Genomic DNA, 115,343 nt, shown 5'->3' on the forward strand with positions numbered 1-115,343 from the left:
TGGCCGCGTGAGCGGGGGTGGCCGCGGTGCCGACCTGGAGGGCGGCTCCCGTGACGAGCAGGGCGAACCCTGCCAGGGCGGTGGTGAGTCCATGGCGGGATCTGCTGGATCCAAGCATCCGGCGAACCTCCGTGAGGGGGTGGGGTAGAGGGGGGCGGCGCCAACTCTGCGCGCGTAGAATCTGCTTGAGATTTCTACACGCGTCGACTCATTGAAAGGTACATGGCATGTCCGGCCGGTGAACAGAAAGCCGCTGTAACAACCGGGTGGGACTGCCGCCGCATTGAGCGGGCAGATTGGACAGCAGCGGAGTACAGGCGAAGAGGGGCGGACATGGAGATCTCGGGCATCATCAGCGCCATCATCATCGGGCTCGTCATCGGCGTGCTGGGGCGCCTGGTCGTCCCCGGGCGCCAGCACGTCGGCGTCCTGTGGACCATCGTCGTCGGCATCGTCGCGGCGCTGCTGGGTTCGGCGATCGCGGCGGGCTTCGGAGTGGCCGACACCAAGGGGCCCGACTGGATCGAGTGGTTCATACAGATCGCTCTGGCGGCGATCGGGATCGCGGCACTGGACCGCAGCAGGGCACGCCGGTGACCGGAGCGCGCCTCACACGTGGCGGGACCGCGTCGCGCGGCGCGGCCCCGCCGCGCGGGCGTGCCCGGCGGCGCCCGGCCCGCCGACCGCCGGCCGATGCCGCCCGCGGCCGACTCGCCGGCACCGCCGGCCGCTTGCCGGTTACCGCGGAGAGAGATACGGCGTGGTGGTGCTCAGGGCCTGGAAGCCCAGTCGTTCGAGGATCGGCCGGCTCATGGGCGACGCGTCGACCTGGAGGTACCGGCAGCCGTGTGCAGCGGCGACACGGGCCCGGTGGGCGACGAGGGCACGGTACACACCACGCCCGCGCCACCCTCGCACCGTGCCGCCGCCCCACAGGCCGGCGAAGGCCGCCCCGGGCACCAGCTCGACACGGGCGGCACTGACCGGCTGGTCCCCGGCGAGCGCGACCATCGCGACCACGCTGTCCGGCTGCTCGGCGAGTCGTGACAGCAGCCGGTGCCGAAGAGGCGCACCGTCGGTGCCGAAGGCCTTCTCGTGCACGTCGACCACGAGCTCGATGCCCGCCCGGTCGGTGGCGGGCACCACGCGTACGCCGTCCGGCGGCCCGGCGTCTAGGCTCAGCCGGGCGGTCTCCGCGACCATCAGCGTCTCCTCGGGCTCCGGCACGAACCCGGCCGCGGTGAGCCGGTCACCCAGGTCCGACGGCAGGTCGTGGCCGTAGAGCTTCCACTCGAACTCCCGCCCGTGGGCGGCGAAGAAGGCCGTCTGCTCGGCGATCGCACGATCCGCGGTGGCCTCGTCCAGCCCTGACCAGACAACGCCGTTCCATCCCTCGGCGCCCGCCACCTGGCGCACCACCGCGCCCGCCCGCTCGACCCGGGCGCCGGGTCCGTCGGGCAGGGCGCCCTCGCGCATGTCACGGTCGTACAGAGCGAGCACTGTTCGGTGATCCATCCGGGCACTCCACCATCCGGGCACGGCGGTTGCAACGCAATTGACCGGTGGGTGCCGGGGGGCCGGGGCCCGCGGTCAGCCCAGTTCCAGCGTCGTGACTCCGAAGACCCGCTCGCCGGCGTGGTCGCGGACCGGACCCGTGTACATGCGGGCGGTCTCGAACGAAGGGGCGAGACCGGCCGCCTCGGCGAGGGCGACACCCGCCGTGCTGGTCTCGGGCACGTCGATGGCGACCTGGTCGCCCGCCGCCTCGGCGGTGAGGCCGGTGAACAGGGCGCGGGCGTCGTCCGCGGTGTCGGCGAAGAGGGGGCCGATGCGCAGGGTGTCGCGGCCGGGGCGGATCACGCCGTAACCGGTGAGGCGGTCGCCGTCGTGGCGGACGAGCGCCCTGTGCCCGGTGGTGGTCAGCCACGCGGCCACGAAGCGCGGCCGGTCGGCCGGGCAGCAGGCGCTGTCGTAGGCCGTGATGGCGGACAGGTCGGCGGGGCGGGCGGGCCGCACGCCGGCCGGGGGCTCGCCGGCGGGGGCCACACCGACGAACCGGGTGGTGCGGTGGGCGAGTTCGAAGCCGGAGCGGCGGTAGTTGTCCTGCTGGGCGACCACGCCGTCGAGGCCGACGGTGCGGTGGCCGGCATGGGCGAGCGCGGTCTTCCAGGTGGTGAGGCCGTGCCCCCGGCCGCGCAGGTCGGGGCGGACCAGGTACCAGCCCAGGAAGGCGTAGTCGGCGCCGAAGTTGACGACGGAGACGGCCGACACCGGCTCGCCGTCGACGCGGCCGACGAAGAACCCGTCAGGATCCTGGGCGAAGAAGGCGGTGGTGTCCGACAGTCCGGGATTCCAGCCCTCGTCCGCCGCCCAGCCGGCGATCACCGGCCAGTCGTCCGGCCTGGCCTGGGTGACGACGAGGTCCTGGGAGGCCGGAGAGGTCATCGCTGCGCTCCATTCCATGGCGGGGTCCGACCGCGCGGCGAGCGGCGCCGCGCGCCCGCAGCATCCTTCCCGATCACCGGGCACCGCGGCACGACGGGATCAAGCCGTTGACGTGCGCCACTGGCGCCGCGCACACACCGGCGGCCGGCACGGCAGCGGGGGCGGTCGCGGCGCAGGCCCCACCGGTTCGGGTCCGGTGGGGCCTGCGGACACACGGTGCGTCAGCCCGTCTTGGTATCACCTCAGGCGGTCAGCGTGTCCGGCCCGGAACGCAGGCGCTCAGCGTGTCCGACCCCGGCCGCAGGCGCTCAGCGTGTCCGGCCCGGGCCGAAGCGCCGGCGCAGGGCGGTCCCGGTGAGCAGCAGCGCCGCGCTGCCCGCCGCGGCGGCGCCGGTGAGGTCCGTGCCGGTGTGGGCGAGGCTGGCCTCGACGGGGTGGTGCGCCCTGGGCCCGGTGTGGGTCTTCGGCGGGGCCGGTGGCCGGGGAGCGGGCGGGGGCTCGGTCGGCGGCGGGGGGGTGGGTGCCGGCGGGGGGCTCGGGTGGTCGCCGGAGGTGTTGCCGATGGCCGGATTGCCGACGCCGACCACGTTCACGCTGTTGCCGCTGACGTTCACCGGGATGTCGGCCGGCAGCTGGATGTCGTTTCCGGAGATCACTCCGCGCGAGTCCTCCTCGGTGCCCCCCGCGGACGCGCCACCGGACGTGGCCGAGCCGCCGGGAACGTCCTGACCGGTGTCGCCACCGTCCTGGTTCGCGCAGGCGTTGCCTGCCGCCGGGTTCAAGAGCCCCACCACGTTCACGGTGTTCCCGCACCCGCTCACCGGGACGTGCACCGGCAACTGGATGTCGTTGCCGGAGATCACCCCGGGCGCACCGGCCGCGGTACCGGCCGCGCCCGAGTCGGCCCAGGCCGGGACCGCCACAGCCATCGCACCTGAGGCGGCGGCGATGGCGATCACCCCGTTTCGGGTAACCCGTTTCATAGGTTCCCTGCCTTCCAGACGTGATTACGGGCGCTCGCCCGCACTGGTTAAAACGCAGACGAACCATCTGAGTTATGGCTAATCGACCTTTCACCTCATCGAGTGATACTGAACTCGAACCAACAGTAAAAGTGTGCAAGGACCCTGAAACCGGGTGATCGCGCGGCGGACAGAGCCGCCTCCCGGCCGCCCCGCCCGCCGGGAGGCGGCCCCCGCGGAGCCCGCTTATGGTGAGCGCAAGCCCTTGTACCCGGTCCGTCGCGGAGCGTCCCTGGAGGCCCTAGATGCCTGCCGTGCCCCGTACCCGGCCCGCCCTGCGGCGCTGCGCGGACGCCGGAGCCGTCGCGCTGGCGCTGCTCGGCGCCGGCCTGCCCGCGGCCGTCTCGGACACGGGCGGCGGGCAGCCGGACCTGACCCGGTTCTACCGGCAGAAGGTCAGATGGACGGCGTGCAAGGACGTCGAGCTGCCCAAGGACATGCAGTGCGCCAGGGTCACCGTCCCCCTGGACTACGCGCAACCGGCCGCGGGCACCCTCGATCTGGCGCTGTCCCGCTACCGGGCGACCGGCAGGTCGCGGGGCTCGGTGCTGCTGAACTTCGGCGGCCCCGGCGGCTCGGGCGTCAGCGGGCTCGGCCAGCAGGGCAAGGACTTCCTGGGCCTGACCAACGGCTACGACGTGGTCGGCTTCGACCCGCGCGGGGTCGGCCGCTCCTCCCCCGTCAGCTGCGGTGCCCCCGAGGGGTCCCCGGACGCCGCGAGCGCCGGGGAGCCACCCGGCCTCGGCCGTCCGCCGGCCCTGATGAAGGCGCTGAAGCAGCTGACGCTGCGGTGCACCAGGAACTCCGGGCCGGTGCTGGCCCACATAGGCACCGTGAACGCCTCCCGGGACCTGGACGTCATCCGCCAGGCGCTCGGCGACAGCAAGCTCAACTACCTCGGCTTCTCCTACGGCACCAGGCTCGGCGCGGTGTACGCGGCGCAGTTCCCGCACAACGTGGGCCGGATGGCGCTGGACGGCGTGGACACGCTGACCGAGTCGCTGGCCGAGCAGGGGGTGGCCGGTGCCCGGGGGCAGCAGACGGCGCTGGACGACTTCCTGGACTGGTGCGTCACCGACCTGGGGTGCCCGTTCGGGCAGGACCGGCGCAAGGCCGGCGAGGCGGTCGTGAGGCTGGTGCGCTCCCTCGACAAGGACCCGGTGCCCTCCGACTTCGGCGGCTCGTTCTCCGGTCAGGACCTGGTGGCGGCCATCGGGCAGGGGCTGTACGGCAAGGAGCTGTGGCCGGCGCTGGAGCGGGCGCTGGCCACGCTGGTCGAGGACGGGGACACCCGGGCGGTGGAGAACCTCGCGTCCGGCGGCCACGCGCTGCCGCAGGGACACAGGCGAGGCGCCGGGCTCGTGGACGGCTCGGAGATCCCGGCGGACAACCTGTCGGCCGCGCTGATGGCGATCAACTGCGCCGACGATCCGGACCGGCCGAGCGCCGAGCGGCTCACCCGGGACGTCGCCCGGCTGGACGAGGAGTACCAGCGGGCCTCCCCGGTCTTCGGCCGGTTCCGGCTCACCCAGGTCCTGCTCTGCTACGGCCGGCCGCGTGGCACCGGCTTCATCCGCGAGGAGGTCAAGGACGTGCCCTCCGCGCGGATGCTGCTCGTGGGCACGCGCGGTGACCCGGCGACGCCGTACAGCTGGACCGTCGAGACGGCGAAGCGGCTCGGTCCGTCGGCGGTGGTGCTGGACAACAGGGGCGACGGCCACACCGGCTACACGTCGTCCACGTGTGTGCACGCCAAGGTCGACGACTTCCTCCTGTACGGCACGCTGCCGCCGGACGGCAGCTCCTGCCCGGCGGACGGTGACGGGGGCGCCGTCACCGACTCGCCGGACTGAGGCTCAGGAGAGGGTGAACTCCGGGTCGTAGAGGTCGATCCAGTGGGCCAGGTCGAGGGTGCGTTCCAGACCGCGCCGGCCGGCCTGGGTGCTCAGGTCGGTCCGGCGGGCCGCCCGGTCGGCCTTCTCGCGGTCGACGAGGTCGAAGACCCGGTGGCCCGGCCGGGCCAGCAGGTCCTTGACCTGGTCCTGGAGGGCGCGGCCGTACTCCGGGTCCTGGGTGGAGGGGTAGGGGCTCTTGACCCGGTCGTACACGGACTGCGGGAGGACGTCCCGGGTGGCCTCGCGGAGCAGGGTCTTCTCGCGGCCGTCGAAGGACTTGAGGGCCCAGGGCGCGTTGTAGACGTACTCGACGAGCCGGTGGTCGCAGAACGGCACCCGGACCTCCAGGCCGACGGCCATGCTCATCCGGTCCTTGCGGTCGAGCAGGATGCGGACGAAGCGGGTGAGGTGCAGATGGCTCATGCGCCGCATCCGGTACTCGAAGTCGCTCTCGCCGTCCAGCCGCTGGATGCCGGTGACGGCGGACCGGTAGGCGTCGGCGACGTAGTGGTCCAGGTCGAGGGACTTGGCGAGGTCCGCGCGCAGGACATCGGAGTCGTCGCCGAAGTGCCGGGCGAACTGGACGAGCCAGGGGAAGGTGTCGGCGGTGCGGGCTCCCTCGTCGAAGAACTGCAGGTAGCCGCCGAACACCTCGTCGGCGGACTCCCCGGACAGCGCGACGGTGGACTGGTCGCGGACGGCCCGGAACAGCAGCAGGAGCGAGGTGTCCATGTCCCCGAACCCGGCCGGCAGGTCACGGGCCCGGATCACCCGCTCGCGGACCGCGGGGTCGGCGAGGCTGGCCACGTCGAGGACGATGTCCTGGTGGTCGGTGCGGGCGAGGCGGGCCACGTCGTGCACGAAGGGCGTGTCGGGGGTGCCGCGCAGTTCGTCCGCGACGAAGTTGTCGGTCCGGCCGGCGAAGTCGACGGCGAAACTGCGCACCTTCTCGCCGTGCACGGCGAGTTGCCGGGCGGCGAGGGCGGTCATGGCGGAGGAGTCGAGGCCGCCGGAGAGCAGGGTGCAGCGGGGCACGTCGGCGACCAGCTGGCGGCGCACGATGTCGTCGAGGAGTTCACGGACGGTGGCGACGGTGGTGTCGCGGTCGTCGGTGTGCGGGCGGGTCTGCAGCCGCCAGTAGGCCCGGGTGCGCAGGCCGGCGCGGTCGACGGTGACGACGGTGCCGGGTTCCACCTCGCGCATGCCCTCCCACACGGCGTGCCCGGGGGTCTTGACCATGGTGAACAACTCACGCAGCCCGTCCAGGCCGACCCGGGGCCGCACCAGCGGGTTGGCCAGGATCGCCTTGGGTTCGGAGCCGAACACGACGCCGTCCGGGGTCGGGTACAGGTAGAAGGGCTTGATGCCCATGCGGTCGCGGATCATCACGAGCTTGTCGTGGCGACCGTCCCAGACGGCGAAGGCGTACATGCCGTTGAGCCGCTCGGCGACGGCGTCGCCCCACTCGACATAGCCGCGGAGCACGACCTCGGTGTCCGAGTCGGTGGTGAACTCGTGGCCCCGGCCGACCAGTTCGCGGCGCAGTTCGGTGAAGTTGTAGGCCTCGCCGGAGTAGACCATCGCGACGGTGCCGGCCGGGGTGCGGACGGTCATCGGCTGGCGGCCGCCGGGCAGGTCGATGATCGCGAGCCTGCGGTGGCCCAGGGCGGCGGGGCCCTCGCTCCAGGTACCCCGGTCGTCGGGACCGCGGCAGGCCATCGTCTGCGTCATCGCATCCAATGCGCGCGTCTCGGTGGTGAGGTCACGGTCGAAGGAGACCCAGCCGGTGATGCCACACATGCGTTACCTCCTGCTGCGGGTCAGCCGGGCCACGCGCGCCACCTGCGGTTCCGTGACGCAGGCGATTGCCCGAGCGAACCACTTGTATTCAGCACCTATATGACGAGCGTGCGCCCGCGGCCTCGGCCGGTCAACCTGGCCGTAACACGAACGGAGTACCCCGCCGTCACTTTCGGACGCGTTTTGCCCGCACCAGGCCCGCGGAGCCGCCGCACCCCGGGTCCGGTCCGCCCGGAACAGGCCAAGCGCAAAATGTTCCCCAAACGGGCCGGCGCCGCGGCTTTCGCCGGGCGCCGGCCACCTGGTGCCGCGGCGAGCCCGGGCTACGCGGCCGGCCCCAGGAACCGGTCCAGGACCGCCGTCAGTTCGGCCGGCCGCTCCACCGGGAGTTCGTGGCCGGCGTCGATGATCCGGACCTCCGCGTCCGGATAGGCCTTGGCCATCCGCAGCATCTGCCGCACCGGCAGCTGGATGTCGTGGTAGCCGTGCACCATCAGGGTCGGTGCGGTGATCTCGCCGGCCCGGTCGAGGACGTCGAAGGACCGCATGGCGCCGTACAGCGTCATGACGACCTCGCGCGGGGTGGCGGCGGACGCGCGGACGTACTCCCGGATCTCCTCGCGCGGATGGCCGGGGGCGAAGGCACGCTGGATGTTGGCGGCGACGAACACCTTGTACGGCACCAGGGTGGAGGCCGCCATCAGCAGCCCCCGGCCACGGCTGTACGTCATCCGGCCGATGGAGCCGACCAGGACCATCCGCTCGACCCGCTCCGGGTGGGCCAGCGCGAGCGTCTGGGAGATCATGCCGCCCATGGAGTGACCGACGGGGACGAAACGGTCCACCCCGAGATGGCCGAGGAGGGCCGTGACGTCCCGCGCCAGCTCGGCGACAGTCCTCACCCCGGCCCCGGTGCTCTCGCCGTGGCCGCGCAGGTCGAGCCGGATCACCCGGCGGCGTTCGGCGAAGTGCGCCATCTGGTGGTCCCAGCGGTGCCGGTTCGCGGTCCAGCCGTGGATGAACACCAGGGGCGCGGCGCCGCCGTCACGAGGGCCCTCGTCGTCGTACGCCAGCGCCGCTCCGTCGACTTCGAACCGCGGCATGGGGCCTCCTGGGGCGAGATCCGGTTACTGCCGGGTACGGTAACCGGCACTGCCGCCCTTCGTCACCGGGCCGCGGGCCTCAACACGGTTACGGCGCGGCCCGGATCGGGGGCCGCGGAACTACCCCAAATGCCGCAATGGCGAATCGGCCCTATGGTGCTGATATGGAGCACGCACTCAGTTCTTCGACCCTTGCCGAACTGCGCCGCCCGCGTCCCTATCCCGCCGTCTCGGTGCTGACGCCGACGCACCGCCGTGGGCCCGACAACGCCCAGGACCCCGTCCGGCTGCGCAATGTCGTGGCCGAGGCGAAGAAGCAACTGGAGGCCGACCCCGCGGTCACCCGGGACCGGCGCTCCGACGTCGCCAGGCAGCTCGACCAGGCCCTCGCCGAGGTCGACCTGGCGTACACCGAAGACGGCCTGGCGATCTTCGCCGCGCCGGGTGAGCACCAGGTGTGGTCGCTCGCCCGCAGCGTGCCCGAGCGTGTGGTGCTCTCGGACACCTTCCTGACCCGCAACCTGGTCTCGGCACACGCCGCCGAGCGGCCGTTCTGGGTGTTGTCCGTCTCCGCCGACCGGATCACGCTCTGGGACGGCGGTACCGACCGGGTCACCGAGAGCCGGTCCGGCGGTTTCCCGCTGCACCGCGGCCAGGAGAACTTCGACGCCGAGCGCCTGCAACGCATCGGCGACCAGCCCAGCACCTTCCGTGACGAGGGCACCAAGCACTTCCTGCGGGACGCGAACACCGCGATGGCCGCGCTGCTGCGCGACGACCCGCGGCCGCTCTACGTCACCGGCGAGCAGGCGGCCCTCTCCCTGTGGGAGGAACTCGGCAACGTCGCCAGGCACAGCGTCCCCGTGCAGCACGGCGGTCTCTCGCACGCCGGTCCGGAGGCCGTGTGGCAGGCGATCAGTCCGCTTCTCCAGGCGGAGTCCCGCCGGAGCGCCGCGTCGGTGGCCCGGGAACTCGAAGCCGCGCACGGTCACAAGACGTTCGCGGCCGGCGTCGACGAGGTCTGGCAGAACGCCCGCGAGGGCCGTGTCCGGCTGCTCGCCGTCGAGGAGAACTACCGCACCACGGTCCGCGACGACGGCGACCACCTGGTCCCGGCCGCGAGTGGTGACCTCGACGCCCGCGACGACATCGTGGACGAGATCGTCGAACAGTGCCTGGAGACCGGCGCCGAGGTGCGCTTCGTCCCGGACGGCACCCTGGGCGACGAGAACGGCATCGCCGGCGTGCTGCGCTACTGACTGACCCCTCGCTCGGCCGACGTAGGCTCATGAACGTGATCGTCGGCCGAGAGGGAGTGTGTGGGCGTGGCTGAGTTGCTGGGCGTCGCGGTTCTGGGTGCCGGACACATGGGGGCCGACCACATACGACGGCTGGACCAGGTGGTGAACGGTGCGAGGGTGGCGGCGGTCGCCGACCCCGACCTCGACCGTGCCGAGGATGCGGTGGCCGGTCTCGACGGCGTCACCGTCCACGCGGACCCGCTGGCCGCCCTGGCCGCGCCGGGTGTCGACGCCGTGCTCATCGCCTCCCCCGGCCCGGCGCACGAGGAACCACTGCTCGCGGCCTTGGAGCGCGGGCTCCCGGTGCTGTGCGAGAAGCCCATGGTGCCGGACTCCGCCGGTGCGCTGCGGGTGGTGGAGGCCGAAGCGGGGCTCGGGCGCAGGCTGGCGCAGATCGGGTTCATGCGCCGCTACGACGCCGAGTACCAGCGCCTGAAGTCGCTGCTGGACGGCGGCAGTCTGGGCCGGCCGCTGATGCTGCACTGCGTCCACCGCAACGTGTCCTCGCCGCCCGGCTTCACCAGCGCCATGCTGATCGACAGCTCGGTGTCGCACGAGATCGACGCGGCCCGCTGGCTGCTCGGCCAGGAGCTGACCGCGGTGACCGTGCTGCGGCCGCGGCCCTCCTCGGGCGCCCCCGAGGGGCTGCTCGACCCGCAGCTGGTCCTCTTCGAGACCGACGCGGGCGCGGTCGTCGACGTCGAGGTGTTCGTGAACTGCGGCTTCGGCTACCAGGTGCGCTGCGAGGCCGTGTGCGAGCGGGGCAGCGCCCGCATCGGCGAGGACCACACCATGCTGGTCACCTCGGTCGGCGGCGCCCGCGAAGAGGTGGCGCAGGACTATCTGGTGCGGTTCGCCGACGCCTACGACCGCGAGGTGCAGGCCTGGGTGGACGCCACCCGGCGGGGCCGGGTCACCGGACCGAGCGCCTGGGACGGCTACGCCTCCTCCGTGGTCGCCGAGGCCGGGGTCCGGGCGCTGGAGATCGGCGGCCGCACGACCGTCGGACTCGCCCCGCGCCCGGACCTGTACGCGGACCTCAGCCGCTGACGCCGGCGGCGCCCGTCTCCAGGCGGCCGGTGAACCGGCGCGACCAGGTCGCGTCGGAGTCCACCGTGAGCGTGAAGTCGTACCAGCCGCCCTGGTACGCGACGGCGTTGAAGTAGTCCTCGGCCGACGCGCCCGCGGCGACGGTGTACGTCCACGGGCCGTCGGTGCGGTAGTTGTTCGAGGTGATGGTGAACTTCACCGGCGACGAGCCGGAGTTGGTCATCTTGAACCAGATGGCGAGCTTGCCGGTGCCGGACTCGACGGCGTAACGGGTGCTCACCTCTGCCGACTTGCCGGCCTTGGTGGCGTCGCCCTGGAAACGGCGCAGGAAGCGGTTGGGGCCGACCATGGTCAGGTCGTACTTGCCGGCGCCGTACCCGGTGCCGATACTGAAGTAGTCGGAGGCGGTGGAGCCCGCGTCGACGGTGTACTGCCAGGGCGTGGTGTCACGGTAGGCGTTCGGGTGGATGGAGAAGTGGGCCGCCCGGGTCGCCGGGGTGCCCTGGTTGGCCATGGTGAACCAGGCGCGGATCGTGCCGCCCGTCCCGAACTCCAGGTGGTCCAGGTAGCCGTTCGGCTGGTAGGGCAGCGCGCGGGACGGGCGGGTGCCGGGCTCCTGGGCGGGCAGGGCGTTGGTGGTGGGGACCGGGTTGGGCAGCGGGCCGCAGGTGGAGTAGCCGATGACGCCGGTCGCGGGCAGGGAGACGGCTCCGTGGACGGGGTTGGCGAAGTCGAAGACGCCGGTCAGGTCGCCGCTGACCTTGCGCCGCCAGTCGCTGATGTTGGGGCAGGTGGCGGGCGTGCCCAGGGCCGCGGTCCAGGTCTCCAGGAAACGCAGCACCGAGGTGTGCTCGAAGACCTCGGAGGAGACCCAGCCGCCGCGGGTCCAGGGCGAGATGACGATCATCGGGACCCGGAAGCCGAAGCCGTACGGCACGCCGTTCAGGAACTCACCGGCCGTGCCGGTGGGCGGGGCCGGGGGCGGGACGTGGTCGAAGTAGCCGTCGTTCTCGTCGTAGTTGAGGAACAGGACGGTGGAGTTGAAGACGTCCGCGTCGGCGGCGAGGGCCTGGTAGACCAGGTTGACGAAGTGGGCGCCGTCGCCGGGCGGGGCGTAGGGGTGCTCGGAGGAGGCCTGGTCGGCGACCACCCAGGAGACCCGCGGGAGAGTGCCGGCGACGACGTCGGCCCTGATGGCGGCGGCGATGTCGTCGGGGGTGGAGCCGGTCACCGCCGGGACGGAGGCCATGCCCCGGTCGTACAGGGGGTTGCCCGCCTTGGCACCGGCGAAGTTCTTGAAGTAGCCGCAGCCGTTGTCCCCGTAGTTGTCCTGGGCGTTCTGGTAGACCTTCCAGGTCACTCCGGCGCTCTGCAGGGCCTCGGCGTAGTTCTGCCAGGTCAGGCCGGACTCGTCACCGCCGTCGTAACTGCTGGAGTCGACCTTGCCGCTCCACAGATAGGTGCGGTTGGGGCCGGTGGCGCTGAGGGTGGAGCAGAAGTAGGCGTCGCAGATCGTGTAGTTGTCGGCGAGGGCGTAGTGGAAGGGGAGGTCGGAACGGTCCAGATAGCCGAGGGACCGGACGCTGCCGACGCCCGCGACCCAGTTGTCGAGGCGGCCCTTGTTCCACGCGGAGTGCTGGGAGGACCACGAGTGCGGCAGGTCGCCGCTGCACTGGGCGAGGGTCTCGCCGTCCTTGCCGCCGGCGTCCGGGGTGGCGCTGAGCTTCCAGGGGTACTGGCGGCCGAGGCCGTTCGGCTGGTTGAAGACCGGGTAGCCGCCGCTCAGGGTGATGGCGCTGCGGTCCGCGAAGCCGCGGACGCCCTTGAGGCGTCCGAAGTAGTGGTCGAAGCTGCGGTTCTCCTGCATGAGGATCACCACGTGCCCGACGTCCGAGATCGTGCCGGTCGCCGTGCTCTGGGCCGCGGCCGCGGCCGCGGTCCGTGGGCCGGCGGCGCCCACCGCCATGCCCGCCGCCACGGAAGCACCCAGTCCCACGAAGCCTCTTCGGCTGATCGGTGTCATTCGCCTCGTCCTCGTCACCGGTGCGCCCGTGCGGCACACCGCGCGCAAGGGTGCACGAGGCGGTCGGCAGGCTCCAGCCAGGAACGGTGAGGCGGGAGTGAACAAGAGTCAAAAGTACGGTCGGTGGCCCCCGGGGCCTCACACGCCCCCGAACAGCGTGCTCAGACCCCGCTCCACCACCGCTTCGAGGTCCTCCTGTCCCGGGGCCACCACCTCGTGGGTGCGCTGCAGGAACCGGAACAGCGCCTGGGTGTCGAACTGGAGCAGGGCGAGCCCGTGCGGCGAGTGGAACTCCACGGCCGTACGCCCCGGGCCGCAGGGCCAGATGTGGACGTCCCCGCGCCCGGCCGGGGCGCCGAGTCCCTCGTCGAGGAGCGATCGGGCAAAGGTCCACGTGACCTCCTCGCCGCCGAGGGTGACCTCGGCGGGGAAGTCCACGAAGACGGCGAGCGGATCTCCGGAGGTGTACCGGAGCGTGGCGGGCACCGGGACCTCCGCGTCCTCCGCGGTGATCAGCCGGGCGCGGGCTGGTTGCTCGAAAGTGATGTCCATGCCATTAGGACTCCGCGAAGGCCCCTCGCATGACGCGAATTCCGGACAGAGTTGCCGGTGTTGGCCGAGACCGCGGCACTGTGAACACAGAGGCGTCGAACAATCGCCCGATCGCGACACGGAAATGCCGTGGAGTCCGCCAAGTCGCGTAGTCCGACTACGACGTGCGCACCCGATCGAGTACGCCTTTCATGGCGGTCGACCAGCCCGTGAAGACTCTGACATATGCCAGAAGCACCACCGTATCGTGTGTTGCCAAATCCCTTACAGGGCGTCGCAGGCTGTGCAACAGTCGTAACCGGTCCCACCGCTCGCCCTGGCCGTACAGTCCCGCATCGGAGTGCGTCATGCCGTCCCATGTCTCTGCGGACCGCCCCGCCGCCCAGCCGCCCGGACGCGGCTCGGTCGAGGCGTTGATATCGCAGACGCGGCGGCTCAAGGGCGACGTGGACGCGGTCCGGCGGGACGCCCAGAGCTCCGGTTCGGACCCCGAGGAGCGCTGGCAGCGGGCCCTGTACGACCTGGCCCTGCATCAACTCGACGACCTGGACGAGCACCTGGCCCAGCTGCGGGACGGACCGGCACCTCCGCCGGCCGGAGTGGAGACGGGGCCCGCCCGGCACGCCGCGCCCGCCTCCGGTTCGTTGCTCAGCCGGGTCGGCAGCGCGGAGTGGAACCTCCTGACGGACGAGGCCAGTTGGTCCGGTGAGCTCTACCGGATCCTCGGCCGTGACCCGGCCACGCCCGCGCTCACCCTCGACGAACTGCCCGCCCTCGTCCTGGACGACGACCGGCCCCGGCTGACCGCGATGGTCACCGCCTGCCTGGTCGACGCCAAGCCGATCGACGGCGAGTTCCGTGTCCTGCGGCCCGACGGGGACGTGCGGACCGTCCACATGATGGGCGAGCCCGTGCTCGACGGCGACGCCGGCACCGCCTCGATGTGGGCCGTGCTGCGGGACGTGAGCGAACTGCGGCGCAGCCAGCGGACGGTGCGCGAGACACGGGACACGCTGCAGCGGCACCACCGGCGGGCCGAGACCGAACAGCGGCTCGCCGTCGAGCTCCAGGAGGCCGTGCTGCCGCCGGGGCGCGGTGCCCTGCGGCTGCCGCGCCAGGGGCCCGGCACACTCGACGTCGCCGCGCGCCGCCTGCCGTCCGGGGCCCGCGGCCTGCTGGGCGGCGACTGGTACGACGCGCTGGAGCTGGCCGACGGTGACACCCTGCTGAGCGTCGGCGGCCTCACCGGGCACGGCGTCGCCGTCGCCTCGGGCATGACGATGCTGCTGGGCGCCGTACGCGGTATGGCGATGGCAGGCACCCGGCCTGGGCAGCTCATGTGCCTGCTCAACCAGTTACTCGACGCCACCGTGCAACCCGCCCTGGGCAGCGCCGTCTGCTGCCGCTACCGCCCCGCCACCCGCACCCTGACCTGGGCACAGGCAGGACACCCCGCCCCGCTGCTGTTCCGCGACGGGACGGGGTGTGCGCTCAGCGCGCCGCAGGGCGTGCTGCTCGGTGCCACCTCGAAAGCCGGTTACGGGCAGGCCGAAGTGACCCTGGAACCGGGCGATCTGCTGCTGCTGCACACCGACGGAGTGGTGCCCGGGCACAGCGGAGCGGACTCTCTGGACGCTCTCCTCCACCTGGCCCCCCGGTTCGGGGCGGCGCGCACCGCCCAGGACGCTGTCCGGGCCGTGGTCGAGGAGTTCGGCGAGAACGAACGCGAGGACGAGGCCTGTGTGCTCGTCGCCAAGGTGGGTGAGTAGGAGGTCGGCCGGCTCGTGTCGCGCGCGGGCCCCTATGCCTGTGCGCTGCTGCTGCTCCCCTTGCTCCGGGCCTTGGGCAGGGCCAGCTTGATCTCCTCCCGCAGCTCCTGGATCCTCGGGTAGCCGGCGTACTCGGCGGTGAGCCGGTACATCTGGCGCAGCCGGTCCCAGGTGCGGTGGGAGGAGTTCGATCCCATCGACATCAGGGCCAGCCGGGCGTAACGGTCCGCCTGCTCGGGGTCGTCCGCGATGAAGCAGGCGGAGGCCATGGACAGGAAGTCGAAGATCTTCGACCGCTGCCGGCCGTCGATCCTCAGGGCCAGGGCCTTCTCCGCGTAGTGCTGGGCGTGCACGGCCGCGGCCGGGTCGTGCTCGGCCAGCGTGCGGTAGGCGAGGGCCTGCATGCCGTACAGATCCTCTTCCTTGAACATCTGCATCCAGCTCGGCGGCGGCACGTCGCCCCGGTCGGAGACGAACAGGTCCTCCGCCTGGCCGAGGGTGCGGCGCATCGCCTGGCCCTTGCCCATCGACGCCTGCGCCCAGGCCTCGATGGTGCAGAGCATCGCCCGGGTGCGTGGCAGCACCTCGTCACCCGAGCCGGACTTGGCGAGCTTCATCAGGTCGAGCGCGTCGTCGGGCCGGCCGAGGTGCACCATCTGGCGAGCCGCTCGGGAGAGCGCCTCGCCGGCACGCGGCCGGTCGCCGCCCTCACGGGCCGCGTGGGCGGCGATGACGAAGTACTTCTGGGCCGTGGGCTCAAGGCCGACGTCGTGCGACATCCAGCCCGCGAGGACGGCGAGGTTGGCGGCGACGCCCCACAGGCGCCGCTGGAGATGCTCGGGGTGGCGGTAGGCGAGCATGCCGCCCACTTCGTTGAGCTGTCCCACCACGGCCTTGCGCTGCAGCCCGCCGCCGCGGGCGGCGTCCCAGGCGCGGAACACCTCGACGGAGCGCTCCAGTTCCTCGATCTCCTCGGATCCGATGGGGGCGGCCTCGTAGCGGTCGAACCCAGCGGGGTCGGCGTGCAGAGGATCGTCGAGGACGGGGGCGTCGGCCTTGAGTGTGGGGTCGGTGTGGAGCCACTCGTACATGGCGCTGCTGAGTACGGATCCCGCGGTGAGCGCGGCACCCGCGCCCACCAAGCCGCGTCGGTTGAGCATGAGGTCCATTCCCGTGAATTCGGTGAGGACCGCGGCGGTTCGTTCGGGCGCCCACGGCATGCCGTCGGGATGTTCCGCTCTCCCGTCGTCCGGCCGTTTTCCCGTACGCCCGTGCCGTACCAGACCGAGGTCCTCGATGGTCACGACACGGCCGAGACGCTCGGTGAACAGAGCCGCCAGCACCCGCGGCACGGGATCGCGCGGGATCTCTCCCATGTCGATCCACCGCCGCACCCGGGAGGTGTCGGTCGCCAGCTGGGGGTGGCCCATGGCCGCCGCCTGCCGGTTGACCAGCCTCGCGAGTTCGCCCTTGGACCAGCCGGCCAGGCCGAACAGGTCCGAGAGACGGGCGTTGGGTTCTCCGGTCACGTCAAGCCCCCAGGTTCTCGGCTGAGTTGACAGTAGCCCCGTGCCGGTTGCCGGGCGACTATTCGCCACGGTTCGCCAGGGTGCGCCAGATGGTGTGCCACTGGGCGACGGGTGTCGGGTAGGAACGCGCCACCCCGACCCGGTCACCACTCGACGGGCACACTCCCCAGGGTGTGCCCGGGCGGCCGGGACGGGTTGGACGCGAGAACCTCTCAAGGACTTCTCAGGCAGGCACCGCAGGTACACGAAGGGATCTGTATCGCCCATGTACGCAGCATCGTCCTCCGTGTCCGCTCCGCCCCGGTCGCTGCGCCCCCGCCCGGCGGGGAGCGAACCCTATCTCGACCCCGCGCGTCCAGGCGCCGCCGTACCGGTCGTGAGCCGGCAACGGCGCGCCGCGGGTCTCGGCACCCAGCCCCTCAGCGGAAGGCTCGACCTCTCCGGCCCCCAGGGCGCGCAGCTGCGCACCGCGATCGCGTCGGTGCACCGGATCTGCCCGGAGTTCGCTCCGGTGCAGGTGCTGCGCCGCTCCGGGCGGTCGGTGATCCTCGTCGGGACGACGGGGCGCAGCACGGCCGTGGCGAAGTGTCTACTGGACCACTCCCCCGCCTGGGCGGAGCGGTCCCGCCAGGAGATAGCCGCATACCGCTCGTTCGTCCGGCACCGGCCGCCGATCCGGGTGCCGAGGCTGATCGCGGCGGATCCGGACAACTGCACGCTGGTGATCGAGCGGATGCCCGGCCGGGTGGCGGCGGTGCAGCGCCACCCGGCGGAAGCCCCGCCCCGCGCGGACACCCGGGCGGCCCTGGGCGCGATCTGCCGGCTGAACGCGTGGCGGCCGCCGGCGGGCACCTTCGACGCCCCGGTGGACTATCCGGCCCGTATCGCCCGCTACCACGAGCTGGGGCTGCTCACCGACCGGGACATGGGTGACCTGCAGAAGCTGCTGCACGGCATCGCGGTCGCGGCGGGCCGCCAGGGAATGGGCCAGTTCTGCCACGGCGACGCCCTGCTCTCGAACATCCTGCTGTCCCCGGCCGGTCCAGTGCTGGTGGACTGGGAGCACGCGGGCTGGTATCTGCCGGGGTACGACTTGGCGACGCTCTGGTCGGTCCTCGGCGACGCGCCGGTGGCGCGCCGTCAGATCAGCCAGATCGCCCAGGCGGCGGGGCCCGCGTCCCGGGACGCCTTCCTGGTGAACCTGATGCTGGTCCTCACCCGGGAGATCCGGACGTACGAGACCGCCGTGCAGCGTTCGATGCACGACGCGCCCCCGGCGGCACCGGGGACGGCCCACGCAAGCGCCGCGCCGACCGGCGAGGAACAGCGGCTGCTGCTCCGGCGGCTGCACGACGACTGCCAGCTGGCCCGCCGGGCCGTACGCGCGGCGGTCGGCACTCGCTGACGGGGGCGAGGATCCGCGGTGCGCTCAGGGCAGCCGCGCACCGCGGATCCTCACGTGTCCGGCGGTGTCACAGACCCCCACTGGTGTACGCCACTGACGCCCCGCAGGCGGGTGGGCCGCCACCGCGAAACTCCCACGACCATCGGATGACATGGGAATTCCGCTCTTTCTGGGCATGATTGACGGATCGCCGGCAAGCCGGTACCACTGAGCCACGCTCAGCCCCGCACGCCCCGTCGCGCGCCATCGCCCCAGGAGGCAGCATTGCGAGGATCCGTCACCGAGCCCACTGCCCCGCACAGCGGCAGACGTACGCGCAGGACGGCCGGTGCCGTCGCCGCCGCGGCTCTGCTGCTGCCGCTGCTGGGCGCGGCTCCGCCCCCGGACACCGGCGAGTCGTCCGCCGGACTGCTCCAGCGGGCGTTCGCGTCCGCATCCGCCGAGTACCACGTGCCGCAGAGCGTGCTGCTGGCCGTCTCCTACCTCCAGTCGCGCTGGGACACGCACGGCGGCGCGCCCAGCGTGACCGGCGGCTACGGCCCGATGCACCTCACCGACGCCCACACCGCGCTGGCCACGGCCACCGAGCATTTCGCCGACGGCACCGAGGACGCCCGCGGCGACAGCGCCCGCCCCGCCCTGCGCCCCAGCGCGAAAATCCCGCGGAACTCCGCGCTCCCGGCCCGTCTGACGACGCTGCCGAAGGCCGCCGCGCTGACCGGGATCCCGGCCGAGGACCTGCGCACCGACGCGGCGGCCAACGTGGCCGGCGGCGCCGCTCTGCTCGCGGCCGCCCAGCGGGGCCTGCACCAGCCGCTCAGCGCCGGTCCGGCGAGCTGGTACGGCGCGATCGCCCGGTTCTCCGGCGCCGACGACACGGCGACCGCGGCGGCGTACGCCAACGACGTGTTCGACGTCCTCCGCACGGGCGAGGAGCGCACCACCGACGCGGGACAGTCCGTCGCCCTCGCCGCCCAGCCGGGCCTGCGGGCCGACACCGCGCAGCTGAAGCTGACCGGGCTGCGCACAGCGGCGGACGACGGCACGGAATGCCCGACAACGGTGTCATGCGAGTGGATCCCGGCGGCCTACGCGCAGTTCGGGGACAACGACTACGGCAACCACGACCTAGGTGACCGGCCGGCCTCCCAGAGCATCAAGTACATCGTCATCCATGACACGGAGGGCTCCTGGGACGGGACCATCAACCTGGTCCAGGACCCGACCTATGTGTCGTGGAACTACACCATCCGCTCCACCGACGGTCTGGTCGCCCAGCACGTCAAGGCGAAGGACGTGGCCTGGCACGCGGGCAACTGGTACATCAACGCCAAGTCGATCGGCATCGAGCACGAGGGGTTCCTCGCCTCGCCGGACGCCTGGTACACGGAGGCGATGTACCGCTCCTCGGCCCGGCTGGTGAAGTACCTCTCCGAGCGGTACGGCATCCCGCTGGACCGGCAGCACATCCTCGGCCACGACACCGTGCCCGGCCCGACCACGTCCACGATCCCCGGGATGCACACCGACCCGGGCCCCTACTGGGACTGGCGGCACTACTTCGAGCTGCTGGATCACCCCTTCAAGCACAAGGCGGGCAGGAAGCACCGGGTGGCGGCGGGCGGTGTGGTCACGATCCTGCCGGACTACGCCACGAACCAGCCGGCGTACACCGGCTGCGTCAGCAAGGGCCAGCCCTGCGCCGCGCACGGTTCCAGCGAGGTACGGCTGTACTCCGACCACGACGAGAACTCGGCCCTGATCAAGGACATCGGCCTCGGTACGGCACCGACGACCGACGTGAACGACCTCTCCTCCCGGGCCTCCACCGGCCAGCAGTACGCGGTGGCGGACACCTGGGGGGACTGGACGGCCATCTGGTACCTCGGACAGAAGGCCTGGTTCAGGAACCCGGCCGCGGCACCGACGGCGGTGCGGGCGGCCGGGCTGGTGATCACGCCGAAGGCGGGCCGGACCGGCATCCCGGTGTACGGCCGCGCCTACCCGGAGGCGTCCGCGTACCCCTCGGGGGTACCGGCCCAGTCGGTCTCCCCGCTGCCGTACACGATCCCCGCGGGCCAGGAGTACGTGGCCGGTGACGAGGTGCCGGGCGAGTACTACTACGCGGTCACCTTCAGCACCGACTCGCACAAGGTCGTGGTGGGCAACGACCTGTACTACGAGATCCAGTACGGCCACCGGGTCGAGTTCGTGCGGGCGGCCGACGTGGACGTGGTGCCGGCCGCGAAGGGCGGACGGCACCACGGGAAGTAGCCGACGGGGGGCGGCCGGCCTCAGCCCTGCTGGAAAAGCTCCGCCGGGAGCGGCTTCAGCAGGGCGTACAGGTCGTCGGTGATCGGGCGGTCCCACGCCGCGATGGTCACCAGGACGCCGTCGCTGCGGTCGAACTGGACGCAGGAGATCCGGCTCTCGGAGAGCTTGAGCCGGCGCACGATCAGCAGGTTGTCGCCCTGCAGGACCGGCATGTCCTCGGTACCGACGACGGTGACGTCCTCGTCGTTCTCCAGGGCGAGGAGGAGCTGGCCGACCTCGAAGGGGACCTCGTCCTCCGCCACCTCGCGGGCCGGGGAGCCCTCGGGGAGGTTGCCGATGATCATCGCGGGGCCGCGGCCGCCGAAGAGGTCGTAGCGCAGGAAGACGCCCTGGCAGGTGCCGTCGGGGGCGGGCAGCAGCCCGGCACCGAGGTTGCCGGGCCAGTCACCCGGGTCCATGGCCAGTACGTCGAATTCGGGACCGGCGGGAGTGGCGCTGCGGCGGCGGAGGAACGACATGCGGTCCATGGTACGGGGCCGGGGTTGTGGGATGCGGCTCAGTGCGGGTGCGGGTCGGCCGGCCGTCGTACGGGGGCCGGCGCCTCTGCGGGGGCCGGCACTTCTGGCGGTCGCTCGGCGAGTGCCGGCGCCGTCGTGGCCTGTCGCGCCCGCGCGGCGGAGCCGCACATCATCAGCCCCTCGGCCCCGGGGTACGTGGTCGTCGGCGCCCGCCGCGAAGCCGCCCCCGCCGTCCCCCGCGCCCGGGCACGACGTCGCCGACGTCGCTACAGAGCCGCCCTTTCCGTCGCCGCCAGCTCGGTTCGGGCCTTGGCCGCCAAGCCGTCCGCCCCGCACCGCTCGGCGGTTTCGAGTCCCCTGCGGAGGTGGGCTGCGTCGTGGAGTTCCGTGCCGAGCGTCACCAGGGCGCAGGCGAGCTCATAGGCGGCCGGGGAGCGCTCCAGGCAGGCCACCGACTCGCGCAGGTACGCCAGACGGGCCTCGCCCGACGAGACCTCCGCCGCCGTGCGCAGGGCCTGGCCGATCGCGGACGGGGCGCCGAAGCGGCGGGCGCGGGTCAGCGCGTCCAGGGCCGTGGTGAGGGCGCGGTCGGGGGCGTCGTCGCTCTGCGCACGGGCCAGGTGGAGCTGCCAGGGGCACCAGGAGGGGTTGCGGATGCCGCGGGGTTCCAGGCGCCGGCCTGCCGAGGCCAGCTGGGCGGCCGCTTCCTCGGTGCGGCCACGGGCGAGGAGCAGTTCGCCGTAGACCGTCTGGGCGTCGGGGAAGACCACGGCCGCAGGGAAGGGCTCCCGGAAGGCGTGGTCCTCGGCGAGGCGGGTGGCCTCGCCGGTGCGGCCGCGGGCGAGCAGGCTCTGGATCAGGGTGCCGAGGGCGTACCAGTGGGCCGGCGTGCCGGGGCCGACGCGTTCGGCGAGGCGCAGGCCGGAGCGGGCCAGGTCCTCGGCCTCGGCGAGCCGGCCGCGCCGGTAACGGACGTATCCGAGGAGGGTGTAGGCGAAGGAGAGGTGGCCGCCGCGCCAGCCCTGGCGTTCGTAGTCGGCGATCCCGGCGGCGAAGAGCTCCTCCGTGCGGTCGGGCCGGTCGGCGTACATGAAGGCGAGGGCGACGAGGACGGGAACCTCGAACCCGCGGTCGGCCTCCGCCCAGCCGAGTCCGCCGGCCAGGGCGCGCTCGGCGTGGTGGAGGGCGACGTCGGCGGGTTCGCCGCGCTGGATCGCGTCCCAGGTGCGCAGCCCGATGACGTACCGCTCGGTGAGGTCGCGGCCCCGGAGGCGGTCGGCGAGCCGGGCCAGGCGGCGGGAGCGGGAGGGGTGGTCGGGTTCGTCGGCGCGGAAGGCGTCCCACATGAACTGTTCGGAGAGCATGCGCAGCCGTACGCGGGCATCGCCGGTCACCGCGATCTCGCGGGCGAGGGTCTCGGACGCCTCGGCGAGGCGGTCGCTGTGGGCGAGGACCTGGGAGAGGCGGTAGACGATGTGGTGGCGCAGCGCGGGCTCGGCGATGGGCTCCTGGAGGGCCGCGCGCAGGTGGTTGACGGTGGTGGCGGGTTCGGTGAGCAGGGAGGCGCTGCCCAGTTCGTAGAGGACGGCGGCGCGCTCCTCGGCGGTCGGGGGTTCGCGCAGGGCGCGGGCGAGGTAGCCGCGGGCGGTGTCGGGGGCGCCGGCCCGGAGGGTCTCGCCTGCGGCGGCGCGCAGTTGCCACACGACCCAGGTGTCGCCTTCGGGATGGGTCTCCAGGAGGTGGCGGGCGGCGGCGGTGGCGCCCTGGCCGTCGTCGGTCACGCACCAGGCGGCCTGGCCGTGCAGGGCGACCCGGGTGGCGGGCGGGATGGCCCGGTAGACGGCGGTGGCGATCAGCGGGTGGACGAACTCCAGGGGCTCGGCGCCGGTGAGGACGCGGGCGCCGCGCAGGGCGTCGGCGGCGTCGGCGGCCTCCTCGTGGCCGAGTCCGGCGACGGCGGCGGCCAGCGCCGGATGGATCTCGGTGCCGAGGACGGCGCAGGCCCAGGCGAACCGGACGGCGGAGGGGCCGAGGCGTTCCAGGCGGGCGATCAGCCCGCTGCCCTTGACGGCGGCGGCCAGGTCGCGCAGCAGGGGTGCGCCGGCCTCGGTGGGGTCGAGGCCCCGGTCGTGGACCTTGGCGGTCAGCTCCACGGCCTCGAAGGGGTTGCCGGCGGTGACGGCCCAGCACTCGTGGCAGAAGGCGTCGTCGGCGTGGTCGCCGAGGCTCTCGCGGACCAGGCCTGCGACGGCGTCGGCGCTGAGCGGTTCCAGGCCGTGCGGGCGGCCGCCGGCCCGTCCGGGCAGGCCACGGAACGCGTCGGCGTGCTCGGGGAGTTCGTCGGGCCGGTAGGCGACGACGACGAGCAGCGGGAGCTGCTCGGCGCGGGGGGCGAACGCGGCCAGCCAGCCGAGGGATTCGGGGTCGGCCCAGTGGGCGTCGTCCAGGACGAGGACCATCGGGGCCCGGCGCACGGCGAGATGGGTGAGCACCCAGTCGAGTCCGTCGCGCAGGCCCTGCTGGTCGGGCGGGGCGCCCTCGGTCGGGGCGCACAGGCCGAGGGCGGGGCCGACGATGTCGTACCAGCTGCCCAGCGAGGCGCGGAGTTCGGCCTCCGACGCGCCGGCGAGCCGGGGGTGCAGGAGCTGGCGGGCGACGTGGAAGGCGACGCGCTGTTCCTGCTCGCCGCCGCGCGCGGAGAGCACGGTGCAGCCCTGGGCGGCGGCGCGGCGGCGGACCTCGGCGAGCAGGGTCGTCTTGCCGATGCCGGCCCGCCCGGCGAACGCGAGCAGCGCGCCGAGCGGCCGGTCGCCCGGTGCCGCGCCGTCCGTCCCGAGGCCGGTGAGTTCGGCCAGCGCCTCGTCGACGGCCGCGAGCTGGCTGTCACGCTCGTAGAGCGTCCGCCGGTTCCGCAGCACCCGCTGTCCCATGACCACCCCCCGCCACGGTGGTACGCGAGCGCGGGGAGCGGGCGCGCACCGTGGCTTGCAGGCAGCTCAGCGTACGCTTCACGGCGGTGATCCGCTCCCTACTGACGGTAACTGACCGAGGGGGCTTGACATCACTCCTGCGGTGGTGAAGGCGGGACCACGGCGATGGGGGCGGCCGCGTGCAGCAGCACGGCGTGGGTGACCGAGCCCATCATGCGGGCGGGGGCGAGCAGGCGCCGGCGGTGGCGGCCGACGGCGACCAGGACGGCGTCCTTCGAGGCGGCGACCAGCCGGCCGGCCGCGTCGCCGGGCAGCGCCAGGACGTCGGCCGCCACGTTCGGGTGGTCCTTGAGGTGCGGGTCGAGGAAGCCCTCGGCGAGGGTCCGGGTCTCCTGCTCGACCTCGTGCTGGTCGACGGCGGACAGGACGAGTCCCCCGGCGGCGGCCCAGCTCCGCACCGGCCACGGGTAGGCGGCGATCACCTGGAGCCGGGCGCCGCGCCGGGCGGCCTCCGCGAAGGCGAAAGCGAGGGTGGCGTCGTCGGGGCTGTCCACGTCCAGGCCGACGACGACCCGGGGACCGGGTTCCGTTCGCAGCTCTTCGCGGACCTCCCGCCCCGGCCGGGGCACGACGACCACCGGGCACGCGGCGTCACGGGCGGCGGCCATGCCGTTGGAGCCGAGCAGCAGGCCGGCGAAGCCACCGCGGCCGCGCGAGCCGAGCACCAGCAGCTGGGCGTCGGCGCCCAGTCCGGGCAGCAGCGCGCTCGGGGCGCCCTCCAGGGCGACGTACTCGACGGTCAGCCCGGCGGTGCCGCGCAGCCGGTCGCGGACCTCGTCGAGCACGGGGTCGCCCCCCTCGTCCGGTTCCCCGGCGACCAGGACGTCGGGCTGCCCCCAGGGGGCGTACTGGCGGACGTGCACCACCCGCAGCGGCGCGTCCCGCTGCCGGGCCGCCGCGACGGCCCAGTCCAGGGCGCGCAGACTGTCGTCGGAACCGTCCGCCGCGGCGATGACCGGCGCAGTGCTCATCGTTCCTCACCTCCGGAATACGACCTTCCCTTTCCGGGGCCAGCCTGGCTGAGGCGACGGCCCCGGGAGGGCGCTGCCGGTCACGTGTCCGGAAATCCTCGCGGAAAGCCCCCTGGTTCACCTCTCTGCCGCCGGAACGGGGGAAGGCGCTCAGGTCAGGTCGAACTCGCCCTCCCGGGCCCCCGACACGAAGGCTCCCCATTCGGCGGGGGTGAAGATCAGGGAAGGGCTCTGAGGGCGGCCGCTGTTGCGCATCGCGATGAATCCCTCGACAAAGGCGATCTGGACATCCCCCAGGCCTCGGCTGCTGGACTGCCAGTCGGCTCCGCTGAGGTCCAGCTCCGGCTTGTCCCAGCCCGCTGCCCGCTGCTGCTGGATGGTGCTCTCGGCCACGTCCGTGCTCCTCTTCGAATTCGTCGTCCGCGGCCAGCCTAGCTTTCGGTTCCGGCACTCAACAGGCCACGTGAACGGGTCCTTTCAGTTGTCGGGGGCCATGGCGCCGACGAGCCACATCGAGAAGAACTGGGAACCGCCGCCGTAGGCGTGCCCGAGCACCTTCCGGGCGCCGTCCACCTGGTGTTCTCCGGCCTGGCCGCGCACCTGGAGGGCGGCCTCGGCGAACCGGATCATCCCGGAGGCGCCGATCGGATTGGTGGACAGGACGCCGCCGGACATGTTGACGGGTAGGTCACCGTCGAGTTCGGTGACACCCGATTCGGTGAGTTTCCAGCCCTCGCCCTCCTCGGCGAAGCCCAGGTTCTCCAGCCACATGGGCTCGTACCAGGAGAACGGCACGTACATCTCGACGGCGTCGATGTCCCGGCGCGGGTCGGCGATCCCCGCCTGCCGGTAGACGTCGGCCGCGCAGTCCTTCCCGGCCTGCGGCGACACCGCGTCCTTGCCGGCGAACAGGGTGGGTTCGCTGCGCATGGCCCCGCCGAGCATCCAGGCCGGCGGCTTCGCCGAGCGGGCGGCTCCGGCACGGTCGCTGAGGACCATGGCACAGGCGCCGTCGGAGGAGGGGCAGGTCTCCGAGTAGCGGATGGGGTCCCACAGCATGGGGGACGCCTGGACCTTCTCCAGGGTGATGTCGTGCTCGTGGAGGTGGGCGTAGGGGTTCTTGAGCGCGTTGCGCCGGTCCTTGTAGGCGACCAGCGAGCCGACGGTGTCCGGGGCGCCGCTGCGCCGCATGTACGCCCGCACATGGGGCGCGAAGAAGCCGCCCGCGCCCGCCAGCAGCGGCTGCTGGAAGGGGATGGGCAGGGAGAGCCCCCACATGGCGTTGGACTCGGACTGCTTTTCGAAGGCGAGGGTCAGCACGGTGGAGTGGACCCGGGCGGCGACGAGGTTGGCCGCGACGAGCGCGGTCGAGCCGCCCACCGAACCCGCCGTGTGGACCCGCAGCAGGGGTTTGCCCACCGCGCCCAGCGCGTCCGCCAGGTACAGCTCGGGCATCATCACGCCCTCGAAGAAGTCGGGCGCCTTGCCGATGACGACGGCGTCGATGTCGGCCCAGCTCAGCTCGGCGTCCTCAAGGGCGCGTCGGGCCGCCTCGCGGACGAGTCCGGCGATCGACACGTCCCGCCGGGCCGCCACGTGCTTGGTCTGGCCGATCCCTATGACGGCCACGGGCTCCTTGCTCATCGCGGATCCCCTTCGAGTACGGCGACCAGGTTCTGCTGCAGACAGGGCCCGGAGGTGGCGTGGGCGAGGGCCCGGTCGGACTCGCCGCGGTGGATGCGGGTGGCGGCCTCGCCGATGCGGATCAGCCCCGCGGCCATGATCGGGTTGGCGGCGAGCGCCCCGCCGGACGGGTTCACGCGTACGTCGTCGCCGAGCCGCAGCGCCTTGCGCAGTACGACCTCCTGGGAGCTGAACGGCGCGTGCAGTTCGGCGGTGTCCACGGGCCGTTCGAAGGCACCGGCCTTCTCGGCGGCGAGCCGCGCGGACGGCGAGTCGGTCAGGTCACGCACGCCCAGAGCGTGCGCCTCGATGCGGTGGTCGATGCCCCGGATCCAGGCGGGCCGGGCGCACAGCTCCCGGGCCCGCTCCCCCGCCGCGAGGATCACGGCGGCGGCGCCGTCACCGATGGGCGGGCAGTCGCCGGTACGCAGCGGGCGTACGACGTAGTCGCCCTGCGGGACCGAACCCCTGAGCTGGGCATGGGAGTTGGTCCGCGCGTCCGTCCGGCTGCGGGCGCCGACGGCGGCCAGCGCGGGCTCGTCGGTCTCCCCCGCGTCGATGAGGGCCTGGGCCTGGAGGGCGGCGAGGGCGACGGAGTCCGGCCAGAGGGGGGCCACGTAGTAGGGGTCGAGCTGGCGGGTCAGCACGTCGCGCACGGAGCCGGGTGAGGACTTGCCGTACGAGTAGACGAGCGCGGTGTCCGCGTCCCCGGTGAGCAGTTTGGTCCAGGCCTCGTACAGGGCCCACGCGCCGTCCATCTCGACGTGCGACTCGGAGATGGGCGGCCAGGCGCCGACGCCGTCCAGGGCGAGGGTGAAGGAGAAGGCGCGGCCGGCCAGGTAGTCGCTGGAGCCGGAGCAGGTGAAGCCGATGTCGGCGGTCTTCAGGCCGGTCTGCCCGAGCACGTCGTGCAGCACCGGCATGAGCATCTCGACCTCGGAGAGCTCGTCGCTGGTGCGGCGGTGGTCGGTCTGCGCGAAGGCGACCAGTGCGATGTCACGCGTCACAGCAGCTCCTTGTACGTCTCGTAGTCCGCGTCGGGCTCGCCGGTCGGCCGGTAGTGGTCGGGGAAGCGGGCTCCCTCGGTCCACACCGGCTCGACCCTGAGCCCCATCCGCACCTGGTCGTAGGGGATTCCGCCGATCCGGCCGTGCAGGGCGAGGCCGGCGCCGTCGAGGGCGATGTGGGCGTAGACGTAGGGCACCTCGATGTCGAGGTTCTTCGCCTTGATGTTGACGATGCAGAAGGTGGTGACCGTGCCGCCGGGACCCACCTCGACCTGTTCCGTTGTGGCCACCCCACATGTGGGGCACGCACCCCTCGGCGGGACGTACACCTTCCGGCAGGAGGGGCAGCGCTCGCCGAAGGTCCGCCGGGACGACAGCGCGTTGATGTAGGCGGACTGGGCGCGGCCGGGCGAGTAGACGTAGTCGAGGCGGGCGTGGGCGACGATGCCGTGGACGGCGTCCTCGAAATCGCCGCTGTGCCCTGACACGTCGGCCGCCGCTCCGTCGTACGGCTCGAAGCAGGCGATGTCCGTGATGGCTCCCGACCGCTCCTCGGCCCACCGGACCCGGACCCGCATGCCGGTGTGCACGGCCTCGGGCCCCGGCGCGTCGAGGGCGTGCAGCAGGGCGGTGTCGGCGCCGTCGAGCTGGACCAGCACCCAGGCGAAGGGGGTACCCAGGGGCTGCCCGCGACGGGGTTCGTGGTTCCAGGCCCAGGTGGTGACCGTGCCGGTGGGGGCGACCTCGACGAGGTCCCGGATCTCCTCGGCGGTGACCGGGTCGTACTCGACGGGCGGCACGAGGGTGCGGCCGTCGGCCGTTCTCACACCGAGGACGACGCGCTCGCGCAGGCCGGTGAGGAAGGCGCTCTGGACGGGGCCGAGGGAACGGGTGAAGGGGAACTCGACGACGAGGGGGGCTTTGAGGACTTCGGGCATCGGGGCCTTGCCTCCTTGAGAAGGTCGATGACCGCGCCCGTTTCCTTCAGGGGCGCGGGGCGCGGACATGTGCGGCTTGCGCCGCGTGGGCGCGGCAAGCCCCGCCGGCCCGCGGCTTTCGGACCGGCCCAGGCCGGCGCTGCGCTACGCACGCTTGTAGACAGGCGGTCGCTTCTCCGCGAAGGCACGAGCGCCTTCCTTCGCATCGGCGGTGTCGAAGACCGGCCAGCCCCGCTTGAGTTCGGCGGCCAGCCCGTCCGCCTCCGTCAGCTCCGCCGTCTCGTACACGGACGCCTTGACCGCCTCGACCGCCAACGGTCCGCACGCGTTGATCTGTTCGGCGATCTCCAGGGCCTTGTCAAGGGCGCCGCCGTCCGGGACGACGTGGCCGACGAGCCCGATGTCCGCGGCCTCGCGGGCGGTGTAGGGCCGCCCGGTCAGCAGCATCTCCAGAGCGTGCGTCCGCGGAATCTGCCGCTGGAGCCGCACCGTGGAACCCCCGATGGGAAAGAGCCCCCGCCGGACCTCGAAGAGACCGAACGTCGCCGACTCGCCCGCCACCCGGATGTCGGTGCCCTGGAGAATCTCGGTACCCCCCGCGACGCAGTACCCCTCGACGGCGGCAATCACCGGTTTGCGCGGGCGATGATGGCGGAGCATCGCCTTCCAGTGCAGATCGGGGTCGGCCTTCAGCCGGTCGCGCAGGTCCTCCCCCGCCATGCCCTTGCCGGCCAGCGCCTTGAGGTCCATCCCGGCGCAGAAGGCACCCCCGGCCCCGGTGAGCACGATCGAGCGGACGCCGTCGTCCTCGTCGGCCTCGATCCAGCCGTCGTACAGGCCGACGAGCATGGAGATCGAGAGCGCGTTCTTCGCCTCGGGCCTGTTGAGCGTGAGCACGAGTGTGGCGCCCTCGCGCCGCACGGTGAGGTGTTCCGTCCCACCCATGGACCCTCTCCCCTCCGAAAGGGATCGTCTCCCCTCCACCAGAACGAGAACAGGTTGCAGTAGCCGGGGAGGCACTTCAAGGGTTTTCTGACAGACAGTCAGATTTCTTCGCGCGAACCCTTCCCACTTGCCGCGCCCTTTGCTCTGATGACCGGCGAACGGACAGGTGCGCCTTTCTTCGTCACGGTCGCCGGGGTCAGGAGGAGCGGTGGAGTACAACCTTGCCGATCTGTTCGAGTCGGTCGTAGACGTGGCCGCGGACCGCGAGGCGCTCGTCTACCTCGACCACCCCGGCACCGGCGCGGAACGCCGGCTGACCTACGCGGAACTGGACGCCGCCGCCAACCGCATCGGCCATCATCTGATCGACAGCGGCATCCGGCCGGGCGAGCATCTCGGCCTGCACCTCTACAACGGGGTCGAGTACCTCCAGACCGTGCTCGGCTGCCTGAAGGCGCGGGTCGTACCGGTCAACGTGAACTACCGCTACGTCGAAGAGGAGCTGGTGTACCTCTACCGGGACGCGGATCTCGTCGCGCTGGTCTTCGACGCGGAGTTCGACGACCGGGTGGCGGCGGCCCTGCCGCGGGCGCCGAAGCTGCGGCACCTGGTGCGGGTGGGTGAGCCGGTGGACGCGGGGCTCAAGGCCCTCGCCTTCACCGAGGCCGAGGCGGCCGGGTCGCCCGAGCGGGGGTTCCCCGCGCGTTCCGCGGACGACCAGTTCATCATCTACACCGGCGGCACGACCGGGATGCCCAAGGGTGTGATGTGGCGTCAGGAGGACCTGTTCTTCGCGGGGCTGGGTGGCGGAGCGCCCACCGGTGAGGCGGTGCAGCGGCCGGAGGAGCTGGCCGAGCGGGTGGCGGCGGGCGGCAGCGGGATCACCTTCTTCCCCACTCCCCCGCTGATGCACGGCACGTCCACGCTCACCTCCTTCATCGGTTTCAACTTCGGGCAACGAGTCGTGATCCACCGCAAGTTCGTGCCCGAGGAGGTGCTGCGGACGGTCGAGAAGGAGAAGGTCACCAGCATGTCGCTGGTCGGTGACGCGATGCTGCGCCCGCTGATCGACGCCCTGAGAGGGCCGATGAAGGGCACCGACTGCTCCTCCATGTTCAGCGTCTCCTCGTCGGGCGCGATCCTCTCCGAGACCGTGCGCCGCCAGTTCACCGAACTCGTCCCGCACGCCATGCTGCTGAACAACTTCGGGTCCTCCGAGTCCGGCTTCAACGGTACGGCGACCAACGACTCCGGGGCGGGCAGCGAGTTCCGGGTCCGTGTGAACTCCCGTACCCGGGTGGTCGATCCGGTCACCCACGAGCCGGTCGCGGCGGGCGAGATCGGCCGGGTCGCACAGAGCGGCCATGTACCGCTCGGCTACTACAACGACCCGCGGAAAACCGCTGAGACGTTCTTCGAGAAGGACGGCCGCCGCTGGGTGCTGCTCGGCGACATGGGGACGGTCGACGAGGACGGCGTCGTCACCGTCCTCGGCCGGGGTTCGCAGTGCATCAACACCGGGGGCGAGAAGGTGTACCCGGAGGAAGTCGAGCAGGCCCTCAAGTCGCATCCGGACGTGTACGACGCGCTGGTGGCCGGGGTGCCGGACGCGAAGTGGGGCAGCCATGTGGCCGCCGTGGTGCAGTTGCGCGAGGGGGCGCAGCAACTCTCCCTGGAGGACGTCCAGTCGTACTGCCGTACCCGTCTCGCCGGCTACAAGATCCCGCGCCAGCTGGTGATCGCGGAGGCGATACAGCGTTCGCCGAGCGGGAAGGCGGACTACCGGTGGGCGCGGGAGGTGGCGGTCGCGGCGGACCGCTGACTCCCGCCGGGCGGGCGGTTCGGTCTGCAGGGCTTCGGGGGCAGCGCCCGCCTGTGCGGGCAGGGGCGACAAGCCGGGCGTACTCTTTGCGCGCGGTTGACCCGGGCGGTTGAACGGGGGGTGACGCGAAGCCGTACGCGAGGTTGGCGGTCGTGGCCTGCAGGGTCCGGTCCGCCATGCCAGCACGGGGCTTCGCACGGAAGGACGTACGGGTGTCGCACCTCACGCCCCCTCGCCAGCGACTGGACACGGACGCGGACGCGTCCGGCCCGGACCAGCTGGAGGAGGCACCACCCGCACCGGCGGCAACCGGCTCCGGGCCGAGCGCCGAGACGGACACAGGCCGGACGGACGACGAACCGGAGGCCGGGCCCGGGACGGAGGCCGGGGGCGGGACGGCCGGTGACGGAGAGCCGTCCGAGGCGGCCGGTGACGGAGAGCCCTCCGGGGCGGCCCAGGAGTCCACCGACGACGAACCGGAGGCCGGGCCCGAGCCCGGACCCGGGACGGAGGCCGAGGCCGGGGCGACCGGTGGCGGAGAGCCGTCCGGGGCGGCCGAGGAGTCCGCCGGCCCGCCCGCCGTCGACGACCGCGCCGGGGCCGGGGCCGCCGGGTCCGCCCCGGCCGAGGAGGGCACCGGGACAGCCGTCCAGGGCGCCCCGGCCGCCGGCTCCGCCCGTACCGGCTGGTTCCGGCGGCGTCGGCTGCACCCCCGTGCCGCGGCCTTCGTGCGGGTGGGCACGACCGTCCTGGCCGCCGTGTTCGTGCACGTGGCGATCCTCGTGCCCGACCGCCTCGACCGGATCGCTCTCCAGAACCTCCTCCGCCTTCCCGTCGAGGCGCTCTTCCTGGCGATCTTCCTGCTCGTACTGCCGTCGAGGGCACGGCGGGTCGCGGCCGTCGTCTCGGGGTCGCTGATCGGTCTGTCCACCGTTCTGAAGTGCCTCGACGTGGGCTTCTACCAGACCCTGGCCCGGCCGTTCGACCTGGTCTTCGACTGGGTTCTGCTGACCGACGCGGCGGACTGGGTGAAGGACTCGTTCGGCCACGCGGGCGAGGTGCTCGCGGTGATCGGCGTGATCGTCCTGGTCGTCGCCGTGCTCGTGCTCAGCGCGCTCGCGATGGTGCGGCTGGCGAACGCGATGGCCCGGCACCGTGCGGTGGCGGTACGCACCACGCTCGTCCTGGGCGTCGTGTGGATCACCTGCTTCACGCTGAGCGTGCAGTTCGCCGGTCTCCCGTTCGCCACCCGGGGCTACAGCCAGTTCCTGGCGCACCGCGTGGAGTGGGTCCGCGAGGGGCTGGGGGACGCCGACGTCTTCAAGAAGCAGCTCGTTGTCGACGCCTACGCCAACACGCCGTCCGACCAGCTGCTGACCGGACTTCGGGGCAAGGACGTGCTGTTCACCTTCATCGAGAGCTACGGCCGGGTGGCGATCGACGATCCGGCGATGGCACCGGAGACGGACGCGACGCTCAAGGAGGGGAACGCCCGGCTGAAGGCGGCCGGGTTCGCGGCCCAGAGCGGCTGGCTCAGGTCGCCCGTCACGGGCGCCGGCAGCTGGCTCGCCCACTCGACGTTCCTGTCCGGTCTGTGGGTCAAGAACCAGGAGCGGTACCGGACCCTGACGACCAGTGACCGCGCGACCCTGACCAGCTACTTCCAGAAGACCGGCGCCTGGCGCACGGTGGGTATCGTGCCGGGCGTGCGCAAGGCCTGGCCCGAGGGCAAGTACTTCGGCCTCGACCACATCTACGACTCCACGCACCTCGGCTATCAGGGGCCGTACTTCAGCTGGACGCCGGTGCCGGACCAGTTCAGCCTGGAGGCCTTCCAGAAGCTGGAGCACGGGAAGAAGAACCGCGACCCGATCATGGCGGAGATCATCCTGGCCTCCAGTCACAACCCCTGGTCCCCCATCGCTCACATCATCGACTGGAAGGACCTCGGGAACGGCAGGATCTTCTACAAGATCAAGAAGGAGGGCACCAACCCCTCGGAGGTCTGGAAGAGCGCGCAGCGTGTGCGGACCGAGTACCGCAAGGCGATCCAGTACTCCGTGGACAGCCTGACCCAGTGGGTCCAGCGCTACGGCGACGACAACACGGTCCTCGTCTTCCTCGGCGACCACCAGCCCGTCCCGACGGTCACGGGCGGCGGCAACACCAGCAGGGACGTGCCGATCACCATCGTCGCCCGTGACCCGAAGGTCCTGGCACGGGTCTCCGGGTGGGGCTGGACGGACGGGCTGAAGCCCGCGGACAACGCACCGGAGTGGGCCATGAACCAGTTCCGGGACCGCTTCCTGAAGGCGTTCGGACCGCAGGGCTGAGTTCGCCCCGGGCGGCCGGCAGGTCAGATGTCCGCCCCGTGCCGCCCCGGCGGCACGCCGGGGCGGCACGGGCGGTTCGGGGTCGCACTCTGTGCGTACGATACGGCGTCGATCATGCACACGCTGTCATGACGGTCGCACGGAAGGACCTCCGGTGCCGCACCCCACGCCCACCCGGTTGCCGGACACCGGAGCCACGCCGACCGGTGCGGGTGGTGAGGGCGGCCGGCCGCGGAGGCATCCGCGCGTCGCCCGGACCGTCGCGGCCGGGACGACAGTCCTGGCCGCCGCCCTGCTCCTGGCCGCGCTGCTGCTGCCGAACCAGCTCGAGGAGCTCAGGCCCACGTCCTTCCTGCGGCTCCCGGCCGAGGGGATCCTGCTGGCGGCGGTACTGCTGGTGCTGCCCGGGCGGGCGCGGCGCGTCACGGCGGTGCTGACGGGTGCGGCGCTGGGCGCGCTGACCCTGGTGAAGTGCCTGGACATGGGCTTCTACCGGGTGCTGCAACGGCCGTTCGACCTGGTGCTCGACTGGAGCCTGCTGGACGACGCGGCGGACTACCTGCGGGAGTCCTTCGGCCGGACCAGTGAGGTGCTCGCGATCGCCGGGGCCCTGCTCCTGGCCGCGGCCGTGCCGGCCGTGACAGTCCTCGCGCTGGTGCGGCTCGCCGAGCGGATGGCGCGCCGGCGCCCCCGAGCCGGTCGTACGACGTTTGTCCTGGCCGTCACCTGGGTCACCTTCGCCACCTTCGGCCTCCGGGCGGGCGGCGCACCCGTCGCCGCCGCGCTCGACGCCCAGTTGGTGGACGAGCGGGTGCGGGCGGTCCGCGCCGGTCTTGCGGACGCGCGGGTCTTCGCCGCGGAGGCCGCCGTCGACGCCTTCCAGAACACTCCGCCGGACCGGCTGCTGACGGGGCTGCGCGGCAAGGACGTGCTGTTCACGTTCGTCGAGAGCTACGGCCGTACGGCGATCGAGGACCGGGCGATGGCAGGACCGGTCGGCGCGGTCCTCACCGAGGGCGCCGCCTCCCTCAAGGCGGCCGGTTTCGAGGCGCGCAGCGGCTGGCTGCGCTCCCCGGTGCTGGGGGCGGGCAGCTGGATGTGCCATGCCACGCTGCTGTCCGGGCTGTGGATCGACAACCAGCGGCGGTACCGCAACCTGGTCTCCGGCGACCGGACGACCCTCACCGCGTACTTCCGCAGGACGGGCGCGTGGCGCACGGTCGGCGTCGTCCCGGGCGTCCGCAAGGCCTGGCCGGAGGCCCGGTTCTTCGGTCTCGACCGCTCCTACGACTCCACCCGTCTCGGCTACCACGGCCCGTACTTCAGCTGGACGCCCGTCCCCGACCAGTTCACGCTGGAGGCCTTCGACCGTCTGGAGTACGGCAGGAAGAACCGGCGCCCGATGATGGCGGAGATCATCCTGGCCTCCAGCCACCAGCCCTGGGCGCCCCTGCCCCGCATGATCGGCTGGAAGGACCTCGGCGACGGCTCGGTCTTCGGGCCCATCCAGCGGGCGGGCAAGGACCCGGCGGAGGTCTGGAAGGACACGGGGCGCGTGCGCGCCGAGTACCGGGCCTCGATCGAGTACTCGCTGCACAGCCTGTTCGGGTTCATGCGGCGCCACGCCCACCGGAACACCGTCCTGGTCTTCCTCGGTGACCACCAGCCCCGCCCGGAGGTCCTCGCGGGCAGCCCGCGCCGGGACGTCCCCGTCACGATCGTCGCCCGGGACCCGGCGGTCCTGGACCGGGTCGCCGGCTGGGGCTGGACGCCGGGCCTCAGGCCCGCCGCCGACGCGCCGGTCTGGGCGATGAACCAGTTCCGCGACCGCTTCCTGACGGCGTTCGGACCGCAGGACCCGACTGCGGCTCAGCCGTCCAGGAAGCCGACGGTACGGCGGACGAACCACTCGGGGTCGTCGAACCAGGGGTAGTGACCGGCGCCGCGCTGTACGGCGACCTCGGCGTGGGGGAAGGCCTCCGCGGTCCGCCGGGCCAGGGCGGGGCTGGGTCCGCCGTCGAGTTCTCCGGCGTACACGAGGACCGGCGCGGCGAGGGCGCGCAGGGCGGCCCGGGTGGTGTCCGGGGTGAAGGCGCCCTCGGCGAAGTACCGGTCGGCGGCCTCGTCGTTGGTCTGCTCGCCGGTGGCCGCGACATGGGCTCGGGCGGCGGCGTCCCAGCGGCCGTGGAAGAAGGGCAGGAACACCTCGTCGAAGTCCCCGGAGCCGGTCAGCCATGCCTCCAGCGCGGGGAACGCTCCCTCGAACCAGGGTTCCGCGGCCCGCAGCCGGGCCGCCGCCAGCCGCTCCTCGGGGGTGGCGCGCAGGCCCAGAGCCGAGGGGTTGCCGGTGATCAGGGCGAGCCGCCGCACCCGGTCGGGATGCGCCGCCGCGTACAGGATCGCCAGACTCGCGCCCGCCGAGTGCGCCAGTACGTCCATGTGGTCGAGCCCCATGTGGGCCCGCAACATCTCCACGTCGTCGACCAGTCGGTCGCAGCGGTACGACGCCGGGTCGGCGGGCGTAGCGGAGTCGCCGGTCCCCCTCAGGTCGAGCAGGATCAGCCGGCGGCGGGCGGTGAGACCGCCGAGGTCGCCGAGGTAGGCGGAGGCGCGCATGGGGCCGCCCGGCAGTACGACGAGCGGTTCGCCCTCGCCTCGGACGTGACAGGCGAGGCGGGTGCCGTCCGCCGCGGTGAAGGTGGGCATGGCGCCGATCTTCGGGGACGGCGGCGCGGTGCCGCAACGGATTTGGCCAAGCCGGCCCCGGTCTCAGGGACTCGCCTGCGGCTTGCTCACCCGGAACGCGAACTGCCCGCAGAACGTGAGCTTGCGGAGGTTCACCAGGGCCGTGCCCCGCTTGCCCTTGCGGGCCCAGGCGTCGATCTCCGTGTTGAGCGGCGACTCCTTGCGCCAGAACCGACCGTACTCCTGCCGCCGCGAGCCGTGGTAGGTGCGCATGATCAGGGTCACGCCGTCGAGGGAGGGCCGGATCTCCTCCAGGGCGAGCCCGGCCTCCTCGACCAGGGTCCGGAAGCCGTAGGGCGTGTAGTTCCAGAGACTGAAGGAGTGGTAGGGCTCGAACTGGGAGGTGCTGCCGATGAACAGCCCGCCCGGGCGCAGCACCCTGCCCACCTCCGCGAGCAGTTCCCTGGGCCGGGCGACGTGTTCGAAGACCTGGTGGGAGTAGACGAGCGGCACGGCGTCGGAGCGGAACGGCAGGTTGACTCCGTCGAAGTACACCACGCTGTCGTCGCCGGGCCCGCGCTGGGCGGCCTCCGGTGAATCGCGGATGTCGACCCCCACCCACCGGACGCCGGAGTGGTGCCTGCGGAAGAGTTCGGCCGAGGTGCCGCGCCCGCAGCCGAGGTCGACCACCCGGTCCGGTCGGCGCGGCGAGCTCATGGCTTCGTCGAGGTAGTAGCGGGAGGTGACCTGGCGGGCGTGGTCGTCGGGGATGCAGTCGCGCATGAGTTCCCACAGGGTCGACATGGCACCAAGTTACGGAGGCCCCCTTCTTCAGGCCACCTCCGGGCGGGCGTTCGGGACGGCCGTCATCCCTTGGGGCGAACGGGTGCGCCGTCGGCGGGACCGGCCGGCCGGGGCCGGACAGGTCACGGGCGGCCGGCAGGTGGCCGGAGCGGGGCGTCCCGCAGGGGGCCCGGGATGCCCGCGAGTGCGCCGAGGGGGACGGCAAGGCAGCAGCCCGTGCCCGCTATGTGCACCCATGCGTACCCATGTGCACGCCGACGGTGAACGGCGGACGTGGCGCCGGGACCGCACAAGGCAGGGGTCCGGATTTCCCGGGTCCACCTGAGAGCCCCGGCCCCGGACCCGGCGGGAGTCGCTTCCCGGCTTCTCAGGAGGCGGGGCCGAACCGCTCGCGCAGTTCCCGCTTCAGGATCTTCCCACTGGCGTTGCGGGGCAGCGCGTCCACGAACAGGACCCGCTTGGGCGCCTTGAAAGCGGGCAGTTTCTCCTTCACATGGGCGATCAGCCCGGCCTCGTCGATATCGCCGCGCGGTACGACGACCGCCGTGACAGCCTCGATCCAGCGCTCGTCGGGCAGGCCGATCACGGCGGCCTCGGCGACCGCCTCATGGGTGTAGAGGGCGTCCTCGACCTGCCGTGAGGCAACCAGGACGCCACCGGAGTTGATGACGTCCTTCACCCGGTCGACGATCGTGTAGTAGCCGTCGGCGTCGCGCACCGCGAGGTCGCCGGAGTGGAACCAGCCGTCCCGGAAGGCCTCTTCGGTCTCCTCGGGCTTGTCCCAGTAGCCCTCGCACAGCTGCGGTGAACGGTAGACGATCTCACCGGGGGTGCCGTCGGGCACGTCCTCGCCGTCCTCGCCGGCCACCCGTGCCTCCACGAACAGGACGGTGCGGCCGCAGGAGTCCAGCCGCCCCTTGTGCTCCTCGGGCGCGAGCACGGTGGCGAGGGGCCCGATCTCGCTCTGCCCGAAGCAGTTGAACAGGGCAAGGCCCGGCAGCCGTTCCCGCAGCCGCTCCAGGACCGGCACCGGCATGATCGACGCCCCGTAGTAGGCCTTGCGCAGTCCGGCGAGGTCGCGGGTGGCGAAGTCGGGCCGGTTGGAGAGCCCGATCCACACGGTGGGCGGCGCGAACAGGCTGTCCACCTCGCCGGCCTCGATCAGGTCGAAGAGGGTGTCGCCGTCCGGCCCGTCGAGGATGACGCTGGTCGCGCCCACCGCCAGGTAGGGCAGCAGGAACACGTGCAGCTGCGCGGAGTGGTAGAGCGGCAGCGCGTGCGCGGGCCGGTCCCCGGCGCTCAGGTCGAGGGCGGCGATCGCGCTCAGGTACTCGTGCACCAGCGCCCGGTGGGTCATCATCGCGCCCTTGGGCAGCGCGGTGGTCCCGGAGGTGTACAGCAGTTGCACCAGGTCCTCGGTGCGCGGTTCGGGCCCGTCGTACGGCGCCGCGTCCGCGAGCCGGGCGAGCAGCGAGCCCTCGGCGTCGCGCAGCGGCAGCGCCGGTACGCCGTCGGGGAGCCGGCCGGCGAGGTCGGGGTCGGCGAGGACCAGCGAGCTGCCCGACTGGCCGACGATGTAGGCGAGGTCGTCGCCGGTCAGGTTCTGGTTGACCGGGACGTGGACCAGGCCGGCGCGGGCGCAGGCGAGGAAGGCGATCAGGTAGGCGTCGGAGTTGTGGCCGTAGGTGCCGACCCGGTCACCGCGGTCGAGGCCCTGGCCGAGCAGTACGCTCGCCGCGCGCGAGACGGCGGCGTCGAGTTCCTGGTACGTCCACCGCCGCTCGCCGTAGCGCACCGCCACCCGCGCGGGCGTACGCCGGGCGCTGCGCCGCAGCACCCCGTCCACTGTGCTGCCCTGTCCCTGCGTCATGACCCATGATCCTCGGCCCCTCGCCGGGACAGGTCAAGCGTCCGCGGAGGAAGCGGCACCGCGCTGTCCCTGGGCGGGCGGCTCCAGGAGGCCGCCGACCGGCTCTGCCAGGGGCTGGAGGGACCGTCCACTGCGACGCCGGGACGCTCGCCGCCCGGGCCCGTAAGGAGCTCTCGACAGCGAGGCCGCGGCCACCGCCGCTGCGGTACGCGCGGGCGGACACACTGACCGCGCGAGGAGCAGCGCACCGCCGAACTGACCGTCGATGGACCCCCGGTGGCCGTGGTCGCCGAGGAGCCGCGCCGCACCGAGCAGGGCGTACGGCGGCTGCTGTCCCGCACCTGCCGCGAGCCCGGCACCGATGCCGCCGGTCTCGCCGGGTTCCCGGAGGCCCTTCGCCGCCCGCGCCCCCGAGGTGCCGGTTGCGGGTCACACCGGGCGGGTGCGCCCCTCCCAGTAGGGGTCCCGCAGCCGCCGCTTGTAGAGCTTGCCGTTGGGGTCGCGGGGCATCTCCGCGATGAAGTCGACGGTCTTCGGGCACTTGTAGCCGGCGAGTTGCCCGGCGCAGTGGGCGAGGAGGCCGGCTGCGAGGTCCGGCCCGGGCTCGTGTCCGGGGGCGGGTTCGACGACGGCCTTCACCTCCTCTCCCCAGTCGTCGTGCGGGATGCCGAAGGCGGCGGCATCGGCGACGGCGGGATGGGAGAGGAGCACGGACTCGATCTCGGCGGGGTAGATGTTGACCCCACCCGAGATGATCATGTCGATCTTGCGGTCGCGGAGGAACAGGTAGCCGTCCTCGTCGAGGTATCCGAGGTCGCCGACGGTGAAGAAGTCACCGATGCGGTTCTTCTTCGTCTTGGCCTCGTCCTTGTGGTAGGCGAAGCCGCCGGTGTTCATCTTCATGTAGACGGTGCCGAGTTCGCCGGGCGGCAGCCGGTTGCCGTCGTCGTCGAAGACCGCGAGTTCGCTGATGGGCCAGGCCTTGCCGACCGTACCGGGCTTCTTCAGCCAGTCCTCGGCGGTGGCGAAGGCGCCGCCTCCCTCGCTGGCCGCGTAGTACTCCTCCACGCTGGGGCCCCACCAGTCGAGCATGGCCCGCTTGACGTGGTCCGGGCAGGGGGCGGCGCCGTGGATGGCGTGTTGCATGGAGGAGACGTCATAGCGTGCGCGCACATCCTCGGGGAGGGCGAGCAGGCGGTGGAACTGGGTGGGGACCATATGGGTGTGGGTGCACTTGTGTGCGTCGATCAGGCGGAGCATCTCCTCGGGCGTCCACTTGTCCATGAGGACGAGACGGTGGCCTATGTGGAGAGAGGCGCCCGCGAACTGGAGTACGGCCGTGTGGTAGAGCGGCGAGCAGACCAGGTGGACGTTGTCGTCGAAGGGCCGGATGCCGAAGATGCCGAGGAAGCCGCCGAGGTAGGCCTCCTCGGGGAGCTTGCCGGGCAGTGGGCGGCGGATGCCGCGGGGGCGGCCCGTCGTCCCCGAGGTGTAGTTCATGACCCAGCCCAGTTCGCGGTCCGCGGGCGCCGACCCGGGCTGTCCGTCGAGGAGTTCGGCATACGGCCTGAAGCCCTCGACCGCGCCGATCGCGTACCGGTGGGTGGCCGGGAGGCCGGCCTCGTCGGCGGCGTGCCGGGCCGGGCCGGCGAACCGTTCGTGGGCGAGGAGCACCTTGGCACCGGAGTCGGCGACGATCCAGGCGATCTCCGGGCCGACGAAGTGGTGGTTGACCGGGACCAGGTAGAGGCCGGCCTGGGTGGCGGCCAGGTAGGCGGTGACGAACTCGGGCCCGTTCGGCAGGACGACCGCGAAGGCGTCGCCCCGTTCCAGGCCCGCAGCCCGCAGGCCGTGCACGAGCTGGTTGGTGGCCGCGTGCAGACGGCCGGCGGTCCATTCCTCGCCGTCGGGTGCGACGAGGACCGTGCGGTCGGGGTCCAGGGTGGCCTGGGCCCAGAATCCGGCGGGGGGCGTGCTGGTCACGTGCCGCTCCTTCCGGCGATGCGGTTGATGCGGTCGACGGCCTGTTCGAAGCCCCGGGTGAGGTCGTCGAAGACGGCCTGGACGCTGCGTTCGCTGGTCATGCGGCCGACGATCTGGCCGACAGGGGTTCCGAGCAGGGGCTCGACCTCGTACTTCTGGATGCGGGTGAGTGCCTCGGCGACGAGCAGGCCCTGCAGGGGCATGGGGAGGGTGCCCGGGCCGCTCGGGTCGTCCCAGGCGTCGGTCCACTCGGTGCGCAGCTGGCGGGCCGGTTTGCCGGTCAGGGCACGGGAGCGGACCGTGTCGCCGGAGCCGGCGGCGAGGAGTTTGCGGGTCACGGCGGGCGAGGAGAGATCGGCCTCTGTGGTGGTCAGCCACATGGAGCCCAGCCATACTCCCTGAGCGCCGAGGCTCAGCGCGGCGGCCACCTGCCGCCCGCTGCCGATGCCGCCCGCCGCCAGGACGGGCAGCGGGGCCACGGCGTCGACGACCTCCGGGGTGAGCACCATGGTGGCGATCTCGCCGGTGTGGCCGCCGGCCTCGTAGCCCTGGGCCACGACGATGTCGATGCCCGCGTCCCGGTGCTTCACGGCGTGCCGGGCGCTGCCGGCCAGGGCGGCGACCAGGATGTCCTGGTCGTGGGCGCGGTCGACGACGTCGGGGGGCGGCGAGCCGAGGGCGTTGGCGAGCAGCCGGATCGGATAGTCGAACGCGACGTCGAGCTGGTTCCGGGCGACCTGTTCCATCCACCCGGTGATGCGCCAGCCGGACGCCTCGCCGTCGGCGAGCCCGGGCACACCGTACTTGGCGAGGGTGTCCCGCACGAACTGCCGGTGTCCTTCCGGGATCATCGCCTCGACGTCGGCCTCACTGACGCCCTCCACCTTCTTGGCGGGCATGACGACATCGAGTCCGTACGGCTTCCCGTCCACATGCGCATCGAGCCAGTCGAGGTCGCGTTTGAGGTCGTCGGGGGCGGTGTAGCGGACCGCGCCGAGCACTCCGAAACCGCCGGCCCGGCTGATGGCCGCGGCCACGGCGGGAAACGGCGTGAAGCCGAAGACGGCGTGCTCGACTCCCAGGGCCTTGCTCAACTCCGTCTGCATGGGCGCAGGATGCCGCAGTCGTGCGGCATCCGGAAGAGGTTTTCTGATGCACCGTCAGATTTTTGGCCCGGCCGGATTTCCCTTGCGCCCTCGCCCGGCGCCGGTACCGTGCGACATCCCGCGAGTTCCCCTGAGCCGTGCTGGAAACCCGACGGGATGCCCCGGGCATCCCTCTCACCGTCGAAGCCTGGGTTCGCACCCTCCTCGGCGGTGGCCCGCGGTCCGAGCCTCCCTCCCGCATACGGCATGGACCTGCCTGGGTGAGATGCCCGGGAAAAGAACTTGGCCCGGACTGACGGGACTTGAAGAATGACGGCCATGCGGATTCGACAGGCATGGCCTGATGACGCGTCAGCGGTCGCCGGTGTCTACGTGCGCTCCTGGCGGGCGGCCTTTGCCGGTCTTGTTCCCCAGCACCACCTCGACGCAATGGACCCAAGCCGCGAAGAGCCCGAGTGGACGGCACGGATCGCGGATACACGGTGGCCGTCGTCGGGGGTACTGGTAGCCGAAACCGAGGCCGGGATCGTCGGATCCGCAAGTTTCGGCCCGTCTCAGGACATCCCTGCCACCGCGGAAATCGGCACGCTCTACGCGATGCCCGAGGTCTGGGGCACGGGGATCGGAAAGCAGTTGATGCTGGCCACCTTGGCGGCTCTCAAACAGGCCGACTACACACAGGCCACCTTGTGGGTCCTGGAAGACAACGAACGTGCCCGGCGCTTCTACGAAGCCGCCGGCTGGGGCGCGGACGGCGCGGCCGTGGAGGACTGCACCGGCGGCGCCTCTCTCAACAAGTTGCGCTACCGCCGCCCTCTCGACCAGGCCGCTCCCCGTGGACCCGCGGGACTCCCGGCCCCGGTCTCCTGCCTCTGACCCGAGGCGCGAAGCAGCCGTCGGAGGTCGACGGTGTACGGGCACCTCAACAAGGCCAAGACCGTCCCCCGTCAGCCGAGGAAGACCGAGGTCATGAAGCCCTGACCGCTACTTTGCGCCCCGTGTCAGGGACCGGAGACCGGGGCCTGCCCGTTGGGCCCGCCGTCCGTCCCCCGACGGGCGTCTCTCTGATCACGTGCCGGCGCGCCGGGCCAGTGGTGATCGCGGAGTTGCCGGCCGGCACGGTCCAGCTCGTCCGCCACCGCGGTGACCGCGTCCTGGTCGCGGTCGGTCAGTTGTCCCGCTGTTCCAGTACCGCCATCGCCGCGTTGTGCCCCGGCACCCCGCTCACCCCTCCCCCGCGGACCGCGCCCGCCCCGCACAGCAGGACGTTGGCGTGCCGGGTCTCCACGCCCCAGCGGCCGGTGCCGTCCTGGGCGTGGGGCCAGGAGAGGTCGCGGTGGAAGATGTTGCCGCCGGGCAGGCGCAGGTCGCGTTCGAGGTCCAGGGGGGTCTTCGCCTCGATGCAGGGGCGGCCGTCGGCGTCGAGGGCCAGGCAGTCGGCGATCGGCTCGGCGAGGTGCGCGTCGAGCTGGGCGAGGGTGGACTTGAGGAGTTCGTCGCGTACGGCGTCGTTGTCGGCGGTGAAAAGCCGGGCCGGGGTGTGCAGTCCGAAGAGCGTGAGCGTCTGGTAGCCGCGTTCGGCCAGGTCACGGCCGAGGATCGTGGGGTCGGTCAGGGAGTGGCAGTAGATCTCCGAGGGCGGGGCGGCGGGGAGCCGGCCGGCCGCCGCCTGGGCGTGGGCGGTGGCCAGTTGCTCGTACCCCTCGGCGATGTGGAAGGTCCCGGAGAACGCCTCACGGGGGTCGACGGCGGTGTCGCGCAGCCTGGGCAGCCGCTTGAGCAGCATGTTCACCTTCAGCTGGGCGCCCTCGGCGGGCTCCGGAGCCGGGTCGCCGGTGAGGGCGGCGAGTTCCTGCGGGGAGGCGCCCACCAGGACGTGCCGGGCGGCGGCGACGCCCTCCCCGTCGGCGGTGCGGTAGGTGACCTCGGCGGCGCGGCCGTCCGTCTCGATCCGTACCGCCTCGTGCCCGGTGGCGAAGACCGCGCCCGCCGCGCGCGCGGCGGCGGCCAGCGCGTCGGTGAGGGCGCCCATGCCGCCGACCGGCACGTCCCAGGCACCGGTGCCGCCGCCGATGACGTGGTAGAGGAAGCAGCGGTTCTGGCGCAGCGAGGCGTCGTGGGCGTCGGCGAAGGTGCCGATCAGGGCGTCCGTGAGGACGACCCCGCGGACCAGGTCGTCCGTGAAGTTCTCCTCGATCGCCACCCCGATCGGCTCCTCGAACAGCGCCCGCCAGGCCGCCTCGTCGTCGATCCGGCGGCGCAGTTCGTCACGCGCGGGCAGCGGTTCGGTGAGCGTCGGGAAGACGCGCTCGGCGACCCGGCCGGTCATGCCGTAGAACCGCTGCCACGCCCGGTACTCGGTCTTGCCCCCGGTCAGCCGTTCGAACGCCTCGCGGATCCGCCGCTCGCCGCCGCCGACCAGCAGCCCGGTCGGCCGCCCGTCGCGTTCCACGGGCGTGTACGAGGAGATGGTGCGGCCGCGGACCCGGAAGTCCAGGCCGAGGTCGCGGACGATCTTCCTCGGCAGCAGACTGACCAGGTAGGAGTATCGGGACAGCCGCGCGTCGACGCCGGCGAAGGGGCGGGTGGAGACGGCGGCGCCGCCGGTGTGGCCCAGCCGCTCCAGCACCAGCACGGTGCGGCCGGCCCGGGCCAGGTAGGCGGCCGCGACGAGGCCGTTGTGGCCGCCGCCGACGATGATGGCGTCGTAGGTGCGGGGTGTCTCGGTGGCAGCGGGCATGGTTCTTCGTAACACATGATGATCTAGGCGGGTAAGAGGCATGCCGGTGCGCTCCGCTGGGGGGCCGCGCCTGCGTCACCATGGGCACCCCGTTCGCGCCGTCCAGCAGCTCCGTCACCAGGTAGCGGATGCCGTCGTGCTCGCCGATGCGGTGGCCGACGGTGACGCAGCGGAGGGAGAGCGCGGCGGCCACTCTGGCCTCGCGCCTGAACCGCTCCCCCAGGACGCGGGTGATCGCCCGGTCGTGGTGCGGGCCGAGCGGTCCGAGTCGCTTCACGGCGACCTGCCGGCCGAGTGGCTCGTCGCGGGTCCGCCGCACCCGCCCACTCGTTCAAGAGGGTGGCCTATCGCGCGGTTCTGTATGGTGCGGGGCGTGCGTGCGGGCCCAGTCTCGCCATGGCGCGCAGGATGTGTTTGGGCGGGAGTTGCCAGCGCAGACGTGCGGGAACGCAGCGCAACAGGGAGCCGGTGGCGCGCAGTCGGCGGGTGACGACCGCGGGTTCGGGGGCCGGCCTGCCGTACAGCTCATGGGCGTACGGCGGCAGGGAGGCGTACGCCAGACGTGCCACGCGCCGCCACAGCACCTCGCGCGCCGGTATCAGGAGGGGGTGCGTCGGCGGGCGGAGCAGGAAGTCGTCCACGACGCGTGCGTCGGCCCCGGCGGCGAGCCGCGGCCGCATCTTCTCGAAGTAGGCGGCCATCTCCTCGCGGTCGCCGGGTACGACGGCGGGGTCGAGCCCCACCAGACGGGCGCTGACGCGGTGTTCGGCGAGGTAGCGGTCGGCCTGGGCGTCGGTGAGCGGGAAGCCGGAGCGGCGGACGACGTGCAGGTACGAGTCGATCTCGGCGCAGTGCACCCACAGCAGCAGTTCGGGCTCGTCCACGCCGTAGCGTTCGCCCGTGTCCGGGTCCGTCGCGCCGAGCATGCTGTGGATCTTCCGGACCCGGGCTCCGGCCCGCTCCGCTGCCTCGCTGGTGCCGTAGGTCGTGGCGCCGACGAAGTCGGCGGTGCGCAACAGCCTGCCCCAGGCGTCACGCCGGAAGTCGGAGTTCTCCAGCACGCCGCGCACCGCGCGCGGGTGCAGCGCCTGCAGGTAGAGCGCGCGGACGCCGGCGACCCACATCATCGGATCGCCGTGCACCTGCCAGGTCACGGAGTCCGGGGTGAAGAGCCCCGTGTCGGCGTCCATACCGGCAGTGTGACCAGGATCGACAGTCGGCACAAGGCAACGTTGGTGACCTGCGCTGTTGCCAACTGGCTTCAGCAACTGGTGCCCCAGAACCGGAGACATGGTTCGCGCTTTGGTACAGCGCAGGTCACAAGGCGTGTCACCGGGGCATGGGATCCAGCTGCCCTCCGGGCGCAAAGGCTCCCTCGTGCGCGGCCGACGGACCTCAGAGGGCCATCGGCTCGTGATGCAGCACCACCGCGCGCCGTCGGCCGGTGGGCTCTCGCACCGTTCCCACTCGTGTCCCGTCTCGACGGGTGTAGCGGGCTACACCTCCGGTTCGGGAGGGTGCTCCCTCGTGGCGACGCACTGCCGACGGAATCGTGGAGGGCGACGGAAGGACCCCTCCCAGCTCCCTTCTGAACTGGGTGCACATCCCCCGCAGAGGTGGTTCTTCGACTTCTCGCCGTTCCTGAACCGCTGATGTGGAGGCGTATCCCGCCATGGCTACTGTCCTTTATCACCTGGGCCGTGTGTCCTTCCGGTGGCGCTGGTTCGTCACCTTGTTGTGGGTGGCGGTGCTGGGCGCCGCCGGTTTCGCCGCCTCGAAGGCGCCCGTCGCCGCGGACGAGGGCTTCACCATGCCCGGCATCGAGTCGCAGAAGGCGTTCGACCTGCTGGAGCAGCGTTTCCCCGGCTCGGCGGCCGACGCGGCGAGCGCCCGGATCGTGTTCGTGGCACCGAGCGGTGAGAAGGTCACCGCCTCCGGGAACAGAAGGGCCGTCGAGCACCTCGTCGACGAGGCCGCCGACGGCTCCCAGGTCGCCGGCGCCGTCGACCCCTTCCAGGCGAAGGCGGTGAGCAGGGACGGTACGACGGCGTACGCGACCGTCAGCTTCAAGACCGGCGCCGCCGAGCTGACCGAGGGGAGCAAAGAGCACCTGGAGCGCGCCATCGACGGGGCCAGGGACGCGGGCCTGACCGTCGAGGTCGGCGGCGACGCGCTGGCCACCCAGCCCTCGGCGGGCGGCACGGCCGAGGTGACCGGCATCGCGGTGGCCGCCCTCGTCCTGCTGATCACTTTCGGGTCGATGGCCGCCGCCGGGCTGCCGCTGCTGACCGCGGTCCTCGGTGTCGGCCTCGGCATGGCCGGGATCATGACCGTGTCGGAGGCGTTCGGCCTGTCCGAGAGCACCGGCACGCTGGCCACCATGCTCGGTCTGGCCTGCGGCATCGACTACGCCCTGTTCGTCGTCTCCCGGTACCGGGAGGAGCGCGCCAAGGGGCACACGCCGCGGGAGGCGGCGGGTCTCGCCGCCGGCACGGCCGGTTCGGCGGTCGTCTTCGCCGGCCTGACGGTCGTCATCGCGCTGGCCGGGCTGTCCGTCGTCGGTGTTCCGCTGCTCACCAAGATGGGGCTCGCCGCCGCTGCCACGGTCCTGGTCGCCGTGCTGGTGTGCCTGACACTGGTTCCGGCCGTCCTCGGCTTCTGGCCGAACGCCGTTCTCTCGCGCGGCGCCGCAACTCCCCGCGCTACCGCAGGAAGCAGCGCAACGAGGACACCCGCGGAGTCGAAGCGGGCCGGTGAGACGGAGACGACCCCGTCCGTGGCCTGGACGTCCTTCGCGATCGTTGCCACAGCCGCCTTCGGGTCCGCGGAGCCCTGGGCGTCCACGACGATCGTCAGGGGCCCGTTGAAGCCGGGACCGAAGCCCTCGGCCAGGGCGTCGTAGGCGCGGCGCTCGGTGGTGGAGGTGGGCTTGGCCTCGTCGCCGGGCATGCCGAGCCGGAGGTCCATGACGGGCGCGGCGACCGCACCCAGCCCCACGACGCCGAGCAGCAGCACGGGCAGCGGGTGGCGTACGACGATGCGCGCCCAGCGGGAGCAAGGATCTCGTCACCGCCATCCGCGACGAACGCCCCGGCATCGAGTCCAAGGCCGGCGCCTCCTTCGAGGTCACCGGCAAGACCGCGCTGGACATCGACGTCGCCGGGAGGGTGCAGGCCTCGCTGATGCCCTATCTGGCGGTCGTGGTGGGACTCGCCATCGTCCTGCTGCTGGTCGTGTTCCGGTCTCTGCTGGTGCCGGTGAAGGCCGCGTTCGGGTTCCTGCTGTCCGTGCTGGCGGCGCTGGGTTCGGTGGTGCTGGTCTTCCAGCATGGGCACGGCGCGGACCTGCTGGGCGTGCAGTCCACCGGGCCGATCATGAGCATGATGCCAATCTTCCTGGTGGGCATCGTCTTCGGCCTCGCCATGGACTACGAGGTGTTCCTGGTCTCGCGGGTGCGCGAGTCCTACGTCCACGGGCACGCGGCCAAGACGGCGATCGTCTCCGGGTTCAAGCACAGTGCCCGGGTGGTCGTGGCCGCGGCACTGATCATGATGGCCGTCTTCTCCGGCTTCGTCGGGGCCGGCGAGTCGATGATCAAGATGATCGGGTTCGGGCTGGCCATCGCGGTCCTGTTCGACGCCTTCGTCGTCCGCATGGCGATCGTCCCCGCCGTCCTGTCCCTCCTCGGTGACAGAGCCTGGTACCTGCCCCGCTGGCTGGACCGGCTGCTGCCCGACATCGACGTCGAGGGGGAGAAGCTCAGCCGCGAGGTCCCGGCACCGACGGGTCCCACCGCCGACCCGGACGACCGGCCGCTCGCCGAGCCCGTCCCCATCCGCTAGCACGACCGCGCGGCCCCCTCCTGGGGCGGCCGCCTCCCGACCGGGGCCACCGAAGCGGCGGCGGCCCCGACGCGCCGCCCCCGTGGGGACAGGGCGGCGCGGTCCAGGGCCCGGTGGCCGGAGCCTTCCCCCCAGCTCCGGCCGCCGGGCCCGTGGGCCTGGCCCGGGGCTCGGGGTGGAGCCCGCTGCACCCCCACCTCGGGAGGGCGCTCCCCCGTCCCGGCCACCGGCCCGAGGAATCGTGGACGACACCGCAAGACGCCCCGCAAGCCCCGCCGCGCGGGCCGGACTTCACCAGCCACAACGCCCCTCGACTGGAGCCCCCGCGATGAACATCACGGTCGCCGTGGTACTGGCGCTCGCCTCCATCGCCGCCCACGCCACCGCGGCCGCGACGCGGCACCGCGTCGCCTCCACCGACGGGCATGGGCGGCGACGCGTGCAGGACACCGGCTTCCGCGACGTCAGCTGCAGTGGCGCCGCCATCGCCGACCTCACCAGACCCCAGCTCACGAGCCATGGCACCAACCCGCCCCGGCCGCGGCGCTTTCGCCGAAGACCCGGCTGGTCACCCTCGGCATCGGCGGCAACGACATCGGCTTCGGCTTCGGCTTCGGCTTCGGCTTCGGCTTCGGCTTCGGCTTCGGCTCGATGATCAAGCGGTGCGTCACGGGGGGGTGGCGTACCAGGCCCTCGGCAGCGGCAAGTACATCCCCGAGGACGCCCCTTGCAAACGGCACTGTCGACCGCGGCACCGACGAGGTGGAGCGGAAGATCGAGGCCGCGGGCGAACGGCTGGCCTGCGCGCTGACGGAGAGCAACCGCCGCGCGCCCCAGGCCCGGGTCTGCGTCGTCGGCTGTCCGGCAATCCTGCCCGCCGACGGCACCGGCTGCGGCGGCGACCTGCCCCTCGCCCCGGCGACATGAGCTACCTGCGGGAAAAGGAGCAGCAGCTCAGCAGCGAGCTGCGGGAGCGGGCTCAGGCATCCGGAGCGGTGTACGTCGACACGTACCGTCCGTCCGAGGGCCGCGACGCCTGCTCGGACGCGGCCACCCGCTGGATCGAACCCCTTGTCCCCAGCAGCCCGGCCGCAGCCGTCCACCCCAGCCCGCGCGGCGAACGCGGGATGGCGGACGCCGTGCCGGATGTCCTCCGGTGAGCGCTCAAGACTCCTTCTGCTGATGGTCGTTGAGGTGGGCCAGCACAGCGAGCACCCGGCGGTGCCCGCTGTCGCTGGGCGGAAGGTGCAGCTTCAGGAAGACGTTGCCGATGTGCTTGCTGACCGACCGCTCGGTGATGACCAGCGTCTTGGCGATGGTGGCGTTGTCGTGCCCCTCCGCCATCAGCTTCAGCACCTCGCGCTCGCGCGGGGTGAGGGAGTCCAGCGGTGAGTCCCGGCGGCGCGTCAACAGCTCGGTCACCACCTCCGGATCCAGCGCCGTACCGCCGGAGGCGACCCGCTCCAGTGCGTCCAGGAACTCGTCGACCCGGCCCACCCGGTCCTTGAGCAGGTAACCGACCCCGCTCGCCCCGCCGCCCAGGAGCTCGGCGGCGTACGACTCCTCGACGTACTGGGACAGGACCAGCACCGGCAGCCCGGGGATCTTCTCCCGGGCCTCCAGCGCCGCCCGCAGGCCTTCGTCGCGGAAGCCGGGGGGCATCCGTACGTCCAGCACGGCCACGTCCGGGCGGTGCTGCAGCAGCGCGGGCAGGATCTCCGGCCCACTGCCGGCCACGGCCACGACCTCGTGCCCGGCCGAGGTCAGCAGCAGCACGAGCCCTTCCCTGAGCAAGGCGTTGTCCTCGGCGAGCATCACTCGCACGGCAGATCCCTCCTTGTCCCCAGCGGTCTTGTCCTCGTCCCCGCCGGCTCGGTCACCACACGCACGGCAGCTCCACGGCAATCATCGTCGGTCCCCCCTGGGGGCTGGTCACGGTCACCTCGCCGTCCATAGCGGCGACGCGCCGCCGGATGCCGAGCAGTCCGGTGCCGTCCTTCTCGTCGGCCCCGCCCATGCCCTCGTCCTGGACGACGGCCCGCAATCCCCGGGGGACGCGCTCCAGCTGAACGGTCGCGCGCCGCGAACCGCTGTGCTTGGCGGCGTTGGTGAGCGCTTCGGCGACGGCGAAGTACGCCGCCGCCTCCACCGCCGCCGGAGCCCGCGGCCCCTGCTCCAGTCCGCCGTCCACCCGCACGGTCACTTCCAGCCCTCCCCCGCTCTCGGCCTCGCTCGAGCGGGGGGATCCCCACCCGGCCGCCAGCGCCCGTACAGCGCCGACGAGACCGCGGTCGGTGAGGATCGGCGGGTGGATGCCGCGTACCACCTGCCTCAGCTCGGTCAGCGCCTCCTCGGCCTGGTCCTGAGCGTCGGCCAGCAGCTTGCGCGCGGCTCCGGGATCGCGGTCGTACGCCCGTTGCGCGAGCCCGATCCGCATGGACAGCGCCACCAGGCGAGCCTGTGCCCCGTCGTGCAGGTCCCGTTCGATACGGCGCAGTTCGGCCCCGTGCGCGGCGATCGCGTCCGCCCGGGTGGCCGCCAGCTCCTCGACCCGCGCGGCCAGCAGCGCCTGGGGCGAGGGTTTGAGCAAGGCCTGGGACCAGCGGGCCTCCAGGTCGGCGAGGCGGGCGATCAGCGGCAGGACGACCGCCTCGCGGCGCAGCAGCCCGCACCACACCCCGTCCACGACCAGGCCCAGCGGCCACAGCGGCAGCGCCGCGAACAGCAGGGCGCCATAGACGTAGGAGGCGGCCGTCCAGCGCAGGTCGGTGAGGGTGCCCGGGTCACGGACGGCGGTACGCAGACGCTCGCGCAGCGTGCCGGTGACCGGCTGATACGCCTCCGGGATCCGCCGGCCCGTCCAGGCGGCCGTCAGAGCGCGTTTGGCTCCGGCGATCCGGCGGATCAGCAGCACCGTCTCGGGCAACATCCACGCCCCGACCACCGCGACGGTGCCGATGGCCGTGATCAGCAGCACGGTGATGAACAGGTAAAGGCCGAAGGCCAGCGCCGCGGCCACGAGCAGATGGAGCGTGGCCCGCGCTGCCCGCCGGATCGTTCTGCCCATGGCGGCAAGGCTACGGCCTGGGGGAACGGACGTGATCGTTCGGGGGCGCGCGGGCCGCTGACGTACCGGGTTCATGGCGCCGTGTCCTCCTTCGTCGACGGCTCTTCGAGGGGGAGCAGGCGCGAGGGCAGTTCCGCGACGACTTCGAATCCGCCCCGGGGCCGGTGGCCCGCGCGCAGACGGCCTCCGCCCGCGTGGGCGCGCTCGCGCATGCCGATGAGCCCGTAGCCGCTGTGGGGGAGGCCGGGCCGGTCGACGCCGTGCTCCCGCTGTTGGTGATGGTCATGGCCGGCAGGTCGTCGGCCGCCACGGAACCTCCGGCGCCTGGCCCGGCAGCGTGGCCAGGCTGCCGGGGAGGGAACAGTCGAAGGCCGCGGCGGCGGTGCGGGGGTGGCCGCGGAACCGCATCGCATCCGGTGGCCAGTCCTGTGGTGAGGATGACGGCCGCCACGGCGGTGGCGACGGCGGTACTACGGCGGGGTCGGCGGTCAGCGGTCATGGAGGTGTCCTGCCTTTCGGTTGCCGGGGCTCACTGCTCAGGCCCGGTGTGACGCGGAGGGAGTCCGGAGCGAACCGGGCGGCTGGGTACGGGAAGACCCGTACGTGGTCACGAGCTCGGCGATTCGGGGCTCGTGCGGATGTCCTGGCGAACCGCTGCCCGGCGGGTCACACCCTGGGCCGGGCCACGGCCTCGGCCCGCTTCCCGCGGTTTGCGACAAGGCCGCCTGCCGCTCCCAGCGAGACCAGGCCCATTCCGGCAGCGGCCAGGACCCCCTTCGCTCCGTCCATCGTGAAGTAACACACCGCGGCCACACCGCCGTTGAACAGGAACAGGAACCACAGCACCGGCGGAGTCGACAAGAACGCCTTGATCTTCGGCTTCTTCGCGATGCGCCGGCCCGCCACGAGCGAGACGGCGATACCGGCGTAGGTGACCACGTCCTTCGCCGTGCCGTCGAGAACAGTGCCGGACGCGGAACCCGCGGAGAGGCCACCCACGAAGAACGACCAGAGCAACAGGCCGGCGACGGATGATCGCACGGCGACAAGCAGCGACTTCATGGAAGTGTCCTTCGGTGGAGGGGGAGACGGAGGGGTGCACTGCGAGGTGCGGATCTGTCGTGATCTCTGGGGACCACGATCCCGCCGGCCTCTCGTCGGCACGAGGGACCGGCCTCCCGAACCGATGGTGTAGTCCGCTACACCTTGAGGTCGGCCGTCCCTCAACCGCCGTGGACGCCCCGGCGCTGACCAGCCGCATCACGGCGATCCTGCCCGCGGCCGTCGACCACGAGGTCTGCTACGGCGCACTCCGGCAGCTCATCCATGCAGCCGAGCCGGCGGGCGCCGCCGGAGGCAGCCCGCGATGACCGCCGTGTCCCGCCGCGCGACGGGGAACGGAGCCGTCCATGCCTCACCGAACGCGCACCGGGTGCTCACCAAGGAGCAGATCGGCCGGTACGTCCGGGGCGACCACCGCGGCGACGACTCCAGCGAGCAGCTCGTCTCCCGGCTGCGGCGCAAGGTCGATCGTGACGCGCCCGGCCTGATTCGCACACGCCGAGGGTTCGGCCACTGGTTCGGGTACGTCGACGCCGAGCACCGACCTGCCGCACCAGGCGGCGCCTGTGCTCACAACTCCCTTTCACAACAAGGCGTTCAGACACCCCGACGCGGATGTGATCTGGGTCACGTCAGCTCTCTGTCAGGGAACTGATCGGAAGGCGTCAGCCTGCTCTGTTTGCATGTGCTCATCGAGGCCTCGCCCCCTTCACCCCGGCGCTCCCGCCCGTCGAGCGGAGCCCCACCACCGAGGAGAACCATGGCCGACACGCCGGCCGGACCCGTACCCCAGGCACCGGACTCGCCCCCCGGGTTCCCGATGCCCCGGGAGGCCCGCTGCCCCTTCGACCCGCCGCCCGCCCTGAAGGACCTCCAGGCGAAGACGCCCCTGACGAAGGTGCGACTGTGGGACGGCAGCGAACCGTGGCTCGTGACCCGGTACGCCGACCAGCGCGCCGTACTCGGCGACCTGCGGGTCAGTGCCGGCCCCGACAGCCCCGGCTACCCGACCAAGGCCTCGCCCGAGGGCGGCGAGGGCAAGCTCAGCTTCATCATGATGGACGACCCCGAACACGCCCGGCTGCGCCGGATGGTGACGGCGCCGTTCGCCGTGAAGAAGGTGGAGACCCTGCGGCCCGCCGTGCAGGGGATCGTCGACGACCTGATCGACGGGATGCTGAGCCGGCCGGGCCCGGTGGACCTCGTGGAGGAGTTCGCCCTGCCGATCCCCTCGCTCGTGATCTGCGAACTGCTCGGCGTGCCCTACGACGACCACGCCATGTTCCAGGAGAACACCAAGACGATGGTCCGCACGACCGCGACCCCCGAGCAGCGCGGCGTGGCGACCCGGGAGATGGCCGGATACCTGGCCGGTCAGATCGCCCAGCGGCTCGCCGAGCCGAAGGACGACCTGCTCTCCGGCATCGCCGGGCGCGTCACGGCCGGGGAGATCGACCACCAGCAGGCCACCGAAATGGCGCTGCTCCTGCTGATCGCGGGCCACGAGACCACCGCGAACATGATCGCCCTCGGCACCCTCGCCCTCCTCCAGAACCCCGACCAGCTCGCCCTGCTGCGCGACAGCGACGACCCGAAGTTCGTCGCGGGCGCGGTCGAGGAACTGCTGCGCTACCTGCACATCACTCACCTCGGGCGGCGCCGCGCAGTCACCGAGGACATCGAGGTCGCCGGGCAGGTCATCAAGGCCGGCGAAGGCGTCATCATGGCCAACGAGATCGCCAACCGCGACCCCGAGGTGTTCCCCGACCCGGACCGGCTCGACCTCACCCGCGACGCCCGCCGCCACGTCGCCTTCGGCTTCGGCATCCACCAGTGCCTGGGCCAGCCGCTGGCCCGCATGGAACTCCAGGTCGTCCACGGCACCCTTTACCGGCGCATTCCCACGCTGAAGCCGGCCTGCGCGCTGGAGGACGTGAAGTTCAAGAACGACGCGTTCATCTACGGCGTGCACGAGCTGCCCGTCTCCTGGTGACGGCTCCCCGTCCCGCGAACGAAGCAAGAACCACGAGCGAAGCAAGGAAGGGGAATCCCATGAAGGTGGAGCTGGAAGCCGACAAGTGCGTCGCCTCCGGGCAGTGCGTGCTCGCCGCGACGGACGTCTTCGACCAGGACGACGACGGCATCGCGATCCTCCTGGAAGAGCAGGTCGGCGACGACCGACTCGACGACGTCAAGGAGGCCGTCGCGGTCTGCCCGGCCGCCGCCATCCGGCTGGTCGAGCAGTGAGGCGGATCGTCGTCGTCGGTGCCTCGGCCGCCGGACTCGCGGCGGCCGAGACCCTCCGCCGGGAGGGCTACGACGGCACGCTCACCCTGGTCGGCGACGAACCACTGGCGCCGTACGACCGCCCGCCCCTGTCGAAGCAGATCCTGGCCGCGGAGTGGGTGCCCGAGCGGCTGGCGCTGCGCACCCCCGACGCGCTGGCCGCGCTCGACCTCGACCTGCGGCTCGGCGTGGCGGCCACCGGCCTCGAACCGGCCGGGCGGACGGTCGAGTTGGCCGACGGATCCGCCCTCCCGTACGACGGACTGGTCATCGCCACCGGGGTCCGGCCGCGACGGCTGCCCGGCGAGGGCGCGCACGTCCTGCGCACTCTCGACGACGCGCTGACCCTACGGGAGCGGCTCACGCCGGGCCTGCGGCTGGTCGTGGTGGGCGCCGGCTTCCTCGGCGCGGAGGCCGCCGCCGTCGCCCGGCGACTCGGCTGCGAGGTCACCCTCCTCGAACCCGCCCCGGTGCCCCTGGCCCACGCCGTCGGCACAGAGGTCGGCAAGGTCCTGACGAACGCCCATCTGGAGCGGGGCGTTGACCTGCGCTGCGGAGTCACCGTCACCGAGGTGGCCGAGGACGGCGTGCAGCTCGCGGACGGCTCCGGGATCGAGGCCGACGTGGTTCTGGTCGCCATCGGCTCCCTGCCCAACACCGAGTGGCTCGCCGGCACCGGCCTGACCGTCGGGGACGGCGTGGTGTGCGACGAGTACTGCAAGGCCGCCCCGAACGCGTACGCGGCCGGTGACGTCGCTCGCTGGTACAACCCGCTGTTCGGTACCTCGATGCGCATCGAGCACCGCACCACCGCCGCCGAACAGGGCATGGCCGCCGCCCGAAACCTGCTGCACCCCGAGGCGGGCCAACCCTTCGCGCCGGTGCCGTACTTCTGGTCCGACCAGTACGACATGAAGATCCAGGCCTACGGCTGTCTCCGCGACCACGCCGAGGTCGCCCTCGTCGAGGGCGACCTGGCCGAGCGGAAGTTCGTCGCCGCGTACCGCACCGGCGACCGCGTCACCGGCGCCCTCGCCGTCGGCATGCCGCCCAAGGCGATCCGCCAGTGGCGGCGGGCGATCGCGACGGGCGCGGCGTGGCACGACACCGTGAGCACCACCGTCCCGGCCATGGAGTCCTGACCTGCGATCCATGCGAACGCGGCGACCGGCGGGACGCTTCGTTGCCTGATCAGCGCACATACGCCGGGCTCGAAGCCGATGTCTCGTGCAGGCACCGTCCAACGACGCCCCGCCACTCTTGGCCTCCCGAGCCGCCCCGTACCGCACCCCGGCGACTTCATCCCCCATGAGGAGTCGGACGATGTCCACTCCCCCATCAGGTCCGCCGTCGACAGGGTCCCCGCACGAGGAGCGCCTGCTGATCGACGGAGAGCTCCGTGGCGCCGCGGGCAGCGCCACGTTCGAAGTGCTCAACCCGGCGGACGGCACCGTTCTGGGCAAGGTCGCCGACGCCGGCCACCGGCTCCACGGCCACGGGACAGCGCATCCTCGAACTCGCCGCACCCGCCTTCAAGCGCACGATGCTGGAGCTCGGCGGCACGAGCGCGTCGGTCATCCTCGACGACGCGGACCTCACGCAGGCCATCCCGCAGGCGCTCGGCGCGCTCGCCCACTCAGGCCAGGGTGCGCACTGCCGACCCGGCTGCTCGTGCAGCGCAAGGTCTACGACCAGGTCGTCGCCGGCCTCAGGCAGGCGTTCCAGCGGGTGTCCTGGGGTGACCCCCAGGACCAGGGCACGCTGGCCGGCCCGCTCATCTCGGCCCGGCAGCGCGACCGCGTCGCCGACTACCTGCGCATCGGCCGGGAAGCGCAGCCCGCGACTGCCATCACTACGCCGGCCACCAGCGGCACCAGCGTCCAAGGGGCGGTCCAGCCCGAGTCGGCGGCGTTCACCATCCCGCGTTTGTGCCAACTGAAAAGTCTCGTCACAGCAGGCTAACGCCGTACCCGTGGCATCCCCAGTCCGATCCACGAGATGATCTCCCGCTGGATCTCGTTGTTGCCGCCGCCGAAGGTGAAGATGACCGCCGAGCGGTAGCCGCGTTCCAGGTCGCCGTGGAGGACCGCGCCCGCCGAGCCCTCCTTCAGCGGGCCGGCCGCGCCGGCGACCTCCATCAGCCAGGCATAGGCGTCGCGGCGCGCCTCGGAACCGTAGACCTTGACGGCGGAGGCGTCCTGCGGGGTGAGGGTGCCCTCCTGGACGGCGCTCACCATCTGCCAGTTGAGGAGTTTCATGGCGTCGAGGCGGGTGTGAGTCCGGGCGAGATGGCGGCGTACCCAGGGCAGGTCGATGACGCGGCGGCCGTCGGCGAGTTTGGTCTCCATGGCCCAGCGCTGCACGTCGTGCAGGGCTCGGATGGCCATGGTGCCGTGGGCGGCGAGGGTGACGCGCTCGTGGTTGAGCTGGTTGGTGATGAGCCGCCAGCCGTGGTTCTCCTCGCCGACCCGGCGGGAGACGGGGACGCGGATGTTCTCGTAGTAGCTGGCCGTGGTGTCGTGCGAGGCGAGGGTGTTGATGACGGTGCAGGAGTAGCCGGGGTCGGTGGTCGGTACCAGGAGCATGGTGATGCCCTTGTGCGGCGGCGCCTCGGGGTCGGTTCGGGTGGCGAGCCAGACCCAGTCGGCGGTGTCGCCGTTCGTGGTCCAGATCTTCTGGCCGTTGACGACGTACTCGTCGCCGTCGCGCACGGCCCGGGTCTTCAGGGCGGCGAGGTCGGTGCCGGCGTCGGGCTCGCTGTAACCGATGGCGAAGTCGATCTCGCCGGAGAGGATGCGGGGCAGGAAGTACGACTTCTGCTCGTCGGTGCCGTACCGCATGATCGTCGGGCCGACGGTGTTCAGCGCCATGAGCGGGAGCGGTACGCCGGCCTGGGCGGCCTCGTCGAAGAAGATGAACTGTTCCATCGCGGTCAGGCCGCGGCCGCCGTACTCCTTCGGCCAGCCGACGCCGAGCCAGCCGTCGGCGCCCAGCCTCCGGACGGTCTCCCGGTAGAAGCGTTTCTGCGCGACCGGGTCGGCGTAGCGGGCGTAGGCGTTGTCCGGCACCAGGCCGGCGAAGTAGGCGCGCAGTTCGGTGCGCAGCCGCTGCTGCTCGGGCGTGTGGTCGAGGTGCACGGCGCCTCCAGGCTCCCCAAGGGCGGTCCTGACGGCGCACACCGTAGAACGTGTTCCAGAAATTGGGAATGGCGGCGGCTCACCCCGACCGTTGTCAGGGCTGGCCGGGCCCCAGCGGGCTGCCGTGCAGGGAGCCGAGCACCCCGGGGCCCAGTACCTGCAGCAGCGGATCGGTGAAGGCGCCGTCCACGAGGACGAACGCCATCCGGGCCGCCGAGTCCGTGCGGTTCTCCCAGCGGTGGTCGGTGCCGCGCTGGATCACCACGTCCCCGGCACGCAGCACCCGCTCGGAGTCGTCGAGGACGAGGACGACCTCGCCGTCCAGGACGATGCCGTAGTCCACCGTCTGGGTGCGGTGCGTCGGGGAGACACAGCCCGGCGGGAACTCGTTGACGCGGATCTTGGTGCCGCCGGGGGCCGGGGGCACCGTCAGGTCGCGTTCGGTGGGCTCGGGCTCGTCCGCCGCGACGGGTGCCGGTACGGAGTCGGTGTTCCACATCTCGTAGAAGACGGCGCCGTCGGGGGCGGTGCGGACGACGGGCGGCTCGCCGTCGGAGAGGAACACGGAGATGCCCGTCTCGTCGTGACCGGTGACGATCCGGCGGGGCGGCTGGCTCATGGCGGCGCTCCTCTTTGTGGCACACGGGAAGCTGGGAACGGGGCGGTACTCACGCCACGCTAGGCAGCCCCGCGCCCCGGCGGAAACGCGGATCGGCGATGCCAGCCATCGGGGCGGGCGGTTCCCGGCGGGTCCCGCCCCCGTTCGGGTCTCCTCGGGCGCCGGGACGAGGACGCCAAGGGCGACGGGGACGTGTGACGGGATCTCCGTAGCCCCGGGCACGCCGCTGGCGGCGGCCCGGGGCAGGGGTCAGCGTTCGACTGTGCCGGTCAGTCGGCCGCGGGCGAGGACGGGTGCGGTGACGGCGGGCAGGAGAGTGCGGGGCCGTACCCGGTCCGGTGACGCGGTGCCGGGGGTGCTGTCCACGGGTGCCGCGAGGGCGAAGAGCTGGAACACGTAGCGGTGTGGCCCGTGGCCTTTGATGGGCCCGGGCCCCTGGTATCCGCGCCCGATGGAGGACCGCAGCAGCCGCACTCCGGTGGCCGGTTCGCGTGCGTCGAGGGCACCGGGTTCAAGGTGTCCGGCTGCCGGGTCGATCAGGGCGGCGCAGTGCACGGCGGGCTTGGCCAGGGGGACGTCGACGTCCTCGACGACCAGGAGGATCTCGGCGGTGCCGGCCGGCGGCGGGGTCCAGGCCAGGTGCGGGGAGAGGTTGTCGCCGCCGATGTTCTTCAGGCAGTGCTCCAGCGGAATGGTGTCTCCGTCACCGAAATGCCGGCTGGTGAGGGTCAGCAGCTCGGGGCCTTGCAGATTGGGCAGGTTCCATGCCGCGTGGGTGTCGCCTGCTCTGCGGTTTGCCAGGATGCGGCCCAGCAGGGTCATCGCGTCGCCTCGATCATGTCGACGATTTCGGTGGTGGTGGCGGTCTCGCCGAGTTTCGGGAAGACGCGTTCGACGCTGTGGCGGTGGGCGTCGGCGTCGGGGTCGGTCATGGCGTCGGTGGCCAGGACGACGTGGTAGCCGTGGTCGTGGGCCGAGCGTGCGGTCGACTCGACGCCCGAGCTGGTCGCGATTCCGGCGAGCACGGTCTGGGTGACGCCCAGGTCCCGCAGGAGGGTGTCGAGGCCGGTGTCGTGGAACGCGCTGCGCCGCCGCTTGGTGATCAGGTGGTCGCTCGGCCGGACGTCGAGTTCGTCGATGAGGTCGGCCCAGCCGGACGGCAGTGCGACGCCGCTCCCGGGCCGCTGGGCCTCGGTGCGTCCCGGTGCGCGTCCGGTGACGTTGACCAGGACCACGGGCAGGCCGTGCCGTCGGAACTCGGCGCTCAGGTGGGCCGCCTGCTTGACGGCCGCGGTCGCCTGACTGTCGGTGCGGGCCGCCACGATGCCCTTTTGCAGATCGATCACGACGAGCGCGGGCGTGGGGTCGACCGCTGTCAGTGCCATCAGTGTTTCTCCTGTGGATCTCGGCCAGTTGCGGGGTCAGGACGCATGGTGGTCCCCGCCGGCGGCGTCTCCGTCCCGGCGTCGGCCGCGGCGTCATGGGTGTCGTCGGCGGCCGTTCGCGGTCCGGGGGTCTCGGCGGTGGGGCTGGTGCCGCGCAGCAGGGAGGCGAGCGCGGCGAGGAAGGCGAGGGTGGCCCCGAAGGCGAACACGACGACCAGGCCGGAGTGGAAGGGCCCGGAGATCAGGCTCGGGAAGAAGTCACGTCCGGTCAGGGTCTGTTGCTGCGCCACCGTCAGGTGGGTCAGGGTGCCGCCGGGCTGGAGCAGGTGCTGGATCGGGTTGACGCCCAGTTGGGCGGCGAACAGGGACGAGACCGGGGGCAGGCTGCCGATCCGAGTGGCGACGTGGGCCGGTACGCCCTGCTCTTGCAGGCCGGTGGTGAGGGTGTGCGGGAGGGCATCGGCCAGCCCGGCGATCATGAGGGAGAAGAACACGCCGATGGAGACGGCGGTGCCGGAGTTCTGGAAGGTGGAGCGCATACCGGAGGCGACACCGCGCAGCTGCGCGGGCACACTGCCCATGATCGAGGAGGAGTTGGGAGAGGCGAACATGCCGCTGGCTATCCCGTTGATCGCGATCAGCACCGCGAAGATCCAGTAGCTGAAGTCGATCGGCAGCAGCATCAGGCCCAGGAAGCTGGCGCCGAACAGCAGCGCGCCGCCGGTGGCCAGGCCCCGGGAGCCGAGCCGGTCGGCCAGGTAGCCGGACACCGGGCCCGCGGCGAGGAATCCGGCGGTCAGCGGCAGCAGGAAGATGCCGGCCCACAGGGCCGTGTCGCCGTAGTCGTAGCCGTGCAGTGGAAGCCATATGCCCTGCAACCAGATGACCAGCACGAACTGCATTCCGCCACGGCCGATCGAGATGCCCAGGCCCGCCAGATTGCCGAAAGTGAAGGCCCGCAGGCGGAAGAGGCCCAGTTGGATCATCGGCGCGGCGACGCGGTTCTCGATGACCACGAACGCCGCCAGCAGGCCCAGTCCGCCGACGATCAGGATGTCGACCAGCGGGTTGGTCCAGCCCATGGTGTGCTCCCCATAGGGCTGCAGGCCGAAGGTGACCGCGATGAGAACCGCGCTCAGGCCCACCGCGAAGGTGATGTTGCCCCACCAGTCGATCCGGCCGCCACCGCTCTTGCCGGTCTCCCGCAGGGTGCGGTAGGCCCACAGCGTGAAGAACACGCCGACAGGCACGTTCACCCAGAACACCGCCCGCCAGTCCCAGGCCGACAGCAGCCCGCCGGCGACCAGGCCGAGAAACATCCCGGCCAGCCCCGCGACCTGGTTGACGCCGAGGGCGAAGCCGCGCTGCTCCGCGGGGAAGGCGTCGGTCAGGATCGCGGCGGAGTTCGCGGCCAGCATCGAACCGCCGACGGCCTGCACCACCCGCCAGGCGATCAGCCACATCGCCCCGTGCCCGCCGTCGAAGGGATCGAAGGACAGCAGGACCGACGCGAAGGTGAAGACCGCGAACCCGCAGTTGTAGATCCGGACTCGGCCGTACATGTCTCCCAGGCGGCCCACCGTGACCACCAGGACGGCCTGGACCAGCCGGTAGCCCATGATCATCCACAGCAGATAGGCGATGTTGCCCGGAGCCAGTGGGTCCAGGTGCACGCCGCGGAAGATCGCCGGCAGGGCGATCAGCACGATGGAGCCGTCCAGCGCGGACATGAAGACCGCGGCGGTCGTGTTCGTCAGCGCCGTCCACTTGTACCGGTCGCCGGGCGAGCGGCCCGGGGCGCGTGTCCTGGAGGGATCCGTCATCAGTGCGCTTCCTCGGTGTTCCGTCGGCGTCAGATGCTCTGGGCCAGCCGCTCCAGCAGCGGCCCGGCCTCCGCGAGCAGCTCCAGCTCCGCCTGGGTGAACGCGCTGCTGGTCAGGGCCCGGGAAATGAGGTCGGCCCGCGCGTTGCGCTTGTCCTTCAGCGCCTGCGCACCGGCCTCGGTCACCGACAGCAGCATGCGCCTGCCGTCGTCCGGATCCGGGTGGCGTTCGACCAGACCGCGGGACCGCAGCGCACCGAGCGTGGCTCCCATGGCCTGTGCGGTGATCTGCGCCTCGCGGGCCAGCGCCGAGGAGGTGGTGGGGCCCGAACGGTCCAGGTGCGACAGGGCGTGCCGCTCGGGCATCGTGAGTCCGCCGTCGACGGGCACTTGACGCACCCGCCGCACCAGCACGCTCAGACCGGCCAGCAGGACCGAGGCGACTTCGGCAGGGTCCAGATCATCGTTCATATATTAAGGCTACCTTATAAAGCAGGCTTATAAAGCAGCCTTAGCAAATTCGCCTCGTGCCGCTCCGGGAGAACTCGTGCCGCTCCGAGAGAAGTGGGGGACAGTGCGGGCTCGCCCGTCGCCGGGTCGGACATCACCGCCGTGGCGACCGCGGACGCGCCCGAGCCGCCCGGCAGCCCCCTGCCCAGGGGCATGCCCTGCCTTCCGCTCGGGGACTGCCGGTCGCTCGCCTGCGCCGCGCACGCGCCGCGCCGCGTCGGGTGCCGGTGCCGCCCGGTTCGCCGGTGCCGGGCTCCTGGGGTCAGCCGAGCGCCGCCATGAAGTCGGTGCAGGCCGCGGCGCACGCCCGGCAGGCGGCCGCGCTCCGCTCGGCGCCCGGACGGGCGTCGAAGGCCCGCGCGCAGTCGAGGCAGACCGCGCGGCACCACTCCAGCTGGACGCGCAGAGCGTCCTCGTCCAGGCCGGTCTCCTCGGTCAGCGCCCGGCAGGTGGCGTCGCACACCTCGGCGCACCTGATGCCGGTGCGGCGCAGGCGGTCCGTCTCGGCGGACCCGTCCGGATCCAGCACGCCCGCACGCAGCACGCACATCCGGGCGCACTCCGTGCAGGCCTGCGCGCACGTGAACCGGTCTTCCAGGAACCGGTACAGATCCTGCTGCGAAGGCGTCGACATCATGCGGCCCGGGTAGCCTGCGCGCGGCGTCGACAAACGCGGCGCGGCACGGCCCGCGGATCAGCCCTCTTCCGCCCGGACGATCACGACCGGGCAGGTGGCGTGCTGGGACACCTGCTGGCTGACGGAACCCAGCAGGGCGCGGGCGAAGCCGCCCCGGCCGCGGCTGCCGACGACCAGCGCCTCGGCGCCCTCCGCAGCCCGCAGCAGAACGTCGGTGGTGTTGCCGTGCACCAGGTGGGAGCGGACCGAGCCCGCCGCGTCCGCGCCGAGCACGTCGGTCAGCTCCTGTCGCATCCGGTCCCGGGCCTCCTCCATGTCGAGGTCCATGTCCACGGCGGGCCCCGACCAGCCGTACAGCCCCGGCAGCTCCCAGACGGCGACCGCCTCCACTACGCCGCCGACGAGGCCGGCGTACCGCAGGGCCCAGCGCAGGGCCGCGTACGAGGACGGCGACCCGTCGACGCCGACGACGACCCGCCGCTCGGTGACGTCCCTGTCCATGCGTGCCACCACTCCTCGGGCCCCTTCGGGCGTTCGCCGGACCCCCTCCTCCACGCTGCGCGACCGGCGGCCGCACCGCCACAGAAGTGCGGCCGGTGGCATGACACGGCCCGCTCCCGCCGCCCACGCGCGGCACGCCGAGATCCGGGCCGATCGGCCCTGGCGGCACAGGCGTTCCCGTGGTGTGCTGAAGGTGACGGGAAGGGCCCACGAAGACGCGGAGAAACGGTCGGCCACGGCCGTGCACCGCGCAATCAGGATCCGCGAGAAGCGGGTGGCGTCCTTCCCGGCTTCTTGTGCCCGGCGGGATCCGAGAGGGCACACCTCCCGCTCTTCGCCGACCACATCCGGGCCGGGGTCGCCGAGGGCGGATCGTCACTCCGACGGACTGGATCTCCGGATTGGATCGACGGGCTGGACCGACAGCCCGGAGCCGGAGCCGGCGCCGGTCGGCCCGCGCCGGTGGAGGCCGTGGCCGACGTCCGTTGCCGCCTCCGCCAGGTCTCGTTACGCGCGATCCGCGCTGCCGCCCAGGCGGCCCGCTCTTGAGCCGCCGGCACCGGCCGCCGTCGCCCGCTGTGTACGGTCAGCCACCGAAGACGTCCGGTTCATACCATTCTGGGAGGGGTATCCCCTTGCTATGAGTACGGAACCGATGCAGCTGGCCGCTCCCAGCGGCCTACTGAGTCTCGCGCTCTTCCTGGTGGCCGTGGCCGTGCTGGCGATGCTCGCCGGAGGCTTCTGGCTGGGCAACCGGGTCAAGTACCGCGAGTCGCCCCGGCCGCGTCCCGAGGAGCAGCCAAAGCTGCCGCCGGAGGGCGCGGTGCACGAGGTCCGGGAGAACCGTGAGTCGGAGGAGATTCCTCAGATTCCCAAGGGCGGCCGTCCGCTCACCCCGTACGAACTCAGCAACCAGCAGACCAGGCCGAGCGCGTCGAAGGACCGGCCGCGCTGGAGCAAGGGCTCCAGCGGCTCGTTCGGCGGCGGCGGGCTCGGCGCCCACTGACCACGGACAGTCTCTAGACAATCCCCCGGCCCGCGTCGAGGTGCCCGACGTGGGCCACGTTCCCGAGATCCTCGGCGTCCTGGCTCGGCGTGGCGGCGAACCAGGCGTCGAGGATCTCCTTGAGCACCGGCTGCGAGGTCAGGCGCAGGCTGAGGGCGAGGACGTTCGCGTCGTTCCAGCGGCGGGCGCCGTCGGCGGTGCAGGCGTCGGCGCACAGCGCGGCGCGGACACCGGGCACCTTGTTTGCGGCGATCGAGGCGCCGGTGCCGGTCCAGCAGCACACCACCGCCTGGTCCGCGGCGCCGGCGGCGACGTCCCGGGCGGCCGCCGCCGAGCAGACGGCCCACTGCGGGTCGGTCCCCGGTTCCAGCGCGCCGTACGTGCGCACCTCGTGGCCGCGACGGACCAGTTCCTCGACGAGGAGGCGGGCGACGGGTTCGTCCATGTCGGAGGAGACGGAGATCCGCATGCCCGGGAGCCTAGTCGGTCGAGGGCGGCGGCGCCGCGGCGTCCGTACGGGCCTCGATCGCGGTGAGGACCGAGGACATGTCGAGGCGGGCGTTGCCCAGCCGGACGCTCTCGCCGTAGAGCTCGCTGCTGAGGTCGAGCAATGGGGTGGCGATCCGGGCCGCGCGGGCCGCGTCGGCGATGAGCCGGGTGTTGGCGTAGGCGTCGGAGGTGGCGGCCTGCACCGTGAAGTCGTGGGCCGCGAGCATCGGGACCTTGACCCGGGTGAGGCCGCTGCCCAGTTGGCCGGAGTCGACGACGGCGCGGAAGGTCTCCAGGTCCAGGCCCTGCCGCTGGGCGAAGTGCACGGCCTCGGCCAGCGCCGCGAGGGTCGTGTCCAGGTAGAGGTTGACGGCCAGTTTCATCAGGACCCCGGAGCCGGCCGGCCCGCAGTGCACGGTCTCCCGGCACATCGGGGCGAGCAGCGGCCGTACCTGCGCGACGGTGTCCGGGTCGCCGCCGAGCATCGCGACCAGTTCGCCCGCCTCGGCCGGTTTGCGTGATCCGGAGACCGGCGCCTCGACGAAGCTGCCGCCGGCGGCCTCGATGTCGGCGGCGAGTCCCCGCGCGTACTCCGGGGCCGTCGAGCCCATCGACACGACGACCCGGCCGGCGACCAGTTTCGCGAACTGCGGGCCGCCGCGGCCCAGGACCGCGTCCGTCACCGTCTCGTCGACGAGCATGACGATCACGACACCCGCGTGCGTGAAGACCTCCTCGACGCTCGCGGCCACCCGCGCCCCGGCCACCCGCAGCGCTTCCGCCCGCGCGGGCGTCCGGTTCCACACGACGAGCGGGGTGCCGGCCCTGGCGAGGTTGAGCGCCATGGGCTGTCCCATCACCCCGAGCCCGACGAAGCCGTACATCGGGGCACCGTGGCTGCCGGTCGCTTGTGTCATCGTCGCAACTCCTGCTCGTCGTGCGGTGGGTGCGGATCACCGGCACTGTAGGGCGCCGGCCGAGGGGACGGGGCCGGGCTCCGAGCCGTCCGGCGGCGCTGGACCAGGCCGTCCGCGCACGGTGAGGGGTGCCGGTGTGGTGAGGGTGCCCTCAGCCGCCGGAGCCGCCGTCGGAGACGTTCACGGTGAGCAGGCGCAGCAACCGCTTGGCCATGGCGTCCTGTTCGGGCGTCAGACCCATGGCGTCGCCGATGGCGACCGGGACTGCGCGGGCGCGGTCCCGGAGCCGGGCGCCGTCCTCGGTCAGCCGGATGGCGACGGACCGCTCGTCGTCGGGGCGCCGCTCCCTGGTGACCAGGCCGCCTGCCTCCAGCCGCTTGAGCAGCGGGGAGAGTGTGCTCGACTCCAGCTGCAGCGCGGCGCCGAGCTCGCGCACGGACACCGAGTCCTGGTCCCAGAGGACGAGCATCACCAGGTACTGCGGATAGGTCAGCCCCAGTTCGTCCAGGAGGGGCCGGTAGCGCGCGGTCACCGCGCGGGAGGCGGCGTACAGCGCGAAGCAGAGCTGGTCGTCGAGGAGGAGCGAGCCCTCGGCCGGCTCGGCGGCGGTGCGGTCCACGGGGCGGCTCCTGGTTCCTGCGGCGTTCATGGCCGTTCCCCACCTTAGCTTTCCGGTGCCCTCGACCCCATGAGGCCCAAACTTCTATCACTCAATTAAATTGGGCACTAACAGATCGACCACTAATAAGTGGTGCACGAATGGCTGAGCGCTGGTCGGGCGCGGGGCCGCGTGATCGAGTACTGACACCGCACACGCCGCACTTCGGCGCGGAGACCTACCGGGGGTCGGCATCCTGCCGCAAAGCGGGCAGCCCCGGCCGGGTCCGCGGGTCCGGGCGAGCAGGACGCGGACCGCATCTGCGCAGAAGCGACACACAGGCTGCACACTGCCTGGCCAAAGGCTCGCTACCGTTCTGGCCGTTCGATCCCACGTGCGATCGAGATCAGGCCACGGCGCGGGACGCCGCCGGCGCAGTCGAGTCAGGAAGACGCGGATGGACTACTGCTCCTCGTGCCGTCGGCACCTCAACGGCGCCTTGGCGTGCCCCGGCTGCGGCGCCTACGCCCCGGACATCGCCCCGCGCGCCGTCGCGGCTCCGACGGTGACCGGCGTCGCGGCGTCGGCCTGGCAGACCCCGGCCGACACCGCATGGCTCGACACGGACGCGTACGCCGCGGAGGCCGCCGAGGACCCGTTCGGCGGCCCGGACGCCGTCCCGCCCGCACCGCAGGGCCGGGCGGCCCGGCGCCGTCAGCGGGCCCGCTGGAAGAAGAACCAGCGGCGGGCCGTGGTGGCCACCGCGGTCGCCCTGGTCGGCGGCGGGCTGACCGTCGCCTCCCTGGACCGGCAGGGCACGGACCGGGTCCAGGCGGCCACGGCCCCGGACAACAGGCCCATGGGACTCGCCGACGAACAGGCCACGGACAACGCCCCGGCGGCGTCCGCGCCGACCGGACGGCACCGGGCCCCGGACACCTCGTCCGCCGCCCGCTCGGCGACGGCGAACGTCCCGCACGAACAGACCACCGGTGCGCCCCTCGCCACGCCGGCGCCCGGTCAGGGCACCGCCACCTCCCCGGCCCACGCGGCGGCCTCCGCCGCCCGGCCGCACTCCGCCGCCACGGTGTCCGGCAGCACCACCGGCGCCACCGCGGAGCCGACGGCCACGCCCACCGCCACCACGACCACCACCGCCAATACCGGTAACACCGGCGCAGGCGCCTCGGCATCGCCGGCGAGCCCCGCACCGGCCGCGTCCGCAACCTCGCCCTCGCAGCTCTGCCTGCTGGTCATCTGCCTCGGCTGACACCGGTCCGCGGTGCCGCCGCACCCGGCCCGCCGAGCAGCGGCACATACCCGGACGGCTCCTGGCCGACGGCTCGGTGCAGGACGACCTTCCGGTGACGCGCGGGACGTTGGCGGAGCACCAGGGCCGTCGGCGGAAGCACCCGGCTTCGCCCTCGATACCACGCTCGACCCGTGGGGCAGGCTGAGCCGGTTCAGCCGTCGCTCACCAGGACAGCCGGCCGTTGACGTCGAAGTAGCCGCCGGTCGGTCCGTCCGGGCCGGTCTGCGCCATCCGGACGACGATCTCGGCACCCTCCTCCGCGGTCTGGGTGCCCGTGTTGCCGTTCAGGTCCGTCTTGGTGAAGCCGGGCTCGACGGAGTTGATCCGCAGGGCCGGGAACGCCTTGGCGAACTGAACGGTGAGCATGTTGAGCGCGGTCTTGGACGCCGGGTAGGCGATACCCGGGTAGAAGTGCGCGGGGTGGTCGGGGTCGGAGAGGGCCGTCAGCGAGGCCAGGCCGCTGCTGACGTTGACCACGACCGGTGCCGCCGAGCGCTCCAGCAGAGGCAGGAAGGCGTGCAGGACGCGGACGACGCCGAAGAGGTTGGTCTCGAAGGTGTTCCGCATCTGGTCGGCGGTCACGGTCCGGGCCGTGGGAACGCTGTTGTCCGCGTTCCGGGGCTCGATCCCGGCGTTGTTGATCAGGACGTCGAGGCCGCCGTCGGCCTCGATCTTCTCGGCCGCGGCCTCCACCGAGGCGTCGTCGGTGACGTCGAGGAGGACGAACCGGGCGCCCAGTTCCTCGGCGGCCCGGCGGCCGCGCTCGGCGTCCCGGGCGCCCACGTACACGGTGTGACCCGCGGCGACGAGCCGGCGGGCGGTTTCGCGGCCGATGCCCTTGTTGGCTCCGGTGATCAGTGTTGTCGTCATGCCCCAAGACTGCGCCCGGTCCGTGAGGGGCAGCCAGCAGACCCTTCTTCCTGGGACCGCGGGTACCACCGTCGCACCTCTCTGACCTGGGCTTACTGAGGCCGAAACGGCTGTGACCTGCCAGGTCGGGTTGCAGAGGCGATCGGAGGCAGTCAGAGGAAACCGCTCTGATTCGACCCCGGTTCGACCCGGGTCGCTCAGAGGCAGTCAGAGGCATCGGCCTCCCAAACTGCCCTTTGAGCGACCGGCGTTGACCGGTTCGGATCCAGGGTGGCGACTCTGACGGGCCTCTTGGTCGTCTCCGGTCGAGCCGCGATGGGGACGCCTGCCTCCGACCGGTGCCAGAGCGCACGAAAGCCTCCAGGACGGCCATCCTGGAGGCTTCGCTGGCACCGATTGGAAGTCGGTTCCGGACACCACCTGCGATTTTAGCGGGCCTCGGTGGCGTCCATGTCCTTGGGACGACCCAAGAATGCCACACCCCACAGCCCACCCGCACTACTCCCCGTCGGCTTCACGCCCGGATTTCTCCCCACCAGAGGCAACCACAGGCAGCCACACCACACTGCAGGGACTCGCCTCCCTCCCCAGGCCCGCCGCCGACCTGGTCCTTCTCGGCGACCCCACCGGCCGCTACGCGGCAGGCAGCTACAGCAGGCTCAGGCCCGACGGCCGCACGGTGGAACTGCGCGGCGACCGCCAGGGCATATCGGAGCACGGTCACCGGATCACCGCGGCAATCGCCTGCCACGTGGCCCGCGCCGGCGGAAGCGTCGAGCAGCTGACCCGGCTGCTGCTCCACCCCGACCACGAGGGCGGCCGCCACGCCCGGCACATCGCCCTGCGCTCCGGGCAGGCGCGTGCGCTGGACTACATCCACAGGGTATGGGCCAGCGCCGTGCAGACCGTGAGCACCAGCATGGTGCTCGGCTCCCGGGATCACGCCTACGAGGCCCTGGCCGCCCTGCGGGACCGCATCGGGACCACACCGTGGCGCGGCGAGCGTGCAAGGACCGCACTGCGGGTTCTGCGAGCACATCTGACCTTCGCCGAGACCGCCGGCGGCCCGCTGCACCACGCAAGCGAGCGGCAGACCGCAGAGGAGGCCGGGATCTCCCGGACGACCCTGCGGGCCGTCTACGAGACCATCCTCAGGCCCCAGGGCTGGCTGCGGCGCCTGCGGGTGGGACACGGCCGTGAAGGCTCCACCTGGTACCTCGCCCTGGGCACCCCCCACCGGCACGCGGGCACCGCTGTGCTGTCCCGTTCCCGTACCACTCAGTACCCCCCCGGGCTGGCACTTGAGTGGCCCACCCCTGAGACCGGCGCGGACGCCGACATCGACTCCGCCGTCCTGGCCCGTCTGATGGGCCACGACGCCTTCGCCCACCACGCTCTCGGCAGCGCCGCATTGATGATCATCAGTGCTCTGTATGCCCGTCCCAGCCAGACCGTCACCGATCTGATCGCCAGTTCCTCTGTCTCCCGCGCCACCACCTGCCGCACCCTGCAACGCCTGGCCCGCTATGGACTCGTCCAGCACCACGGCGAGACCTGGACCCTCACCCCCCACGCGTTGCCCGGCGTCGGCCACTCGCCCACCGCCTCCCAGACCGCTGCAGGCCTGCGGGCCGCCCAGAGCTTGGACGAGATCGCCCAACAGAGCGGGACAGCGGGCACGGCGGCCCGGCGCAAAGCCCTGCATGCGGACCAACGCGCGGCCTACCGCCAGGCGCTGGAACACCTGTCCGAGCACCGCAGCCGTGCCGTGGTGATCGTGCACGACGGCCGCCAGGTCCTGGTGCCCGCAGTACGGGCGGACGAGATACCCCCGGCCTGGCACGCCCCCGACGGACGCGTCCTCGACCCCGCCACCGGCCGGCCCGCAGAGGGGTGGCGGGTGGCCACGGACGGCCGATTGATCCTCATCGGTCCAGCCGACCAGCGCACCTACGACGAGCTGGCCGCAGCCCACGCCCAAGCCCTCAGTGAATGGGAGTCCGCAGCATGAACCCAGCGCCCCCGGCAATGCCCAAGGGTGAGCCGCCCAGCCCTCAGACGCTGCGGAAGCAGTACGAGGCCGGTGCCACCGTGCAGGAGCTCGTGGCCACCAGCGGCCTGCCTTATGGGACGGTCCAGAACCGGCTGCGTGCGGCCGGAACGGTGATGCGGACGTCGTGGCAGACCCGCCGGATGCGTGAGGACGTGGAGGCCCGCGCCCGTCTGGCTGCCAGGCTGCGCACCCTCTACGACAAACACGGCGCCACCCTCGACGACCTCGCGGCGGCCGCGGGCAAGTCCAAACCGGCTGCTCGGCGGCTGCTGATCGAGGCCGGCGGACGGGTGCGCACTACCCGGCAGACGATCCAGATCCGTTCCGCGGCGTCGCGGGCGAAACAGCACAAGCTCGCGCATTGGTTGCGGGTGCGATACGAGGCCTGAGCCGCCGGCGACATCACCCACATCCGTATCCGAGGCGGCGCCGACATCCCCTGCTCCTGCGGCAACACAGGCTGCCTGGAGACCGCGGCCTCCGGCGCCGCGCTCGTCCGCATCCTGCGCACACGCGGCCTGGACGTCACCAGCACCGAGGACGTGGTCCAGCTCGCCACCGACGCCGACCCGGAAGCCACCCGCGCCGTCCGCAGGGCCGGCGACCACCTCGGCCAGGTGCTCGCCGCCAACGTCAACTTCTTCAACCCGGACGCCGTCTATCTCGGCGGCATCCTCTCCACCCTCGAACCGTTCGTCGCCGCGGTGCGCAGCCAGCTCTACGAGAGCTGCCATCCGCTGGCGACCGAACACCTCACCATCGAACGGGCCATCCTCGGCGCCGACGCCGGACTGGTCGGAGTCGGACTCTTCGCCCTCCAGCGCGCCCTGGCCCGCGCTCTCGGCGACGCCGGCGGCACCGGCACGCACCGGTTCCACACCGTCGTGTCCCCCAGAGGGGGCTGACACCGGCCAGAACCCCCCCCTCGCCCCGCTGCGGACTCCCGCCCCCGGCCACGTCCCACGGCGCCGGGGCCCTCCGGCAGCCCGCCCGCCGGAAACGAAGTCCTCAAGGAAGCGAAAGCGAAACAAGTCCGGGGCCGGAACCGTCCGCCCTGGCCGGATCCCGGCCCCGCCGCCCATGGCCGGACCCGGGCAGCAGCCCGAGGACCGCGTAAAGAGTCCGGCACCGCCCATTTCGCACCACCCCGCACGAGGAGCCATGACGCACACCCGCACCGCCGTCGCCCGCCCCGTCATCGCCGTCGCCGGCCTCGGCATCGAGTCCTCGACCTTCTCCCCCGCCCGCACCGAGGCGCCCGCCTTCCATCCCTCGCGCGGAGCCGAGGTGTTCGACCGGTACCCCTTCCTCGCCCCGGGCCAGGAACTGCGCGAGGCCGCCGAATGGCACGGTGCCCTGGTCGGCAAGTCGCTGCCCGGCGGCACCGTCACCGCCGCCGCCTGGACCGCGCTCACCGACGAACTGATCGAACGCCTCGCCACGCTGCCCCGGATGGACGGTCTCTGGTACGACATCCACGGCGCCATGACCGTGGAGGGGATCGACGACGCCGAGGCCGTCCTGCTGGAGCGCATCCGCGCCACCGTCGGCCCGGACGTGATCGTCTCCACCTCGATGGACCTGCACGGCAACGTCTCCCGTGAACTCGCCCATGGCAGCGACCTGATCACCTGCTACCGGATGGCCCCGCACGAAGGACCACATGGAGACCAAGGAGCGCGCCGTACGCAACCTGGTCGACCTGCTGGTCTCCGGCGGCCCCCGCCCGGTCAAGGCATGGGTGCCGGTCCCCGTGCTGCTGGCCGGCGAGCAGACCTCCACCCGCATCGAACCGGCGAAGAGCGTGTACGCGGCGGTCGACGAGGTCGAGGCCTCCGACGGCGTGACGGACACCGCCGTCTGGGTCGGTTACGCCTGGGCGGACGAGCCCCGCAACCGCGCCGTCGTGGTCGTCACCGGCGACGACACGGCAGCGGTGACAGCCGGGGCCGAACGCCTCGCCCGGGGCTTCTGGGACGCCCGCCACGACTTCGACTTCGTCGCCCCGACGGGCACCTACGACGAACTCCTCGACGAGGCCCTCACCTCCGACCAGCGGCCGTACTTCATCAGCGACACCGGCGACAACCCCACCGCGGGCGGCGCCGGCGACGTCACCTGGGGCCTGACCCGGCTGTTGCGACGTCCCGAGTTCCACAAGGAGGACGGGCCCACCGTCATCTACGCCTCGGTGCCCGCCCCCGCCGCGATCGACACCGCCGTCGCCGCCGGGATCGGCGCCACCGTCACCGTCGTTGCCGGCGCGGACGTCGACCACCGGCACGCCGGCCCCGTCACCCTCACCGGCGTGGTCCACGCCATCCGGCACGGCGACCGGGACGCAGAGACCGAGGTCGTCATCCGCGTCGGCAGCGTGCACGCCATCCTCACCAGGCTGCGCAAGCCCTACCACCACGAGCACGACTTCACCGACCTCGGCCTCGCCCCGCGCTCCGCCGACATCGTGATCGTCAAGATCGGCTACCTGGAACCCGAGCTGTTCGACATGTCGGCCGACTGGAAAATGGCCCTCACCCCCGGCGGCGTCGACCAGGACCTGGTCCGCCTCGGCCACCGCCGCATCCGCCGCCCCATGTTCCCCTTCGACCCTGACATGGCAACCCCGGACCTGACAGCCCGTGTCATCCTCGCCTCCCACGAACCGCTCACCGGAGACGACGAGTGAGCGCGCGCGCCACCCGGCCTCTCGGCCCGCATCCGACCGGCGGTGCGGGCCCGGCCGCCGCACCGGCGACCGACGGCCAGGTCCCCGGACCCGGACGGCCCCACACCGCCGGACCCGTCACGCGGCCCGCGCTGGAGATCGCCGTCACCTCGGCAGCCGGTGCCCGTACCGCCCTCGGCCACGGAGCCGACCGCCTCGAACTCTGCACCGCTCTGGAACTGGGGGGCCTGACCCCCTCGGCCGCCCTCGTCGAAGCGGTCGCCGCCGTGGGCCTGCCGGTTCAGGTGCTGGTCCGCTGCCGGCCGGGCGACTTCGTCTACGACACCGAGGAGACCGCGCTGATGGTCGCCGAGGTGCGATCCGTGATCGCCTCCGGAACCTCCGGTGTGGTTGTCGGCGCGCTCACCGCCGACGGCAGCCTCGACACCGCCGCCGTCACCCGTCTCGCCGCCGCCGCTCACGGCGTGGGCCGCCCCGTCGAGGTGACACTGCACCGCGCCATCGATCAGGCCGCGGACCCTGTCGCCACCGCCGCGCTGCTGCCCGCCCTGGGACTCACCCGGGTACTCACCTCCGGCGGCGCCCCGACGGCCGCGCAGGGCCTGGCCCGCCTCGCCGCCATGGTCGAAGCCGCGCCCGGTGTACAGGTGATGGCGGGTGGCGGGGTACGCCCGGCCGACATCCCGGAGTTGACAGCCGCCGGCGTGGCCGCTCCACCTCTCGGCGAAGCGCCGCGCCGAGCCCCGGAGCGGGGCCACGTGGATCCCCCTCGGCGCCTCCGGCGCGTCCCCCGAGCAGGACACCCGGTTCGTCACCGACCCGGCGATGGTCGCCGAAGCCAGAAGAATGCTGGAGCCGCGGACAACACCCTGACCACGCCCCCCCCTCCAGCAGACCCCACCGTGCCCACCGCATAAGGCCTCCGGCCAAAAGCCCATCCCCGATACAGAGCACGATCAGGTCTGCTGGTTCCCTGCTCTGCCGCACCCGGCCGAGGTCCGCAGCAAGGCAACTCCGCCGAAGCCACTCGTGGGACAAGCCGGGCCCAAGAACGCTGCCGTGCAGGAGTTCACGCAGGTGCTCCCGACCCGCATGATCGCCGACGTGAGCGCCCCGGAGAGTCCGGTGACCGGACTCTCCAGCACGACGGTTGGCGCGTCGACCGGAGCGTGAGGCACAACGTTCCTTCCTGGAGGCCGGTTTCGAGTGGGCTCCACGGCCGCTCGTCGTGCGGAGACGGGTGAGTTGCCCGAACTCAATGTGAATCGGGGTAGCGTGCCCGGCCGTTGGGCAGTTCGCCGGAAGTTGTCTCCTCGAGCAACGCCGTGTACTTCCGGGAGAGTTCGTCGTAGCGTGCCTCGTCGCCGCCCGCCTGACGCTTACGCCTGCTCAGGAGGTACAGAGCAGCAGGCCCGGTGATCATCGAGACGACCGGGATCAGCGCCCACCACGGCATGGATCCTCCCCTGTGCGGTATTCCGGGGGAGCACGCGTGCGCTCCGGTGGAAGCCTAGCCGCTGACGGTCCGCAGGCCAACGTCGTGGGTGACCGATGAACACATCGTCCACCCACGATCCACATTTTCACTTCAGGTACTGGACTGGCGCCCCGATTCGCTTCTAAGTTCGCCTCCTGGCAGGGACGTTGTGCACAATCGTGACCCGGCGTGCGCAACCCTCTTTCCGGCAGGTCCGTTGTTGCACCACCCCCTGTGCGATGAGAAGAGACTGTGGAAAAAACGAGTGCCCCCACGCTCAGCGACCCGCTCCCCGGACAACCCGCCCTCGCACCGTTCCCGGGCCGCCCCCGGTTTCTGGTGCTCGGTCTGCTCGCCATCACCGACGGCCGTGAGACCGTCGTGCTCCAGCCCTCCCGCCCCGCCTCACTGCTTGCCGCGCTCCTGCTCCACCCCGGCTCCGTCGTCTCCACCGGCTTCCTTCAGCGCGTGGTCTGGGGCAGTCGGCCACCCGCAGGCGGCAAGTCCGCCCTGCACACCTGTGTGCTGCGGCTGCGCCGGCTCTTCGCCAAGTACGGCATCGCGGATCACGCGATCGAGGCGGTCCCCGGTGGTTACCGGCTCCACGCCGATGCCGACACCCTCGACCTGCTCCACTTCCGCGATCTGCTCGCCCAGGCCTCGGCGAGCGAGGATCCGGAGGACGCGCTGCGCCTGGCCCAGGCCGCGTTACGGCTGTGGCAGGAGCCCCTCCTCGGCAACGTCCAGTCCGACGACCTCCACCGCGACCAGGTGCCGCGCCTCGCCGAGGAACGCCTGCTCGCGGTCGAGCAGGTCTTCGACGGCGAACTGCGCCTCGGACGGCACCGCGAGATGATCGCCGACGCCCGTCGGGCCGTCCAGGCGCACCCCGGGCACGAAGGGCTGTCCGCCCTGCTCATCGAGGCGCTCTACCGGTCCGGCCGGCGCGCCGAAGCGCTCACGGAGTACCGCAGGATCCACTCCCACCTGGCCGGCGAACTGGGCGTGGAACCCGGGCCCGCGCTGCGTGACCTGCAACTCGCCGTGCTGCGTGGCGATCCGCCCGATGGTCGGCCCGCGCTCCCCCCGGCGGGCGCCCCGCCCACGGTCCCCGCGGACACACCCCCGGGTCTGGGCAGAGCTTCCCCCGCCGCGCCCGGTGCCCTCGTCCTTCGCTCCCTCGTCGACGCGGGGCTGCTCGAGGAAGGCCCGCCCGGCCGCTACCGCGTTCACGACCTGCTCCGCCTCTTCGCTCAGGCGGCCGGCGCCTCCCTTCCGTCGGCAGCCCCGCACGGTCCGACCGGCCTTCCCCCGTCGGTCGCCCGCTGACCACTCCGCCGCTCTTTCGGAGGTTTCGGAACCCATGGCCCAAACGCCCGCGTCCTACGAGGAGATCGCGCAGTCGCGGCCCCGCATCCGCAGGGATGTGCTCTTCACCCGGACACCGTCCGGTGTGCTGTTCCACAACGCACACGGAGGCTTCAACGTCGTCACCCAGTCCGCCTACCGCTTCGCCTCCTTGATCGTGCCCCACCTCAACGGCGAGCGGAGTGTCGAGGAACTGGTCGCCGGCCTGGGGGACAAGCAACGCGACATGGTGGTCCAACTTGTGCGCGCTCTCTACGCGCGTGGCTTCGCCCGGGACGCCGTGCCCAGACCCTCGGCGGACGTGCTGTCGCCGCAGGTCGCAGAGCGTTTCGCCCATCAACTCGACTACCTGGACCACTACGCGGACGACGCGCCCGGACGGTTCCTGCGTTTCCGGTCCACCGCGGTGGCCGTCCTCGGTGACGACGCCCTCGCGCGCTGGGCCGCGCTCGGCCTGCTCCGCAACGGCAGTGCCGTGGTCGCGGTCACGGAGAGCGATGCCGGCCGTGGCCTGCGTCGTGAACTGCACGGTGTGGAGGGAACCACCGAACTCGACGCCGAGGCCGCGGCCCTCGCCGCCGCCGGCTGCGTCCCTCGCCTGGTCCGCCTCCCCGAGCCCGTCGGCGGAACCTACGGCTGGGACGACCTGGACGGCTGGGACACCGTGCTGGTCACGGCAGGGACCACGGGGCACCGCCAGATGCTCCGGCTGCTCACCGAGGGTGTGCCGGAGGGCCGAAGGCTGCTCGGCGCCTGGACCTTCGGCAACCGTGCCGTCGTGGGCCCGGTGATGACCGCCGGCACCCCCGGCTGCTGGTCCTGCGCCGTCCTGCGTCTCGGTGCGGGCACCGACGCCTCCGACAGCGCCGATCTCTGGGCCGCCATCGGTCCCGCCGCCCCTCTCGGAGCACCGGCACCCGACCTCGGCGGACCACTCGCCGGGATGCTCGGCAACCTCCTCGCGTTCGAGGTGTTCCGCCTCGTCACCGAGGCCCTGCCTGCCGAGACCCGCAATCAGATCGTCGTCCAGGACCTCGACTCCCTGGACGTGCTCACCGAGCCTCTGCTGCCGCATCCGCGCTGCCCCTTCTGCGCCGCCGGCAACGACGCCGCCGAGCCCGGCACGGTGACCGGCGACGCCCTGCGCACACCCCACACGGACGACGAGCCCGTGTCCCTTCCCGGCGACGGTGCCGCCGACGAGAGCGCCTCCCGGGCCGCCCTCGCCGCGCTGGAGGAGCGCGACGTCCTCGTCCACGAAGCGGCCGGAGTCTTCACCGCGTACGTGGACGACGACTGGGAGCAGACCCCGCTCAAGGTCAGCACCGTGCGCATGGGTATCGCGCCCGGCCGGGTGCGCCAAATATCCGCCGTCGACATCCACCATGTCGTCGGCGCCCGCCTCCGCGGTCTCTTCCGCGCCGCCGAGGTCTACGCCGAACACGTCGTCCCGCCCCGCGTGCTCGAGGCCGCCGCCCTGGAGGCGGCCGCCGGCAAGTGGCCTCGTGTCGCCCCTGCCGAACTCGCCGTCTGCAGCGGTCTCGACGTCCCCGCCGATCAGGTCGCCCACTGGTGCGAGGCCACCTCTCTGCTCGACGGGCAGACCGTGCTGGTTCCCGCCGGAGCCGTGCGCACCCTCGGCCGCTGGAACGGGCAGGACCTCTTCGAACGCACCTCGGCCGGCACCGGCGCCGCCGCAGCCCCGCGCGCCGCCCTCACCCGCGCCCTGCGCACCGCGCTCACCCACGACGCTCTGCACGGCGCCGTACGCCGCACCGCTCCGGTGCCGTCCGTGGACCTCGCCGCTCCGACCGGCGACCCCGAACTCCTCTTCCTCGTCCGCTCGGCGGAGCACCTCGGTGTCGTCCCGGAGGTGCTCGACCTCACCGCCGCCGGCGGTCACACCCTGCCCGTCGCCGTGGCACGCTTCACCGACTCCGGATCCGGTGCGGTGCGCTGGGCCGCCGGCAGCGGGCTGCGCCCGCGTGAGGCGGTGCTGGAGGCGCTGCGGGACCTCCTCGGCGCCGAGCAACTGCGCCGCGCCGGAGGCGAACCCGACACCGGGGACGGGCTCTGGGCCGACCTGGACGCCACCACGCTTGTCGCCGCCGACGGCGCACCGCACGCGGAGGCCACCACCTGGGCCGCCGTCCTGGACAGCCTCGCCGCCGCGGGCCGCGACGCGTACGCGCTGCCCGTGAGCGCGCCCGACCTCGCCACGGGCCGCGTCCACGCCGTGCGCGTGCTGCTGAGCCGTGGGGAGCGCCGTGCCGGCTGAAACCGCCACGGTGCCGCGCCCCGGCAACACGCCCGGGAGTGATGTGCCCCTCGAGCCCTGGGCCGCGGTGTGCAGCGCGCTCACCACAGCCCTCGCGGACCGCGCGGGATGCCACCCCGGCACTCCGCCGGCCGTGGTGCACCCGCTCGGCGTCCGCGACGAACTGACTTCCGAGGCACGGCGGTTCACGCCCGGCGCCGTACCGATCGGCCTCTATGGGCACCATGCGGTGGTCGGTCCCGTCCCCTCGGAGGGCGTAGCGGGCTGCCCGCAGTGCCTCGCCCGTCGCTGGCAGTCGGTGCGTGCTGGCTTCCTCCGGGACGCCCTCGAGCGCGGCGGGGAGCCCCGCGCGACCGGGACCCCGCCGTGGCAGGCCGCGTTCGCGGGGGACGCGCTCGCCGCACTGGTCGCCGCGGCGGCCGGACGACCGCGCCCGGACCGCCACCCGTGGATCTGGCTGCTGGACCTGGAGACCCTGCACGTCTCACGGTTTCCGCTGCTGCCCGACGGCGAGTGCCCGTCCTGTGGGACGCGCCCCGACGACACGGCCGAGGCCGCCCGGATCACCCTGGAACCCACCCCGAAACACGCCCCGGACAGCTTCCGGCTGCGCCCGCTGGACGACTACGACCTGGCGCTGGAGGTGTTCGTCAACCCCGTCACCGGCATGCTCGGCCCGTCCGTCGCCCCCGACCTGACGTCCGCATCCACTTCCTCGGCGGTCGGCGCCTTCACCACCCGCTCCGGCAACTACCTGCGGGAGTGCTACTGGGGCGGCCACACCGGCGCCTACGGTTCGAGCGTTCGCGTCGGACTGCTGGAGGGCCTGGAACGGTTCGCCGGGATGCGGGCCCGCGCCAAGCGGACCGTCGTCACCGCCGCGTACGACGAACTCGGTGACACCGCGGTCGACCCGCGCGTCACCGGCCTGTACTCCGACGCGTTCCACGCCGCCGATCCGGAGGTGCCGGCTTTCGCACCGGACCGCCCGGTGGAGTGGGTGTGGGGCTGGTCCCTGCGCGACGACCGGCCGGTCCTCGTGCCGGAGGTGGTGGCGTACTACCACGCGCCCGGCGGCCTCCCCCGGCGCTTCGTTCAGGAGAGCTCCAACGGCTGCGCCTCCGGAGGCTCGCTCGTGGAGGCCGTCCACCACGGGCTGATGGAGACCCTCGAGCGCGATGCCTTCCTGCTGGCGTGGTTCGGCCGCGCCCGACTGCCCGAGATCGACCCGGCCAGCAGCAATCGTCCCGCGACCCGGACCATGGTCGACCGGCTGGCGATGTACGGCTACCGGGCCCGGTTCTTCGACACCCGGATCACTTTCCCCGTCCCCGTGGTGACCGCGGTCGCCGAACGCGTCGACGGGGGGCCGGGACTGCTCTGCTTCGGCGCGGGGGCCTCTCTCGATCCGGAGGACGCGCTGGCGGGCGGACTCTGTGAGATCGCCACCGACTCGGTCAACGTCCGTCGCCGCACCGCCCGCGAGGAGAGCCGGTTGCGCCGCATGGCCCGGGACTTCGGCCAGGTGCAGGTCCTCCACGACCATCCCCTGCTCTACGGACTGCCCGAAATGGGCCGCTACACCGACTTCCTGCTGCGCGACCGGGACGGCTCGGACCGGGTGCCCCTGGCCTCGCTCGCCTCGGGGCCGGGGGCCCTGCGCCCCACCGCAGACCTGAGCGACGACGTGGAGGCATGTGTCGCGGCCGTCACCGCACGGGGCTTCGACGTGGTGGTGGTCGACCAGACCGCCCCCGAACAGGTCGGCCTCGGCTTCCGTACGGTCAAGGTCCTCGTCCCCGGTCTGATCCCGATCGACTTCGGATGGAGCCGTCAGCGCGGCCCTCTGATGCCCCGAGCCCGCACCGCGCTGCGCGAGGCCGGTCTGCGCGAGGACGACCTCGTACCGCGCGACGTCAACCCGGCACCGCACCCCTTTCCCTGACGACCCCGCACCACCGCTCACCGGCGGTCCGGGTCCCGGACCGTCGCACGCACCCACCACACGAGCAGAAGAGGAAGTGACCATGGGATACGCCCATGAGTACGCGACCGCGGTGATGCGGCGGGGCCGGATCCCCATGGAGCCGGCCGACTTCGTACCCGACTGGTCCGACCGGCCCCGCAAGGGCAAGTTCTTCCCCGGCGCGCCGTCCTTCCCGCTGCCCGACGGCGGCTGCGCCGACGACGCGACCCTCGGCCGGGGCCTGTTCGGACAGCGCGGCACCGGCGTGTTCACCCTGCCGCTGCTCGGGGCGATGCTGCGCGACTCCTACGGCCTCACCGGCCGGCGTCTGGCCGTCCAGGCCAACACCGACATGGGCTCGCTGCCGTTCCAGTCCCATGCCAACTGGTCGCGCGGCACGGCCTCAGGCGGAGGCCTCTACCCCATCGGCGTCCACTGGATCAGCGGTGCGAGCGGCCCGCTGACACCCGGGATCTACTACTACGACACCCCTCGCCACCGTCTGACCCGGCTGCTGTCGGGCGACGTCACGGGGGAGGTCCGCGCCGCGCTCGGGGACCTTGAGGAGGCCGCCGGCACCGACCAGTTCCTCGTCCTCGGGGTGACGTTCTGGCAGAACTCCTTCAAGTACAACAGCTTCTGCTACCACGCCGTCACCATGGACATCGGCGCGCTTCTGCAGACCTGGCGGATGTGGGCCCGCGCCCACGGCCTCCACCTGGGCAGCGCCCTGTGGTTCGACGAACCCCGCCTCGGCAGGCTGCTCGGCCTGGACCCCTCGCAGGACGGCGTGTTCGCCGTCGTACCGCTGCGCTGGGCCGGCCGGACGCCCGCCGTGCCCGCCCCGCGGACCCCCGAAGCCCGGGTCCGTCGTGTGCCCGACGAGAAGTCCCGCCGGGTGCTGTCCTTCGAGACCCTGGACCGCATCCACGCCGCGACGCTGGAGGGGGCGGCCGACCGGCCCGCACCCGGCGCCCTCGACGCCGCCCTCGCCACGCCGGCCGCCGCAGGGGAGCGCATTGCGCTGCCCGAGCCCGCACCGCTCGACACGCCCGTCCGGCGCGCGCTGCGCGAACGCCGCAGCAGCTTCGGGCGGTTCACCGCCGTCGCACTCCTGGACCCCGCCCGGCTGTCCGCGGCCCTCGCCGCCGCCGTCGCCGCGGGGACCCTCGACAGCGACACGGAGTCGCCCGGCGGCGCGCCCCTCACCCGACTGTGCGTCTTCGTGAACCATGTGCGCGGCGTGCCCGCCGGTCTGTATGAATACGACCGGGAAGCAGGCGAGTTGGCGCTGATGAAGGCCGGCGACTACGGCGCCTTCCTCCAGCAGAACTACTTCCTCGCCAACTACAACGTGGAGCAGGCCGCGGCCGTCCTGGTCCCTCTCGCCCGCACCCACGCCGTACTGGACGCCGTCGGCGACCGCGGCTACCGCCTGGTCAACGCGGCCGTCGGCGCCACCGCCCAAGCCGTCTACACCGCCGCCTCGGCATGCGGCACCGCCTGCGGTGTCGCGCTCGGCTTCGACAGCGTCTCCTTCGAGGAGGAGCTCGGTCTGGCCGAACGGGGCGAGATCCCGCTGCTGATCATGATGATCGGCCATGAGCGGCCCCGCCCCGCCGACTACTGCTACGACATCGTCGCCCCGTGACCCGAAGAGCCCACCGCTCGGCCCCGGCACATCGGCGCCGGCGGCGACCGCTTCCCCGACGGCAGCGCAACCGACACGAAAGGGGGAGGGCGTGAGCCCCACCGCCACCACCGGCCAGCAGGCCCCGGACACCGCCGGCGCTCCCGCGGCCCTGCACAGCCGCTTCATGCTGCGCGTCGCGGGACTGCCCGCCGACACCGTGGTCGCCCTGCGCGCCCCGGAGGCCACCGCCTGGGCCGCCCGGACCGCCGCGGAGGAGGACCGGCTCGTCGTCCTGGGCGCCCGGTTGAGCGACCCGCTGTCCGACGCGGTCGGCGCCACCGAGGACGCCGCGCTCCGGCGCCGCCTGCTCGCCCTGCGCCGACAGGTCTTCAACAACCGTCTGCCCGGCGACCTCGCCGCGGCCCACACCCTCGCCGCCGGACTCGGCGGCACCACCGGAGCGGACCTCGCGGCCTGGCTCGAGGCCCGTGCCCGCTGGGAGGAACTGCGCGCGCAGGGCGACACCGTCCTCGCCACCGGACTGAGCCGCACCCGGGCCGCGCTGCGCGCCCTGGCACACGACGACCGGCTCCGGCGCGGCCTGCTGCTCGCCTCACCCACCCTGGAGGAGCGCCTCGACGCCTTCGCCGCAGACCCGGCGCCCGTACCGGGCAAACGGGCCCGCAAGATGGAACGCTCGCTGCTGTCCTACCTCTACCGAACCGCCTGCAAGACCAGTCCGTTCAGCACCCTCACCGGTGTGGCACTCGGTGGGTTCGAGACCCGCGATGCGAACGGCGCACCGTCGGGCACCAGGATCGGCGACGACTGGACGGGCCACCCCCGCCTCAACGTCGTCGTCCTCACCCGTCTCGCTGAGCTCGTGGCGGCCGACCCGGAACGCCGTGCCGACCTGCCGGTCGCCCTCGCCTCCGGCTGGAAGGTCGACGAGGACCGCGTCCGCTACGTCCAGCGAGCGGTCACCGCCGGCGACGACAGCGCCCCGGTCAGCTTCGACGCCGCCCAGGACCGCCTGTTCTTCCTCCGCCGGCAAGGCGCACTCGACGGGATGCTGGCACTGCTGCGGGACCACGGCGGTACCCTCCGCCACGGCGAACTGTGCCGCTGGCTGGCCGACAGCACCGGCGCCGGGGACGAGGAAGCCGGGCACTACCTCACCGCGCTCCGCGACCTCGGGATGCTGCAACTGCCCAGCCTCGCCACGGCCGTCCACAGCGGTGATCCGCTGCGCGCCTTCCAGCGGTCGCTGCGCGCGCTGGAAAGGCCCTGGGCCGACGCCCTCGCCGCGCGCCTGGACGGCCCGGCCGACGCCCTCGCGCGCTACCCGCAGTCGAACGTGCCCACACGCCGCGGCCTTCTCGCCGGAATCCGCGCCGCCCTCCTGGACCTCCAGGCCGACCTCGGTGCCGAGCGGCCGACGCTGCCGCAGACACTGGTCTACGAGGACGTGTCCGCCGGCACCACCTCCGCCGACCTCACGGAGTGGGCCTCACTCGCAGCCGCCCCGCTTCGCTCGATCGGTCGCATCCTGCCGGCCTTCGACGTCGCACTCCCCCAGCGGCTCACCCTCAAGGGCTTCTTCCTCGCCCGCTTCGGGCGCGGCGGGCGCTGCGAGGACCTGCTGCGACTGGTCCACGACTTCCATGAGGACATCTTCCGCCAGTACCTCCAATTCACCGCTGCCAAGGACGACTTCCTCCCCGACGGCAGCCACGCCCCCGAGGAGAACTGGCTCGGCATGCCTGAGGTCACCGCCGTCGACCGGGCCCGAGCCGCGCTGACCGCGCACATGCGCGAAGCCTGGGCCGAACTGCCGCAACCGGCGCAGGAGTTCGTCCTCGACGACACCGTCGTGGACGAAGTGGCCGCCGAACTGGCCTGCGCCGCGCCGGCCTTCCAGCCACAGAGCCACTTCCTCCAGCTGGCCCGTCGCGACGGCGACCCGCTCGCCGTGCTCAACAACTCCTTCGGCGGTCTCTGCTTCCCCTTCACCCGCTTCACCCACTGCTTCGACGGGCCGGACGGACCGGGGCTGACCGCGGCACTGCGCGAGGAACTGCGCGGAGTGCTCCCGCCCGGTACCGTTTTCGCCGAGATCACCGCCGGTGCCGTCACCACCAACCTCAACCTGCACGGCCGGCTCACCGACTACGAGATCGTCTGCCCCGGTGAGCACAGCACCGCCCCCGAGGAAGCCCGTCTGCACCTCGACGACCTGTACGCCGTGCACGACGCCGAGACCGACCGCCTGGTCCTGCGCTCCCAGCGCCTCGACCAGGAGGTCGTACCGCTCTACCTCGGCTACCTCGTCCCGATGGTGCTGCCCGAGATCCCGCGCACCCTGCTGCTGTTCTCCCCGACGGCCCGCTCCGTGCTGAACGTGTGGCGCGGGGTGCCGGCCGGGCCGGACGAGGCAGGCGTCACTCACCGGCCCCGAGTGCGGCACCACAGCCTCGTCCTCCAACGGCGCTCCTGGACGGCCGCCTACGGCAGCCTCCCGCTGCGCGCCCCCGGTAGCGCCGACGGCGAGTGGTACCTCGCCTGGCACCGCTGGCGCACTCGGCACGGGCTGCCCGCCCGGGTATTCGCCACGGTCCACCAGGAGACCGCCGAGGGCGAGGACGGTGGCTGGTTCGGCGGATCCAAGCCCCAGTACGTCGACTTCGAAAGCCCTCTCTCACTCACCGCCCTCGAAGGACTCCTCGCAGGCAAACGCGCCCGCACCGTCTTCGAGGAGATGCTCCCGGGCGAGGACGAACTGCACGTCACCTCCCCCCGCGGCCGGCATGTCGCCGAACTCGCCGTCGAGATACTGCCCGCCCCGCCCGGCAGGCCCGAAGAGGACGGAAACCGATGACCGCACCCACCGCTGCCTCCGCCGACGGCGGGACGCCCACCCCGCAGGACGCGCCCGGCGACTGGCTGGCCGTGCATGTCTTCTACGCGGCCAGCCCGAGGCCGCTGCTCCTGCAGTGCGTCAGACCGCTGGTGGACGCCCTTTCCGCAGAAGGCCTGCTCGACGGGTACTTCTTCATCAACTACTGGCTCGAGGGCCCCCATCTGAGGCTGCGTCTGAAGGCGGCACGCGCCGCGGACGTCCCTGTCGTCCGTGAGCGGACGCATGCCGCGCTCGCCGCGTTCCTGCGCGAACGCCCGGCGCTCTACGAGGTCAAGGCCGGTTTCCTCGCGGACCTCTACGAAACCCTCTTCACCCTGGAGTACACCGAGGACCAGCGCGCCCAACTGCTCGGCTCCGACGGGCGGATGCGGCTGAGGCCCAACAACACCTTCGAGGACCGCCCCTACGAGCCCGAATACGGCAAGTACGGCGGACCGGCCGGCGTAGCACTCGCCGAATGGCACTTCCAGCACTCCAGCGACCTGGTCATCGAAGCCACGCGGAGCATGAACCTCCACCTGCGGACCGTACTGCTCGGACTGTCCGCCCAGCTCATGATGGTCATGTCAGGCACCTTCCTCCCCGACGACACGGCCCTGCTCACCTTCCTCGACCGCTACCACGCCTTCTGGAACAAGGCGTTCAGCGGCACCGACTACACCGCCGACAAGGGCTACGACCGCGCCTACACCGCCATGGGCGCCAGTCTTCCCGAGCGCTTCACCCGCATCCGGGACGCGGTGGCCCACGCGGAGCCCGGACGCCTTCCCGCGTTCCTGCGCGGCTGGTCCGCGCACTGCGCCGAGCTCCGAGACCGTGCAGAGGAACTGGCCCGGCGGGGCGAGTTGACCTTCCGCTCCTGGGACGACACCCGGGACATCCACCTGACCGACCCCGCGCAGGTCCTGCCGATGCTGCTCTCTCCGTACATGCACATGACCAACAACCGGCTGAGCATGACCATCCGCGACGAGGCATTCCTGTCATACGTCCTCGCCCGCGCCCTTCGCGCAGGCGCTCCGGAGGACCGCGGATGACCACCGACGCTTTTCTGGCGGCACGGCCGCGTGTCCGCCCCGAGGTCCTCATGGGCCCCAGCCTGGTGCGCGGCACGGCACGCATCCATCTGCTGAAGGACCCGCGTACCGGGCATCGGATGGAGATCGGTCCCAAGGAGCACTTCCTCATAACCCGCCTGGACGGCACCCGCAGCCTCGAGGAGATCGGCCACGAGTACGCGGGGGAGTTCGGCGCGCGGCTCGGCCAGGCGCAGTGGGCACAGATGCTCAAACTGCTGCACGGCCGCCGCCTTCTCGACGGCGGCCCCGCCCCCGCCCCGGCCGCGTCCGCACCATCGGCACCAATCCAGCGGCCGAGCGGTCTACTCGCCGGCCGCAGCCGCCTGGTCGCCGACGCTCCCGCCCTCATGGACCGGCTCCACCGGGCCACCGCACCCGCGCGGCGCCCCACCGTCCTGGCCCTGCTCACCGCCCTGGCCGCGGCGCTCCTCGTCGCCGTCGCGATTCAGGCCGGCACCCTGTGGCAGCAGACCGAGCACACCGCCGGACAGCCCGTACTGCTGCTCGCCGTGGGATGCGTCCTGTGGTGCAGCCTCGCCCTCCACGAGCTCGCCCACGGCCTGTTCGCACGGGCCTGGGGCGGTCGCGTCACCGAAATCGGACTGCGCTGGATCCTCGGCGCCACCTACCTCTACTGCGAGATCGAGGACGTGCAGTTCCTCGGCAGCCGTGCCCGCAAGGTCGCCACCGCCTGCGCCGGGGTCTTCGCCAACCTCCTTTTCCTGGTCCCCTTCTATCTCCTGTGGGCACTACTCCCGTCCGGCGCCCAGGCCCACCCGGCACTCGGCGCGCTGTTGTTCCTCGGCGCCGTGTCCGCCGTCGCCAACCTCCTGCCGCTACCGCCCCTCGACGGCTACAAGGCCCTCGGCCACGCCCTCGGCATCACCGGACTCGCCCAGGGCAGCCGCACCTTCGCCGTACTCGCCGTCCGTGCGCTGTTCCGCCGCGGACCCGCCATCACCGCCTACCCGGCCCGACTGCGTCTCGCCTACGGCGGGTTCGCTCTGCTCACCGCCGTCCAGAGCGCCGCACTTCTCGCGCTGCTCGGCGCGGCATTGCACACCGCCCTGCCGGACGACGAGGCGGCCCTCGGCTGGTGGCTGCCGCCCGCCCTGCTCGCCGCCGTACTGCTGCTGTGGGCCCTCGGCGCGCGCGCCCGCACCCTGCGCGCCCGCAACGCCCCACCACCCGGAACGACCCCCACGGCACCCGCCGAGATCCCCGGTGGGCCTCCCAGGCCCACCACACCCCCCGACAGCCCTGCGGAGCGCCCCGCCCCGCAGGGAGCGGACACCGGGCGCCCCCAGAGCGGCCCGGATCCGACGTACCACCGAAGGAAAGGCGAGATGAGCGGACCCGACAGCGAAGCCGAGGCCGTCCACGGCGGCAGTGCGACCGAGACGGTCATCGTCCTGGAAGGACTCACCAAGCGCTACGGGGAGGTGACGGCTCTCGACAACGTCTCGCTCACCGTGCGACGCGGCGAGTTCTTCGGAATCCTCGGCCCCAACGGCGCAGGCAAGACCACCCTGGTGGAGATCGTCGAGGGAATGCGCGAGGCCGACTCCGGCACCGTCACCCTTCTCGGCCAAAGCCCCTGGCCGCGCGACACCACGTTGTTGGCCCGGATCGGCGTGCAGACCCAGGCCTCGGCGTTCTTCGCCCGCCTCACCGCCGGCGAGCATCTGCGCACCGTGGCCGCGCTCTACCGGACGGACCCCGCCACGGTCCCCACCGCCCTGAAGCGGGTCGGCCTCACCGACAAGGAGAATGCCCGCATCGACCACCTCTCGGGCGGTCAGCGCCAACGTCTCGCCGTCGCCACCGCACTGCTCCACGAACCCGAACTGATATTCCTCGACGAGCCGACCGCGGCCCTCGACCCCGAGGCCCGGCGCGAACTGTGGGACCTGCTGCGCTCGCTGCGTTCCGAGGGCCGCACCATCGTCTGCACCACCCACTACCTCGACGAGGCGGAGGCCCTCTGCGACCGAGTGGCGATCATCGCCGACGGCCGTCTGGCCGCCCTCGACACGCCCCGCAACCTCATCCGCTCCCTCGCCGCCCCCGCCCGGCTGCTGGTCCCCGCCGGCCGGATCAGCCCCGACGCCGCGCTCGCACTGGAGGGCGTGGACCGGGCCACCGTCGAAGGCGACGACCTCGTCATCGAGACGACCGCCGCAAACCGCGTGCTCACACGCCTCGGCGACCTGATGGACATCGAGTCCGTCACCGTCCGCACCGCGACCCTCGAAGACGCCTACCTCTCGCTGACCGGACACGGAACGGAGCACAGCCGTTGAGCGCGTACGCCGCACTGACCAGGGCCACGTACGCCGCGAGCGTGCGCGACAAGACGACCCTCTTCTTCACCTTCGCCTTCCCCCTGGCCTTCCTGGTCCTCTTCGGGCTGATCTTCCAGGGCCAGCAGGTCAAGGGCGGGCTGAGCTCCATCAACTACATCGCCCCGGGTGTCCTTTCCTGGGGCCTCGGCAACGCCGCCGTCTTCTCCGTCGGTTTCGCCCTCATGCAGTGGCGCCGCGACGACCTGCTCCGTCTCATCTGGCGCACACCGACCCCGCTGCGCACCCTGCTCGCCTCCCGCTGGACGGTGGCGCTGGCGGTGGCCTGCGTCCAGACGGTGCTGTTCACCGCCGTCGCCCTGCTGCCCTTCTTCGGCCTCGAGCTGAACGGCCCCTACTGGGCGGCGGTGCCCCTGCTGATCCTCGGCGTGACCGCGTTCCTCGCCCTCGGGCTGCTGGTGGGCAGCGTCGCCAACACCCCCGAGGCTGTCGCGGCCATCGCCAACATCCTGATGGTGCCGATGGCCTTCCTGTCGGGCTCGTTCTTCCCCGACGACCTCATGCCCGGCTGGCTGCGCACGGTCTCGAAGGTACTGCCGCTGCACTACCTCAACGACGGGCTCACCGACGCCATGGGCGGTCGCGGCGGCCTCGGCGACATCGCCGCGGACTGCGCTGGGCTCGCCGTCTTCGCAGTGATCTTCGGCCTGATCGCCACCCGGATCTTCCGCTGGAGCAACCGCACATGACCACTGCCACCGCCCCGGCACCGGCCGCGGCACCCCTCGAGGCAGCCCGCGCGGATCTCCAGGTCCGCCTGGCGGCGCGTGCCGCCGGGGCCGGACTGCCCGCGCCCGCCGTCTCCCGCATCGGTGACGTCAACGTCCTCGGTGAAACGCCCGGACAGGCCGTGCCCCCGGACACGGCGTCCGTCCATCTCACCGCCCAGGCCGTGCTGCTGGGCCCCTGGGGCGGTGCGCCGGAGGCGGGGGCCGCGTGCGGCGTCTGCCTGGCCATGCGGCGCCAGCGGCTGCGCACGCGCACCGAGCGGGAGGCGCTGGAGACCGGCATCGAGACCATCGCCGCAGGACCCTGGCCCGCCCTGCCCGATCACGTCGTCGACGCCGTCTGGTGGCTGCACCGCCTCATCGTCTCCGGCGGTGCCCGGCACACTCCGGACGGAGCGGACGCCGCCCTGCCCCGGGTCACCGAACTCGACCTGGAGACACTGCGGGTGCGCACCTTCCCACTGGTTCCGGAGCCGATGTGCCCGCACTGCCGCCCGTTCACCGAGGAGGCCGCGCACCGGGCCGAGGCGGAGGCCGCCGTGGCGCCGCTGGTCTCGCGCCCGAAACCGCGTCAGGACGCCCAACGGCTGCGCGGGCCCGCCGACTACGCGCTGCCCGTCAAGGGCCTCGCCAACCCGGTGTGCGGGGTGCTCGGCGGCGGTACCTGGACGGACGTCACCTCGCCCACGACGGCGCCGGTCGCGGGCAGCGTGTTCATGCGCGGATACGCCGGGCTCACCGACGTCACCTGGAGCGGTCAGGCCAACTCTTTCTCCCGTAGCCGCGAACTCGCCTGGCTGGAGGGCCTGGAGCGCTACGCGGGCACCCACCGCCGCCACCGTGCCCCCGTCGTCACCGCCTCGTTCGAGGAATTGGGCGATCGCGCCCTGGACCCGCGCATGTGCGGTCTGTACGGGCCGCGTACCTATGCCGAGGATCCGATGGTCGCGCCGTTCGATCCGGCCCGGCCCATGCCCTGGGTCAACGGCTGGTCCCTGCGCGACGAACGGCCGGTGCTGGTCCCGGCCCGGCTCGTCTACTACAGCGCGGGCACGCACGACGACAACTTCGTCTTCGAATGCTCCAACGGCTGTGCGATCGGCGGGACTTTGGAGGAGGCGGTCCTCTTCGGGCTGCTGGAACTGGTCGAGCGGGACGCCTTCCTGCTGGGCTGGTACGGCGATCTGCCGCTGCCGGAGATCGACCTGGACTCGGTGCGCACTCCGCGGGTGCGGGCCATGGTGGCGCGGGCCGCGCTCCAGGGTTACGACGTCCACGTCTTCGACAATCGGGTCGACCTGCCGCTGCCCGTCGTGACCGGCCTCGCGGTCCGGCGCGACGACGAGCCGGGCACCCTTGCGTTCGCCGCCGGCGCCTCTTTCGACCCGGAGACGGCCGTGGAGTCCGCGATCTCCGAGATCCTCACCTACATTCCGCACCTGCCCCGCCAGGTGGCCGAACGGCCCGCGGAACTCGCGGCGATGGCCGAGGACTTCGATCTGGTGAAACGGTTGCCGGACCATGCCGCGCTGTTCGGCCTGCCCGTCATGCGCCGGCACGCCCACAACTACCTCCACCCGCAACGCACGGCCGCGCTCGATGAGTTGTTCGCCGGGTGGGAGGAGCAGCAGCCCCGGACCGGGGATCTCCTCGACGACCTGCTGTTCCTGCGCGATCTGCTCGTGGGCGCCGGGTGCGACGTCATCGCCGTCGACCAGACCACGCCCGAGCAGCGGCGGATGGGACTGCGCACGGTTGCCACACTCGCCCCCGGGCTGCTGCCGATCGACTTCGGCTGGCTGCGGCAGCGGGCCCTTCACATGCCGCGCCTGCGGACCGCGCCGCACCGCGCGGGGCTCGTCCCGGCGCCGCTCGCGGAAGAGGATCTGCGGCGCGTGCCGCACCCGTTCCCCTGACCGGTCGTGGCATGGGTCCTGCCGGGTCGCGGCCCGGGAGCCCCCCGTGCCCTGGCCGGGGGTTGCGGGGCTCCGGAGCGGTCGTCGGCCGGGACGCGCCGTGAAGGCCGGGCCGGAACCGGCCCCAGCACGCCGAAGACCCCCGGCACGCTTGCGCACCGGGGGTCTTCGGGACCGACGCGGACGTCAGGCGGTGCAGGAGGTGGTGCTGGTGGTGCTGGAACAGGTGCTCGTCGAGGAGCAGCTCGTGGAGGAGCCGAGCATGACCTCGCTGGCGTCCGAGTAGTCGGTGATCTCGAAGGTCTCCGACTCGAGGTCCAGGATCTCCTGGGCGAGGGAGGAGAGGGTGGTGTCAGCCATGACGACTCCTTCTGCGTTCGGGGACGGAACACCGGACGGGACAGTCCGGGCCGGCGGCGGGCGGAACCTGTCCGAGACTTCCGGGCCTGTCGACACGTCCTTTCTACGCGGCGCCGCGGTCACCGCCATCGCCGTTCGCTGTCACCCCGCTGACACCACCCAGGAGTTCAGACCGTGAGCACCCGATCCCACAAGCCCGACAGTGCCGCCGACCATGAGCGATCAACACGGGTGGCAGACGTCCTCCCCGGCCTGGAGGGCCTGTTGGGACCCACCGTCGAGCTGTATCTCGACCTCCACCGCCATCCCGAACTCTCCGGCACCGAACGGCGTACGGCCGCCCGGTTCGCCGACTGGCTGGACGCCGACGGCTTCCGCGTGCTGCGAGGTGTCGGTGGCCATGGCGTCGCGGCGGAACTCCGCAACGGCGCAGGACCCGCCGTCCTTCTGCGCGCCGAACTGGACGCCCTGCCCGTGGCCGAGGAGACCGGCGTGCCCTACGCGAGCAGCGCCACGGCGTCTGGGCCCGACGGGCGGCCCGTCCCGGTGATGCACGCATGCGGCCATGACGCCCACCTCGCCTGTGTGGCGGCGGCGGCCCGCTGGCTGGCCGGCCGGCGCGACCGTTGGCGCGGCACTCTCCTTGTCGTCGGCCAGCCCGCCGAGGAGACCCTCAGCGGCGCCCGTGCCCTGCTGGAGGACGGCCTGTACGACCGGATCACGCCGCCCGACGAGGTCCTGGCGCAGCACACCGCGCCGTTCCCGGCGGGGATGGTGGCGCACGCCGACGGGCCGGTGATGGCCGGGAGCGTGACACTGGAGGTGCTCTTCGAGGGCGACGGCGGTCATGTCGCCACCCCTCATCTCACCGCCGATCCGCTGCTCGCCGCCGCCGGTGCCGTGGTACGGCTCTCCGCCGTGGCGGCCCGCGAGGCCGATCCGGCCGAGCGGCTCGTGGTCACGGCCCCGTCGTTGCGGACCGGGGACACCGGGCGGATCGGGAACGTGATCGCCACCCGGGCAGTGCTGCAGGTCACCGCTCGTGCGTTCGCGGAGGCCGCGCTGGATCGGGCTGCCGCCGCCGTCGAACGTGTGGTGCGTGCCGAGGCCGCCGCCGCTGCGGTGCCGCCCCGGGTCACGGTCACCGTGCTCTCGCGGTCCGGGGTCACCTTGCCCGATCGGGAGGTCACCGCCGCCGTACGTGCCGCCCACGGGGCGTTGTTCGGTGCCGCCCGTGTCACCGGATGGCCGGGTTCCGCCGCCACCGAAGACTTCCCGCTCCTCACCGGTTCCGGTGCGCATCTCCACGGGAGGCCCGGCATCCGCGGTGCCTACTGGATGCTCGGCGCCACCGGTCCCGCTCAGTGGGCGGCCGCCCCCGGCACCGGTGCCGCCGCCAAGTTGGGCGGTCTGCCGGCCAATCACTCACCGCGCTTCCTGCCGAGTGTCCGTCTCACTCTGGAGACGGGGACGGCCGCGCTGGTGTCGGCGGCGCTGGCGAGGCTCGGGAGGTCCGAGGGGGCGCAGCCGGGCGTGCGGGCCGCCCTCACCGGCGAGCGGGCGCACTTGCCGGCGGCGGGTGAGTCGTGAGCCAGTGCCGCCGCCCGGGTTCTGGGCGAAGCCGGGCTCCTGGCCGGCAGACGGACGAGCCGCCGCCGCGGCGCGGGCCGCAGCCAGTCTCGTGCCTGGACTGCCGCCACTGATGACGAGGCACTGGCCTGAAGAGCCGTAGCGCGCTCCGAGCGGGGTACGACCTCGAACGACGCCTTGGAAACCAACGCCGTGCCCATCTCCGACAAGGCCAAGCCGCTCTTCGAGAAACCCGGAGATCAAGAGCCCGTGAGCCGGGCCGCCTCTGCCGAGGTCCGGCGACCGACGCCGGGCCGGCGACTTTCAAGGCATGCGCGGCAGGGCTCGCCCGGAGAGGGCGATTCGTCTCCGGGCGAGCCCTGCCGCGGGTGCGGAGTCAGTCGGTGTCAGGAGCGGACGTGCAGTGAGACGGGCAGCGCCTTCACCGGGTACGGAGTGTCGTGGACGAAAGTGAGCGACGCCGTCCACACACCTGGCCCGCTGACGCCGTTCGCGTCGAGCGTCACGGTGACCGTGGCGCTCCGGCCCGGTCGCAGGACGAGCCGGTGCGGAGTCTCCGACAACCAGGACACGTCCGACTCGGTCCGGTCGTAGCCCGGCAGCAGGATCGCGCTCGCCACGGGGGTGGGCAAGCGGGGCTGGCTGCTGCCGACTCGGTACGTCCCCGGTGCGCCGCCGCCCAGGTAGACGGGGCTGGGGGCGTCGGGCAGGCGGCTCCATGTGTCCGTGTCCGGGGTGTATGCGTATCCCTCACCGGTGAGGACCCTGTTCTCCTGGACGCGTTTGAAGCCGCCGGAGACGAGGAGCCGGCCGTCGGCGGCAGCGTGGACGGCGGCGGACAGGCCAGTGGGCATGTCGGCGATGGCCTGCCGGCTGTCGGAGGCCGGACTGTAGACGTAGCCGTGCCCCGTCTCGACGTAGTCGTGGGTGCCGCCGGCGCAGTACACCTTGCCGGAGATCGCCCCGCACGACGCCCAGCTGATCGTCGTCGGGTACGGGGCGGTCTTCGACCAGGTACCGGTGCCCGGGTCGAAGACGTAGACGCTGTCCGTGCAGTCGGTGTTGGTGCACCCGCCGATCACATAGAGGCGTCCACCGAGTGCGACGCCGCTCGCGCCGTAGTGGCCTTCGGGGACGGCGGGTCCCTTGGACCAGGTGCCCTTGACGGCGTCGCAGACCTGCAGGGTGTTGCTGACCGCCTCGTCCGGGCCCCAACCGCCCACGGTGTAGAGGCGGCTGCCGATGAATCCGTGTGCGGTGGCCTGCCGCGGCCGCGGCGCGCTCGCTCGCGCCCTGCTTCCAGGCGCCCGTGGCAGGGTCGTAGACGTAGAGGTCGCCGGTCGGGGTGTTGCCGTCGGTGGTGCCCAGGACCGAGTACAGCCTGCCCTGGTAGGTCTCGACCGCGTTGTCCATCACCGGCACGGGCAGGTCGGTCAGGTTCTGCCAGGCCGTGCCGGGCACCGGGCTGCCCGGTCCAGTGCCGGTGCGTTCGCCGATACGGACGGTGACCGCGGCCGTGCCGGTGTTGCGCACGGTGACCTTGCGGGTCTGGGTGCCGTGTCGGCCGGTGGTGGCCTCGATACCGGCCCGATCCACCGACAGACGGCCTGCCTTGAGGACGAACGCACCCGGCGTGGTCCGGCCCTTCGGCACCCGGGCGGTCAGGGACGCCGTGCGGTAGGCGGGCTTCGCCGCGGTGACGGAGTGCCGGCCGCCGCCGGGGACGAACAGCCGGTAGAGGCCGTCGCCGACCTCCGGGTCGCCCGCCGTGGCCGCGCTCAGCACGGCAGACCCTGCGGCCGGGCGGGTGGCCACGCTTGCGCCGATCAGGCCGCGGCCGGTGTTGTCGTCGGAGACGATGCCGGTAAGGATGCCACCTGGAACCGGAGTCAGGACGCGTTCGTCGAGCGCCACGTCGTCGACGGCCCAGAGCATGCCGGGGCCGGTGAAGTGGAAGCGGAACTGCACGGCTGCCGCGTGTCGCCGGAGGAGGCGACGATCGCCACACCGGGGTGGTCGTAGTGCGCGTCCGCCGCCGTCTCGGCCGGATCCTCCGGATAGAACAGGTAGTTGGGGCCGTAGGAGTTGGAGACATATCCGGCGCCCAGGGCGACCGCTTGGTCCACGGCGGCCCCCAGGTCCTCGGCCAGGGGTCGGTCGGCCCCGATCAGCAGGATCCGCGCCTCGGGGGCGACGGCGGAGACCATGTCCAGGTCGAGTGAGATCTCACTGGCCCAACCGGTGTCCGCCGCGGGATGGTCGGTTCCGCCGCGCTGGTCGGCCTTGGTGAAGCAGCCGTTGGCGGTGGTGCAGGACGGCAGCCCGAACTGAGCCCGGTAGACGGCCAGATCGGCCTCTGCGGTGGGGTTGTCGTAGGCATCGACGACGGCGATGGTCCGGCCCGCTCCGCCGTCGGAGGGAAGACCGTAGGCGTCACGCAGGTCTGTGGACCCGAAGCCCTGGGGCGCGTCCTCGGCCTTTCGCAGTCCCTTGCGGGCCTCGACGTCGGTTCCGCGGCAGCCCGAAGCAGGTGAACTGGTGGGGTTTGGCCGGCCCGCACAGCGGCGCCGCCTGACCGGGCAGGCCGTGCGAGCCCGCGGTCGGCTTCGCGACCTTGCCGCTGTCGGTGGCCTGGGCGGGAGCCTGGGCGCCGAGCGTCGCGAGCAGGACAGTGGTGAGAAGGAAGACGCCTACGGCCGTCTGCGGTGGCGAAGTGACAGCCCGGCTCTGAGGGGTACGGGCAACACACATCTCCTGCAGGTTGGTCGGCGGCCGCGGACGAGGCCGCGCTCACCTCAGTGCGTTGCCCGTGCAGGCAGATAGGTTCGCGGAGCGAGCAAGTATTTTCGCCGGTGATCATGCCCGCAGAGGAATGTGCACCGGTTTTGCGGCCCCCGGGAGATGTGCGCGACGGGGGTCACGGCGGCGGGCGACCGCACATCCGTGGCGGGACACGGATCACGTCCTGCCACGTGGTGCAGTCACTGGTCGAGACGTTCGGTTCCGGTGGGGGAAGACGGCTGTCATCCCCGGTTCGGGGTCGAGGAGTTCGGCCATGGAGCCTTCGGAGAGGTGGCTCCGGTCGAAGACCTGCCATGTGATCTCCCCGAGACCTGGCGTGTCATCCACAGCCTCTATGCGGACACGGGTCTGGTGCAGGTTTGGGGGACATGTTCCGTCACGCGGCCTGGAGGGCCGGTGGTCATGACGGTCCGGAATTCGATGGGGGTCAGCCGGGCGAGTGAGGCATGTCTGCGGCGCCGGTGGTAGGTCCTCGCGATCCAGGACGATCGCGATCCGCGGTTCCTCCCTTCCGTAAAGGTCGTAGGCGGTTGAGCCGGTGGCCTGAAGGCCGGCGGGGGGCAAGGCCGGCGGTCAGGGGAGCGACCGGGGAGAAGGGTCTCTGCAACCTCGCCCGCCGCCGACGGCCTCTGCCGGGGCAAGTCTCAGACACGACCTCCTGAACTGCGCGCGATGCACGAGGTATTGACGCGCAGCTGGTCTAGTCCATACCGTCGTCAACCATCGACGGTTCAACAGAGGAACCATCGTTCAATTATGTGAACTTCCGCTGGAGTTCCCGAACGCTCTGCCTCGGCACCCCCACCTCGCGCGTCCCGCGCTCATGACAGGAGCCGTCCTGTGATCAGATCCGCTGTCAGAGCCCTCACCACCGCTCCCGCTGTCCTCGCGACGGCCGCCACCGCCCTCTTCACCACCGGCGGCTCCGCGAGCGCCGCGACCAACCCTGGCCCTGGCTTCCCCGCCCGCTACGCCGCGCCGTACGTCGAGACGTGGAACTCGCCCTCGGCCATGACCGACGCCCGCAACGCCACAGGCCTGAGGTACTTCACGCTCGCCTTCGTCATCGACGGCGGCGGCTGCAACGCCATGTTCAACGGCGACACACCCGTCACCGACGCCGGCTGGACCTCAGCGATCAACTCCCTGCGCGCCGCGGGCGGCGACGTCATCGCCTCCTTCGGCGGCGCCTCCGGCACCGAGGAGGCCCAGGCCTGCACCACCGTGGCCTCGCTCAAGGCCCAGTACAAGAAGGTCGTCGACGCCCTCGACCTCACTCGGGTCGACTTCGACATCGAGGGCAGCGCGATCGCCGACACCGCCGCCAACGACCGCCGGAACAAGGCCCTCGCCCAGCTCCAGCAGGAGTACGCCGCCGCCGGGCGCAAGCTGGACGTCCAGTACACCCTGCCGTCCATGCCGAACGGCCTGGACGACAACGGCACGAAGCTGCTGTCCAATGCCAAGAGCAACGGGCTCACCGTCAATCTCGTCAACATCATGACGATGGACTACTACGACGGAACCCGGGACATGGGCAAGGCGGCCACCGACGCCGCGACCGCCCTGCGCACCCAACTCGGCACCATCTGGCCCGAGAAGTCCGACGCCCAGCTGTGGGCGATGGAAGGCAACACCCCGATGATCGGGGTCAACGACGACGTCAGCGAGATCTTCACCACCGCCAACGCCACCACGCTCGCCGACCTCGCCAGGTCCAAGGGCATCCAGGAACTCGCCTTCTGGGCACTCGGCCGCGACAAGGCGTGCGCCACCAATGGTCAGCTCTCCGACACCTGCAGCGGGACACCGCAGAGTGCCTGGCAGTTCTCCAGCATCCTCAACACCGTGACCGGTGGTACGCCCCCCCCGCCACCCACCGGCTCCACAGGGCAGATCACCGGCCTCGGCGGCAAGTGCGTGGACGTCGCGGCGGCAAACAGCGCCAACGGCACCGCCGTTCAGATGTATGACTGCAACGGCACCACAGCCCAGCAGTGGACCGTAGGTTCCGACAACACCATCCGCAGTCTCGGCAAGTGCATGGACCTCACCGCCGCCGGCACCGTCAACGGCACGAAGGTCCAGTTGTACGACTGCAACGGCACCGGTGCTCAGGTCTGGCAACGGAGCAGCGGCGACACCCTGGTGAACCCCGCGTCCGGCAAGTGCCTCGATGTCACCGACAAGTCGACGGCGAACGGAGCCCGGCTGCAGATCTGGACCTGCGCCGGCGGCACCAACCAGCAGTTCCACTTGCCGGCCTGACAGAGAAGAACGTCCGCTGCCGCCCGGCACGACGCATATGCGCCGGGCTGTAGCGGATGAGGACCGGCCCGCGGCCGGCACCGGGCCCCGGTTCGGCCGCCGACGGGCCCGGCATGATCCGATCACGGCTACAAGACTGCGATCGGCCTCGGCGGATGCGGCAGTCGCCGACCGTCGCAAGGGGGATGGCTCCCGCGTGATGGTGTAGGCGATCACCGTGTGGGTGTGCGCGGGCGGGTGCCCGGGGCGTGCATCCGGTGACGGCTTCCGCTCCCTGCGCATAGGGCAGGCCACCGTGCAAATCTCCCTGGTGAACGGCCAGTTCAACCCGCAAGGTGCCCGATGGCCTTGTCCCAGTCTGACCTACAACGCCTGCTGGAGTCACTACGCACGGCGGACGGGATCGAGCTCGTCCGCAACGTCGCGGAGCGCATGCTGCAAGAGCTGATCGAGGCCGAGCTCAGCGGCCGGATCAGCGCTCAGTGGAGCGAGCACACCCAGGACCGCACCGGCTACCGCAACGGTCATCGCGACAAGACCCTCGCCACCCAGGCCGGCGATCTGGACCTGGCGATACCGAAGCTGCGCAGCGGCAGCTTCTTCCCCAGCCTGCTGGAACGGCGGCGCCGCATCGACCAGGCCCTGTATGCGGTCATCATGGAGGCGTACGTGCACGGGGTGTCCACCCGCTCGGTCGACGACCTGGTCAAGGCGCTCGGCGCGGACAGCGGCATCTCCAAGAGCGAGGTCTCACGGATCTGCGGTGACCTGGACGAACAGCTCACCATCTTCCGCGGCCGGCCCCTGGACCACAGCCGCTTCCCCTACCTCTGCCTGGACGCGACCTACTGCAAAGTGCGCGTCAACCACCGGATCGTCTCCCAGGCCGTGGTCATCGCCACCGGTATCAGCGAGGACGGCGGCCGTGAAGTGCTGGGCGTGATGGTCGGTGACAGCGAGACCGAGACGTTCTGGAGCGAGTTCCTGCGCTCCTTGCGCGAACGCGGCCTGGGCGGGGTCCGTCTGGTCATCTCCGACAGTCACAGCGGCCTCGTGGCCGCGATCCGCAAGGTCATGCTCGGCGCCGCCTGGCAGCGTTGTCGTGTTCACTTCCTGAGGAATGTGTTCTCCGTGATACCCAGGGGGTCCGGGGAAATGGTCGCGGCGGCCATCCGCACCATCTTCATCCAGCCCACCGCCGAAGCCGTCCATCACCAGCTCGATGCGGTGGCCGACATGCTCGGGCAGCAGTTCCCCAGGGTCAGGCAGATGCTCCTGGACGCCAAGGAGGACCTGACCGCCTTCGCCGCCTTCCCCATCTCCCACTGGAAGAAGATCCAGTCTTCAAATCCCCTGGAGCGGATCAACCGCGAGATCAAGCGCCGCACCGACGTCGTGCAGGTCTTCCCCGATCCGGCCGCCCTCGAACGGCTGGTCACCGCCGTGCTCAGCGAGATGCACGACGAATGGATCGCCTTTCCCCGCCGCTACCTGTCCGAAGGCAGCATGACGGCCATCTACGCCGCCGAACACGCCGACCACACCACCCATGCACTCCCCAACACCCCGAACGCTACGGACGATTGATCACCTACACCATCACAGGGGACGTGACCCGGAGAGTTCGACCCGAAAACCGTCCAGGCCCTGTGCCGCCATGCCAAGTTCACCGAGACATGGGACACGTACGCTCACCCGCCGGTCGCCGTGCATGGTGTCACGGTGACCACCTTCGGGGGACTCTTCGGCTCGGCAAAAGCCGTCCAGCCCGACAGCACCCGGTTCAGCAATACCGATCCGGACTTGACCCCAACGGCCCCTCCTGTGCAAGACTCGGAATCAGCTTGAGGCTAACCACCGCGGCGTGAGGGTGAGAAGGTCCGTGGAACGACCTACCCACCCAATTCGACCCCGTGAGCGCACACAGAGCAGTTCAACGCGCTGGCCAGGGTAAGGGTGGTGTGGCGGACCCGACAGCCTATGACCGCGGGTACCAGGCACGTCCGGGGCCGACGGTGTTGACTGGCGGTATGACGGCGACGGAACTCGGGCAGGCACTGCGGCGCTGGCGCGACCGTGTCGCCCCGGACGCGGCGGGGCTGCCGGCCGGAGGCCAGCGGCGTGCGGCGGGGCTGCGGCGGGAGGAGCTGGCGCTGTTGTCCGGGATCTCGGTCGACTACGTCACGCGTCTCGAACAGGGCCGGGCGAGCAACCCGTCCGTGCAGGTCGTCGAGGCGCTGGCGCGGGCGCTGCGGCTGTCCTCGGACGAGCGCACGTACCTGTTCGGGCTGGCCGGGCTGGTGCCGCCGGGTCCCGACATGGTGCCCGCCTGCATCACCCCCAGTGTCCAGCGGCTCCTCGACCGGTTGTCCGGCACCCCCGTCGCGGTGTCCGACGCTGCGATGACCCTGCTGGTGACCAACCCGATGTACGCGGCGCTCATGGGTGATCCGTCCGGGCTGCGCGGTTTCGACCGCAACGGTGTGTGGCGCAACTTCCTCGGCCGGCCGAGCCGGGTGCGGCACACCCCCGAGGAGCGGCGGGCCTTCGAGACCGGCATGGTGGCCGAGCTGCGCTCGACGGCCGCACGCTATCCGGCCGACCGGCAACTGCGGCGGATGATCGCCGAGTTGCGCGCGCAGAGCGGGCGGTTCGCCGAGCTGTGGGACGCGGGGGTCGTGGGGCGGCTGGAGGCGTCGCGCAAGACGGTCGAGCATCCGCAGGTGGGCGCCCTCACGCTGGACTGCGACCATCTCCGGGTCGAGGAGCATGATCTGCGTATCCTCGTGTACTCGGCCGAGCCGGGCACCGAGGCCGCCGAGAAGCTGGAGCTGATCTCGGTGCTCGGCACCCAGAGCCTGGCCGGGAAGAACTGACGCGGCTGGGCTCCCCCGTCCGGGTGGCGATGGTCTCCGGGTCGGTTGCCCGTTTCGGTACGGGGGGAGGATCGTCGCGGTCCGCGACGATCAGGTCGCGGCAACGAGACGAGGGAAACAAGCATGGCTCAGGGCAGCGTCAAGTGGTTCAACGCGGAGAAGGGGTTCGGGTTCATCGAACAGGACGGCGGCGGCCCTGACGTGTTCGTGCACTACTCGGAGGTCCAGGGCAGCGGCTACCGGAGCCTGGACGAAGGACAGCGCGTCGAGTTCGAGATCGGGCAGGGCACCAAGGGCCCGCAGGCGCAGCAGGTCCGGGCGGTCTAGCCAGGGGCTGCCCGCGGATCAAGTCGTACCCGGCGCGGCCCGGGTGTCCCAGGGCCGTCACCTCTCGGCGGCGGCCTTCCGGATCAGCGGCTCGAACTCCCGCCGCACGTAGACGTCGAACGGCTCGGACAGCGCGCCGTCGATCACGTGCCGCACCCCGTGCTCCGCCGCGAATCCCTTGATCGCCGCACGGGAGTCGGGTCCCACGCCTCCGCCGATGATCAGCACTCCGAAGTCCTCGGTCGCCAACAGCTTCAGTGCCTCGTCGTCCGTGCTCACCCCCTCTGCGTCGAAGCCGTCCGTGTGCAGCGTGGCCAGCACCGCCGTCACCCGGGCGGGCGTCCTTCCGAGCACCAGTGTCCTCATGGGTGTTCCCCTTCCAGCACGTCGACATCGGTGCGACCACCCTAGAAACTCAACCGGACTTGAGGTCAACCCCGACCGGGCCCCGGGTCCGCGCCTGTGCCGTACCTGTCGGGCAGCGGGCAGCGTCGCGGACGCTGGACCCGCTCACGCCCCGCGAGCGCGAGGCGCTCACGCTGATGGCCGAGGGCCGTGACGACGCGGCCACCGCCAGGACTCTGTGGTCACCGAGCGTGCGATGCACGAACACATCGGCCACACCGGCAACGTATTGCTGGAGTTCGGCCGCCCCCGCGCGCGAGCGGCCACCGGCGGGTGCCGGGTCAGCGGTGAGACGGCGATGCCGGCGAAGGCCGCCACGTTCCTCGCCGTGCCACCGAGAGAGGCGCCGGCCGCCGAGAAGGGCGCCCGCCCCGACCGTGGCGGCGGCCAGGCCACGACGGAGACGGCCGGAGCAGCAGGTCGGCGAAGAACGACTTCACGGTAGCCAGGGGCGCCTCGGCGGCCATCGGGCATCCGCAGGACGAGCTGCTCCCGCGCCGCGGGGATGTCCGACCACCACAGTCCGGCGCTCCCGCGCGGCCACCAGGGAGCGCGATCCCGGACCACAGGCGCCGTCCGCTGCACCACGGGCATCTAGGTCAACCTCTGTGGGAAAGTCAAGTGTTGACATGCCCTCAGCACGTGGCTGATGATCACAGCTACGTCACGGAGCCCCCCTCAGATACTCCGCACAGCTGACGCCTCAGCGTGCGCGTCCGCACCACGCGTCTCTCCCCATCGGTCCTTTCCCACTCGCCGATATCCCCGCATCCCCCACTTCGCGCCCCCACCTCGCACCCTCACTTCGCTTCGCCTCCGTCGCACCCCCGCCCTCACACCCCCACCTCCGCGCCCCCTCCTTCGCATCCTTCGGGCATGTGACGCGATGCCGTCGTCCGCCGCGTCCGTGTGCCCTCTGTTCCGTCCCCGGTCCCGTTCCCCGACAGGAAGGCCAGGCCTTGCCGGTGCAGAACACTCCCCGTTCCGTCCTCGCGGACTCCGAACGCCGCGTCCGGCCCGCGTCCTTCGCCCAGCAGCGGCTGTGGTTCCTGGCCCAGCTCCCGGGCGGGAACACCGCCTACAACGAGACCCTCGCCTTCCTCCTGACCGGTCCGCTCGACCGCGGCGTCCTGGCCGCCGCCTTCGACGCCCTGACCGACCGGCACGAGACCCTGCGGACCCGGCTGGTGGCCGAGGCCGGCGGGGTGTGCCAGCACATCGACCCGGCGGGCTCGGGCATCGCCCTGGACATGGAGGACCTCAGCACCGCGGCCGACCCGGAGGGCCGGATCGCGCAGTGCCAGCGGGAGGAGGCGGAGCGGGAGTTCGACCTGGCGGCAGGCCCGCTGTGGCACGGCCGGCTGCTCGCCCTCGGCCCCGCGCGCCACGTGCTGCTGCTGACGTTCCATCACAGTATCTACGACGGAGCGTCGATGAACGTGATGATGAGGGAAGTGGGGCTCGTCTACGAGGCGTTGGCGACGGGGGTGCCGGCCGAACTGCCGGAGTTGCGGCTCCAGTACGCGGACTACGCGGACGCCCAGCGGGAGTCCGTGCTCGGTGGCGCCCTGGCCGCCCAGGAGGCCTACTGGAAGGACGTGTTGGCCGACGCACCGGCGGTGCTCGAACTGCCGCTGGCCAGGCCGCGCCCGGCGGAGCAGGCCTACGCCGGCGGCCGGGTCGGGTTCGAACTGGACGCGGACGTCACGGCCGCCCTGCGCACCCTGGCCCGGGAGCACGGGGCCACCTTGTTCGTCGCGGTGCTGACCGGCTGGGCCGTGCTGATGTCCCGGCTGTCCGGGCAGCAGGACATCGTTGTCGGCAGTCCGGTCGCGGGCCGCCGCGGTCCGGGGGCGGCCGGGCTCATCGGCTTCCTCGTCAACTCACTCCCGCTGCGCGTCGACCTGTCCGGCTCCCCGACCGCGGCCGAGGCCCTGGCCCGGACCCGTGCGGTGGTCCGCGACGCCCTGGCCCACCAGGACCTGCCGTTCGAGCGGATCGTCGAGGTGGTGAACCCGCCCCGCAGCGCGGCCCACACCCCGCTGTTCCAGACCATGCTGGCCTGGGTCCCGGACCGGCACGACCTGCTGAGGCTGCCCGGCGTCGAGACCGCGCCGCTGCCGATCGCGCACGCCCCGGCCAAGTTCGACCTCGCCCTGTCGGCGAGCGAGTCCGAGGGCCGGGTCACCGGGCACCTCGACCACGCGACCGCGCTGCTGGACACCGTCACCGCCGAACGCTGGGCCGGCCACCTGCGGCATCTGCTCTCCGACATGGCCCGGCACCCGCACCGCACCGTCGACACCCTGGAGCTGATGGACCCGCGTGAACGCCAGGCGCTGATCGGCGCCGGCGACGCGACGGGGGCACGGGAGGAGGCCCGCGACCCGTCCGACACGACCGCGACCGCCCTGCGCGCGGCCTCCGGTCTCACCGGACTCTTCGAGGCCCGGGCCCGCGCGCACCCCACCGCGACCGCCGTCACCGACCGCGAGCACGCGCTGGACTACGCGACGCTCGACCGGCGCGCCAACCGGCTCGCGCACGCCCTCGCCGGCCGTGCCGTCCGTCCGGGTGACGTCGTCGGACTGCACGCGCGCCGCACCGTCGACCTTGCCGTCGGCGTCCTCGGCATCCTCAAGGCGGGTGCCGCCTATCTCCCGCTCGACCCCGGCCAGCCCTGGGAACGCCTCGCCGCCATGGTCGAGGACGCCGCGTGCCCCGTGGTCCTCAGCGACCACCCCGGTGCGGACCGCCCGCGGGACTGGCTCGACATCCGCACGGTCGAGGCCGAGGCCGAGGGGACGGCCTGGGGCCGGCCGCCGGCCGGGATCACCCGGGCCCCGGACCAACTGGCCTACGTGATCTTCACCTCCGGGTCCACCGGACGCCCCAAGGGGGTCGCCGTCGAGCATCGCAGCGTCCTCAACCTCTTCTCGGCCTGGCACGACCGGATGGGCACCGCCCCCGGTGAGGCGGGCTCGGCCTGGTCCAGCATCGGCTTCGACGCGTCGGTCCACGAACTCCTGCTGCCCCTCACCACCGGCGGGACGCTGCACATCGTCCCCGAGGAGGTGCGCGGCGACCCGGAGGCGTTGTTCGCCTGGCTGCGCGAGCACGAGATCGTGCAGGCGTTCCTGCCGCCCGCCTACGTCAAATGGGTCGACGAGGATCCGGACGTACGGCTGCGCGGCCTGCGTCTGCGCAAGCTGCTGACCGGCGTCGAGTCGCTCACCGAGGCCGCGCTGCACCGCATGACGGAGCGGCTGCCCGGTCTGCGGATCTGCTTCGGCTACGGCCCCACCGAGGCGACCCTCTACAGCACCGCCCACCACGACCCCCGGCCGCTGGACCGCCCGTGCCCCATCGGCCGCCCGCTGCCCGGCACCCGCTGCTACGTCCTGGACGCCCGGATGCAACCGGTCCCGCCCGGTGTCGTCGGGGAGATCCATCTCGGCGGGGCGGCCCTCGCCCGCGGCTATCTGGGCCGCCCCGACCTCACCGAGGAGCGCTTCCTGCCCGATCCGTTCGTGCCCGGCGCCCGCGTCTACCGCACCGGCGACCTGGCCCGCTGGGGCGACGACGGCCTGCTCCACTACGCGGGGCGCGCCGACGACCAGGTGAAGCTGCGTGGTTTCCGGATCGAACCGGGCGAGATCGAGGCGGCGCTGACGCGGCTGCCCGGCGTCCGCGAGGCCGTCGTCCTCGCCGACCAGGACCCGGCGGGCCGGCCCCGGCTGGTGGCCGCCGTGGGCCGGGGTGCCGCCGCGGCGCGCACCAGCGCCGAGTGGCGCGCCGCCCTCGCCCGCAGCCTGCCGGACTACATGGTGCCCGCCGTCGTCCTCGACCTGGAGGCCCTGCCGCTGAGCCGCAGCGGCAAACTCGACCGCGCTGCTGTGCTGCGCCTGGTCCACGAGCAGACGTCCGACCAGGTCAACACCGCAAGCCCGCGCGACCACGTCGAGCACGCCCTGTACCGGATATGGCAGCGCGTTCTGCTCCACCCCTCGATCGGGGTCGGCGACAACTTCTTCGACGTCGGGGGCACGTCGCTGTCCGCCATCAAGATGGCCCACGAGGTCACCGAGGCCTTCGGCCGGCGGCTGCCGGTCGCCGAGGTCATGGTGCGGCCGACGATCGAGTCGCTGGCCGCGCTGCTGCGCGAGGACGGCGCGCACCGCGCCCCGGGCAGCCTGATCGAGTTCCGCCGGGGCAGCGGCCCGCGGGTGGTCTGCGTGCACCCGGCCGGCGGCACCGCCTTCTGCTACCTGCCCCTCGCCGCCCACCTGCCCGCACACGCCGGCCTGTACGGCATCCAGTCCCCCGGCGTGAACCCGGGAGAGGACGTGCTGCCCAGCGTGGCGGCGATGGCCGAGACGTATCTGCGCCTCCTCGAACCCCTCGGGGAGGGTCCGCTCGTCCTCACCGGGCTCTCCTACGGCGGGCTCGTCGCGCACGAGATGGGGCGCCTGCTCGGGCAGGCCGGGCGCGGCGATGTGAGCGTGGTCCTCCTCGACACGCAGGCGACCGACGACAGTGCGGCCCGCGCGGCGATCACCGCCGTCGACGCGGCCGAGTTCCGCGACAAACTCGTGCGGTTCAACGGGATGTACCCCGGCATCGACGACGCCCAGGTGGACCGCTACTTCCGGATCTACAACCACAACCGGCTCACCGCCCGCGACCACGTACCGGCCGCCTCCCCGGCCAGGCTGGTCCTCGCCGAGGCCGTGCCGGACGGCGACACCCCCTTCCACGCCGAGGTCCGGGCCTTCTGGCGGCGGCGCGCGCGGGGCGAGTTCCGCGTGGAGACGATGGCCTGCGACCACTGGGAGATCCTGGAGGGCAACGAGACCGCCCGGGTCGCCGCGCTGCTCGCCGCCGAACTCGCCCATCACGAGGGGAAGCCGACGCGCGCGGTGCGCTCCGTCGCCGTACCGGCGGGAGAAACGCGATGACCGACCGCACCGCGGCCTCCGGACCCGCCGAGGCCGGATCGACCGAGACGGGACTGCCCGAGCCGGCACTGCCGAAGGCCGGCCTGGCCGGGGCCGGACTGCCCCAAGCCGAACTGACCGACGCCGAAGGGCCCGAAGCCGAGCTGACCGAGGCTGGACTGCCCGAAGCCGGGCTCGTCGAAGCCGTGCTCGCCCAGGCGCACCGTACGCCGTCGGCCGTCGCCGTCGAGGACGGCGGCCGTCTGCTCGACTACGCGGAACTCGACCTGCTCAGCGGCCGGGTGGCCGCGAGGCTGCGTGAACAGGGCGTGACCGCCGGGCAGTCCGTCGCGGTCTGCCTGCCCCGGTCCTGGCAACTGGTGTGCGTCATGCTCGGCATCCGCCGCGCGGGGGCCACGGTGGTCCCCCTCGACCGGCTCAGTCCGCCCGACCGGCAGCGCCACATCCTCGACGACTCCGGTGCCGTCACGGTCGTCCACGACGGCACGGCCGGGCACGCCGACGGGATCGACGCCGGCCTGCTCCTCGGCCCGGCCGCGGCATCCGTGGCGGCGGAGCCGTCCGCACCCGCCGGCGCCGGCGACCCGGCCGGCTTCCTCTTCTACACCTCCGGCAGCACCGGCCGCCCCAAGGGTGTCGAGGTCACCGACGCGGGCGTGCTGCGCCTGGCCCGGCCCGGCTGGCTCGACCCGCGGCCCGGCGCCCGCTTCGCGTGCCTGTCCAACCCGGCCTTCGACGCGCTCAGTTTCGAGATCTGGGCCCCGCTGCTCACCGGCGGCGTCTGCGTCGTCCTGGACGACTCCGAGGTGCACAGCCCGCACCGGCTGGCCGCCGTGCTGCGCGAACGGCGCGTCGACACCCTGTTCATCACGGTGGCCCTCTTCAACACGGTCGTCGACAAGGTTCCCGGCTGCTTCGCCGACGCGGGACAGGTCCTGGTCGGCGGCGAACGGCTCGATGCGCGCGCGATCCGCGCCTGGTACGACGCCAACCCCGGTGCGGGCACGGTCCTCTACAACGTGTACGGGCCGACGGAGGCCACGACGTTCGCCCTGTACCACCCGATCCCCCGTGACCTCGACGGTGACTCGTCGGTCCCGATCGGCACCGCTCTGCCGGGGACCGGACTGCTGCTGCGCACCACGGACGGGCGCACCGCGGAGGACGGCGAGGTGGCCGAACTCCTGCTCTCCGGCGCGGCGTTGGCGCGCGGCTACCGCAATCTCCCGGAACTGACCGAGCGTTGTTTCGTCCACCTGGCGGACGAGGACGGCTCCCCGCGCCGCTGGTACCGGACCGGTGACCTGGTACGCCGGGACGCCGACGGGCTCGTGCACCACGTCGGACGCGCCGACCGGCAGGTCAAGGTGCGCGGCTTCCGCATCGAACCCGGCGAGGTGGAGCAGCGGATCCTGGCCCTGCCCGCCGTGCGCCGCGCCCATGTCTGCACCCGGCGCGACACGGCGGACCGCCACGAGCTGCTGGCCTTCCTCGTCCTCGGCGACGACGGCCTCTCCTTCGCCGACTACGAACGTCATCTCACCGCCGCCCTGCCGCCGTACATGCGCCCCCACCACACCCACCTGGTCCCGGAACTCCCGCTGACCCCCAACGGCAAGGTCGACCAGGCCGCGCTGGAGCGCGAGGCGGCCACGCCGTGGCGCGGCACCCGTGCGGACGCGGTGGCCGTCCGCGCGGAGCAGCGTCCCGTCCTGGAGATCGCCGAGGGCGTCCTCGGCGTCGGCGGCCTGCGTCCCGACGACCGCTGGATACCGAACGGCGGCGACTCCCTGAAGGCGCTGCGTCTCCGCTTCGAGATCCAGCAGCGGTACGGCGTCGACATCCCCCAGGACCTGGTGCTGCGGGCCGACTTCGCCGCTCTCGCGGACGCCGTGCGCACCGCTCCGGCCGACGAGCGGCCGCCCGTGCCACCCGCCACCTACGCCGCGGACGCCGTGGAGGGGCCTGCCACCAGTGAACAGGAGCGCCTCTGGCTCCTGCACCGGCGCGACCCCGACGACCGCTCCTACGACGTGCCGCTCGCCTTCCGCGTCCAGGGGGCCGTCGACCGGCAGGCTCTGCGCCGCGCGCTGCGCACGCTGGTGGAACGTCACCCTGCCCTGCGTACCCGGCTGGTCCCCGCCCCCGACGGCCTGCGGCAGCGCACCGAGGCGCCGTACGACCCCTGGCAGCCGCTCGACGCCCGCGAGGGGGAGCCCTGGCAGGAGACCGCCGACCGCTTCTTCGCCCACCGCTTCGACCTCACCGAGCCCCACATGCTGCGGGCCGCCTGGGCGGAGCACGCCGACGGCGGTCTGCTGCTTCTGCATCTGCACCACGCGGCCGTGGACGGCTGGTCGCTCAACCTCCTCTTCCGTGACCTCACCGCCGCCTACGCGGGCGACACGGAACGTCCCGCCCCGGCCACGGGCCCTGTCGACCTCGCCCGCTGGCAGCGGGACTGGCGGGCGGCCGCCGGATACGAGCGGCTGCGCACCCGGCTGAGCGAGCACTACGCCGAGGCGCCGGAGCCGTCACCCGCCCGGCCCGCTCCCGGGTCCGCGTCCCCCCTCCGGCCGCGGGCCCGGCTGCTGCGCACCTCCCTTGACCTGGTCCGCCGGGCCGCGCTGGACCGGCGTGCCGCGGAACTGGGCCTGACCAGGTTCCAGTTGCTGGTGTCGGCGTTCGCCGCGTGCCTGTACGGCGTGACCGGGCAGGCCCGGCCGCTGGTCGCCGCTCCGGTGGCGAACCGGCCGCGCCCGGAGTTCGCCGAGAGCGTCGGCATGTTCGCGAACACCGTGCTCCTCGACCTCGCCGTACGGCCCGACGACTTGCTGCGCACCCACCTCACGGCGCACGCCGGCACCGTGCGCCGGGTGCTGGAAGGGCAGGAGGTGCTCCTCGCCGATGTGCTGCCCGCGCCGGCGTTCCGCGACCGCTCGCCGCTCTTCGACTACCTGTTCGTCCTGGAGAACACGGAGCTCTCCGCGTTGCGGCTGGCCGGCTGTGCTGTCGAGCCCCTGTGGCCCGAGCCCGCGGGCGCCAAGTGCGCGCTGACCCTGTCCGTGGTGGAGGACGAGTCGGGGTTCGGCTGTCTCTGGGAGTACCGGGACGACTTCGGCGCCGAACGCGCGCAAGCGGCGGCCCGGTTGTTCCGGCGGGCCCTGGACCGGCTGACCGGTGACGGTGACCTGACCCTGCGCGCGCTCGTCGCCCCGTACCGCTCGTCGGGGGCCGCCCACGGCTCCGCGGTGGAACCGGACTTCGCGACGGTCGCCGAGGGGTTCGCCCGCCAGGTGGCCCGCACTCCCGACGCGCCCGCCGTCACCCTCGGCCGCACCACCCTCACGTACGCCGAACTCGACGCCCAGGCCAACGCGTTGGCGTCGCTCCTGAGCGTTCCGGAGGATCCCGCCGCCCCGGCGTCAGTGGCCCTCTACCTCCAGCCGTCCGTCGAGCATGTCGTCGCCCTTCTCGCGGCGGCCCGCCGCAACCTGACCGTCGTCCCCCTCGACCCCGCCTACCCGGCGGCCCTGCTGCGACATGTGCTGGACCAGGCGGCCCCGCTGTGCGTACTGACCGGCGCCCAGGACCTGGACGTCCTGGCCACGATCGCCCCGCCGGACCTGCCGCGGCACGTCGTCACCCTCACCCGTACGCCCACGGCGCCGCCGGTGCCGTACCGGCACCGCGCACTGCGGCCGCTCTACACCCTGTTCACCTCGGGCTCCACCGGCACCCCCAAGGGCGTCCAGGTCCCCGACCGGACCCTGTGCTCCCTGCTCACCTGGCAGCGGACCGAGGGAGGACTCGAACGGCCCGCCGTCACCCAGCAGTTCTCCATGCTCTCCTTCGACGTCTCCTTCCAGGAGATCCTCACCACCCTCTGCTCGGGCGGCGAGCTGCGCCTGGTGCGCCCGGCCTGGCGGCAGGACGTGCCCACGCTGCTCGACGAGTTGGAGACGGGCGGCGCGCAGCGGATCTTCCTGCCCTACGTGGCGTTGCAGCTGCTCGCCGAACACGGCGTGCGCGCGGGGGTGTTCCCGTCCCGGCTGCGCGAGGTCGTCACCGCGGGCGAGCAGTTGGTGTGCACGGACGCGATCCGGCGCTGGTTCGCGGGGCTGCCGGACGGCGCCCGGCTGTTCAACCACTACGGTCCGACCGAGACCCATGTCGTCAGTGCCCTGTGCCTGGACGGCGACCCGGCCGACTGGCCGGCGCGTCCCGCCGTCGGGCGCCCGGTGGCGGGGGCCGTGCTGCGGGTGGTCGACGAAGGCGGTCTGCCCGTCCCGCCGGGGGTGACCGGCGACCTCCTCATCGGCGGTCCCATGGCGAACCGCTGCTACCTCGGCGACCCCGCCGACCATCACGACCGGTTCGTCGACGACCCCGAGCTGGGCACCCTCTACCGCAGCGGCGACCGCGCCCGCTTCGACGAGCGCGGCCTGCTGCACTACGCCGGCCGCGACGACGGCCAGGTCAAACTCGGCGGCCACCGACTGGAGCTGGGGCAGGTCGAGGCCGCGCTGCTCGGGTGCGGTGAGGTGGTCAACGCGGTCGCGGGCGTGCTGGACGGCAGGCTGGTCGCCGTCCTGCAGTGCCGGGGTGCGGATCCCGACCCGGCGGACCTGACCCGGCGGCTGGCGCGGCTGCTGCCCGCCTACGTCCGGGTCGCGGCCTTCCGCAGAGTGACGGACCTGCCGCGCACCCCCAGCGGCAAGGTGGACCGGCGGGCGGCGCTCACCGCTCCGGGGCGCGAACTGCGGCCGGACGACCGCGTGGACGCCGGACTGTCGCCGCTGGAGCTGCGGCTGGCCGAGCTGTTCCGGGCGGCGACCGGGCGGAGCGTCGGCGTGGACGAGCGGTTCCTCGACGCCGGTGCCACCAGCCTGGACCTGATGCGCTTCCAGCTCAGATGCTCGGGAGAGGGCGATCTCCCGTTCTCCGTACCGGACTTGTTCGAGCACGTCACGCTGCGCGCCCTGGCCAGGCTGGTGACGGACGGCGGCGCCACCCGGGACGCCCCGACGCGGCAGCCGGGGGCGTCCGGCAGCGCTCGGCGGGCGGATGAGCCCGTCGCCGTCGTCGGCATGGCCGTCCGGCTGCCGGGCGCGCCCGACCTGGCCGCGTTCTGGGACCTGGTCGTCTCCGGCCGGCGGGGCATCGAGCACTTCGCCGCGGACGGCGGCCGGGTCGGCGCCCGCAGCCAGTTGGCGGGGCCGCTCGCGTTCGACCCGGGCCGGTTCACGATCAGCCCGCACGAGGCCCGGCTGATGGACCCCCAGCAGCGTCAGCTGCTGATGAACTGCGCCGAGGCCCTGGCCCACGCCGGAATCGGCGAGCCGGCCCGGCTGCGGGTCGGTCTGGTCGCCTCCTGCGGCGAGAACACCTACTTCCAGCGCATGCTCCGCGACGGCGACCCGGATCTGCTGCCGGACTCCTTCCGGCTCGCCCTGCACCACGAGAAGGACTTCCTCGCCACCAAGGCCGCCTACCATCTCGGTCTCACCGGACCGGCGTTCACGCTCCAGTCCGCCTGCTCCAGTTCGCTCGCCGGGGTGCATGTCGCCGCCGGGATGCTGCGGCAGGGCGACGCCGACGTGATGCTCGTCGGCGGGGTCCTCGTCGACACCGAACTGACCGACGGCTACACCTACCGGCCGCAGCACATCTTCTCCCCCGACGGGCACTGCCGGCCCTTCAGCGCGGACGCCGAGGGCACCGTGGGGGCCAGCGGCACCGGCGTTGTCGTCCTCAAACCGCTGGCCGCCGCCCGCCGCGACGGCGACACCGTGTACGCGGTCGTCACCGGCTCGGGCCTCAACAACGACGGTTCCGGCAAGCTCGGTTACAGCGCCCCGTCACTGCCCGGGCAGCGGGCGGCGATCCGCGCGGCGCTGGACCGCAGCGGTCGCACCGGCGGCGACGTCGGGTACGTGGAGGCGCACGGCACCGGTACCCGGCTCGGCGACCCGGTCGAGGCGGCCGCGCTGCGGCAGGCGTACGGGCTGGCGGCGGACGCGCGGATGGCGCTGTCGTCCGTGAAGAGCCAGATCGGGCATCTGGGCGCGGCGGCGGGCGTGGCCGGCCTGGTGCGCGCGGTGCTCGCCGTGCACCACGGGGTCGTGCCGCCGACGGCCGACTTCGACCGCCTCAACCCGGAGATCGCCGACGGCCCGTTCCGGATCCCGGTCGCCGCCGAGCCCTGGCCGGCCGGCTCGCGCCGGGTGGCCGGGGTGAGCGGCTTCGGCATCGGCGGCACCAACGCCCATGTGCTGCTGGAGCAGCCGGACCCGGTACCGGACCCGGACCCGGGTCAGCCGCTGCCGTGCCTGGTGCTGTCCGGGGCCTCGCAGGCCGCGGTCCGCGCGGACGCGCGCCGCGTCGCCGACTACCTCACGGCGCGTCCGGACGCCTATCCCCAGGTGCTGCGGCACCTGCAGGCCGGGCGGCCCGCCCTGGCCCACCGCGCGGCGGCCGTCTGCCCGGACGCCGCCTCGGCCGTCGCCTGGCTGCGGGCCCTGCCGGCGGTCACCGCGCCCCCGTCCCGGAACGCACCGCCGGTCGAGGACCGCGACCCGCGGGCCCTCGCGGCGGCATGGACGGCCGGCCGCACCGTCGCCTGGCCGGCGGGTCCGGCCGCCGCGCCCTGGGACTTCCCGCCGCCCGCCTTCGACACGAGCGAGTACGACTACCCGCGCGCCCCCGAGTGCGACGTTCCGAGCGCCGCCGGGGAGGGCTCTTCGCGCGCCGCCGAGCACGGCTTGCAGCGCCCCGCCGAGGAGCGGTCCGGGATCTCCCGGCTGCCTGCCGCGCAGTGGCTGCACCAGCCGCTGTGGACGCGCTCGCGGCGCGCCCGCACCAAGGCCGCGGTGTCCGGCCGTACCGCCGTGGTGGTGACCGGCCCCGGCCAGGACGGTGAGAGCTGGCGGTTCCTGGAACGCCACTACGCCCGGGTGGTGAGCGTGCGCGCCGGGCAGCGGCTGACCCGGCTCGGCGACGACCGCTACGAGGCCGATGTCGCCGACGCCGGGCAGCTCGCCGACCTGCTCGGCCGCCTGGCCGGCGCGGACGGACCGGCCGTCGACTGGCTGCACGCGCTGCCGCTCGCCCTCGACGGCGCTTTGACCGCGTCGGCGCTGGAGACGGCCGAGTGGGCCTGTCTCGACACGGTCGCCGCCCTCGCCCTTGCCCTCGCCGGCCGTCCGGAACCGCATCGGCCCCGGGCCTGGCTGCTGTCGCAGCGGGCGCAGCCGGTCACCGGGAGCGTGCACACCCCCGAGGCGGGCCTGCTCGCCGCGGCCCTCGAAGTCCCCCGGCAGGAACTGGGCGTCACCCTGCGCTGGACCGACCTGCCCGGCCCGCACCCGGCCGGCTGGGCCGCCCGCCTGCCCGACCTGCTCCTCGACGACGCCGTCACCGACCGGGCGACGGCCCTGCGGGACGGCTTCTGGTGGCATCCCACCAGCGTGCCGGTGCCCGTCGGCGAGACACCCCCGCCGGCCGCCGCGCCGGGCACCCATCTGATCCTGGGCGGCACCGGCGGCATCGGCACCACCCTGGCCGCGAGCCTCCTCAGGCACCCTGGCAACCGGGTCGTCCTGGTGGCCCGCGGCACCGAAGTGCCCGCCACGCTGCGGGAGTTCGGCGAACGGGTCACCCTGGTCACGGCCGACCTGGCGACCGAGGAACCCGAGGTCGTCGCGGACCGGCTGAGCCCGCTGCTGGACGGCCTGGCCGGCATCGTGCACGCCGCCGGGACCGCCGCGGGCGGGCTTCTGGCGCGGCGCGAGCCGGCCGCCGCCCGTAATGTCACGGCGGCCAAGCTGCGTGGCGCCCTGCTGGTCGAACTGCTCGTCGCCGAACACGCCCCCGACCACGTCCTGTACTGCTCCTCGATGGCGGCCCGGTTCGGCGGAGTCGGCCAGTTCGACTACGCGGCCGCCAACGCCTGCCTCGACGCCTACGCCCAGCACACCGCGCCCGGCGGCGACGCCACCGTCCGCACCAGTGTCGGCTGGGACGCGTGGCGGGACGTCGGCATGGCCCAGCGGCACGCCGGCCGGGCGGACGCCCGGCACCGGGACCACCTGGCCGTGGCGCTGACCCCGCAGGAGGGTACGGCCGTCTTCGAGCGGGCTCTCCACCTCCAACTGCCGTGTCTCATGGTGAGCACCACGGACCTGACGGCCGCACGGGCCTTCTACGCGTACGAACCGGTGGCCGCCGAACCAGCCCCCGAACCGGCCGTGCCCGAACCGGCCGTGCCCGAACCGGGTGACCTCGGTGCGCAGATCACCGGGATCCTCCTCGGCCTGCTCGGCGTGGACGCCGTCGACCCGCAGGCCGCCCTGTACGACCTGGGCGCCGACTCACTGACCCTGCTGGAACTCCTCGACGAGATCAAACGCCTGCACGGCACCGACATCGAGCTGTCCCGGCTCAGCCACCGGGTGAGCCTCGCGGAGATCCTCGGCCACCTCGGCGGCGGTGTCCGCCCGTACGGCTCGGTGGACGTCGAGGTGTGGCAGCGCGGCCCGGGGCCGGACGTGCTGTGCCTGGTGCACCCGGTGGGCGGGGACATCCAGGCCTACCGGCCGCTGGTGTCCGCCCTGCCCGACGACCGCACCGTCTGTCTGATCGCCGACCCCGCGCTGCGCGACCCCG

Annotated in this window: 83 protein-coding genes and 6 pseudogenes (1 of these 89 running past the window's edge); 45 read left to right on the forward strand and 44 right to left on the reverse strand. The window is 72.5% G+C overall.

Annotated elements, in window-relative coordinates; translation table 11 throughout:
* Positions 1-333 precede the first annotated feature (333 nt).
* Positions 334-597, forward strand: a complete 264-nt coding sequence (locus LQ326_RS24680) for a GlsB/YeaQ/YmgE family stress response membrane protein (protein ID WP_234539785.1) — start codon at positions 334-336, stop codon at positions 595-597.
* Between the two features lie 141 nt (positions 598-738).
* Here the strand turns inward: LQ326_RS24680 and LQ326_RS24685 are convergent, their stop codons facing one another.
* The 3 genes from LQ326_RS24685 to LQ326_RS48365 all read right to left on the reverse strand — a co-directional run bounded on the left by LQ326_RS24685 (position 739) and on the right by LQ326_RS48365 (position 3,374).
* Positions 739-1,515 (reverse strand): GNAT family N-acetyltransferase, encoded by a 777-nt coding sequence (locus LQ326_RS24685; RefSeq protein ID WP_234539786.1) that lies wholly within the window; start codon positions 1,513-1,515, stop codon positions 739-741.
* A 75-nt stretch (positions 1,516-1,590) separates the two neighbouring features.
* Positions 1,591-2,445: a GNAT family N-acetyltransferase gene (locus LQ326_RS24690; protein ID WP_234539788.1), complete on the reverse strand. Its 855-nt coding sequence runs from the start codon at positions 2,443-2,445 to the stop codon at positions 1,591-1,593.
* Positions 2,446-2,753: 308 nt separating this feature from the next.
* Positions 2,754-3,374: a chaplin gene (locus tag LQ326_RS48365; protein ID WP_308402013.1), complete on the reverse strand. Its 621-nt coding sequence runs from the start codon at positions 3,372-3,374 to the stop codon at positions 2,754-2,756.
* Positions 3,375-3,712: 338 nt separating this feature from the next.
* Between LQ326_RS48365 and LQ326_RS24700 the strand changes: the two genes are divergently transcribed.
* Positions 3,713-5,320, forward strand: a complete 1,608-nt coding sequence (locus LQ326_RS24700) for an alpha/beta hydrolase (protein ID WP_234539792.1) — start codon at positions 3,713-3,715, stop codon at positions 5,318-5,320.
* A 3-nt stretch (positions 5,321-5,323) separates the two neighbouring features.
* On the opposite strand, the gene asnB is transcribed toward LQ326_RS24700, so the two are convergent.
* Positions 5,324-7,162: an asparagine synthase (glutamine-hydrolyzing) gene (gene asnB, locus LQ326_RS24705; protein ID WP_234539794.1), complete on the reverse strand. Its 1,839-nt coding sequence runs from the start codon at positions 7,160-7,162 to the stop codon at positions 5,324-5,326.
* Positions 7,163-7,485: 323 nt separating this feature from the next.
* Positions 7,486-8,265, reverse strand: coding sequence for an alpha/beta fold hydrolase (locus LQ326_RS24710; protein ID WP_234539796.1), 780 nt, complete (start codon positions 8,263-8,265; stop codon positions 7,486-7,488).
* A gap of 164 nt (positions 8,266-8,429) precedes the next feature.
* On the opposite strand from LQ326_RS24710, the gene LQ326_RS24715 reads away from it, so the two are divergent.
* Positions 8,430-9,524: a baeRF3 domain-containing protein gene (locus LQ326_RS24715; RefSeq protein WP_234539798.1), complete on the forward strand. Its 1,095-nt coding sequence runs from the start codon at positions 8,430-8,432 to the stop codon at positions 9,522-9,524.
* Positions 9,525-9,590: 66 nt separating this feature from the next.
* Positions 9,591-10,616 (forward strand): Gfo/Idh/MocA family protein, encoded by a 1,026-nt coding sequence (locus tag LQ326_RS24720; protein ID WP_234539800.1) that lies wholly within the window; start codon positions 9,591-9,593, stop codon positions 10,614-10,616.
* On the opposite strand, the gene LQ326_RS24725 is transcribed toward LQ326_RS24720, so the two are convergent.
* Positions 10,606-12,639, reverse strand: coding sequence for a phosphocholine-specific phospholipase C (locus LQ326_RS24725; protein WP_234539802.1), 2,034 nt, complete (start codon positions 12,637-12,639; stop codon positions 10,606-10,608). The genes LQ326_RS24720 and LQ326_RS24725 overlap by 11 nt on opposite strands.
* A 138-nt stretch (positions 12,640-12,777) precedes the next feature.
* Entirely contained in the window at positions 12,778-13,191 is a 414-nt protein-coding gene (locus LQ326_RS24730) for an SsgA family sporulation/cell division regulator (protein ID WP_234539803.1), read from the reverse strand.
* Positions 13,192-13,538: 347 nt separating this feature from the next.
* On the opposite strand from LQ326_RS24730, the gene LQ326_RS24735 reads away from it, so the two are divergent.
* On the forward strand, positions 13,539-14,960 hold the full coding sequence (locus LQ326_RS24735; RefSeq protein ID WP_234539805.1) for a PP2C family protein-serine/threonine phosphatase: 1,422 nt from the start codon (positions 13,539-13,541) through the stop codon (positions 14,958-14,960).
* Positions 14,961-14,992: 32 nt separating this feature from the next.
* Here LQ326_RS24735 and LQ326_RS24740 read toward each other — a convergent pair whose 3' ends face one another.
* Positions 14,993-16,489, reverse strand: coding sequence for a DNA-binding protein NsdB (locus LQ326_RS24740; RefSeq protein WP_181808215.1), 1,497 nt, complete (start codon positions 16,487-16,489; stop codon positions 14,993-14,995).
* A 265-nt stretch (positions 16,490-16,754) separates the two neighbouring features.
* Here LQ326_RS24740 and LQ326_RS24745 point away from each other — a divergent pair, with 265 nt between their 5' ends.
* Both LQ326_RS24745 and LQ326_RS24750 read left to right on the forward strand, forming a co-directional pair.
* Positions 16,755-17,894 carry an aminoglycoside phosphotransferase family protein gene (locus LQ326_RS24745; protein WP_234539807.1) on the forward strand — a complete coding sequence of 380 codons (1,140 nt, stop codon included), beginning with the start codon at positions 16,755-16,757 and terminating at the stop codon, positions 17,892-17,894.
* 264 nt (positions 17,895-18,158) lie between these two features.
* Complete coding sequence (locus LQ326_RS24750; protein WP_234539809.1) at positions 18,159-20,168, forward strand: N-acetylmuramoyl-L-alanine amidase; 2,010 nt, start codon at positions 18,159-18,161, stop codon at positions 20,166-20,168.
* Between the two features lie 20 nt (positions 20,169-20,188).
* Here the strand turns inward: LQ326_RS24750 and LQ326_RS24755 are convergent, their stop codons facing one another.
* From LQ326_RS24755 to LQ326_RS24790, 8 genes are all read right to left on the reverse strand, one after another.
* Positions 20,189-20,686: a glycosyltransferase family protein gene (locus tag LQ326_RS24755; RefSeq protein WP_234539811.1), complete on the reverse strand. Its 498-nt coding sequence runs from the start codon at positions 20,684-20,686 to the stop codon at positions 20,189-20,191.
* A gap of 266 nt (positions 20,687-20,952) precedes the next feature.
* On the reverse strand, positions 20,953-23,616 hold the full coding sequence (locus LQ326_RS24760; RefSeq protein ID WP_234539814.1) for an ATP-binding protein: 2,664 nt from the start codon (positions 23,614-23,616) through the stop codon (positions 20,953-20,955).
* A gap of 131 nt (positions 23,617-23,747) precedes the next feature.
* On the reverse strand, positions 23,748-24,647 hold the full coding sequence (locus LQ326_RS24765; RefSeq protein WP_234539816.1) for a universal stress protein: 900 nt from the start codon (positions 24,645-24,647) through the stop codon (positions 23,748-23,750).
* A gap of 150 nt (positions 24,648-24,797) precedes the next feature.
* Complete coding sequence (locus LQ326_RS24770; protein WP_181808710.1) at positions 24,798-25,040, reverse strand: DUF397 domain-containing protein; 243 nt, start codon at positions 25,038-25,040, stop codon at positions 24,798-24,800.
* Between the two features lie 84 nt (positions 25,041-25,124).
* Positions 25,125-26,291 (reverse strand): thiolase family protein, encoded by a 1,167-nt coding sequence (locus LQ326_RS24775; RefSeq protein WP_234539818.1) that lies wholly within the window; start codon positions 26,289-26,291, stop codon positions 25,125-25,127.
* Positions 26,288-27,337, reverse strand: a complete 1,050-nt coding sequence (locus tag LQ326_RS24780) for a thiolase family protein (protein ID WP_234539820.1) — start codon at positions 27,335-27,337, stop codon at positions 26,288-26,290. Before LQ326_RS24780 ends, LQ326_RS24775 begins: the two co-directional genes overlap by 4 nt.
* Entirely contained in the window at positions 27,334-28,275 is a 942-nt protein-coding gene (locus tag LQ326_RS24785; protein WP_234539821.1) for a Zn-ribbon domain-containing OB-fold protein, read from the reverse strand. Before LQ326_RS24785 ends, LQ326_RS24780 begins: the two co-directional genes overlap by 4 nt.
* Positions 28,276-28,419: 144 nt before the next feature.
* A complete protein-coding gene (locus tag LQ326_RS24790; RefSeq protein WP_234539823.1) occupies positions 28,420-29,220 on the reverse strand; it encodes a crotonase/enoyl-CoA hydratase family protein in 801 nt (266 codons plus the stop codon).
* Between the two features lie 208 nt (positions 29,221-29,428).
* On the opposite strand from LQ326_RS24790, the gene LQ326_RS24795 reads away from it, so the two are divergent.
* The 3 genes from LQ326_RS24795 to LQ326_RS24805 all read left to right on the forward strand — a co-directional run bounded on the left by LQ326_RS24795 (position 29,429) and on the right by LQ326_RS24805 (position 35,308).
* Positions 29,429-31,042, forward strand: coding sequence for an acyl-CoA synthetase (locus tag LQ326_RS24795; protein ID WP_234539825.1), 1,614 nt, complete (start codon positions 29,429-29,431; stop codon positions 31,040-31,042).
* Between the two features lie 212 nt (positions 31,043-31,254).
* Positions 31,255-33,375, forward strand: coding sequence for a sulfatase (locus LQ326_RS24800; protein WP_234539827.1), 2,121 nt, complete (start codon positions 31,255-31,257; stop codon positions 33,373-33,375).
* Positions 33,376-33,529: 154 nt separating this feature from the next.
* Positions 33,530-35,308 (forward strand): alkaline phosphatase family protein, encoded by a 1,779-nt coding sequence (locus LQ326_RS24805; protein WP_234539829.1) that lies wholly within the window; start codon positions 33,530-33,532, stop codon positions 35,306-35,308.
* On the opposite strand, the gene LQ326_RS24810 is transcribed toward LQ326_RS24805, so the two are convergent.
* The 5 genes from LQ326_RS24810 to LQ326_RS24830 all read right to left on the reverse strand — a co-directional run bounded on the left by LQ326_RS24810 (position 35,245) and on the right by LQ326_RS24830 (position 41,823).
* Positions 35,245-36,081, reverse strand: a complete 837-nt coding sequence (locus LQ326_RS24810; protein WP_234539830.1) for an alpha/beta fold hydrolase — start codon at positions 36,079-36,081, stop codon at positions 35,245-35,247. The two genes, LQ326_RS24805 and LQ326_RS24810, sit on opposite strands and share 64 nt — an antisense overlap.
* A 63-nt stretch (positions 36,082-36,144) precedes the next feature.
* A complete protein-coding gene (locus LQ326_RS24815) occupies positions 36,145-36,864 on the reverse strand; it encodes a class I SAM-dependent methyltransferase (RefSeq protein WP_234539832.1) in 720 nt (239 codons plus the stop codon).
* Between the two features lie 367 nt (positions 36,865-37,231).
* Positions 37,232-38,734 (reverse strand): acyl-CoA synthetase, encoded by a 1,503-nt coding sequence (locus LQ326_RS24820; protein ID WP_234539833.1) that lies wholly within the window; start codon positions 38,732-38,734, stop codon positions 37,232-37,234.
* Between the two features lie 429 nt (positions 38,735-39,163).
* Positions 39,164-40,717 (reverse strand): acyl-CoA synthetase, encoded by a 1,554-nt coding sequence (locus LQ326_RS24825; RefSeq protein ID WP_234539835.1) that lies wholly within the window; start codon positions 40,715-40,717, stop codon positions 39,164-39,166.
* A complete protein-coding gene (locus tag LQ326_RS24830) occupies positions 40,714-41,823 on the reverse strand; it encodes an NAD(P)H-dependent flavin oxidoreductase (protein ID WP_234539837.1) in 1,110 nt (369 codons plus the stop codon). The genes LQ326_RS24825 and LQ326_RS24830 overlap by 4 nt, the downstream gene beginning before the upstream one ends.
* Before the next feature lie 318 nt (positions 41,824-42,141).
* On the opposite strand from LQ326_RS24830, the gene LQ326_RS24835 reads away from it, so the two are divergent.
* On the forward strand, positions 42,142-42,699 hold the full coding sequence (locus tag LQ326_RS24835; protein ID WP_234539839.1) for a GNAT family N-acetyltransferase: 558 nt from the start codon (positions 42,142-42,144) through the stop codon (positions 42,697-42,699).
* A 292-nt stretch (positions 42,700-42,991) separates the two neighbouring features.
* Here LQ326_RS24835 and LQ326_RS24840 read toward each other — a convergent pair whose 3' ends face one another.
* The 3 genes and pseudogenes from LQ326_RS24840 to LQ326_RS24850 all read right to left on the reverse strand — a co-directional run bounded on the left by LQ326_RS24840 (position 42,992) and on the right by LQ326_RS24850 (position 45,753).
* Positions 42,992-44,563 carry a phytoene desaturase family protein gene (locus LQ326_RS24840; RefSeq protein ID WP_234539840.1) on the reverse strand — a complete coding sequence of 524 codons (1,572 nt, stop codon included), beginning with the start codon at positions 44,561-44,563 and terminating at the stop codon, positions 42,992-42,994.
* A gap of 91 nt (positions 44,564-44,654) precedes the next feature.
* Positions 44,655-44,888, reverse strand: a pseudogene (locus LQ326_RS24845) (serine/threonine protein kinase); the annotation flags it as partial.
* Between the two features lie 19 nt (positions 44,889-44,907).
* Entirely contained in the window at positions 44,908-45,753 is an 846-nt protein-coding gene (locus tag LQ326_RS24850; RefSeq protein WP_234539842.1) for an oxygenase MpaB family protein, read from the reverse strand.
* 482 nt (positions 45,754-46,235) lie between these two features.
* Between LQ326_RS24850 and LQ326_RS24855 the strand changes: the two are divergent.
* From LQ326_RS24855 to LQ326_RS24870, 4 genes and pseudogenes are all read left to right on the forward strand, one after another.
* A pseudogene (locus LQ326_RS24855) lies at positions 46,236-48,405 on the forward strand (MMPL family transporter).
* A gap of 328 nt (positions 48,406-48,733) precedes the next feature.
* Complete coding sequence (locus LQ326_RS24860) at positions 48,734-49,060, forward strand: hypothetical protein (protein ID WP_234539844.1); 327 nt, start codon at positions 48,734-48,736, stop codon at positions 49,058-49,060.
* Positions 49,061-49,167: 107 nt separating this feature from the next.
* Complete coding sequence (locus LQ326_RS24865; RefSeq protein ID WP_234539845.1) at positions 49,168-49,332, forward strand: hypothetical protein; 165 nt, start codon at positions 49,168-49,170, stop codon at positions 49,330-49,332.
* On the forward strand, positions 49,329-49,565 hold the full coding sequence (locus LQ326_RS24870) for an SGNH/GDSL hydrolase family protein (protein ID WP_234539846.1): 237 nt from the start codon (positions 49,329-49,331) through the stop codon (positions 49,563-49,565). The genes LQ326_RS24865 and LQ326_RS24870 overlap by 4 nt, the downstream gene beginning before the upstream one ends.
* Positions 49,566-49,569: 4 nt before the next feature.
* Here LQ326_RS24870 and LQ326_RS24875 read toward each other — a convergent pair whose 3' ends face one another.
* The 3 genes from LQ326_RS24875 to LQ326_RS24890 all read right to left on the reverse strand — a co-directional run bounded on the left by LQ326_RS24875 (position 49,570) and on the right by LQ326_RS24890 (position 52,534).
* Positions 49,570-50,229: a response regulator gene (locus LQ326_RS24875; protein WP_234539848.1), complete on the reverse strand. Its 660-nt coding sequence runs from the start codon at positions 50,227-50,229 to the stop codon at positions 49,570-49,572.
* A gap of 52 nt (positions 50,230-50,281) precedes the next feature.
* Positions 50,282-51,472: a sensor histidine kinase gene (locus LQ326_RS24880; RefSeq protein ID WP_234539850.1), complete on the reverse strand. Its 1,191-nt coding sequence runs from the start codon at positions 51,470-51,472 to the stop codon at positions 50,282-50,284.
* Positions 51,473-52,138: 666 nt separating this feature from the next.
* A complete protein-coding gene (locus LQ326_RS24890) occupies positions 52,139-52,534 on the reverse strand; it encodes a hypothetical protein (RefSeq protein ID WP_234539852.1) in 396 nt (131 codons plus the stop codon).
* 170 nt (positions 52,535-52,704) lie between these two features.
* On the opposite strand from LQ326_RS24890, the gene LQ326_RS24895 reads away from it, so the two are divergent.
* From LQ326_RS24895 to LQ326_RS24920, 6 genes and pseudogenes are all read left to right on the forward strand, one after another.
* On the forward strand, positions 52,705-52,842 hold the full coding sequence (locus tag LQ326_RS24895; RefSeq protein ID WP_234539853.1) for a hypothetical protein: 138 nt from the start codon (positions 52,705-52,707) through the stop codon (positions 52,840-52,842).
* Positions 52,839-53,189 (forward strand): winged helix-turn-helix domain-containing protein, encoded by a 351-nt coding sequence (locus LQ326_RS48770; protein ID WP_372496944.1) that lies wholly within the window; start codon positions 52,839-52,841, stop codon positions 53,187-53,189. Before LQ326_RS24895 ends, LQ326_RS48770 begins: the two co-directional genes overlap by 4 nt.
* Positions 53,190-53,294: 105 nt before the next feature.
* A complete protein-coding gene (locus tag LQ326_RS24905) occupies positions 53,295-54,527 on the forward strand; it encodes a cytochrome P450 (protein WP_234539855.1) in 1,233 nt (410 codons plus the stop codon).
* Between the two features lie 59 nt (positions 54,528-54,586).
* Entirely contained in the window at positions 54,587-54,781 is a 195-nt protein-coding gene (locus LQ326_RS24910; RefSeq protein WP_234539858.1) for a ferredoxin, read from the forward strand.
* Positions 54,778-55,962: an NAD(P)/FAD-dependent oxidoreductase gene (locus LQ326_RS24915; protein ID WP_234539860.1), complete on the forward strand. Its 1,185-nt coding sequence runs from the start codon at positions 54,778-54,780 to the stop codon at positions 55,960-55,962. The genes LQ326_RS24910 and LQ326_RS24915 overlap by 4 nt, the downstream gene beginning before the upstream one ends.
* A 257-nt stretch (positions 55,963-56,219) precedes the next feature.
* A pseudogene (locus LQ326_RS24920) lies at positions 56,220-56,782 on the forward strand (aldehyde dehydrogenase family protein).
* On the opposite strand, the gene LQ326_RS24925 reads toward LQ326_RS24920, so the two are convergent.
* The 8 genes from LQ326_RS24925 to LQ326_RS24960 form a co-directional block, all read right to left on the reverse strand.
* Positions 56,779-57,957 (reverse strand): acyl-CoA dehydrogenase family protein, encoded by a 1,179-nt coding sequence (locus LQ326_RS24925; protein WP_234539862.1) that lies wholly within the window; start codon positions 57,955-57,957, stop codon positions 56,779-56,781. The pseudogene LQ326_RS24920 and the gene LQ326_RS24925 overlap by 4 nt on opposite strands.
* A gap of 94 nt (positions 57,958-58,051) precedes the next feature.
* A complete protein-coding gene (locus tag LQ326_RS24930; RefSeq protein WP_234539864.1) occupies positions 58,052-58,576 on the reverse strand; it encodes a cupin domain-containing protein in 525 nt (174 codons plus the stop codon).
* Positions 58,577-58,825: 249 nt separating this feature from the next.
* The gene (locus tag LQ326_RS24935) at positions 58,826-59,398 is read right to left on the reverse strand and encodes a YbhB/YbcL family Raf kinase inhibitor-like protein (protein ID WP_234539865.1); all 573 of its coding nucleotides are present in this window, start codon (positions 59,396-59,398) and stop codon (positions 58,826-58,828) included.
* On the reverse strand, positions 59,395-59,961 hold the full coding sequence (locus tag LQ326_RS24940; protein WP_234539867.1) for an isochorismatase family protein: 567 nt from the start codon (positions 59,959-59,961) through the stop codon (positions 59,395-59,397). Before LQ326_RS24940 ends, LQ326_RS24935 begins: the two co-directional genes overlap by 4 nt.
* Positions 59,961-61,784 carry an MFS transporter gene (locus tag LQ326_RS24945; protein WP_234539869.1) on the reverse strand — a complete coding sequence of 608 codons (1,824 nt, stop codon included), beginning with the start codon at positions 61,782-61,784 and terminating at the stop codon, positions 59,961-59,963. Before LQ326_RS24945 ends, LQ326_RS24940 begins: the two co-directional genes overlap by 1 nt.
* 29 nt (positions 61,785-61,813) lie before the next feature.
* The gene (locus tag LQ326_RS24950; protein WP_234539872.1) at positions 61,814-62,254 is read right to left on the reverse strand and encodes a MarR family winged helix-turn-helix transcriptional regulator; all 441 of its coding nucleotides are present in this window, start codon (positions 62,252-62,254) and stop codon (positions 61,814-61,816) included.
* Between the two features lie 301 nt (positions 62,255-62,555).
* Positions 62,556-62,930 (reverse strand): four-helix bundle copper-binding protein, encoded by a 375-nt coding sequence (locus tag LQ326_RS24955; protein ID WP_234539874.1) that lies wholly within the window; start codon positions 62,928-62,930, stop codon positions 62,556-62,558.
* A 57-nt stretch (positions 62,931-62,987) separates the two neighbouring features.
* Positions 62,988-63,431, reverse strand: a complete 444-nt coding sequence (locus tag LQ326_RS24960; RefSeq protein ID WP_234539876.1) for a universal stress protein — start codon at positions 63,429-63,431, stop codon at positions 62,988-62,990.
* A gap of 640 nt (positions 63,432-64,071) precedes the next feature.
* Between LQ326_RS24960 and LQ326_RS24965 the strand changes: the two genes are divergently transcribed.
* A complete protein-coding gene (locus LQ326_RS24965; RefSeq protein WP_234539879.1) occupies positions 64,072-64,437 on the forward strand; it encodes a DUF6479 family protein in 366 nt (121 codons plus the stop codon).
* A gap of 13 nt (positions 64,438-64,450) precedes the next feature.
* Here LQ326_RS24965 and LQ326_RS24970 read toward each other — a convergent pair whose 3' ends face one another.
* The 3 genes from LQ326_RS24970 to LQ326_RS24980 form a co-directional block, all read right to left on the reverse strand.
* Positions 64,451-64,906, reverse strand: coding sequence for an RpiB/LacA/LacB family sugar-phosphate isomerase (locus tag LQ326_RS24970; protein ID WP_234539880.1), 456 nt, complete (start codon positions 64,904-64,906; stop codon positions 64,451-64,453).
* A 10-nt stretch (positions 64,907-64,916) separates the two neighbouring features.
* Positions 64,917-65,843, reverse strand: a complete 927-nt coding sequence (locus LQ326_RS24975; protein ID WP_234539882.1) for an NAD(P)-dependent oxidoreductase — start codon at positions 65,841-65,843, stop codon at positions 64,917-64,919.
* Positions 65,844-65,994: 151 nt separating this feature from the next.
* A complete protein-coding gene (locus LQ326_RS24980) occupies positions 65,995-66,492 on the reverse strand; it encodes a MarR family winged helix-turn-helix transcriptional regulator (RefSeq protein ID WP_234539884.1) in 498 nt (165 codons plus the stop codon).
* 406 nt (positions 66,493-66,898) lie between these two features.
* Here LQ326_RS24980 and LQ326_RS24985 point away from each other — a divergent pair, with 406 nt between their 5' ends.
* On the forward strand, positions 66,899-67,711 hold the full coding sequence (locus LQ326_RS24985; RefSeq protein ID WP_234539886.1) for an SCO2400 family protein: 813 nt from the start codon (positions 66,899-66,901) through the stop codon (positions 67,709-67,711).
* 204 nt (positions 67,712-67,915) lie between these two features.
* Here LQ326_RS24985 and LQ326_RS24990 read toward each other — a convergent pair whose 3' ends face one another.
* Positions 67,916-68,623, reverse strand: a complete 708-nt coding sequence (locus LQ326_RS24990) for an SDR family NAD(P)-dependent oxidoreductase (RefSeq protein WP_234539888.1) — start codon at positions 68,621-68,623, stop codon at positions 67,916-67,918.
* A gap of 472 nt (positions 68,624-69,095) precedes the next feature.
* Between LQ326_RS24990 and LQ326_RS24995 the strand changes: the two genes are divergently transcribed.
* The 5 genes and pseudogenes from LQ326_RS24995 (at position 69,096) to LQ326_RS25015 (ending at position 74,279) form a co-directional block, all read left to right on the forward strand.
* Complete coding sequence (locus tag LQ326_RS24995) at positions 69,096-70,634, forward strand: MarR family winged helix-turn-helix transcriptional regulator (RefSeq protein WP_234539890.1); 1,539 nt, start codon at positions 69,096-69,098, stop codon at positions 70,632-70,634.
* Positions 70,631-71,065 (forward strand): helix-turn-helix domain containing protein, encoded by a 435-nt coding sequence (locus LQ326_RS25000; RefSeq protein WP_234539892.1) that lies wholly within the window; start codon positions 70,631-70,633, stop codon positions 71,063-71,065. The genes LQ326_RS24995 and LQ326_RS25000 overlap by 4 nt, the downstream gene beginning before the upstream one ends.
* Positions 71,066-71,581 (forward strand): annotated as a pseudogene (locus tag LQ326_RS25005) (ROK family protein); the annotation flags it as partial.
* 256 nt (positions 71,582-71,837) lie between these two features.
* Positions 71,838-73,362, forward strand: a pseudogene (locus LQ326_RS25010) (M81 family metallopeptidase).
* Between the two features lie 131 nt (positions 73,363-73,493).
* Positions 73,494-74,279 (forward strand): annotated as a pseudogene (locus LQ326_RS25015) (copper homeostasis protein CutC).
* A 338-nt stretch (positions 74,280-74,617) separates the two neighbouring features.
* Here LQ326_RS25015 and LQ326_RS25020 read toward each other — a convergent pair.
* Complete coding sequence (locus LQ326_RS25020) at positions 74,618-74,818, reverse strand: hypothetical protein (protein WP_234539894.1); 201 nt, start codon at positions 74,816-74,818, stop codon at positions 74,618-74,620.
* Between the two features lie 273 nt (positions 74,819-75,091).
* On the opposite strand from LQ326_RS25020, the gene LQ326_RS25025 reads away from it, so the two are divergent.
* The 9 genes from LQ326_RS25025 to LQ326_RS25065 all read left to right on the forward strand — a co-directional run bounded on the left by LQ326_RS25025 (position 75,092) and on the right by LQ326_RS25065 (position 91,090).
* On the forward strand, positions 75,092-76,168 hold the full coding sequence (locus LQ326_RS25025; protein ID WP_234539895.1) for an AfsR/SARP family transcriptional regulator: 1,077 nt from the start codon (positions 75,092-75,094) through the stop codon (positions 76,166-76,168).
* 34 nt (positions 76,169-76,202) lie between these two features.
* Positions 76,203-78,485 carry a TOMM precursor leader peptide-binding protein gene (locus tag LQ326_RS25030; RefSeq protein ID WP_234539896.1) on the forward strand — a complete coding sequence of 761 codons (2,283 nt, stop codon included), beginning with the start codon at positions 76,203-76,205 and terminating at the stop codon, positions 78,483-78,485.
* Positions 78,475-80,430 (forward strand): TOMM precursor leader peptide-binding protein, encoded by a 1,956-nt coding sequence (locus tag LQ326_RS25035; protein WP_372496945.1) that lies wholly within the window; start codon positions 78,475-78,477, stop codon positions 80,428-80,430. Before LQ326_RS25030 ends, LQ326_RS25035 begins: the two co-directional genes overlap by 11 nt.
* Before the next feature lie 82 nt (positions 80,431-80,512).
* Complete coding sequence (locus tag LQ326_RS25040) at positions 80,513-82,102, forward strand: SagB family peptide dehydrogenase (protein ID WP_234539898.1); 1,590 nt, start codon at positions 80,513-80,515, stop codon at positions 82,100-82,102.
* Between the two features lie 91 nt (positions 82,103-82,193).
* Positions 82,194-84,962 carry a lantibiotic dehydratase gene (locus tag LQ326_RS25045; protein WP_234539899.1) on the forward strand — a complete coding sequence of 923 codons (2,769 nt, stop codon included), beginning with the start codon at positions 82,194-82,196 and terminating at the stop codon, positions 84,960-84,962.
* Complete coding sequence (locus tag LQ326_RS25050; RefSeq protein WP_234539901.1) at positions 84,959-86,041, forward strand: lantibiotic dehydratase C-terminal domain-containing protein; 1,083 nt, start codon at positions 84,959-84,961, stop codon at positions 86,039-86,041. Before LQ326_RS25045 ends, LQ326_RS25050 begins: the two co-directional genes overlap by 4 nt.
* 1,388 nt (positions 86,042-87,429) lie before the next feature.
* Entirely contained in the window at positions 87,430-88,386 is a 957-nt protein-coding gene (locus LQ326_RS25055) for an ABC transporter ATP-binding protein (RefSeq protein WP_234540017.1), read from the forward strand.
* On the forward strand, positions 88,383-89,135 hold the full coding sequence (locus LQ326_RS25060) for an ABC transporter permease (RefSeq protein ID WP_234539903.1): 753 nt from the start codon (positions 88,383-88,385) through the stop codon (positions 89,133-89,135). The genes LQ326_RS25055 and LQ326_RS25060 overlap by 4 nt, the downstream gene beginning before the upstream one ends.
* Entirely contained in the window at positions 89,132-91,090 is a 1,959-nt protein-coding gene (locus LQ326_RS25065) for a TOMM precursor leader peptide-binding protein (RefSeq protein WP_234539905.1), read from the forward strand. The genes LQ326_RS25060 and LQ326_RS25065 overlap by 4 nt, the downstream gene beginning before the upstream one ends.
* Before the next feature lie 186 nt (positions 91,091-91,276).
* Here the strand turns inward: LQ326_RS25065 and LQ326_RS25070 are convergent, their stop codons facing one another.
* Positions 91,277-91,450 carry a thiazolylpeptide-type bacteriocin gene (locus LQ326_RS25070; RefSeq protein ID WP_234539906.1) on the reverse strand — a complete coding sequence of 58 codons (174 nt, stop codon included), beginning with the start codon at positions 91,448-91,450 and terminating at the stop codon, positions 91,277-91,279.
* A 174-nt stretch (positions 91,451-91,624) separates the two neighbouring features.
* On the opposite strand from LQ326_RS25070, the gene LQ326_RS25075 reads away from it, so the two are divergent.
* On the forward strand, positions 91,625-93,040 hold the full coding sequence (locus tag LQ326_RS25075) for an amidohydrolase (RefSeq protein ID WP_234539907.1): 1,416 nt from the start codon (positions 91,625-91,627) through the stop codon (positions 93,038-93,040).
* 386 nt (positions 93,041-93,426) lie between these two features.
* On the opposite strand, the gene LQ326_RS25080 is transcribed toward LQ326_RS25075, so the two are convergent.
* Positions 93,427-94,263 carry a Kelch repeat-containing protein gene (locus LQ326_RS25080; RefSeq protein WP_234539909.1) on the reverse strand — a complete coding sequence of 279 codons (837 nt, stop codon included), beginning with the start codon at positions 94,261-94,263 and terminating at the stop codon, positions 93,427-93,429.
* 666 nt (positions 94,264-94,929) lie between these two features.
* The gene (locus tag LQ326_RS25085; RefSeq protein ID WP_234539910.1) at positions 94,930-95,247 is read right to left on the reverse strand and encodes a S8/S53 family peptidase; all 318 of its coding nucleotides are present in this window, start codon (positions 95,245-95,247) and stop codon (positions 94,930-94,932) included.
* A gap of 1,435 nt (positions 95,248-96,682) precedes the next feature.
* On the opposite strand from LQ326_RS25085, the gene LQ326_RS48370 reads away from it, so the two are divergent.
* The 4 genes from LQ326_RS48370 (at position 96,683) to LQ326_RS25105 (ending at position 101,313) form a co-directional block, all read left to right on the forward strand.
* Positions 96,683-98,110, forward strand: a complete 1,428-nt coding sequence (locus LQ326_RS48370; RefSeq protein ID WP_234539912.1) for a chitinase — start codon at positions 96,683-96,685, stop codon at positions 98,108-98,110.
* 342 nt (positions 98,111-98,452) lie between these two features.
* Complete coding sequence (locus tag LQ326_RS25095) at positions 98,453-99,697, forward strand: IS256 family transposase (protein WP_234539914.1); 1,245 nt, start codon at positions 98,453-98,455, stop codon at positions 99,695-99,697.
* 443 nt (positions 99,698-100,140) lie between these two features.
* Positions 100,141-100,986: a helix-turn-helix domain-containing protein gene (locus tag LQ326_RS25100; RefSeq protein ID WP_234539916.1), complete on the forward strand. Its 846-nt coding sequence runs from the start codon at positions 100,141-100,143 to the stop codon at positions 100,984-100,986.
* A 123-nt stretch (positions 100,987-101,109) separates the two neighbouring features.
* Positions 101,110-101,313, forward strand: a complete 204-nt coding sequence (locus tag LQ326_RS25105) for a cold-shock protein (RefSeq protein WP_181809315.1) — start codon at positions 101,110-101,112, stop codon at positions 101,311-101,313.
* Positions 101,314-101,370: 57 nt separating this feature from the next.
* Here LQ326_RS25105 and LQ326_RS25110 read toward each other — a convergent pair whose 3' ends face one another.
* Positions 101,371-101,679 (reverse strand): hypothetical protein, encoded by a 309-nt coding sequence (locus tag LQ326_RS25110; protein ID WP_234539918.1) that lies wholly within the window; start codon positions 101,677-101,679, stop codon positions 101,371-101,373.
* Positions 101,680-101,914: 235 nt separating this feature from the next.
* On the opposite strand from LQ326_RS25110, the gene LQ326_RS25115 reads away from it, so the two are divergent.
* The 3 genes from LQ326_RS25115 to LQ326_RS25125 all read left to right on the forward strand — a co-directional run.
* Positions 101,915-102,163 (forward strand): hypothetical protein, encoded by a 249-nt coding sequence (locus tag LQ326_RS25115; RefSeq protein ID WP_234539919.1) that lies wholly within the window; start codon positions 101,915-101,917, stop codon positions 102,161-102,163.
* A gap of 514 nt (positions 102,164-102,677) precedes the next feature.
* Positions 102,678-106,676 carry a non-ribosomal peptide synthetase gene (locus tag LQ326_RS25120; protein WP_434056957.1) on the forward strand — a complete coding sequence of 1,333 codons (3,999 nt, stop codon included), beginning with the start codon at positions 102,678-102,680 and terminating at the stop codon, positions 106,674-106,676.
* A protein-coding gene (locus LQ326_RS25125) for a non-ribosomal peptide synthetase (protein ID WP_234539923.1) crosses the window boundary here: on the forward strand, positions 106,673-115,343 show its 5' portion. 704 nt of this gene lie beyond the right edge of the window; only the first 8,671 of its 9,375 coding nucleotides appear in the window; it begins with the start codon at positions 106,673-106,675; the stop codon falls past the right edge of the window. Before LQ326_RS25120 ends, LQ326_RS25125 begins: the two co-directional genes overlap by 4 nt.

Origin of the sequence: Streptomyces shenzhenensis, assembly GCF_021462265.1 — a bacterium.
Taxonomy (GTDB): Bacteria; Actinomycetota; Actinomycetes; order Streptomycetales; family Streptomycetaceae; genus Streptomyces; species Streptomyces shenzhenensis.

Bases quoted from the DNA above. Each gene is read 5' to 3' on its own strand.
- LQ326_RS24680 (WP_234539785.1), top strand. From the start codon at position 334: ATGGAGATCTCGGGCATCATCAGCGCCATCATCATCGGGCTCGTCATC.
- LQ326_RS24685 (WP_234539786.1), bottom strand. From the start codon at position 1,515: ATGGATCACCGAACAGTGCTCGCTCTGTACGACCGTGACATGCGCGAG.
- LQ326_RS24690 (WP_234539788.1), bottom strand. From the start codon at position 2,445: ATGACCTCTCCGGCCTCCCAGGACCTCGTCGTCACCCAGGCCAGGCCG.
- LQ326_RS48365 (WP_308402013.1), bottom strand. From the start codon at position 3,374: ATGGCTGTGGCGGTCCCGGCCTGGGCCGACTCGGGCGCGGCCGGTACC.
- LQ326_RS24700 (WP_234539792.1), top strand. From the start codon at position 3,713: ATGCCTGCCGTGCCCCGTACCCGGCCCGCCCTGCGGCGCTGCGCGGAC.
- asnB (WP_234539794.1), bottom strand. From the start codon at position 7,162: ATGTGTGGCATCACCGGCTGGGTCTCCTTCGACCGTGACCTCACCACC.
- LQ326_RS24710 (WP_234539796.1), bottom strand. From the start codon at position 8,265: ATGCCGCGGTTCGAAGTCGACGGAGCGGCGCTGGCGTACGACGACGAG.
- LQ326_RS24715 (WP_234539798.1), top strand. From the start codon at position 8,430: ATGGAGCACGCACTCAGTTCTTCGACCCTTGCCGAACTGCGCCGCCCG.
- LQ326_RS24725 (WP_234539802.1), bottom strand. From the start codon at position 12,639: ATGACACCGATCAGCCGAAGAGGCTTCGTGGGACTGGGTGCTTCCGTG.
- LQ326_RS24730 (WP_234539803.1), bottom strand. From the start codon at position 13,191: ATGGACATCACTTTCGAGCAACCAGCCCGCGCCCGGCTGATCACCGCG.
- LQ326_RS24735 (WP_234539805.1), top strand. From the start codon at position 13,539: ATGCCGTCCCATGTCTCTGCGGACCGCCCCGCCGCCCAGCCGCCCGGA.
- LQ326_RS24745 (WP_234539807.1), top strand. From the start codon at position 16,755: ATGTACGCAGCATCGTCCTCCGTGTCCGCTCCGCCCCGGTCGCTGCGC.
- LQ326_RS24755 (WP_234539811.1), bottom strand. From the start codon at position 20,686: ATGTCGTTCCTCCGCCGCCGCAGCGCCACTCCCGCCGGTCCCGAATTC.
- LQ326_RS24760 (WP_234539814.1), bottom strand. From the start codon at position 23,616: ATGGGACAGCGGGTGCTGCGGAACCGGCGGACGCTCTACGAGCGTGAC.
- LQ326_RS24765 (WP_234539816.1), bottom strand. From the start codon at position 24,647: ATGAGCACTGCGCCGGTCATCGCCGCGGCGGACGGTTCCGACGACAGT.
- LQ326_RS24775 (WP_234539818.1), bottom strand. From the start codon at position 26,291: ATGAGCAAGGAGCCCGTGGCCGTCATAGGGATCGGCCAGACCAAGCAC.
- LQ326_RS24785 (WP_234539821.1), bottom strand. From the start codon at position 28,275: ATGCCCGAAGTCCTCAAAGCCCCCCTCGTCGTCGAGTTCCCCTTCACC.
- LQ326_RS24790 (WP_234539823.1), bottom strand. From the start codon at position 29,220: ATGGGTGGGACGGAACACCTCACCGTGCGGCGCGAGGGCGCCACACTC.
- LQ326_RS24810 (WP_234539830.1), bottom strand. From the start codon at position 36,081: ATGCCCACCTTCACCGCGGCGGACGGCACCCGCCTCGCCTGTCACGTC.
- LQ326_RS24815 (WP_234539832.1), bottom strand. From the start codon at position 36,864: ATGTCGACCCTGTGGGAACTCATGCGCGACTGCATCCCCGACGACCAC.
- LQ326_RS24820 (WP_234539833.1), bottom strand. From the start codon at position 38,734: ATGACGCAGGGACAGGGCAGCACAGTGGACGGGGTGCTGCGGCGCAGC.
- LQ326_RS24830 (WP_234539837.1), bottom strand. From the start codon at position 41,823: ATGCAGACGGAGTTGAGCAAGGCCCTGGGAGTCGAGCACGCCGTCTTC.
- LQ326_RS24835 (WP_234539839.1), top strand. From the start codon at position 42,142: ATGCGGATTCGACAGGCATGGCCTGATGACGCGTCAGCGGTCGCCGGT.
- LQ326_RS24840 (WP_234539840.1), bottom strand. From the start codon at position 44,563: ATGCCCGCTGCCACCGAGACACCCCGCACCTACGACGCCATCATCGTC.
- LQ326_RS24850 (WP_234539842.1), bottom strand. From the start codon at position 45,753: ATGGACGCCGACACGGGGCTCTTCACCCCGGACTCCGTGACCTGGCAG.
- LQ326_RS24860 (WP_234539844.1), top strand. From the start codon at position 48,734: ATGAACATCACGGTCGCCGTGGTACTGGCGCTCGCCTCCATCGCCGCC.
- LQ326_RS24870 (WP_234539846.1), top strand. From the start codon at position 49,329: ATGAGCTACCTGCGGGAAAAGGAGCAGCAGCTCAGCAGCGAGCTGCGG.
- LQ326_RS24880 (WP_234539850.1), bottom strand. From the start codon at position 51,472: ATGGGCAGAACGATCCGGCGGGCAGCGCGGGCCACGCTCCATCTGCTC.
- LQ326_RS24890 (WP_234539852.1), bottom strand. From the start codon at position 52,534: ATGAAGTCGCTGCTTGTCGCCGTGCGATCATCCGTCGCCGGCCTGTTG.
- LQ326_RS48770 (WP_372496944.1), top strand. From the start codon at position 52,839: ATGACCGCCGTGTCCCGCCGCGCGACGGGGAACGGAGCCGTCCATGCC.
- LQ326_RS24905 (WP_234539855.1), top strand. From the start codon at position 53,295: ATGGCCGACACGCCGGCCGGACCCGTACCCCAGGCACCGGACTCGCCC.
- LQ326_RS24910 (WP_234539858.1), top strand. From the start codon at position 54,587: ATGAAGGTGGAGCTGGAAGCCGACAAGTGCGTCGCCTCCGGGCAGTGC.
- LQ326_RS24930 (WP_234539864.1), bottom strand. From the start codon at position 58,576: ATGAGCCAGCCGCCCCGCCGGATCGTCACCGGTCACGACGAGACGGGC.
- LQ326_RS24935 (WP_234539865.1), bottom strand. From the start codon at position 59,398: ATGACCCTGCTGGGCCGCATCCTGGCAAACCGCAGAGCAGGCGACACC.
- LQ326_RS24940 (WP_234539867.1), bottom strand. From the start codon at position 59,961: ATGGCACTGACAGCGGTCGACCCCACGCCCGCGCTCGTCGTGATCGAT.
- LQ326_RS24945 (WP_234539869.1), bottom strand. From the start codon at position 61,784: ATGACGGATCCCTCCAGGACACGCGCCCCGGGCCGCTCGCCCGGCGAC.
- LQ326_RS24950 (WP_234539872.1), bottom strand. From the start codon at position 62,254: ATGAACGATGATCTGGACCCTGCCGAAGTCGCCTCGGTCCTGCTGGCC.
- LQ326_RS24955 (WP_234539874.1), bottom strand. From the start codon at position 62,930: ATGATGTCGACGCCTTCGCAGCAGGATCTGTACCGGTTCCTGGAAGAC.
- LQ326_RS24960 (WP_234539876.1), bottom strand. From the start codon at position 63,431: ATGGACAGGGACGTCACCGAGCGGCGGGTCGTCGTCGGCGTCGACGGG.
- LQ326_RS24965 (WP_234539879.1), top strand. From the start codon at position 64,072: ATGAGTACGGAACCGATGCAGCTGGCCGCTCCCAGCGGCCTACTGAGT.
- LQ326_RS24970 (WP_234539880.1), bottom strand. From the start codon at position 64,906: ATGCGGATCTCCGTCTCCTCCGACATGGACGAACCCGTCGCCCGCCTC.
- LQ326_RS24975 (WP_234539882.1), bottom strand. From the start codon at position 65,843: ATGACACAAGCGACCGGCAGCCACGGTGCCCCGATGTACGGCTTCGTC.
- LQ326_RS24980 (WP_234539884.1), bottom strand. From the start codon at position 66,492: ATGAACGCCGCAGGAACCAGGAGCCGCCCCGTGGACCGCACCGCCGCC.
- LQ326_RS24985 (WP_234539886.1), top strand. From the start codon at position 66,899: ATGGACTACTGCTCCTCGTGCCGTCGGCACCTCAACGGCGCCTTGGCG.
- LQ326_RS24990 (WP_234539888.1), bottom strand. From the start codon at position 68,623: ATGACGACAACACTGATCACCGGAGCCAACAAGGGCATCGGCCGCGAA.
- LQ326_RS24995 (WP_234539890.1), top strand. From the start codon at position 69,096: ATGCCACACCCCACAGCCCACCCGCACTACTCCCCGTCGGCTTCACGC.
- LQ326_RS25000 (WP_234539892.1), top strand. From the start codon at position 70,631: ATGAACCCAGCGCCCCCGGCAATGCCCAAGGGTGAGCCGCCCAGCCCT.
- LQ326_RS25020 (WP_234539894.1), bottom strand. From the start codon at position 74,818: ATGCCGTGGTGGGCGCTGATCCCGGTCGTCTCGATGATCACCGGGCCT.
- LQ326_RS25030 (WP_234539896.1), top strand. From the start codon at position 76,203: ATGGCCCAAACGCCCGCGTCCTACGAGGAGATCGCGCAGTCGCGGCCC.
- LQ326_RS25040 (WP_234539898.1), top strand. From the start codon at position 80,513: ATGGGATACGCCCATGAGTACGCGACCGCGGTGATGCGGCGGGGCCGG.
- LQ326_RS25050 (WP_234539901.1), top strand. From the start codon at position 84,959: ATGACCGCACCCACCGCTGCCTCCGCCGACGGCGGGACGCCCACCCCG.
- LQ326_RS25055 (WP_234540017.1), top strand. From the start codon at position 87,430: ATGAGCGGACCCGACAGCGAAGCCGAGGCCGTCCACGGCGGCAGTGCG.
- LQ326_RS25065 (WP_234539905.1), top strand. From the start codon at position 89,132: ATGACCACTGCCACCGCCCCGGCACCGGCCGCGGCACCCCTCGAGGCA.
- LQ326_RS25070 (WP_234539906.1), bottom strand. From the start codon at position 91,450: ATGGCTGACACCACCCTCTCCTCCCTCGCCCAGGAGATCCTGGACCTC.
- LQ326_RS25085 (WP_234539910.1), bottom strand. From the start codon at position 95,247: ATGGTCTCCGCCGTCGCCCCCGAGGCGCGGATCCTGCTGATCGGGGCC.
- LQ326_RS25095 (WP_234539914.1), top strand. From the start codon at position 98,453: ATGGCCTTGTCCCAGTCTGACCTACAACGCCTGCTGGAGTCACTACGC.
- LQ326_RS25100 (WP_234539916.1), top strand. From the start codon at position 100,141: ATGACGGCGACGGAACTCGGGCAGGCACTGCGGCGCTGGCGCGACCGT.
- LQ326_RS25105 (WP_181809315.1), top strand. From the start codon at position 101,110: ATGGCTCAGGGCAGCGTCAAGTGGTTCAACGCGGAGAAGGGGTTCGGG.
- LQ326_RS25110 (WP_234539918.1), bottom strand. From the start codon at position 101,679: ATGAGGACACTGGTGCTCGGAAGGACGCCCGCCCGGGTGACGGCGGTG.
- LQ326_RS25115 (WP_234539919.1), top strand. From the start codon at position 101,915: ATGCACGAACACATCGGCCACACCGGCAACGTATTGCTGGAGTTCGGC.